This is a genomic window from Marinobacter sp. M1C, from assembly GCF_023314135.1.
GTDB lineage: Bacteria > Pseudomonadota > Gammaproteobacteria > Pseudomonadales > Oleiphilaceae > Marinobacter.
Window position 1 is genome coordinate 1,553,850 of sequence record NZ_CP092289.1, and the last position, 115,343, is coordinate 1,669,192.

Here is a 115,343-nt window from a genome sequence, read left to right on the forward strand (position 1 = left end):
TGGCCAAGCTTATAGAAGGCTTAGAGCTAGGTGCGCGCAATGCGGTGGCAGTGTCTATGGCTTGCGCGGTGGCCGGGATTATCGTCGGGGTGGTTGGCCTGACCGGTTTAGGCCTGAAATTCTCCGCCATGATGCTGGCCTTTTCTGGCGGCAACCTTGTTTTAGCCTTGGTGATGGTGTTGTTGGCCAGCTTGGTTCTTGGCATGGGGCTGCCTGTAACGGCCAGCTATATCGTATTGATTGTGCTTGTGGGGCCTGCATTGACGGCTGAGTTCGGTGTGCCACTGCTGGTCGCGCATTTGGTGGTCTTCTGGTACTCCCAAGACTCCAATGTAACGCCGCCAATCGCCTTGGCAGGATTTGCCGGGGCGGCAATTGCAGGCAGTAAACCGATGGAAACGAGCTTCCAGGCGTGGAAGTTTGCCAAGGGGCTTTACTTGATTCCGCTGTTTATGGTTTTTAATCCAGAAATCATCATGGGTGGCCCCGTACTGTTGGTGGCTTGGAACGCAATCATTGCCATTCTTGCATTGGGTGCCTTTGCGGCAGCCTTGGAAGGGTATCTGTTTACCAGGATGTCGTGGCTGCCTCGTCTGGCTATTACTGCGGGAATTTTTGGTGTGTTTTACCCCAGTCTGATGACCGAAATTGCCGGTGTGGTGGTGATGGTGTTTGTTATCTCTGCTAATTGGCTGGCGAGCAAGCGTGAAGCGACGGCGATAGCAGTCAGTGGTTAATCGCTGGTCGGTAATGAGTATGTAAGACAGATTTATTGCCTGAAAAACCCAGACCCGCAAGTTACCGGTCTGGGTTTTTTTGTTTACTGCCTGAATTTTCTTTTTGGCTGCGAGCGAAGCGTTCTCTGTACTGGCTGGGTGTCAGCCCGGTCTGTTTCTGAAACATTCGGCGAAACGCACTGATATCCTCATAGCCAACTTGCCAGGCTATCCGCTCGATGGTTGTTGCGGTGTTTTCCAGTTTTTCCCGTGCTTTATGAACCCGTTGCTGCTGCAGGTATTCCGCCGGTCGCAGCCGTGTGGCTTTTATAAAACGACGGATGAACGTTCGCTCTGTAAGCGTTGCCATCGCCGCCATTTGCGCAATATTTAATGGCTGGTCATAGGCTCGGTGAATATGATGTTGCACGTGAAGGATGGCCCGGTCGTTGTGGTCCAACACAGGTATGAAACTGCGGTAGTAGCTTTGCTGGCGCGCGCCGGTATCAACCAGTAAAAAACGGCCCAATGCCTGCACCACCGTTGGTGGCACATAGCGCCCGATCAGGTGCAGCCCAAGGTCCATCCAGGACATTACTCCGCCGGCGGTCACGACGTCTGGATCTGTTAAAAGCAATGCATCGGTGTCCAGCTCGATGGTTGGGTATGCACAGCGAAACGCGCTTTCTAACTGCCAGTGTGTGGTGGCGCGACGCCCCTCCAGCAGGCCTGCTTGCGCCAGAAAAAAAGCACCCGCGCAGGCCGAACTGATGACCACGCCTTGTTTATGCCAAGTAGCCAGTTGGGCGCTGATGACAGGTTGCGGATCAAGATAAGCCTGGCCGTCGAGTATTGGCGGAACAATGACCAGGGTAGGGCGCGCGGCCCCGGGATCCGTCGAAATAACGTGCTCCTGATCCAACTGCCAACGGGTGACGCTGAAGGTAACGTCAGGGGTGCTTTGAAATTCACCAAGAATGCGGTTGGCACTTTGAAACAGGTCTATCAGCCCGTAAACGGCTGAAAGTGCGGTACCGGGCACAACCAGGATTGCGACATTGACGGTTTGCAACATGTCAGTTTTTGCCTTTTTATTGTCAGTATTGCCACCCGCACAGGCTAACAGGGCACGTTAGTATAAGCAGTATCAATCTAACTGGAGAGACACATGACCAAGACCGCCCTGATTATCGTCGATATGCAAAATGACTACTTTCCTGATGGCAAGTGGACGCTGAACGGCGTTGAAGCGGCTGCTGAAAACGTTGCAAAGGTGCTCGCTGATTTCCGCGAACGCCAGCAACCGGTGATTCACGTTCGCCATGAATTTGCCTCCAGCGACGCTCCGTTCTTTGTGCCGGGCACTGAAGGCGCCAATATTCGCGCCAACCTGACACCGGCAGACGGTGAATTTCAGGTTCTAAAGCACGAAGTAAACAGCTTCAAAGGCACCGAACTGCAAGCTTTGCTGCAGCGCGAGCAGATTACCAATTTGGTGATTGCGGGTGCGATGAGCCACATTTGCATCGACGCCATTACCCGTGCGGCTGGCGACCTGGGCTACGCCAACGTTGTTTTACACGATGCCTGTGCCACGCGGGAAGCCGAGTTCAACGGCGTTAAGGTGCCGGCGGAGCATGTGCACGCAGCGTTTATGGCCGGCTTGGCATTTGCTTACGCTGAGGTCATTACCACAGATGCGTTTTTGACACGGGCGTAGTGTGAGCTGTACCCGTAGATCATCACAATGCTGTGAAAATCACTCATAGCATTCAGGCCTCCCCGGCTTGTTAAGGATTGCCAGCGTCGGTGGCCAGTATGTTGGCCTGGCGCTGGTTTTTTTTATTCTGCAGGCGCTTGTCTACGCACTGTTCGTCGTCGTTGAGTATCACCACGCATTCCAGGCATTGAATGCATTCGTCGTAATCAATTCTTCCGTCTTTGCGAATGGCGTTAATGCCGCAGGCGTTCTTGCAATGCTGGCAAGGGGTGCCACACAACTCCACCCGGTCCAGCCAGCTGAACAGCCTTAGCCGGCCGATGATCGCCAATCCGGCGCCCAGTGGGCACAGGTAGCGGCAATAAAACTTGTTGATAAACATCCCGATCACCAGCAATCCGACGGCGTAAAGCACAAACGACCAGTGACGTACAAAAAGCAGGGTGATGCTGGTTTTAAAGGGTTCCACTTCGACCAGCTTTTCCGCCAGCGTAAGAGAGTAAAAAGCCGTGCCCACCAAGCCGATCAGAATCGGGTACTTGATCAAAATCAGGCGACGATGCCATCGCTCTGGCACTTTGATCTGGCGCAGGCGAAGCTTTTCGCCCAGCCAGGCGGCCATCTCCTGAAGTGCACCAAACGGGCACAACCACCCACAGAACAGCCCTCGGCCCCAAATGAACAGGCTGATAAAGGTATACACCCATAGAATGAAAATAACGGGGTCGAGTAGAAACACATTGAGAGAAAAACCATCCCAGATCGCCAGAAAAAGCGTGTAAATATTAACCACCGACAACTGGCCCTGAGCGAAAAAGCCAATGTAAAACAGGGTAAAAAACAGAAACCCCCAGCGAAACCGGTGTACTAGTTTTGGGTGACGGCTTAATGTCTTTTGGCGAGCGAAAAAAACCGTCAACACCGTGAGCGCCGTTAACAAAATAGCGATTTGCCACCAGCGCTGCTTCCAAAGACCAATCCATATAGGCTCGCGTTCATCCATAAACGACGGACCAGGTTCTACCGTTTCAAACAAATCCACGTTGAAGCGAACAGGCACGTCCATAATGGTGCTATCTCGCACCAGATGGTTACGGGCAAGTTCGATGTGAAAATTCAACGTGACATCGGCACCGGGACTAAAGCCAGCGCTTCCGCCTATGCGGAAGAAATTGTGGGCTGCCAGATCGGGCATGCCGGCGGCCTGCAGCTCCAGGCCCTGGCCGGATAGGTTCAAGTCGCGCATTTCCACGGCCAGCCCATTCTGACTCAGGCTAAGCCGCTCTGGATTGCTGCCGGGTATAAAGCTTTCGGATACATGGGGGAAGGCTCCGCCGGACAGCACCAGCATTACCTGCGCGCCCGGGTCTATATAAGCCATTAACTTTCGATAGCCCTCGTCTCCCAGCAGGTTGCGGCCTACCATAGGGGCGTTGATATAGCCGAAGAACAGCTCGGTGAAGGGTTCGTCGTCAGTCCCTTCAAAATCCTGGGGATAGTCCGCAAGTGGGCGGCCGAGCTCTGATTCAATGGCATCACGGCTTAGCCGCCAATGGCCAATATAGCTGCGTTCAAGCAGCTGTTGCCAGCTAAGCCTTTCAAAGAAGTCTGGTTTTGCCCGTGTTTGTGCGGCCTGCACAAAACCCGCCAGTTTGTTACGGGCCACTTTTAAAGCCGATGAAAGTAAGGTGTCATTGATAATAAGAACGGAAACAGTGGCTTTGCTGACACCGTCAAAATACACCGTATTTCCGTCACTGGTTCGCCCCGGCCGGCCGGTATTGGATGTGTTTATAATGATCTGTTCCCGTAGTGACTGCCCTTTGTATTGATTAACAAAGTCGAACAGCGGTTCTTCTCCCAGGCCGTGCAAAAACACCGGTTCGTGATGATTCAATACTTTTACGCCGGTAAAGCGGCCACGGGTGTCCATGCCAACCAGCATGCTGATGGGTTGTCCGGCGAATCCCTGAAGCGGGCTTAAATCAGTCGACTTGTAGGCATAGCCCAGCAGTTCTTGCAGCTGGTAAACGGGATACACCGGAAAGTCTGCTAACTTATCTTCAATAACCGTTGCCGACGGAAACAGTTCCTGTATCAGCGCCTTTTTGTCTTCAGAGAGTTCGGCCTGAGCCACGGAAAAACTGGCAAAGAAGAAAATAAAAAGGAGCGTGATGCGCCCGATCATGGGTGACTCCTATTATTTTTTTGGTCGTACACCCTATATTATTGGATTTAGGTTTTGGCTCAATGCGACCTCAGAGCCAGCCGTCTGCTACTTTAAGGCTAGTTTTTTAAAAAAAGAGGTGCTGATTAGTCCAGCCGAGTGTCTTTTGGCTAATGCTGTTCCCAGCACCGCAGACCCCGTCCGGATGAGGCGCCGCGAAACGGGTTGAGAATCCGAAAGCAGTGGGTGTCAATGTCGGCTTGATAGATTGCGTGCTTTTCCATTAGCCAGCTTTTATTGTTATCCTTAGTTGGCGTTATTATAGACATTAACCCAGACGTTGGTTAAGCAGTTAACGGTGAAATGATGACCAGTCGCCCCGAACAAAAAATCAGTTTAACAGGCAATTTTGTAGCATTGCTTGGATTGATTTTTGTTGTCTGGACATTGGTATCCGTTGCCCTTCCAGAACAGGGCAAACCGGCCGCAACCAACATTACGCTGGGCGACTGGCAGGGAACGGCGGAATCAACCGAGGGAGCATCTTCTCCCGGGGATGCGATACCGCAGCCTCCCACTATCGGCTTTCCGTCTCTGGCACTCACTTCCCATGCCCTTTACCTGTTGGCTTTTGAAAGGCCTCCTGCACGACTTCTCAGTTACCCCGGCCAGTCACAGGCGCCGCCCTCACTGCTTTAGACATTTGCGAATGCAGGATTTTACTTGCCTATATTCGGGCAAGTTGTGTCTGGCAAAATGAGCTTTAGCAAAGAGGAAACACCATGAGCAATCAATTGCATTTTATGGCTGATCAACCGGTCAGTGACCGCTATCGGCTTGCGTCCCGGGCGCAAAATACACTTGCCCACGACGATCTCGCAACAGAATTGTTGAAAGACTTTAACCGGCAAGACCCGCTAACCGTGCGTTCATCAGAGGATATTCACGCGATCGGGAAAAAGCTGGAGCTTTCCAGAGAAACCATGTGCGTGGTTATTAACCGAAAGGATGATGTGATCGGAATGCTGCACATGAAGGATTTGATCGGGTCCTTACCCATGAGCCTCGCCAGCCAGCGTAGAAGTTCCATTGCTGACCTGGTGGCGCAGGATGTTATGCGACCGGTTTGGAGCCTGCCAACGATTGGTTTCAGTAAGCTGCAAAGCCAGACCGTTGATGACTTACTGTCCATTTTCAGAGAGCTGCGTTCGGACTACCTTCTGGTAACAGAAACGGTTGCCGGTGAAGAAGGTAACGTTGTTCGCGGGCTCTTGTCTGCTGACGAACTCAGCCGGCGCCTTGGTGTGCAGGTGAACGCCGAATCTCGCCCTGAGTCATTCTCTGACATCGTTCATGCTGTTCGGAAAACCATGGGGTAAAACGCCCCATGGCGGTGAAAGTCGCGACAGACTTATTTAACCGCTTGTTGCCCCTTCGGGGGCTTTTTTTGTTTTGGCGTTCGTGTGCAGTGGTCGAAATGCTCTTATCCCAAAGTTCAGATTTCTAAGCCCTCCCAAATAAGCATGAAACCGGCTCCCCCGGCGGATACCTCGGTTATCTACGTTCGCCGATTATGGAGTTCAGGCGAAAGATCTCGCTTGCGGCGCCGTTAAATCAGCGCCTCGTTCTGAATGTCCAAACATACCCCGGGGGAATTATGAACAATAATAAAATCAGACGGTCAGGCCTGGTCATTGCGATGGCGGCTGCAATGGGAGCCAGTGCGGCGGCGAATGCGGCGGTAGAGCTGTATAACGAAGACGGCACTTCTTTTTCTGTTGATGGTTATTTCAACGCCTTTTACGTAAATCGTGACGACAACGTAAACAATACCCGCGACTCCCGCGTGAAAATGGGTTTCTTGCCCAACACCATCGGTTTTAATTTCGGCAAAAAAATGGGTGATCTGACCCTGGGCGGTCGTTCCTCATTCTGGACGTCGATCAACGACAGCCTGGATTCAGGAATCGATACTGCTATTGATGTGCGCCAGTTTTACGCCACCGTTGACGGCGATTTTGGTCAGGTGCTAATGGGTAAAGATTTTGGTCTGTACGCCCGCTCTAACATTTTCCTTGATGAAATCCTGATGGGCTTCGGCTCCCCAGGTACTGCGGGAGGTGTGTCATTCGGCAATATTCGCGCCGGCTATCCGTACCCGACACCGTCAGCCCAGATAACCTATCGCGCGCCGGAAATGTCCGGTTTCAATATTGCTGTTGGTGTTCTGGATCCTGCAGACACGGTGACCGGCACTGCAGCTGATGAGAACGCCGCACCGCGGTTCGAATCTGAGGTGACTTACGCCACCACTTTGAGCAACGTAGCGCTTACTGGCTGGGTGAATGGCCGTTATCAATCTGCGGAAAATGGTAGCAGCACCGTTGACAGTATTGGCGTTGGCTACGGCCTTAAGGCAGCGCTTGCAGGGCTGACTCTGGGGGCGTCTGGCTTTACTTCAAAGGGCGACGATCCGGTGTTGATTGGCAATACTGCGGTGACCGAAGACGACGCCGATGGCTTTTTGGTGCAGGGCGCCTACGCCTTTGGTGCGAACCGGTTGGTGTTGTCTTACGGTGAGACGGATTCCGAAATCCGAAGCTTTGAAACCGAGAGTACTACCTTCGGTTTCTTCCACGATGTGAACAGCAATTTCAAGCTGGTGGCAGAATACAACATGTTTGAAGAGCGGAATCGCACGACCGGTGCCACCACCACCGACGCGGACACCATCGCCCTTGGCGCGGTTGTCACCTTCTAAAAACGCCTCACCAGAAGCGGTGGAGCCATGGCTCTGCCGCCTTGCTTGGGTTGCTGGCTAGAACTAAAGTGCTGGTTTTCTGATGGGTGCATCGACCTTGCCGTTCGACATTGATAAAGGAGTTTTCTAATCAATGACCTACGAACATTTTGGTGCTCCTATAAAAAGCACTGAAGTTGCATTGGCGAACCGGCCGCAGTCCGTAGAATTATTAGGACGTTCTTTTTCTGCGGAATTGTCCCCTATGCAGCCAGTAACGACTCTGCCCGCTGTTCGTGTTGCCAGTACCTGCCTTCGCGAGCCGGCTCTGGCGGCGAACAGTCTTGCCAGCCAGCTCAGCCACTCACACCTGGGATGCGTTCTGTTTTTCTGTTCTGCAGAATACGACCTAGAGAAGCTTGGGCCGGCTTTGCAGAAGGTGTTTCCGAATATTCTTCTGTCAGGTTGTACCTCGGCAGGTGAAATTACCACTCGTGGTTACGATCGGGGGTGTATCACAGCCATTGGTTTCGATAGCCGTTTCTTCTCGATCGACTGCGCGCTGATTCGCGAAATGGACCGGTTTTCGCTCCTTGATGCTCAAAACGTTATTGATGGCCTGCTAACGAACTGTCGTAACGCGCGTCTGGCACCCATCAAAGGCAATACGTTTGCTATCACCTTATTGGACGGGCTTTCAAGCCGTGAAGAGTTGGTGCTTGCCACGCTTAATGCAGCACTCGGCAGCATTCCGCAATTCGGTGGTTCGGCAGGCGATGACGAGCGCCTTTCCAACACTCATGTATTTCACGACGGCCGCTTTCATGCTGGCGCTGCCACGGTGATGTTGGTAAACACGCCTTTAGACTTCCGGGTATTTTCCAGTCATCACATGAAAGAAGGACAGGAAAAGCTGGTGGTCACCCGTGCCTGTTCAGACAGCAGAACGGTGTATGAACTAAACGCCGAGCCTGCCGCAGATGCCTACGCCCGAGCGGTTGGCGTTGCTACCAGCGAGCTAGACCGCACCGTATTCGCGCTGCGGCCGTTGGGCGTCAAAGTTGGCGGTCACTATTTTGTGCGCTCCATTCAATGCGTTAATCCTGATAAAAGCCTGACGTTTTATTGCGCAGTCGAGACCGGGATTGTGATGACGTCTATGGAGCCGCAGTCGCTGCTAGACAGCGTGCGCGAACAGCTTGAAATCTCTGAAAACATTGTTGGGCCGCCATTAATCACCATCGGCTGCGATTGTTTTCTACGCCGTCTTGAAGCCGAAGTAACCGGTAAGGCTGAAGCGGTGTCGGCGTTTTTACGGCAACACAAGGTGGTTGGTTTTAACAGCTACGGCGAGCAGTTTAACGGTATGCACATTAACCAGACATTTACGGGGGTGGTGATTGGCCAGCCTGATGCCGGTTCCTTGTAACGATCAGGCGCACCCGAACACGGCGCTGATTCGACGTATTGATCTGCTGGAAGCTGAAAATGAGCGCCTGCGCAAAATTCGCGATGCGCTGATTGTTAGGGTGGAATCTGGAACGGCCCAAAAACCTGAACCTTACGCTGCGTTTGAGCACTCGGTGGTGCTGGCGGAACAAGTGCGTGAACGCACAGAAGCGTTGAATGACGCGATGGACGAGCTCCGTAACAGCAATAAGGCGCTGAACCGCGCTCGCGAGGAAGCGGAAACAACCCGTCAACGTCTTAGCGACGCCATTGAGAGCATCGCGGATGGTTTTGTGTTGTTTGACCATCACCATCTGCTGGTTCAGAGCAACAGTCGCTTCCGCAGTTACTGGCGCCATGCCGGCGTTGCCATGCCCACTGCGGGCACCAGTATCGAAACTGTTCGGGAGCTGGCATTCGCGTCGGGTTTGATTGTGGAGGAACACCGCGAGCCTGATTCAGAGGGCGTTGTGTTTTTGCTGTCCAATGACCGATGGGTGCAAATGACCGAAAGACCCACCCGAGAGGGCGGTCGGGTAGTTCTGTATTCCGATATCACCGATGTGAAAAACAGCGAAATGGCGCGACGAATTAAAGCGCTTGAAGAGAGCGAACGCTGGATTCGCGTGGTGACCGACCATGTGCCGGCGTTGATTGCCTATGTGGGCGCTGACTTGACCATTCAGTTCTGTAACCAGGTTTACGAAGCTTGGTATGGACGCAACGGCGAGTCGCCTCTGGGCAAGCGCCTTGACCACGTGCATTCCGACGAGTTCTATCAGCGTCTGCTACCGCAGATGTTAGAGGTGCTGGCGGGTCATAATGTTAACTTCGAATTTGAAGAAACCGGTGAGGAAGGCCAAGTCCGGCATATGCTGCGTTCTTACGTGCCGAACTTTGACGAACAAGGCGATGTTGTCGGCTTTTTTGTGCTCATTCGCGATATTACCGAACGTCGTAAAACGGCACTTGCCCTAGAGCAGGCCTATGATGATCTTGAGTGCCGCATCAAGGAGCGCACGTCGGCTCTGACCGAGGCGAAGCAGGAAGCGGAACAGGCTAACCTGTCAAAAACCAAATTTTTGGCCGCTGTCAGCCATGATTTACTGCAACCCCTGAATGCCGCCAGGCTGTTCACCAGTGCCTTATTAGAGCAATCGTTTGGCCCGAGAGCCGAGGGCCTGGTGCGCTCGGTCAGCACCTCTTTGGATGACGTGGAAAGTCTGCTGGGTACTTTGGTGGATATTTCCAAGCTGGATGCCGGCGTGATCAAGCCAGACGTAACCGCGTTTGATCTGCGTGATTTGTTGAATAATATCGCCCGTGAATGCCAGCAAATGGCCATTGCTGTAGATCTTGTTCTGGACTTTGTGCCGTCTTCGGCCGTTGTGGAGTCCGACTCCCAGCTATTGGCCCGCATTCTGCGAAATTTTCTGACCAACGCTATTCGCTACACCAGCAGTGGCCGAATTTTGCTTGGCTGCAGGCGGCAAGCGGGGCACGTGCTGGTGCAAGTTTGGGACACTGGGCCAGGCATTCCGCACGATAAACTCGGCGAAATTTTCCAGGAATTCAAACGAATTCGCCCGGAGGGATCACGCCCCGACAAAGGGTTGGGCCTGGGCCTGGCCATTGTGGATAAAATTGCGCGGATGTTAGACCACGACATTACGGTGTCGTCGGTGGAAGGCAAAGGTTCGGTGTTCAGTGTGCGCGTACCTTTGGGGCAATTGCAGCCTAGGTGTACAACCACTGAAGTGCAGCACGTGGCAGCCCGACATGGCATGGAAGGCGCTAGGATTTGGGTCATCGATAACGATCGCGCTATCTGCGACGGCATGAAAACTCTGTTGGAAGGCTGGGATTGCCGGGTAACCTGCGCCATTTCACTGGCAGATCTGGAGCGCCAGCTTGATCCGGTGACCAGCCCGGTGGACCTGATACTGGCGGACTATCACCTTGATAACGACGAAACCGGAGTGGATGTTGTGGCGAGCGTTAATAGTCGACGACATGACCCGGCTCCGGTGGTGATGATTACTGCCAACTACACGAACGAACTGAAGCAGCAAATCCGTGACTTGGGTTACGTGCTGATGAACAAGCCGGTCAAGCCATTGAAACTCAGAAGCACGCTAAACCATCTGATTGGAGGGCCAGAGTGAATGGAGCGCTGAAATCATCACGCAACGGGGCGGTGCTTGGTCTGTAAACTCTGTGAAGCGGGTGGCTAGCGCTTCAAATATTGACTGAAGTCCACATCGCTGGCGGATAAAATAGCCTGCACCCGGTTGTGTACGCTGAGTTTGCGCAATATTGCAGAAACGTGAGCCTTAACGGTGGTTTCGGCAATGTTGAGGTTGTAGGCAATCTGTTTGTTGGATTCGCCCTTGGACATTCGTTCCAGTACCAGTAACTGGCGCCGGGTCAGAGAGTTGAGCAGCTCTGGGGAAACCGGATTGTCATCATTACGTCGGCGCCGGCCCGAGCTTTCTTTGCCGGTGCGGATGATGTCAGAGGGCAGATACACGTTGCCGTTGAGTATTTGTTGAATGGCTTCTGTCATCTTAACCCGGGGCGAAGATTTGGTGATAAAGCCCACGGCGCCGTAGGTGATGGCTTGCAGCACCACCTGTTTTTCTTCCTCGGCTGACACAATCACCACCGGAATGGTGGGCGCTTCGTTGCGCAGTGTAATCAACCCGTTCAGACCGTGCATGCCGGGCATATTCAGATCCAGCAGAATCAGGTCGAGATCGTCGTTTTCTTTGGCGATTATCAGCGCACTGTCCAGGTCGTCGGTTTCGAGGATCTCGCTGCCTTCGAAACCTGACGCGATAACACTGCTGATTGCTTCCCGGAATAGTGGGTGGTCATCGGCAATCAGGATTTTGTAGGCTGGCTCCATGAACGTTTCTACCTGTTTTTTTTCGTCAGTGAGAACTGCTGCAGGTTCATCATAGCGGGTTTCAGGCGAATGTGTGGCATGCGGCTTGGCAAGCATAGCGATTCCTGGGCGGCGAGTTTCCTGCGGCCAATGTGGCCTGCGGACCTCTGGTTGTTATTGTAATAAGCCTATTACACGTTATGTCGTTGTTGAGTTGAATGCGACCATCGCACCAAAAAACAGACACCAAAGTACAATATTTGCGAGTCGCTCTGGTTCGTATTGTGTGGAGATGAATAAACCACAACGAAATTTGCGTTTTTCGGTACTTACTGGCATCGCTATGCTGGTCACGATTCAGTGTTTTGGATCGATTGCCCAGGCGGAATCCATAAAATCAGATCCAGAACTGCCTGAACTGTCGGTGAGTGTGTTGCAGTTTGGTACGGCGCACTGGGAGCTGGACCACATCGTACATCAGCAGCTGGACCGCAAGCATGGCTACCGCCTGGTTTTGAAGGTGGTAGCTAACCTTTCGGCATCGCACCTTGCCGTTGTCAGTGGTTCAGCGAACGCTGCTGTGGCCGATCTGCTTTGGGCACAGTCACGGTATCAGGCCGGTAGCCCCTATCTGTACTTACCCTTTTCATCCCAGATTGGCGACATTGTAGTGTCGGAAAGTTCTGGCGTTCGCAACCTGGCCGACCTTCAAGGCCTGCGTATTGGCGTAGCGGGAGGCCCAGACAGCAAGGGCTGGGTGCTTCTGCAGAAGGTGGCTTCCCAACAGGGTATCGACCTTGCAGGTTCGACCGAGGTCCAGTTTGCCGCACCCCCGTTGCTGAGCCAAGGGCTCAAAAGGGGGCAAATGGATGCCATAGTCACCTACTGGCATTTTGCTGCTCGATTGAAGGGAGAGCACGGGGAAGAGGGAGGCTGGCGTTCGGCTTTTGGTATGACCGATTTGCTGGTTGCCATGAACCTGGACCCCAGTTTGCCCGTTCTGGGGTATGTGTTTCCGGAAAAATGGGCAAACCAACACAAAGAGCTGCTTGACCGTTTTGCCGGTTCGGTTGCTGAAGCAAAAGCAGAGCTTGCAGCCCGGCCGTTAGCCTGGGAGCGGTTACGGCCACTTCTTCAGAATCCGGAGGCTGGCGTATTCAGTGCTCTGCGAGACGGTTTCATTGCCGGAAACCCGGAACCTCTGACGGACGATCGCATTGCTGACTTAAGAGAGTTGTTGGTTCTAACGGGTGCCGATGCGGGATCGTTTATGCCCGCGCGCCTGTTTTATCGGCCGCAGCCATGACCAACGGTGGAGGCGCTTCGAAACCGGGGCGGCCGCCGATATGGACCTACTGGATTGTATTGCCATCGGTGCTTGTGCTGTGGGCGCTGGTATCGGGGCTGATCCAGTCGCCGCTGTTACCGTCGCCATCGGATGTGCTGGACAGCCTGATGCGGGAAGCCAATTCCGGTGATCTTTGGTACCACCTGTCCGCCACCTTGCGCAGGGTGGTGTTGGCGTTTTTTCTAGCGATGTCGCTGGGTATTCTGATCGGCCTGGCAATGGGCCGTTCAATCTTCATTAATGCTCTTTTCGATCCGCTACTGGTTTTGCTGCTGAACCTGCCTGCATTGGTTACCATCATTCTGATGTACGTCTGGTTTGGTCTCGTTGAGTCGGCAGCGATCATGGCCGTGGTCATCAATAAAGTTCCCAACGTTGCCGTAACAGTGCGCGAAGGCGCCCGCAGCCTGGACTTCCGGCTGGAGGATATGGCAACGGTTTATCGTTTCAGCCGTTGGCAGCGGTTCCGCGACGTTTGGGTGCCGCAATTGTTTCCCTACCTGATGGCTGCCACCAGGGGTGGCCTGGCCTTAATCTGGAAAATCGTGTTAGTGGTAGAGTTGTTGGGCCGTTCCAGCGGGGTGGGTTTTCAGCTCCAGATGGCTTTCCAGATTTTCGACGTGGCCGCTATTCTCGCCTATAGCCTGGCATTTATTGCTGTGGTCCAACTGATAGAGCTGGCCATTCTGCAACCGCTGGAGCGCCGGTGCAGCCGCTGGCGCCAGCCTGAGCAAGCCCATGCTTGAGCTGTGCATTGCTGGTCGCGATTTTGCTCAGCCGGTGTTGGGCGAAATCGCCACTGTGGTGAAGTCTGGCGATCGTATTTGCCTACTTGGCCCCTCCGGCATCGGCAAAACCACCTTGCTGAACGCCATTGCCGGGCTGGATTCGAGTGTGCCGGGAAGCGCCATTATTGGCCGCCGGGAAGTTCGAATTGGGTACTTGTTCCAGGAGCATCGTCTGTTGCCCTGGCGCAGCCTGAGGGCCAACTTGGAGCTTGTGGGGGTCTCGGCGCCAGAGGCTGACGACTACCTTGCCCGGGTAGGTTTGGCCGGTTACGGCCACTACTTGCCTGATCAGTTGTCACTGGGTATGGCCCGTCGCGCCGCATTGGCTCGGTGCCTGGCGGTCAAGCCCGAATTGCTGCTGCTAGACGAACCTTTTGCGTCTCTTGACCCGGTTATGGCGGGTGATCTTAAACAGCTGGTTGCGGGAATTCTGGATGTCAATCCCGCCATGGCGATGATTTGCGTGACCCACGATGGTGGGGATGCCGCAACGCTGGCCAATCGACTGTGGTATCTCGATGGCGCGCCGGCGCGGCTGCAGTGGGATGGTGCGATTGAACAGCCCGGTCAGATCCAGCGTCTGTTAGGAAAACTAAGAGAGTCTGAACGAGCGGGCTAGACAAAAGCCTGGGTATTAAGCGTTGAATACAGCCCAACATTCAGGCTGGTTTAGTGCCCAGTATTTTTGTTCTCTGTGGCCGGAAGCCCGCCGTGGCCAAAATGACCAGCACCACGGTAACCCCTGTACTCACACCCCAGGCTAACGGACTCCACTGCAAGTAAAGCGAGAAACGAATGGCTTCCACCGCATGGGTAAACGGGTTGAACTGGCATACCCAATATAGCCAGGGGCTGGCTTCGTTCATGCGCCACAGCGGATACAATGCCGAAGACATAAAAAACATCGGGAAAATGACAAAGTTCATTACCCCGGCAAAGTTCTCCAGTTGCTTGATCCAGGTAGCAATCAGCAGTCCCAGCGCGCCTAGCATTAAACTCGCCAGAATCAGTGCCGGCAGCACGGCAAGGTAACCCCACGTTGGCGGTTCCACATCTACCAACAAGGCGACAAATAAGAAGATATACACCTGAATCACCGACACCACGCCCATGGCCAGCAGTTTTGTAACCAGCAGGAAGGGCCGCGGCAGAGGGCTCATCAATAGCACCCGCATGCTGCCCAGTTCGCGGTCGTACACCATCGACAGCGCGCCCTGCATGCTGTTGAACAGAATGATCATGCCGCACAGCCCCGGTGCAATGTAGGTTTCGTAGGTGATGTAGGTTTGATAGGGCGGAATAATGGAGATACCAAGGACGGCTCGAAAACCGGCGGCAAATACCACCAGCCAAAGTAGTGGGCGAACTAACGCGCTGGCAAATCGGGTGCGTTGTTGCCAGAAGCGCAGCCATTCACGGGTTTGAATGCCGGCAAAGCAATGCCAGTAGGCTGCGGGTTTCATGAGCCAACTCCGGTGAGCAATTCAAAGGTTTCAGCCAAGGTAGTGGTGCCTGCCCGGCTGCACAATTCTTGCCCGGGGCCATCGGCCAACAGCTTGCCTTGGTGCAAAATCATGACCCGGTCTTGTGCTGCAACCTCCTCAATCAAATGAGTGGCCCAGAGCACCGTCAGATTATCGTCTGCGCACAGTTGTCGCACGTGGTCGTTCAACGCCTTGCGGCTAGCGATGTCCAGCCCCGCGGTAGGCTCGTCTAAAAGCAGCAGTGTTGGTTGATGTAGTAAAGCGCGGGCAATTTCTACCCGTCGCCTATGGCCGCCATTCAGTGTCCTTACGGGGTCTTTGGCCCGGTCCAGCAAGCCGAAGCGTTCCAGTTCCTGGTCGCCTCGCAGCCGCGCCTGTTTGCGCGAAAGCCCGTGCAGCGCACTGTGGTACATCAAGTTCTGGCGCACCGTTAAATCAAGATCCAGCGCATTTTGTTGAAACACCACGCCAATCTGGCGCATGGCCTCGGCGGGGTGTTTTTTCAGTGATTGCTCGGCGAACAGAATGTCACCTTGCTGCAGCGCCAACAGCCTGGTCAGCAGGCCGAAAAGGGTCGACTTGCCAGCCCCGTTGGGACCCAGCAGCGCGTGGAAACGCCCACTGTCGAGGGCAAAGCTGATGTCGGTCAGTACCGGTTTTCTGCCGTAGCAAAAACCGATATTCCGTGCTGCCAGTGTCATGATTTTGGGTCGATAACCACACCCCAAGGGTAGCGGCCTACTTTGATGGATTTGATAACTTTCATATCGTCCAGGTCAATAACCGACACATCGCCAGACACACCGTTGGTGGTATAAAGCTGGGTTTCGTCTTTGTTCAGATCCAGCTGCCACACCCGGCTGCCCACCAGCAGGTAGTCAAGAACTTCATAGGTTTTGGCATTCACCACGGCGACATGATTAGCGGGTCCAAGTGCGACAAAAGCATATCTGCCGTCAGACGTCAGCTCAATGCCCACTGGCTGCACACGGTCCTGATTCACGCCGGGCACCTTGAAAGACATTTCGTGAATCTGCTCAAGCTTGTCCACGTCAATAATGTGCACGGTGCCGCCGATTTCAGCCGAGGCCCAGGCGATCTTGCTGTCCTGGCTGAATTCCACGTGGCGCGGCCGTTGACCAATCACTATGTTCTTGTCAATTTCAAACGTCTCGGTATTGATCCAGTGCAGCATGCTGGTGGTTTCTGACGTGTTCACCGCCCATTTTCCGTCCGGGCTCACGGCCATGCCTTCGGGTTCAATGCCAACATCAATCTGGGCAAGCACGATTTTAGTGGTCACATCCACCACGGTCACGATGTCGTCGTCTTCGTTGGCGATGTACAAATGCTTGTTATTAGGGTGCAGCGCGAACTGCTCCGGATCTTCACCCGAGGGCAGGGTGTCGATTATCTTGCGGGTGGCCAAGTCCAGCACCTGAACGGTATCGTCGTCGCTGGCGCAGATGTACAGTTTGGTGAAGTCCTTGGACAACAAAATGCCCCGTGGCCTTGCGCCAACATCAATTGTTTCAATAACCTCCATGGTTTCTGTGTCAATAACAGACAGAGTGTTGTCCTTTTCATTGGACACGTAAGCCAGGCTGGCCATCGCAGGTGCAGACAGCCCGAGCAGGGCGGCCAAAGCCGTTTTTTTGAGCAGCGATTTCATGGGTTAACTCCTTATTGTTCTGAATGGCGCGCGCTCAGGCGGTCAACCGTTGATACGACACGTGCTTTCCGGCTCATCAAAGCCGAGGGTATCCATTTCGGTTAGGGGGTGAATAAAACCTTCAAACGGTGCAGTTGCCACCAGTCCCCGCGGGTGCACCAGTGGAATTGGTTGGCGCAGCTGGCCATTCCACTGGCGATAGGTTAATTTTCGGCCTTTAAAAGCCGCCAGCTGAAAGCGGTCACTGAAAATAAGCTGGCGAACGCTGCTGGCATCGGCGCTGCCAGCCTGTGTTACAGCGGTGCCTACAGATCGCACAGCGGCCCAAGCGGCATAGTCTGCACTGTTCATATCGCGCCCCGCCAATTCTTGAAAGCGGCTTTGCAATTGCGCCGCCCCCCAGCTTTCAACCACCCGGTGCCAGGCTACGGGCGACATTCCTTGGGTACCCACCACCGGCCTTGGCAGCCAGGTGTTAAAGGGCACGTATTCACCAAAATCACCGCGCACATCGGCCACCACCACCGCATCGTAATCTTTAGCCTGGGTGAATAACGGTAACTCTTTGGAGGCTGTACGGCGTAAATCGGTGTCGAAAGTCCAGGGTTTATCTTCAACAATGTCGATGCCAAAGCGCTTGGCCGAGCGGCGAAAGGCGTTGGCCCAGGCCACATCGGCTTCGGTGGGGCCGGTGATCAGGAACACCTCGTTCCAGCGCCGCATTTGCAACCATTGGCCAAGGGCATCTGTCAGCATGGCGTAGCTGGGAATGGTGTGCAGCAGGTTGTTGTGGCACTCGCGGGTGCGCAGTGCATCATCTGCAGCGCCTGCGTTGAACACCAATGTATCGGCCGCGGCTTTGTCCATAATGGCGGCGAGTGTGCTGGCGGGCGCGTTGATCACAAACAACTGCACACCCTGTTGCTGCAGATTTTCAAACGCAGCAATAGCGGCCTGTTCCGAATCGGCCACCTGAGTGGCCAGTTCATAGCGGTGGCCCATGAATTTTCCGGTGGTGCTGTTGTCAGCCATGGCCAGTTCGGCGCCCCGCAGGCCTGCGTCTTCAGGCTCGGGAAGCACGTTTGACAGCACTGGGCCTGAGTCAGGCGTCCACTGCACGTAGCCGACTTTCACATTCACTGTGTCCGCCGCAAAGGAGAGCATTGCGGTCAAAGTGGTAAACAAAAACGTGACGATCAGGAATGCAAATCGAAACATGAGGCTCTCCGGATTTTTATTGTGTGGTTAGCTTAGTGAAGGTCAAAAGTCCCGGGAATATTCAGAAAGTAGGAAACTGCCAGTACTAAAGGACTATTCCGCTCCCAATCAGCCTGTTTAACATGGCGAGGAGGCTTACGTTGGGCCTCTCGCGCTTTGGCCTTAGCTCCGACTGTACTACTACCAAGGAACTAAGCCGAAACCTCCAAAGTGCCATTCGGATTTGCTGGCGAGTTTCTTACACTGTTTGGAGATACTGGCGTCTCACAAATCCAACCGCCAGAGCACAAAGAATCAATAGAGGTAACAACCATGGCAATCTCCTTCTCACTCAAAGCACTCGCAACGGCAGCCTTACTGAGCACCGCGGGTTTGGTGATAGCGCACGGCAATGTCACCCCACAACCGGTAGATACCGGCGACCTTCCAGTATTGGGCGCCGATCTTCTGCTTGAAAACCCGTTCCGTGAGGGTGGTTCCCACGGCGATGCGAACGCCCTGGCTGTGCAGATTGGTGAAAGCGCCTACGCCGGCAACTGTGCTGCTTGCCACGGAATTCGGGCAATGTCCGGGGGTTTAACTCCAGATTTGCGCGAACTCGAGGAATGGGACGACGAGTACTATATGGGCCGGGTACAGAATGGTACCGATCGGGGCATGCCGTCGTGGAAAAAAACGCTGGATCAGAATGCGATTTGGGCCATCAGAACCTACGTTGAATCCTTGCCAAAGCCTGAGTGAATGGTGCTGGCCAAAAACATTTTCGGTTCGTTACCGGGCTGGCATTATGCCGGCCTTTCGCTGTTGGAGAGAAAGCAATGAAAGCGCTGTTACGATGTTTGGTAATGATGCTGTTTTTTCAAACGGGTATGGCTCAGGAAGTGGATGACGGCGACATGCTGCTGAACCGGCCTGCTGAGCGTACTTACGACATCATTATTGAGTCCGGTTATCTGAAGGTGGGGGTATACCAGAATTTTCCACCCTATTCTTACCTAGCGAACGGCGAGCCCCAGGGCATTGATGTGGAGCTGGGCAAGCGCATTGCTGCCGCTATGGGCGTGGAGTTCAAAGTGCACTGGATTGTGCCGGATGAAAACCTGGGGGACGACCTGCGCAACAACGTCTGGAAAGGGCACTATCTGGCCAAGCGGCGCCTGGCGGATGTGATGATGCGGGTGCCTTACGACAAACAATACGCCTATATGCAGGATTCTACTGGCGAGTATATAAACGAGCAGGTAGTGCTGTTTGGTCCTTACCAGCAAGAAACCTGGCAAATTGCATACAACCCGCAAAAGATGGACTCCGTCGAAACCATTGCGATGTTTCAGTACCACCCGATTGGCGTGGAAATCGACACCTTGCCGGACTTTTATCTGACCTCTGGCCTGAACGGTCGTCTTCGCGGTCAGGTTCGCCATTACACCAATGTTCACGAGGCGTTCAGTGCCATGCGCGATGGCGAGGTCAGCGCCGTCATGGGCATGCGTGCTGAAATCGATCATGAGTTGTCGAAAGCTGAAAACAGCGGGTTCAGGCAGGCTGGTAATGCTTTTCCGGGTATTGGCAAGCAAGTTTGGGATGTGGGAATGGCCATCAAGAGCACACATCGACAACTGGGTTATGCCCTTGAAGAGATTGTGGGCAACATCGTTAAATCGGGGGAGTTGGAAGGGATGTTTGCTGACGTTAACCTGCGCTACAGCGTGCCCCAATATTATCGGGCGTTCCTGAGCGAAGAGGCGATTGCGCAGGCCGAAGGTAAACCCTGACGCCGGTTGCAGATGGTCTACCATCGCAATTTTTGTTTAAACCCACGCCTTCGACGTGGGTTTTTTGTAAGGGTAGTACGACCAAGTGATGAGAAAACCACGCCCGGGGAATCATTGTTGATTGCACCGGTAAAGAGAAGAATCTGTACAGAGGCGGGAAAACTTCCCGGTTCACCGAAAACCGACAACAAGAGACTCGGAGAGCGCAACCATGAGATCGAATAGATTCGGCATTCGCATTGCCGTCAGCGCCTTGGCTTTGGCCGTTTCCTACGGCGCCCAGGCGGTAACCGACGAAGACATTCTGAACGATGCCAACACCCCAGAAGACATTGTCAGCTATGGCATGGGCACTCAAGGGCAACGATTCAGCACCATTGAAGATTTGAACACTGAAAACATCCGCTATTTACAGCCCGCGTGGGCGTTTTCTTTTGGCAGTGAAAAGATGCGCGGCCAAGAATCTCAGCCGATGATAAAAGATGGTGTGATGTACGTGACTGCTTCCTATTCACGGGTTTACGCCATTGACGCGAGAACCGGCGAGGAAATATGGCAATACGACGCTCGCCTGCCAGATGGCATCATGCCCTGCTGCGACGTGGTCAACCGCGGTGTTGCCCTTTACGGTGATAAAGTCTACTTCGGCACTCTGGACGCCAAACTGGTTGCCTTGAACAAAGACACCGGCAAGCCGGTTTGGATCAAGACAGTCGCGAATTATCAGGCCGGCTATGCCATCACCGCTGCCCCGATTGTGGTGAAAGGAAAACTGATTACTGGCGTGGCTGGCGGTGAGTTTGGCGTAGTGGGTAAAGTGGAAGCTTACGATCCCGAAACAGGTGATCTGGTTTGGACCAGACCCACGGTAGAAGGCCATATGGGCTACGTGTATAAAGATGGTAAGGCCATTGAAAACGGTATTTCTGGCGGTGAAGCAGGTAAAACCTGGCCTGGAGACATGTGGAAGAACGGTGGCGCGGCCCCGTGGCTGGGCGGCACTTACGACCCAGACACCGATTCGTTATTTTTTGGTACTGGCAACCCGGCACCTTGGAACTCGCACTTGCGCCCGGGGGATAACCTGTTCTCCTCTTCGCGCCTGGCCATTGATCCAGACGACGGCAGTATCAAGTGGCACTTTCAGACCACGCCCCACGACGGCTGGGATTATGACGGCGTTAACGAGCTGATTTCGTTCAATTACGAAGAAAATGGTAAAACCGTGATGGCCGCGGCCACCGCCGACCGCAACGGCTTTTTCTATGTTTTGAACCGGGAAAACGGCGACTTCATTCGCGGCTTCCCGTTTGTGGACAAAATCACTTGGGCGACGGGGCTTGATCCAAAAACTGGCCGGCCGATTTATGCCGAAAAGGGGCGCCCGGGTGATCCGTCGTCAATGGACGGCACGAAAGGCGAAACGGTTCTGGCGCAGCCGGCCTTCTTGGGCGGTAAAAACTGGATGCCGATGGCGTTCAGCCAAGACACCGGCCTGTTCTACGTACCCTCAAACGAGTGGTCAATGGACATTTGGAACGAGCCCGTATCCTACAAAAAAGGCGGAGCGTATCTGGGCGCAGGTTTCACCATCAAACCAACAAATGACGATTATATTGGCGTACTGCGCGCCATGGATCCCAAAACCGGAGAGGAAGTGTGGCGTTATGAAAACCCGGCACCTTTGTGGGGCGGGGTAATGACCACCGCCGGCAATCTGGTGTTCACCGGTACGCCAGAGGGCTATTTAAAAGCGTTTGACGCCAAAACGGGCGAAGAACTTTACAAATTCAACACCGGCTCAGGCGTGGTCGGCACCCCGGTGACCTGGATGATGGATGGCGAGCAGTTCGTTTCTGTATCGTCAGGTTGGGGCGGAGCGGTTCCGCTTTGGGGCGGCGAAGTGGCCAAGGTGGTCAAAGACTTCAACCAAGGCGGTATGGTCTGGACCTTTAAACTGCCGAAGGATCGTGTTGCCAGCAACTGATTCCTGAGTGCGATGAAAGCAGGCGCCAGAAGGTTGGATTTTATGATCAGCCGGCTGGCGCCGATTAGTACTAAGGGATGAGTATTTCACCCCTATCGCATCATTCAACGATAAAGGTTTAGTATCTACATTGAGTGGGTAAATACGAAAGCCCACGTTGGTGAGCAACAAACACAAAAAGAGGTCGAAACCATGATCTACGCACAACCAGGAAAGGAAGGCTCGGTCGTTTCTTTCAAAGCGCGTTATGGAAACTACATTGGCGGCGAGTGGGTTGCCCCGGTAAAAGGGCAGTATTTTGACAACATCACGCCGATTACCGGTAATGTGATTTGTGAGATTCCCCGTTCCACCGCCGAAGATATCGAGTTGGCACTGGACGCTGCACACAAAGCGGCGCCGGCTTGGGGCCGAACGTCGGTACAGGAGCGTTCCCGCATTCTGTTGAAAATAGCGGACCGCATAGAAGAAAACCTGGAACTGCTGGCGGTTGCAGAAACTTGGGACAACGGCAAAGCCATTCGTGAAACTCTGAACGCTGACATTCCACTGGCGGCTGACCACTTCCGCTATTTTGCCGGTTGTATTCGCGCTCAGGAAGGCCATATGGGTGAAATCGACCATAACACCGTGGCCTATCATTTCCACGAGCCGCTGGGTGTCGTTGGGCAAATTATTCCTTGGAACTTCCCGATTCTGATGGCGGCCTGGAAGCTTGGCCCATGCCTTGCGGCCGGCAACTGCACCGTCCTGAAGCCGGCCGAGCAAACGCCCGCGAGCATACTGGTACTGATGGAGCTGATTGGTGACCTGCTGCCGCCGGGCGTGCTTAACGTGGTCAACGGTTACGGTATTGAAGCCGGCCAGGCACTGGCGACCAGCAAGCGCATTGCTAAAATCGCCTTTACCGGCTCTACACCGGTAGGCACGCACGTTTTGAAATGCGCCGCTGAAAACCTTATTCCGTCCACGGTGGAACTGGGTGGCAAATCGCCAAACATTTATTTCGCAGATGTGATGAAAGCCGAGCCTGAATTCATCGACAAGTGCATTGAAGGCCTGGTTTTGGCGTTCTTCAACCAGGGTGAAGTGTGTACCTGTCCGTCCCGCGCCTTGGTGCAGGAAGACATGTACGACGAGTTCATGGAACAAGTGGTTGCACGCACCAAGGCAATCAAGCGGGGTAACCCGCTGGATACCGACGTTCAGGTGGGCGCCCAGGCCAGCAAAGAACAATTCGACAAGATTCTGTCATATCTTGAGATTGGCAAGCAAGAAGGCGCTGAAGTGCTCACCGGCGGCGGCCGCGAGCATCTGGAAGGCGAGTTTGCTAACGGCTTCTACATCCAGCCCACGTTGTTTAAGGGCGACAACAAGATGCGGGTGTTCCAGGAAGAGATCTTCGGCCCGGTTGTGGGGGTAACGACCTTCAAAACCGAGGAAGAAGCGCTGGCCATCGCCAACGATACCGAGTTTGGCTTGGGCGCAGGTGTCTGGTCCCGTGATACCAACGTGGCTTACCGCATGGGTCGCAACATTCAGGCCGGTCGGGTCTGGCTGAACTGCTTCCACGCGTATCCCGCCCACGCCGCCTTCGGTGGTTATAAGAAATCCGGTATTGGTCGTGAAACCCATAAGTTGGCGCTTGATCACTACCAGCAAACCAAGTGCATGCTGACCAGCTACGACATCAACCCACTGGGCTTTTTCTAGGCCCGGGCTGGCACATTGGTCGTGTGTTATTTTTACCCCGGCGCCAGCCGGGTGTTCTTTCTTTTAAGTCCTTTTGAGGGGCAGTCATGTGTCGCTCTTCTTTGGCCCCCCGTGGGCCTTTTTTGTTTTGCCGCGCTAAAACGTGCGTGCTCAGCGAACGGCCTCAGTTGCAACACAAGGTGCACTAAAAACAGTGCGAAAGTACCATATTGGTCATTTGCTGCTACCTTTACGATGGGTTTTGGGGAAGCGGTGAAAGCGCCGGTATTCCCTTGATGCGCAAACAATCATGATAAAAGAGGTAAGCATTATGTGGACAAAACCAGCTTATGAAGATCTGCGTATTGGTTTCGAAGTCACTATGTACTTCGCCAACCGCTGAAGTCTGAAGTAGCCAGCGCCCCGGCGTTGGCTGTTTTTCTTCCGGAGCTTCTGCTTATGTTTATTCAGGTTCTTGGCTCAGCGGCAGGCGGCGGTTTCCCCCAGTGGAACTGCAATTGTGCCAATTGCGATGGCCTGCGCAAGGGCACCGTTAACGCTCACGCACGCACCCAGTCATCCATCGCGGTCAGTGAAGACGGCGAACGCTGGATACTCTTTAATGCCTCCCCCGATATTCGTGCCCAGCTGGCGTCGTTTCCTGCTATGCAGCCGGCGCGGGCGCTGCGCGACACCGGTATTGCAGCCGTGTTGTTGATCGACAGTCAGGTGGATCACACAACCGGCCTGCTTACACTTCGCGAAGGCCTACCGTTAGATATCTGGTGTACCGCACAGGTGCACGAAGACCTTAGCTCGGGTTTTCCGCTGTTCCCGATGCTGGAACACTGGAACGGAGGATTACAATGGCAAGAAATTGCCCTGGGAGACGGCGTCGCCGAAGCGTTTGTTATTCCTTGCGCGCCGAATCTGAAACTGACCGCTATTCCGTTGCTGAGCAACGCGCCACCCTATTCGCCCCGCCGCGACCAGCCACACCCCGGTGACAATATTGGCGTGTTTATCGAAGACACGCGCACGGGTTCAACTGTGCTCTACGCACCGGGGCTGGGTAAACCTGACGAGCACATACTGCAGTGGATGCGCCAGGCAGATGTTCTGATGGTAGACGGCACCGTGTGGCACGATGACGAAATGATTCGCCAGAAAGTCGGCACAAAAACCGGTCAGGACATGGGTCATCTGGCCCAGAGTGGTCCTGGTGGCATGATTGAGGTGTTAGATACTATGTCGTCCAGCCGCAAAATCTTAATACATATCAACAACACCAACCCGATTCTGAACGAGGACTCCGCGGAGCGAACGCAATTGGCGCAACACGGAATCGAAGTAGCCTGGGACGGAATGCACATTGATCTGTCGGGGACGCCATGAACGCCATTGTGAACACCACCCTAAATCGTGCGGATTTTGAACAGGCATTACGCAATAAAGGTCGGTTTTATCATATACACCACCCGTATCACCAGGCTATGTACAGCGGCGAGTGTAGCCCCGAACAAATTCGCGGTTGGGTGGCCAACCGCTATTATTACCAAGTGATGATTCCGCGCAAAGACGCGGCCATTATGGCCAACTGCCCTGACGCCAGCGTTCGCAAACAATGGTTGCAGCGCATTCTCGACCACGATGGTCACGACGGCGATGTTGGCGGCATTGAAGCCTGGCTGTGCCTGGCGGAAGCCGTGGGGCTGACTCGGGAAGAAGTGATTGACCAACGCCATGTTCTGCCCGGCGTGCGTTTTGCGGTAGACGCTTACCTGAATTTTGCTCGTCGCGCGACCTGGCGAGAAGCGGCGTGCTCCTCACTGACCGAGCTGTTTGCGCCGGAAATTCACCAGTCTCGTCTGGACAGCTGGCCCCAGCATTATCCTTGGATTGACGAGGCGGGTTATAGCTACTTCCGCAAGCGCCTGTCAGAAGCCCGCCGCGATGTTGAACATGGTCTGGCCATTACGCTGGAATATTTCACCAGCGCCGCCGAGCAAGCTCGCGCCTTGGAGATTCTGCAGTTCAAACTGGACATTCTGTGGAGCCTGCTAGACGCTCTAACCATGGCTTACAGCCACAAAACGCCGCCGTTCCATACGGTTACCAACCAGCAAGTTTGGCACAGGGGGCTGTGATGGCAGACTCGGCAGCAGTTGGCGAAACAGCTGGAAACATACCGCGTTTCCGCCGTGGCTTCCGGTTTCAGTGGGAGCCGGTACAGAACGGCTATGTGTTGCTCTACCCCGAGGGCATGGTGAAGCTTAACGAAAGCGCCGGCGCTATTCTGCGCGAGGTGGACGGCCAGCGCTGCGTGCAGGACATTGTTAGTGCGCTGGAACAGGCCTTTCCCGAGGCAGGGCCGCTGGCGGGCGATGTTAACGAGTTTCTGCAACACGCCTGCGAACAACATTGGATTGAACTTTTATGAATATGCCTTCATCCACGCTGACCGGCCAGAAAGCGGGCACCATCGGACCACCCTTATGGCTGCTGGCAGAGCTAACCTACCGCTGCCCGTTGCAGTGCCCGTACTGTTCAAACCCGTTGGATTTTGCCCAGACCGAGCGTGAGCTCAGCACGGAAGACTGGGTGAAAGTGCTACGCCAGGGACGGGAAATGGGCGCGGCCCAGCTGGGATTTTCCGGCGGTGAGCCGCTGGTGCGTCAAGATCTTCAAGAGCTGATTGCGGAAGCGCGGCACCTGGGTTATTACAGCAATCTGATCACGTCTGGCCTGGGCCTGACTGAAGCCAAAGTAAAGTCTTTCGCCAGCGCAGGGCTGGATCATATTCAGGTCAGTTTTCAGGCCTCAGACCCAGAGCTGAACAACGCGTTGGCCGGTTCTCGCAAGGCGTTTGAGCAAAAACTGGCAATGGCGCGGGCGGTGAAAGAAGCCGGCTATCCCATGGTTCTGAATTTTGTGATTCACCGCCACAACATTCACCAGATGAACGACATTATGGCGCTGTGTGAGCGCCTGGGGGCGGATTTCGTAGAGCTGGCGACCTGCCAGTATTACGGTTGGGCGTTCAAAAATCGCGAAGGCCTCATGCCGTCACTCGCACAGCTGGAGAAAGCCGAGCGTGAAGTGAATCAGTATCGTGCGCGCCTGCTGGACGCCGGCTCGGCCATGAAGCTGATTTTTGTTACCCCCGACTATTACGAGGAGCGCCCGAAAGCCTGTATGAACGGTTGGGGCAGTCTGTTTTTGACAGTGGCACCGGATGGTGCGGCGCTGCCTTGCCACAGCGCGCGTTTGTTGCCCATCGATTTTCCCAATGTGCGCGACAATGATTTGAAACACATCTGGTACGACAGCCCGGGCTTCAACCATTACCGCGGTGATAGCTGGATGCCGGAGCCGTGCCAATCCTGTGATGAGAAAGGAAAGGATTTTGGCGGCTGCCGCTGCCAGGCTTTTTTACTGACCGGTAACGCCGACAATGCTGATCCGGTGTGCAGCAAATCGATCCACCACGACCGTGTTCTGGCTGCACGCCAGGCCGCCGACCATGCCACCGCGGGCATTGAGGAACTGACTTATCGTAACGCCGGCAACTCCCGTATGTTCTTCCGCAGTTAGCCAGCCTTCCTCCAAAGGCATACTGACCGCCACTGAAGCCTGCGCTGGTTACATCCAGCGCAGAGGTTTGGTGGCGTCAAACGCTGGGGTATTTTGGCTGCAAAACGAACCCGAAACCGGCGCCAGCCGGATATGGCACTTGGATGACCAAGGGGCACCGTTTGCGTTGGATACGAATCTACGCAATCTTCGCAGTCGGGTGAATGGCTACGGGGGCGGTGCCCTGGCTGCCGCACCGGATGGTGTGTTTGCCGTTAGCGACGATCAACGCATTCATTTTATCCCCGTGGGTGTCGAGCAAAGCCAAGTGCTGACGACCGATACCGCCGCCTATGGCGGATTGCGGGCTGATCCATTGCGGCAACGGGTGCTGGCAGTACGCGAAACCGGGCAGGGCGTGGCGGATGGTTTTCAGCAACTGGTCGCGGTGGCTCGAGATGGCGCGCTGACGGTGCTGCACCAGGGCGAAGATTTTTACAGTGCGCCCGCGTTGTCGGCAGACGGCCGGCACATTGCCTGGGTGAGCTGGCAACTGCCCGATATGCCCTGGCTGCAAACCCGTGTGTGGACGGCGAACATAACGGGTGATGGCACACTGGAGAATCCTCGGGCGCATACCGCTCCCCAACCAGCGTCTATTCAGCAGCCGGTGTTTGCGGGGCAGGACCTTTGGGTGCTGTCTGACCATGAGGGCTGGTGGCAACCCTGGCAACTCGACACCCAGAACCCCGCGAGTATCTGGACAAAAGCCGCGGTGCCCGAATGCGACCACGCCAATGCGCCTTGGCAACTGGGTGAAGTGCACCACTGCCCACTACTGGGGGGAGGTTGGGCTCGCGCCCATTATGACCTCGGCCGCGGCGAGCTGTGGCTGTCGGGCTCTGGCCATCCGAACCCTGCACGGATTGCGCCGGCGTTCAGCGATTTTCGCAGTCTGTGCACCTGTGGCGATTTTCTTTATGCCATTGCACGTTCCCCGGGCTGCCTGGATGCGGTGCTAAAAATAGATTCGCAAAGTGCTGAGGCGAGTGTCGTCGCCGGTGGCGAGCCAGCGCTGCCCGGGCATAGCCTAGCGCAGCCCGTCTCGTTTCGAGTTCCGGCCCTTGCCGAGGAAACGACCGCACCCCAAGGCTTTTTGTATTCGCCTCTGACACCCGGCACAGAGCCACCGGCTCTGATTCTGGTCGCCCACGGTGGGCCAACCTCCGCGGCCTATCCGGTATTCAACCCCCTGATTCAGTTCTGGTGCCAGCGCGGCTTTGCTGTTGCGGAGGTGAACTATCGTGGCAGCAGCGGGTACGGCAGGGCGTTCCGGCTTGCACTGGCAGAGCGCTGGGGCGAGATTGATGTGGAAGACATGGCGCGGGCTGCAGATGCCCTGGTTGCCACAGGCCACGCCGATGTCAATCAGGTGTTTATTCAGGGCCGCAGTTCTGGCGGTTATACCGCGTTGATGGCACTGAGCTTGGATCAGCGCTACAGCGCCGGCGCCAGCCAGTTCGGCGTGACCGATCCTATGCAGCTGCGGCGCATGACCCATCGCTTTGAATCCGGTTATCTGGATTGGTTGTTGGGATGCCCCGAGCGCCATCCGCAACGCTGGCAGGACCGCACCCCCCGGTTACGCGCGGCGGCAATGGCTGCGCCGGTGATCTTTTTTCAGGGCGGTCAGGATAAAGTGGTCGTTCCCGAACAGACCCGCATGATGGTCGCGGCCATGGAGCAAGCCGGGCAGAAACCAGAGCTTCACTGGTTCCAGAACGAAGGCCACGGGTTTTTACAACAGGCGAATCAAGCGGCCATGCTAGAGGCACTTTGCAGCTTTTATCAACGGTATGGTCGAAACACCCATGAATGCATAGAAAGCTTGAGTTAAACTCTCGGCTATTACATATAAAAATAAACTTAACGTCGAGTGCTTGTTCATGAGTCACGACATATCCGCTTTAAGAAAATTTGTCTCGCCAGAGATCGTATTCGGAGCCGGATCAAGGAAGTCTGTCGCTAATTTTGCCAGTAATTTTGGCGCAAAACATGTGTTTCTGGTGTCTGACCCAGGCGTCGCGGCCGCCGGCTGGGTGGGCGAAATCGTCACCTTGCTGACCGATGCCAGCATACGTACCACGGTTTACACTGGTGTTTCGGCGAATCCCCGTGTCGATGAGGTTATGGCCGGTGCCGAGCTCTACAAATCCTCCGAGTGCGATGTGATTGTGGCCATTGGCGGCGGCAGCCCCATGGACTGCGCCAAGGGCATCGGTATTGTGGTCAGCGATGGCCGCAATATTTTGGATTTTGAAGGGGTGGACACCATCGTAAACCCGCCACCGCCGATGATACTGATTCCAACCACGGCCGGGACCTCGGCTGATGTGTCACAGTTCGCCATCATTTCGGACCCTGTCCGTCGCTTCAAATTTTCCATCATCAGCAAAGCCATTGTGCCGGATGTTTCGCTGATCGATCCCGAAGTGACCGAAACCATGAGCAGTTATCTGACGGCCTGCACCGGCGTTGACGCCCTGGTGCATGCCATAGAGGCTTATGTGTCTACGGGCAGCGGGCCCTTGACCGATTCCCATGCGCTGGAAGCGATCCGCCTGATTAACCGCAATTTGGAACCCTTGGTGGCTAATATCGCCGATGCGTATTTGCGCGAGCAGATCATGTTGGCGTCCATGCAGGCCGGTCTGGCGTTTTCCAACGCAATCCTGGGTGCGGTTCACGCGATGTCCCACAGCCTGGGAGGTTTTCTGGATTTGCCCCATGGATTATGCAACGCGGTGCTGCTAGAACACGTGGTGGCTTACAATTTCCACTCAGCGGAAGAGCGCTTTCGCCGTGTTGCAGAAGCCATGAATATTGACACACGCGGCATGAGCCAGGCAGAAATTCAGAAACGCTTGATGAGTCGTATTATTCAGCTCAAGCGCACTGTGGGGCTAGAGGCCAAGTTGTCAGAGTTGGGGGTTAGGGTATCTGATATTCCGTCTCTCTCTGGCTTTGCATTACAGGACCCATGTATTTTGACCAATCCTCGCAAGTCGTCACTCAGAGATGTTCAGGTTGTGTATGAAGAAGCCCTTTGATGATGACCGTGGCTATGAGGTGGGTGATTTGTTGGGGCTGGGTCGCCAGTCTGTGCGCAAGAACTATTACCTCGCGCTGCAAGAGCGCCTGGAGGAGTTAGAGCGGGAGCGTAATCGCTATAAATGGCTGTTTGAAAAGGCTCTCCACGGTATTTTTCAGGGTGATTTACGGGGTGGTTTTCTGGCTTGCAACCCGGCCATGGCCAAAATCTGCGGTTACCTCAGTGCTGAAGACCTGCAATCCCGGGTTATCCGCTTGCGTGAACAGCTTTTTTGCAGCGCCAATGAGTTTGATGCATTGCGCCAGGAGCTATTAGATAGCGGCAGCCTGAGTGCTCGCGAAACCCGCCTGCGTCGCGCCGATGCGACGCCGGTTAATGTCGCTATCACCCTGCTTAGGCGGCCAGATCTGGGGCCAGAGGTGGTTGAGGCGTTTGTGGCAGATATAACCGAGCGGGTGCAGGCGCGGCAGAAGCTGGTGCAGGTTAATGCTGACCTGGAGCGCCGGGTAGAAGAGCGCACCCAGGCGCTGCAGAACGCCAACGTTGGGCTACATTTTCAGATTGCCGAACGGGAAAAAGTCGAGCGCGAACTGGTTATCACCGCCCAAGCCGCGCGCGATGCGAACCGCAGCAAAGACAAATATCTGGCAGCGGCCAGCCACGATTTACTGCAACCCTTAAACGCCGCGCGCCTGACCATATCGGCGCTGCAAGAAAGCGCGCTGCCGGCGGAAGAGGCGAGGATGGTGCACCAGGTGCATCGCGCGCTTGAAGGTGCCGAGGACTTGCTAGCGGATTTGCTGGATATTTCAAAGCTGGACCAGCAGGCCATGGTGCCGGATCTGCTACTGACCGATGTTGCTGCGCTGGCAAAAAGCCTGGGTGAAGAATTCGAAGCGGTGGCGACCAACGCCGGCGTGCGGTTTCACGTTCGTACTATCCCAGCGCTGATAAAAACCGATCAGCGTATGCTCACACGCATTCTTCGTAATTTACTGAGCAATGCCTTTCGCTACACCCTCAGCGGCCGTGTTCTACTGGCACTGAGAGCCCGCCGCGACAGCCTGCGTATTGAAGTGTGGGATACCGGTGTGGGTATTGACGCAACTAAGCTGAAGGATATTTTTACCGAATTTCATCAGTTGTTGCCGCAAGGAACCGGCGGGCGCCAGGGTGCCGGGCTGGGGCTGGCCATCGTTGAACGTATGGTGTCGGTGCTGGGCTACCGGGTAGAGGTGGTTTCCCGGCCGGGCAGAGGTTCGCGGTTTTCGCTGGTGCTGCCGGTGGACATGCAATCAGCCCGTCGAGCTGCGTTGCCGGCCACTGAAATTGTGCCCAGCTTTGTTCACGGATTCGCTGGCATTTGGGTAATGGTGATTGATAACGAGCCGGCCATACTCGCGAGTATGAAGCTGTTGCTGGAGCGCTGGGGCTGTCTGGTAATCGCCAGCCCTGACGAGCATCAGGCTTTGGAGTACCTGCGGCAGACAAACAACGTACCCGCGGCGGTGCTCGCCGATTACCACCTGGATGATGAAAAAACAGGCTGGCAGGCCATTTCAGCGATACGGAAGCTACTGGGCGCGCCGGTGCCAGCGGCCCTTATTACCGCAGATCGGGGCGATGAACTGCGCTCGCTGATGCGGGCTCAGGGGTTGCCGATTTTAAATAAGCCGGTAAAACCCAACCGTTTGCGGGCATTGCTGACGAGTTTGTTGTCTGCGAAATAATGTAATGCCCGTGCTGACCTGTGCCACGGGCTTCATGCGACGAACGAGCCACTGCTATTCAGGCAGGGTTTCCCCGGAGCCTCCCATTTCAGCGGGCATGTCCTTCATTTTGGGCAGGCCATCTTTAATCTGTAACACTGATTCCTGATAATGCACATGCAGCGCCGGCTCAAACATCAGACCCGGCAGGTTGGCAACGTATACATCCACCAGGCCCCAGGCAGGGTGGTCGGTAAATATGTGGCCGCCGCACTGCTTGCACCATTTGCGGTGACTTTGCTCGGTCAGGTGAAATTCAGCGACCTGATCAGCGCCCGAGAGCACTTCAAGCGTGTTCGCGGGCCACAGCGAAAACGCATTTACCGGCCCCGCAGACCAGCGCCGGCAGGAATCGCAATGGCAATAGCCCATCGCTTCGGGTGCACCGCTGACTTGAAACTGGACTGCGCCACAAAAACACGTGCCTTGATGCTGATTCATAGTTTTAACCTCGTATTATTGTTCTGCTGCTACAGTCTCAAAACAGCGGCGGCTCTGTACATAAGACCAAATTGGTAATTGAAAGCGACTTTGGTCGCACACCACCTTCGCCGGGTTTTTCGTTTGCAGATTTGACCCATCCGTTATTTCACTTCAGAATACTGTATAAATAAACAGTAATCGGTGAGAATTATGAAGACCGCCACCGCGACATCTTTTGTCACGATCAGACGCCAGTTCGATTTTCGCAGTATTGAAGTCGGTCGTTGGGTTACGCCAGAAGAGCGTGATTTTGCAGCAGTGCGCTTCTATCAGGCGCTGTGCGATTTGATGACAATCCTCAAGAGTCCAGAGCTGCTGATTTCGTTACGGAGCACGCTTAGCCTCCAGTACGGCATTGGTGGGCGCCCTGGTGTGGCTGCACACTATATTCCGGCGACACGGCAACTGGCGCTAGCCAAAAATGCCGGTGCGGGTAGTCTGGCCCATGAGTGGTTTCATGCTTTCGATCACTACATGGGTAACAAGGCCTTCCACAACCCGGTCAAGCATGGCTTTGCGTCCGGAGCATGGCTTGATAGTAAAAAACAGAAACAACACCCATTAAACGCCCAGTTGGAACACTGCTTTCGCACCATTTTACTGAACGAGAGCGGCACTGAACCCAGTGATCAGTTTCAGTGCTCGCAGCAAGCAGACAAGAAACTAAAGGTGCTGTATTACGCTCGGCCGGAGGAGCTCTGTGCACGGGCCTTTGAAGCCTTTGTTGAAGACAGCTTGCCCAGCAATAGTTTCCTGGTACGTGGCACCGTTTATTCGGATGAGGCAAAGACGGGTCTGTACCCAAGGGGCCAGCACAGACAGACGATCAACGAAGCGTTTGAAAACTACTTCCAGGATTTGGGCAGAGCGTTACATCGGGAGCAGGCCCAAGCTGGATGAAAGCGGTAATCGCTCTAGTTGAGTCTGCATCCACCTCCTTAAGAAAGGCGTTTTGAGTTATCGATAACACGTTTGTGAAGGGGTTCAAGGATGCGCAAACTGGTTGTCCACCAAGGCGTGTGGCCGCCGGATAGCATATCCAACAACGCCATTTGCACCTCTAGCCCTGTGTCCCAGAGCGCAGCGAGTTTTTCAGTGACCATGAGGCGATTTTCCAAAATCATTTTTGGATTTGAGGGAGCGTGCGTCGCCAGCATGCCAGCACGCAAATTGATGGTTGATAGCGCGGCAGGTCCAGCATTCAGGAGCATGCAGCCCAATTTCCGAACATCGGATCTAGCGTCAGGTGTCATCGGAATTATTGCGGAGAGGCGATTAATCTCGGACATTTTGCATTCCAGGAGTGGATTTTTGAGAATGCGGCTTACGATAGTTCGCACCCGTTTATTGTTATATATACGACATCGGGCGCGTAGCCGATTATTCAGATCGCCATCGTAACACCATTATAAATCTGCGAAATGATCTGCAATTCACAAGTTGGCGTAAATCTTAATTCACTCAATGCGAGAATAACGACCATGAACATGACACTTGGCGAACTGAAATCCCGCAAGCACGAACCCATCCGCCTAGCAGAGATTGTGTCCATGGAGGGCCGGTATTACATGGTCCGCTTTTACATTGGTAACACAGGCTATATTTTGGTGAATGATCAGGATAAAGCGATAATGTTTTCGGGCGCTTGCTCAGCACGTGAGGCAATGCGTGGTTTTATTGTGGCGGATTTCGACTTGATTCCGCCAACCGGAACTGACGAAATGATCGGTATGCCGGACTCCAGCTCCGAGCCTATGCGGGTTCAGTTTTAGCGAATTGCCAGTTTGTCTTTGTTGCATTTTTTGAGGACTGCCTAACATCATACACTCGCCACTTTTTTTATAATGTAATTAAATGATGGCATAGTGGTGCTCAAAGTGAGAAGGCTCTCCAGCAGTGTGTTTTACTGGGGCTTGTTGATTGGTGGGATGCTGTTTTTATTGGCGGGCTGTGGCAGTGATGGAGATGAATCGGGTACTGCTGGTGCTGCCAAACCCAGTGCCGTAGTGCCCACGGCAAGTATTACAGCAGGTCGCACGGCGCGTAGGTCAGTAAATTCGACCGCCAATCAGGCGACTTTAAGTTGGAGGGCGGCTGTAACACGAGTAAATGGCGATACTTTAAGCGGCCAAGACTTGGCCAGCTATGAAATTCGTTACGGCACCAGTGCCGAAAACCTCAATCGCTCAGCGGTTTTTGACGGCGCTGCCGGTCTAATTGACATGTCTTACACGATTGAAAACCTGTCTGCTGGTACTTGGCACTTCACCATTCAAGCCAGAGATGATAGGGGGCTGCTAAGCTCACCTTCAGCCGTTGTTAGCAAGAATATCCCCGGTTAATAGGTCGCGCTTCCTGCCCGAATGTCCATTCAACAGTTAATCGATATACAGCTCCCTTGCCGGACCCCAGCGGCTGGCCAGCGCCCCGTCAGAGAGTGCCTTTAGGCGCACAAAATACCGCTTTCCGGGAATCAGGCGCAAGCCTGCCGTCGTTCCCGGTATATCTGCTTCCTTAATGATCGGATAAAAATCAGGCTCTGCAGACAGCTGCATACGATACTTGCTGGCTGTTTCCACCGATTCCCAGAATATTCGCACCTGCTGATCCAGATAGTTCACAGAGATAATGCTCACCGGCGGCAAGCTGCCGTCGACAACCAAGCTGTTGGCGTTGCTGATGGCGGTGGAGTCGCCGCCGGCCTCTGTTTTAACCCGCCAGTAATATTGGCCGGGAGACAGTGGTCGGGACAGCTGTGCCTCGCTTTGTTGTGCCCAGTCGCTGGTTGCGATCAGGTCTTCGAACTGCGGCCTGGCTGAGATCTGGATTTGTGCAATTTCGCTGTCGCCGTTCAGGCTCCAGCTAAATTCGGGCTGATTGGTGGTGGTTGTGCCGTTGGCAGGTTCTAACAATTCGGCGGCTCGGGCTTGAAGGTCAATACTAAATGGCACAACCGCAGGCAAACCTTTGATACCTTGGTAGTCTAAAGCCGCAAGCTGAATTTCATAACGGCCATTGTTCAGCCGGCTTATGTCAAAACGGTCATCGGCCAGTGTGCGACTGTCTACCCATCGCCCGCTGTCGATGTCAAAAATATCCAGCTTGTAAGTCTTTGCAAGGCTTTGCCATTGCAATTCTGCGGGCAACTTACGCAGAACAGACGGTAGGCCGGTAACGATGGGAGGCGAGGCAAGCTTGTGCAGGCGAACATTGCCGCCGGGCTGGGCGGCAATGTGAGCACCGTAACCCGCGGGCACTTCTACGGAGCGCCCCTGCTGGCTAAATTCAACTTGGCCATTCATAACCTGCAAGCCTGTGCCCCCGGCGTTTGCCTGAATCGCAAACTGAGTGCCATTCACCGCGGCCGTTGCCGAAGGGGTCTCGATTTCGAAACGGCTGCCCCCGCTGACCACGTACTTTACGCGGGTGATAACCTCGCCACGATTCAGCCGTAAACGGGTATCAATCATGCCCGGTTTGCCAAACTGGGTCATGCGGTTAAAAGCCAGTCTGGAATTGGGTGACAGGCGGATTTCAGAACCTTCGGCCAGGATGACAGTGGCCCTACCGGAACCGGACAGTAACTCGTCACCAGCGCGAATCAGTGTGTTTACGGTCAGTGGCCGGCGCTGGCCGTTGCTGGTTAGCAGTTGCACCAAACCAGATACAGAGGTTGCGCGGGCCGGCTGGGGCTGGCGCTTAAGCCAGTCCATAGGGATGCGCACCTGCTCGCCTGTCACCGGCAGCAAGGCATTGTTCAGGCTGTTGTGTTTTAGCAGTTGCTGGGCGTTGTAGGGTGGGGCCAGTAACTGCGTGGCCAGCTGCTGAACGCTGTCACCTTTTTGCAGGGTGTAAACCCATTCAGCGAGTGCCGTACCCGAGCTGTTTGCGGACACACCCGAGCCCATCGCAAGTGGCAAGTGGGCTTGTACGGATGTGTTGGAAAGTAGCGCAACTAAGAACAGTGGTAAAATACGCACTATTAGAATACTGCTACGCAGCATTTTATCAGTCATTGGCCGCTATCACTTGCGCTTGCACTACACCTGTTTTAAAAGCATCGCAACTCTCACCGCGTCCGCAAATAATGCCCTGTACATGCTGGGATTGCTCATCCTCAAGCAGCGCAATGCGCATCTGGCTCTCCTGCAATCAGTAAATGACTATTCAGCGTGCGGCCGCCCGGTTAAGTTCGTTCTAACACCAATGCGCATCAACACATTGTCGCAAAATCTGGCATCGGATTCTATTTCATTTTGTAGCTGTTTTTACCGGCAGGTCGGGTTTTCCGTTTATATCGTTCACTGTTTGACGGCAGGCGGGGAAAGAACTGCAGCCCCAGAACCAACCTTTTTTACTTTTACGCCTGACCAGGGGCGAAAAACAGAATGGGCAGGGGACCGGTTTTTGGCTGCTACCATCTTCCGGGCTGTGGTCTTCCAGCGGGCGGGTGCCTTTGCAACCCGGGTAGCGGCTGCAAGCGTAAAAGGCACCGAATTTGCCCTTGCGCTCAACCATGCCGGCGCGGCACTTGGGGCAATGCGGGGCATCTGGGTTGGTTACTACCTGAGGAGCTGCAGGAACCGAGGGCGCCGGGTGCCCGATAAATCCCTGAATTTCTTGTTTCAGGGAATCCAGAAACTGTCGCGGCTGCGCTTCGCCGCGCTGAATGGCTTCCAGTGTGGCTTCCCAAACGGCGGTACGGTCGGGTTTGCTGACAGAGTCTGGCAGCGCGTTTATCAAGCTTTTACCCTTATCGCTGGCGCGGATGTGGCGGCCATCGCGGAAAAAGTAGTCGCGTTTGAACAGGGTTTCCAGAATAGCGGCGCGGGTAGCTTCGGTGCCCAGTCCATCCGTCTCGCGCAGCGTTTTTCGCAGTTCCGGGTCGTCAACGAAGCGCGCGATGTTGGTCATTGCTGCCAGCAGCGTCGCGTCAGTAAAGTGTTTGGGGGGTTGGGTTTGTTGCTGCAACACCTGTGTGCCGTCGCACAGCACCGGATCGCCGGTGCCCAGCCGAGGCAGTGCGGGTTTTTCGGGCTTGGCTTTGGCGTCGCGCAATTTCAGTTCAAGCGCTTTCCAGCCGGGCTGTAAAACAGCGGTTTCTGAGGTGCGGAACAGGTGGTCGCCTAACTTTACTCCCAATTTGCCCTCGCGATGGATGGCATCTGCCGCAAATTGCATCAAGTAGTAGCGGCTGATCAAATTGTAGATCTGGGCTTCTTTTCCAGATAGCGCACCACCCGCTCTACTCCGGCAAGTGGGAATAATGGCGTGGTGGGCGTCTACTTTTTTGTCATTCCAGGCAGCGGTTTTTCGTTGCAAATCGGCTGTGTTGCAGACTTCGGCAAGGTCGATATCGACCTTGCCGACAGCGTCTATAACCTGCTGGCGTTGATTGTAATGTTCCAGCGGTAGATAACGGCTGTCAGACCGTGGGTAAGTAATGAGTTGGTGGCGTTCGTACAGGCTCTGCGCAGTATCAAGCACTTCTTTGGCGGCCATGCGGAACAACCGGCCGGCTTCGATTTGCAACGCCGAAAGCGACAGAGGCAGTGGCGGCGGCTCTGAGCGGTCGCGAAAGCGGGATTCGCAGATTTTGCCTGGCCTCCCTTCAACCGCGGCGGCGACCTGTTCCGCCGCGCTGCGGTCCAGCAAGCGGTTTTCGCTGTCCAGCAGTTGCTGGTAATCTTCACCTGGCACCCAGCGCGCGCTAAAGATGCGTGTGTCAGAGTCTTCTTCCATGCCGTGAAAACGGGCTTCCAGCGGGAAAAAGTCCTGAGGTTGAAACTGCTCAATGTGCTGGTCGCGCTTAACCACCAGGCCCAGTACCGGGGTTTGCACCCGGCCAACGGAGTAAACGCCCTGCCGGCCTTTTGTTTGATAGAGCAGCGTGTAAAAGCGGGTCAGGTTCAAGCCGTAAAGCCAGTCTGCGCGCTGGCGCGCCAGGGCCGAAGCCGACAACCGAAGGAAATCACGGTTATCGCGGGTCTGTTTGAGTGCCTTTGCTACCGCAGCCGGGGTTAAATCGTTAATCAGCAGGCGCCTTACGGGTGCATCCGTGCCCACATAGTGAATTACCTCGTCTACCAGCAGCTGGCCTTCTCGGTCCGGGTCGCCGGCGTGTGTAATTTCGCTGGCTTTGCGAATCAGCGATTGCAGTACTTTAAGCTGAGCGGCAACGCCGGTTTTCGGAGTGAGCTGCCACTTTTCCGGGAACATCGGCAGCTGGTCGGCACGCCAGTTTTTCCAGGCCGGGTTATAGCCGGCGGGTTCGGCGGGCTCCAGCAAATGGCCGATACACCAGCTGACTGTAACCGCACTGCTGCCACTGCCGCAGCGAATCCAGCCCTGGCCTTTTTGTTGGGGCTGGGGCAGAGCAGCGGCGATGGCACGGCCAAGGCTGGGTTTTTCGGCGATATAAAGGTGCATGGTGTTCCCGTTTGGCTTAAAACTGACGTGGAGTGCGAATTTAAGATCGAATTTAAGAGTGAGTTTAAGGGTGGCTGGCGAGCAAATTAAAGAGCGCCCCGGCAAAAACCTGGGTGTCAGGCGTTGGGTCCGCTACCCTTGCTCGTCGCGAATGTGGCGGTTCATCGCAACGCTGTCAAGGTTGTCGGGTTTAGCAATTGATATATAGTAGACTGTTGATATGCAAACAACGAAGAGCGAGTGAGTGATGGACGTGCAGAAAACAATCGAGGCCAAGTTGCACCAGGCTTTTGATGCCCAGGTGATGATAATCGAGAACGAAAGCCACAAGCACAACGTGCCGCCCAATTCGGAAACCCATTTCAAGGTGACCTTGGTATCACCGGCATTTGTGGGGCAATCAAAGGTGAAACGCCATCAGGCGATATATCAAGTACTGGCTGCAGAGCTGGCCGCTGGTGTGCATGCGCTGGCCATGCACCCCTTTACGCCTGAGGAATGGGCCGCGCAAAATCAATCCACACCCGATTCCCCAAACTGCCTGGACGGCTCGAAAAACGACCCCGGGGCAAGCTTTAACAAGAGGGCTGATTCATGAGTCAGTTTTTTCAGGTTCATCCGGATAATCCGCAAAAGCGCCTTATTAATCAGGCGGTGGATATTCTTCGCAAAGGCGGCGTTATTGCGTACCCGACCGACTCGGGCTATGCGTTAGGCTGCCATTTGGGTGACAAATCTGCTTCTGACCGCATAAAGCGCATTCGCAAGTTGGACGACAAGCACAACTTCACCCTCGTCTGCAGGGACTTGTCAGACATTGGCACTTACGCCAAGGTTGACAATACCACCTACCGCCTTCTTAAAACCTACACACCCGGTGCTTACACCTTCATTCTGGACGCCACTAGCGAAGTGCCACGGCGTTTGTTGCACCCCAAGCGCCGCACTATTGGCGTACGTGTTCCTGACAACGCGGTTGTGCATGCACTTTTGGGAGAGTTGGGCGAACCCATCATGAGCAGCACGTTGATACTGCCCGGCGAAACCGAGCCAATGACCGATCCGGAAGACATTCGCGATGCGCTCGAGCACGAGCTGGACTTGATTATTGACGGTGGTTTCTGCGGCATGGAAGCAACGACGGTGGTTAACTTCACCAGCGGCAGCCCGGAAGTAACACGGATAGGCAAGGGCGACCCGTCGCCATTTGAGTAAGCTCGTTCCAGATCAGGCCCTAGCGTTGAAGCTCAACGCGTAATCCCGGGCCGTGTTGGCCGGGGCCGTTGACACGGCTCCGGCGTTGCGGCGCAGTGAGTCGTAGCGGTGCACCAGGTCTTGTAGGCCGTTGAACTGCTGGTTCTCGCTGACCAGTGTGCTCAGTAGCGAGTTGTTCACGCCGTAGGCCTTCTCTAACTTCAGAGCGTTGTCCATAAAGTGCAGCGTAGGTTCGTTCATACTCATTCGCCGGAACGCATCCTGAAACGCGGTGTTTACGTTCAAGTCCCCGGCAATGCGTGCAAACGCCGGGTTCTGGCCTTTGCCTTCAACCGCGATGTTTCCCTGCTCGTCATTTTTGATGTGAATCGCCGTTGCCGGGGGCACGTTGTACTCGGCAAGTTTGTGCCGCAGTGTTTCTCTGATAAAGGCAAGATCCTGCCCGACGCTTTTTTTGTAATCGGTAATCGCGAGCTTGCTTACCTTACGTGCCGAGTCGTCTTCTTTGCTTCCGGAAGGTGTGAACCGGTCTGCCCCGGGCGGCGCAGGCAGTTTCGCTTTGCCCTGAGCACGGCTGCCAGTGCCGACAGGCGCAATAGGTGGGCGTTTTTCCAGCGCAGTGTGTAATTCGCTGCCGGCACGAAGCAGGGTAGACAGTAGTGACATGGCAGTGCCCTCCAGCGGCAGTGTCGAGTTTGGCGTACGAGGTTTTTAGCCACTGCAATCACGTAAGCAAGTAGCGGGCCAGCTCGCGTTTGACGTAATCGCACGTTAAATTGACTTGGGTCCAATGAATTCCAGGGAGTTTTGCGGTAAAGTTCGCTGTCTTTTGGCCGTCACCCTAAATAAGCAGCGCCGGTTGAAGTTCCTGATTCGTGCCCCCCCCCCCCGTCTTTGCGGCTTGAATTCCCGTTGTCGTCAAAGCCATCTACAAGCCAGGTTGACTATGAAAAAACACTATTCCATTCGCTTTATGCTTCTTTTAGCACTTGCGACGGCGTTTTCACTTGTGCTCGCGTTCACCGTGTTTTTTAGCGCACAGTCCCAGCGTGAACACGTGGAGGAATTCAGCCACAAATATGTAGACGGCTTGGCGAAATCTTACTTTGATGCGCTCAACACCATGATGGTGACGGGCACCATGCACAATCGTGAAATTCTGCGTGAGAAGACGATGGCGCCGGAAGACGTGCTGAACGTGCGAGTGGTGCGCAGCGATCACCTGAACCGGATTTTTGGCAGCGGTAACATCGCAGAACAAACGCGCGGCCCGCTTGACGAGAAAGCGCTGGCGGGTGAGCGCATAGAGCATTATTCAAGCAATGAAAGCGGCCGGGTTTACACCCTGATTGAGCCGGTGATTGCGATGGCAGATTATCAGGGTGTGAATTGCCTGGGGTGTCACCAGGCTCAGGAAGGGGACGTGCTGGGTGCCATCCGTATCGAATATTCCGTGGCTGAAACCGATGCACGGTTGCAGACGCAGTTGCTGACCAGTGCGGGCACTCAGGCGGTTCTCTTATTGGGGGTATTTGCAATTACCGCATGGGTGTTGGGGCACTTGGTGTTTTCGCGCTTGCGCCGTTTGCGTGACCGCATGGATGAAATATCCCGCAACTCGGATCTGACCCTTGAACTGGATGTGGTGCGTAACGATGAAATTGGCTTGGTGTCCAACGCGTTCAACCGCATGATCAGTAAAATACGAGACAGCATGAACCAGGTTATGGTGAGTGCCGAGCATGTCGAGCAAGCTGCGCGTGATATTGCCAGCAAGGCCGGCGCTAGCGAACGGGAAGTGGTGAGCCAGCGCGACAACACCGATCAAGTGGCCAGTGCGACTACGGAAATGGCGGCGTCTGCGCTGCAGGTGCGGGAAAACGCCATCACCACCACGCGAAAATCGGCAGCTACGGCCGAAGCGGCCGGGCTGGGCGAGGAGCTAGCGCAAAGTGCGGTCGGCGGCATTGAGACGTTAAATGCCGAGGTGCAAAACGGTGCCCAGCGTATCGAAGCTTTGAACCAGCGCACCGCGAAAATGACAGCGATGCTGGAGACCATTTCCAATATTGCCGATCAAACGAATCTGCTGGCGCTAAACGCCGCCATCGAGGCAGCTCGAGCTGGCGAAGCCGGCCGCGGATTCTCCGTGGTTGCCGATGAAGTGCGGGCTCTGGCGTCGCGCACTCAAGTGTCTACGGCTGACATTCGCGACACGATTAACGGCCTGAAAGAAGAGGTAATGGGTTGTTTATCGACCATGCGCGGTGCTTCAGACCTGGCCAGCCAGCAGGTAGATGCCATTTTGAAGGTACAGGCCGAATTGAAAACCATCGCCCAAGCCACTCGTGAAATTACCAGCCTGAATCAAGAAATGGAAAGCGCGGCTAACGAACAAAGCAACGTGTCTGATGCTATCAACCAGAACGTGATTGAAATCAGCCGGTCTGCCGAGCAAACCACATTAGAAGCCCAGCAAACTGCGCAGATAGCGGCTGAATTGCTGGTAATGGCGGAAAATCTACGCCAGACAATTGGTCAGTTCAAACTGGCACCGGGGCAGGACAGCCCCGGTTAGAGATGGCTTAACCGATCAGCAAGCGGTTGAGGATATAGCCGCCAACGGTCAGAAAGGCAAACAGGCAACCGGCCAATATGAGAGGGCGTAGCCCGGCACGGCGTATCGCAGACATCTGTGTGCTCAAGCCCAGTGCAGTCATCGCCATGGATAGCAGGAACAGGTCAACATGGCGAATAGCGTTGGTGGCCGTGGCGGGCATGGCAATCACAGAGTTAACCGCAGCCGCCGCCAGGAACAGAACCGCAAACCAGGGAATGACTAGCTTCTGCCGTTGTTTTTTGCCAGCGCCAGCGTTTGTTTTACGATTTGGCAGGCGTACGTTGGCCAGAATAAGCAGGAACGGCGCCAGCATCATTACCCGTACCATTTTTTCTATGATGGCGCTGTTAGCCGCTTCAGTGCTGATTGCCTGGCCTGCAGCAACTACCTGCGCAACCTCATGAACGGTAGAGCCCACGTAAATGCCAAACTGGTGTTCGGTCATGCCCAGTAGCGGATACATCAATGGGTAAAGAAACATGCTGATGGTGCCGAAAATCACCACCGTTGCGACGGCGACGGATACCTGATCACTTCTGCCTTTCACCACGGGCTCGGTCGCCAAAACCGCAGCCGCACCACAAATAGAAGCGCCGGCGCCGATTAAAATGGCTGTTTCTTTCTCCATCTTCATCCAGCGCCGGCCGATGAGCTGCGCCAGCGCAAAGGTAGAGGCAATCATGATGGCATCTAGTAACACACCGTTAGCGCCAACCGCGCTGATCTGCTGAAAGGTGATGCCAAAGCCGTAAAGAATAATACCCAGCCTTAGCAATGAGCCCTTTGCCAAGAATATGCCATCGGCCAGAATAGCGGGTTGATTGCGCAGAACCGTATTGCCCGCCACAATGCCAAGAACAATTGCCAGCGTTAACGGGCCCATGCTCATACTCTGAAACCAGGATTGTTGGGCCAGAACAAACGCGGCGCCGGCCAGTGCGGCCACTAGCGCAAGGCCCGGCACAATCTGCTTTTTGGGGGTTTCTGTTGCGATATTTGTGGGGTCTGCTAATGCTGTGTGTTGCTCTGCAGTATTCACCTGCGTTCTCCGAATAGCGTTGAGATGGTGCTACCTTACGCCCGCGTTATGACGTGATCGAATATGCTTTTATTAAATACTTATAAGCTGAGGTTATAGTGTTGAATCTGCATCTAATGAGGATTTTTTATACAGTGGTGCAGGAAGGCAGTTTTTCCGGCGCGGCGACTGTTTTGCACATCAGCCAGCCTGCGGTATCTCAGGGCGTGCGTGAGCTGGAAAGTCAGCTGGGGCTGACGCTGGTCGATCGTGTTCAGTCGCGCAAAAGCCAGCATGGTCAAAAACTTCAGCTGACCGCCGGTGGTAGTGCGGTATTTGATCATGCTCGCGGTATTTTTGCGTTGGAAAAAGCCGCCGTGGATGACATAGAAGCCCGCGTAGGCGCACACATTGGCAACCTGACGTTGGGCGCTAGTACCACCGTGGCCGGTTATTGGCTGCCGGCGGCGATTGCCGGATTTACGCGCCGATATCCAGGCATTAAAGTGAACGTGCGCGTCGCAAACACCCAGGTAATCAGTGAATGGTTGTTGGATTGCCAGTTGGATCTGGCGATCGTTGAAGGCGATGTGGAAGACCCCCGGATTGAAAGCCGCCATTGGCGCAACGAAGGCTTGTTGCTGGTGGCAGGAACGGAGTGGACGCAGGGCAACGGCGTCTTGGAGCGACTGAACAGTGGCTGCTGGATCCAAAGGGAAGTGGGGTCTGGAACGCGCTCGGTGTGCGATCGCTTACTTGCTAGCTTGGGCGTTGTACCGAAAACCACCTTGCAGATAGCGTCAAACGAGGGTATTGCTCGGTGCGTTACCAACGGTATGGGTTTTGCGCTCTTGCCCAGGATAGTGATCAGCGAATTACTGGAGCTAGAACGGTTACAGGAAGTGGCGTTACCCGGTGCAGAACATTTGAGCCGGTCACTGTGTGAATTAAAATTCCGTGGCCGGCCTTTGTCGCCATCGGCCCAGGCGTTTGCTGACATCTTGCACAACAAAGCCTAGGCGATAACCGGGCGCCGATTATCACGGCGCGGGCCGGCTTATTTCCGGCGCTGGACCGAAATGATTTTTAGGTGCAGGTTTTTGCGACCGCGCACAGGCCATTCGATGGATTCGCCCACGCTCAAACCCAGCAGCGCCGAGCCAGCGGGGGCCAGAATAGATATTTTACCTTCGCCGTCACCCATCTCGTGGGGGTAGACTAAGGTTAACTGATGTTCTTTTTTGCTGTCTTCGTCTTGAAAACGCACCGCCGTGTTCATGGTAACCACTGTGTCGGGCATATTTACCAACGGCACCAGGGTTGAACGGCTGAGCTCTTCATCCAGCGCGGCAACGGTTTCTGAGTCGCCCTGTTTTTTAATCATGCTAGACAGGCGGTTAAAATCTTCTTCAGCAACCAAAATCGCTGGCAATTCGGACATCGTAATCTCCAGAAAATAAAAAGTGTAAAGCAATGTAGATATAAAACGCCGCCCCCGGCGCTAAAAAAGCGGATTCAGCGAACAGTAAGAAACGCAAAAGCGTACTTTCACATCGGCCTGGCGGACGATGTGAAAGTACGAATAGTTAAACTTTAGAAAGAACTTGCTCCCAATAGGGCCTTTTGTGCGGGAAAACAGTGAAATATTGGCCTAAAAAGGCTTTCAGTCAATCTATAACCTTTTGCCGACTTCCACAAGCCTTGCACGGTTGAATTTGTGACTGGTTTTTGTGGAAAATATCGGTATTTTATCGATCGACTCCAAAATACGGCGAAATAATCCAGGTGTCTACATTGTGATCGAACTCATTATTCTAGCGCTGGCGCTCAGCATGGACGCCTTCGCCGTTGCTGGGGGGGCGTTGTGCTCATTTTGATTGGCTTTAAAGTGCTTCTGTTTTAGTGGTTGTGTGCCACACCAGCAGCTGATTGTTGGCGGGCATGGTGTGGTCTTGCGCTAGAACCATACCGTGGCTTTGTGCCAGTTCGATCAAGTTCTCAATATTGCGAATGCCCATGTGCGCCGCGTGGCTTCGAAGGTGCTGGTCAAAACTCTGATTGCTGGCGCTGGTAAAGTCGCCATTGTATTTGAACGGGCCGTAAAGACAGAACTGCCCGCGTTCTTCGTTCCCCAATAAGGCTGAATCCGCCAGGCCTTTGCCCACGCCCGCAAACATCGCTTCCACTTCGTGCCAGGCCATGATGTGGGCGGTGTTAGCTGAAAATACACCATTAAACGCCTTCACTGGCCAAGGCTCCTGGCTCACATTCAAGGCAACGGGGTTTCCAATATTGGGCAGCTTGGCATCGTTCAGCCAGGGCTGGCAAAGTTGGTAATGATTGGAGCACTGATTGGGATGATCACTGGTTTGCCAATAAATATGGGGCAGGTGAGTGGCGAAGTGCACCGCGTGTTGCCCTGTCCCAGAGCCAATTTCCAAGACGGTGGCGGGCGTTGTGAAAACCTGTCGCAGTACGCCGAGTATCGGCCCCTTGTTGTTTTCGCAGGCTTGCGAAAAAGGCTTCTCCGGATGCATGGCGTGTCCTTGTGAACGTTGGAAATAAAGCGATCTGACCAATGTGTAAAGATACATCGCAGGGTGAAGGGCGTAAAAGCACTATGCGCACTCTACAACAATGCCACTTATCTTTTTCACAGCAATGGCGCTTAACTGAAGGAACTTGATTTTATGACCTCATCCAAGCTTTCGCTGATGCAAGAGCGCGCTCGCGCGGCACTTCAGAATTCATTTGTGGCTGACTCCTTGGCTATGCCTGTGCACTGGTATTACCGGGTGGGCGATATTTTCGCCGCGTTTCCAAACGGCGTTAGCGCTTATGAGGCGCCGCCAGAATGGCATCCGTCGTCTATTATGTCGCTGCACTCTACCGCTCAGGGTGGTCGCAAAGCCTCGGCCATGGCGGCGCCAGATGTGGTTGGCGACGTTATACTGAAAGGCCGTCGCCAACACTGGGACCGCGCGAACGTGCATTACCATGTGGGCATGGCCGCGGGTGACAATACCCTGAACGCCCACTGCGCCAGACTGCTAATGCGCACCTTGGCAGAGGCTGAGCAGAGTCGTGGCCATGCAGAGGGTGTGGAAATTGGCTCAGAGAATGACGGAAAAACGCAAGGCAGTGCGTACAGCGTGGACGATTTTGCCGCTCGCTACATCGACTTCATGACAGCCGACGTGCCACAACACCCGGACACTTACGCTGAGTCCTACCATCGCGGCTTTTTTCACAACTACGCTCAGGGATTGCCACCGCGCAAATGCGGAGCAGTAACCCACGACACCGCATCGGTCGGCGGCTTGGTCACCATCGCGCCACTGGCGCTGCAAAGCCTGTTAAACGGCTTGCCATTAGAACAAGTGCAAGCGCAGTGTCGAGAGCACTTGTTTCTAACCCACCCCAGCGACGAGTTGACACTGGTCTGTGATGCTTACGTAGGCCTGATAGCGAAGTTGTTGCTGCGGCCTGATGGGGAACAGCCTGCCAATGAGCAATTACTGCAATCTGTTCCGGCACGTACGCGCAAAGCGTTATTGGCCGCGATTGAAAAGCAGGCCCCAGATTCCGATGTGGTGGGCCGTATGCTATCCCCCGCGTGCTATATTTCCGATTCCTGGCCCGCGCTGCTGTACTTTTTATGCCGCTACCGCGATCAACCACAACAGGCATTGCTGGCCAACACCCACGTGGGTGGCGACAATGTTCACCGCGGGGCCGTGCTGGGGGTTCTTTTGGGTTTGTTGCGCGGCCAAAGCGAGCAAGTGTGGTTTTCGCACCTGGTAGATGCACAAGCAATTGATCAGGAAATTCTGCAGCTAGTGAATTGATCTGGTCGCGGTTACCAAACCACAATTTTCAAGGCCTTGCATGCAAAAGCGACTGATTCACCGACGCCTGACATTTTTTCTCCAGATTATTCTGGTCGCCGAAATACTGGCCGCCACCTGGCAGCAACAGTGGCTGGCGATGGTGCTTACCATTGGCATTTTGCTTATTACTCTGGCGCCTCTGGTTATTGGTCGCTTTTTTCGTGTTTTCATACCACCTGAATTTGTGCTTCTTGCCATCCTGTTTGTGTTCGCGTCGCTGTTTTTGGGGGAGGTACGCGGTTACTACACCCGTTATTGGTGGTGGGATATTGCCTTGCACACCAGCTCCGGCTTCTTGCTGGGCATTGTCGGGTTTTTGCTGGTTCATGTAATGAACGAAGTTGAAGATATTAATCGACATATGCGCCCCGGTTTTGTCGCCTTTTTTGCTTTTTTGTTCGCCGTAGCCATCGGCGCCCTGTGGGAAATCTTTGAATTTGCCATGGACACCTTATTGGGTTTGAATATGCAAAAACCCATGCTGGGCGACCCCTCAGGCCTGACCGACACCATGTGGGACCTGATCGTAGATACTCTGGGTGCGCTGGTTATCTCGATTTTGGGCTATCGGTATGTCAGAACCGGCAAGAACGAATCGTTTCTGGAGCGCTGGATACAGGATTTTGTAAAAGGGAACCCGAGCATGTTCAATCGGGACGAGTAGCATCCGTGTTCGAATACACCTACACAGCAAAGCCGAAAGGGCGCAGTTGAACCGGGAAAACAGGGTAATCATGCAGCATCTTGATCTTGACGTTATTGATCATGCTTTTAACTGGAGTAAATCCGGGAGCACTGTTTGGCTGTGCACCGTATTGGCGACCTATGGCTCTTCTCCGCGTGCTCCGGGAGCCATGCTGGTGGCCCGTCAAGATGGCCGGCATGTGGGGTCGCTTTCTGGCGGTTGTGTGGAAGAAGACTTTTTAGGGCAGCTGCAGGCTGGAAGATTTTCTTCGGTCAACGAGATCATTCGTTACGGTGACAATAACGCAGAAAAAGAGCGTTTAAAGCTTCCTTGCGGTGGCGTACTTGAGGTTCTGGTTGAGCGTTTTCCGCCTTCCGAAGAACACCAGCACCAGTTGTATCAACTGCAGCAATCGTTGCTCGGGCAGCAGCGCTGTATACGAACAGTCAACCTGGACACGTCAGAAGTCAGCCTTCTGCCGGACACGGGCGAAGGCCCCCGAGTAGAAAAATCGGGGGCCATTGTGCGAGTCAGAATTGGCCCGGTTCGCCGACTGGTGATTGCGGGTATTTCGCCGGTGTCAGTAGCTTGTGCGGATTTTGCCAAGACATTGGGTTTTGAAGTGGTTGTTTGTGACCCCAGGGAAGACATGTTGTCCACGTTTGATGTTCCAGGCGTGAACGTTCAGCCGGTGTTAGCGTCTTTATACCTTGCACGGCAAGGCTGTCATGCTGAAACAGCGATCGTGGCTCTATCCCATGATCCGCGCATTGACGATTTAGCGATGATTGATGCGGTAAAAACGCCTGCTTTCTATATTGGGGCTATGGGCTCTGAGAAAACTTCTGCAACCCGGGCTGAGCGATTGCGCCGCTCGGGAGGGCTTAGCGAACAGGAGGTATCCCGCATTCACATGCCGATAGGGCTGAATATTGGCAGTAAAACACCCGCCGAGATCGCGCTAGCCGTGATGGCCGACATTGTCCGAATTTATTATGGCCGAGATAAATAATATGGAATGGCCTACAGGGTTGGTCAATGGCGACGTCATTGCCATTGTGCTGGCCGCAGGCCGTTCACAACGTTTTGGTTCTGATAAACGCCTGACGCTTTTCGCGGACGGCGAGACTTTGTTGAGCCAAACCCTGTCTGCCGTACTCCCTAATTTTTCGCATACGTATGTGGTACTGAAAGCAGGAGATGACCCGAAGACGTTGTTATCGCAGGCGTACTTACAACAAGTGCAGATCCTGAGAGCGCCGCATGCCAATTGTGGTTTGGGTAGTAGCCTTGCCGATGCCTTGCAGATGCTTCAAAACGCGGATGGTCTTGCGGCAGCGATTTTTCTCGGCGATATGCCTTGGTTATCACCCGCAACATGTCAGAAATTAATCGCTTTCGCGACAGCGGAAAACATTGTCCGCCCACGTTATAAAGGCCAGGCAGGGCACCCGGTTATCTTTGGCCGAAATTTCTGGTCCGAGTTGCAACAGGTTAAAGGAGAGGAAGGGGCGCGCGAGTTGTTTAAACATCGTATCCAACACTGCATCTGGGTGGACGTTGATGATCCTGGAGTGACATTGGATATTGATTACCCTCGTGATCTTTCACCTAAAGAAATCGCGCCAACCTGACGGCGCTCCGGGAGCCCCCGCCCACCATGGTCGTCCACAGACTCATGCTGGCTGTCGGCTTTCCGGTACGCCTTTGGGCTGCGTCATCTCTGTGTGCCACTTCATCCAGGCGGCAGGTTTCAAACAGGTCCAGTACCGCCCGTTCGGCCTCGCGATGAACGCACGGGCTGAGTGATTGAATCTGGGCCTGATAATGCAGATCAACAAATGTTTCGACGGCTTCGATGGTGGCAAAGACGGCGTTTTTGCCCGCTAGAGAAGGCAGAAACCCAGTTAGAAATCCTGCCAATCGCCATAGTGGCAACATCAGACTGCGGCGGTAACAAACAATGAGGTCATCGAACATACCGAGGTGCTGCTGCTCGGTCTGCAAGTGTTCCCTCGCGAACTCCAGCAACGCTCCGGTCGGCCGTGCGGCCAGAATGCCACGATATATCCACACCGCACCGGTTTCGCCTGCGTGACTGCACCTCAGCTCTTGCTGGAACTGCCGGCTAATGCCGGTTCGCTCGAGATTGTCCTTGTGCTTCTGATCAATCCGTAATGAGGGCATGTGTCTGTAGTCTTGTTGAGGTCTAGAAGATTACGGACCAAACTTGCCGAGCGATGACTTAACTTTGATTAACGCGCTTATACCTGGGCGATGGGCGGCGATATTTCTATTTTGGTTGATGTCCGAGATCATTGAACCACTTCATAACTACACTGGGCTGGTGTTCGTTACACAATTATCCCAGCTGTTTACTCCAGCGATTTTCAATGGTGTCCAGCTCGGCTGGGCCGTAATGGGCGTGATCATGGGCTCCATAATAAGCCCATAGTTGATCGCCAAAATCGTAGTGCCACCACTCGCTGGGTAGGTTGGTGAAGCCCTGCTGATGCATGGAGTGGTAAAGCAAGCGGCGATGATCCCGCGCTTTTTGTTGCTGCGGCGTCAGTGTTTTCAGTTGCTCGAAATAGTCGCTGTGGGAGGCAGGCAGTGCCTCGTCAAACAAAGTGCCCATATCTAAAGGCAAACCATCGGCATCGCATAGCGTGACATCGACGGCGCCGCCGGTGAGGTGAGGGCTGGGAGCTAAAGGGTCGCGGCTTGGCACTGACACAAATTCTCTTGTTTGTTCAAGCAGAACTGCTTCGCTGAGGCTAGGTTGTTGGTGTTGGATTGCTTCATGCAGGGTATCGAATAAATACTGCTGTACCTGCCATGGGCGCCAACCGTCCAGAACGATGATACCTATACCGTCGGGTAAGCTGCGCGCTGCTGCTAGCAGAGCCCGATAGACACCTTCACGCACAAAACACTCCTGTACTGCACCAGGAATGCCCATCCGAGCGTAGGCGGGAAACACCTTGACGGGTGCAGGGGCGAGACTCATCGGTACCAGGCGCTCACCGTTATCTTTAATGGGCGCGCAGCGCAACTGTTCCCAGCACGGGGCTGAATAACTGGGTATAGATGGCAAGGCATTCAATAGTGTATTTAAAGGCATTGTCTTATCCAAACAGGGTAGGGAGCCACAGCGTTAGCGGTGGGAAAAGGATTAGTAGAATAAGTACCGCAATAGCCGTTAGCACAAAGGGCCAAATGGTTCTGAACAGTGAGACAATCTCAAGCCGACTAACGGCCGCGGCCACGAAAACGCAGGCGCCCAACGGCGGTGTTATTAAGGCAATCGTAATATTCAGAGTGATGATGACACCCAGATGGACGGGATCGATTCCTGCCATCATTGCCACGGGCGCAAAGACTGGCGTTAGTAACATCAACGCCGACACTTCCTCCATAAACATCCCCGTGAAGAAGGTGATAACGCTGAGCATTAATAAAATGACGACGCCATTGTCCACATAGGGAGAAAGCAGTGACACGAATTGCGCTGGAACCTGAGCATACGAGAGTAGCCAGCTAATCGTAGCGGAAGCCGCCATAATCAGAAAAATCGCAGAGGTTAGGCGTGCCGTATCAACGATAGCTTTCCAGCATTCCTTCAAACGTAACCCACCGAGAAAAATACCGCACAAAGCGACATATAGTGCTGTCAACGCTCCAGATTCTGTAGGGGTGACAAAACCAAACACAATGCCAGCAACGATAATGAAGGGAGCGATAAGCGCGGGTAGGGCCGCTAAAAACGCTACTCCAAGCTGGCCGAGCGATGGCAACTTGCCACTTTTTGGCAATCGATGGCGCCAGGCATACCAAGCGTTCATTCCCATGAATGCAACACCTAGCAAGAGACCAGGTATAACGCCCGCCAGAAAAAGATCCCCCACCGAGGTGTTCGTTAGTGAGGCGTAGAGAATCATAAATATACTGGGCGGAATGATCGGACCTATCAACGAGCTGCCCGCGGTCAATCCAGCCGAAAACGCCCTTGAGTATCCTTCCTTCTCCATAGCGGGTACTAAAAGCGAACCGAGTGCCGACGTGTCGGCCACCGCTGAGCCATTAATGCCCGCAAAGAAAACACTTGAAACGACGTTGACGTGTCCCATGCCTCCCCGTAAGTGCCCAACCATCAGGCGTGCCAGCCCCATCAAACGTTCCGTTAACCCACTGACGTTCATCAGATTACCGGCGAAGATGAATAGCGGAATAGCCATCAGGGAAAACACATTAATACCGCTAAAAAACTGCTGAGGCATCATCCGTGGAATCATCGAGGGATCGACAAACAAAAAACCGACTATCGCCGTCGTAATCAATGCGATGAATAAAGGAAGGCCCAGCAAAACGTGGATAAGAAAAACAACCAGCATGCTGAGAATCATATCTGGTCCTCTATGGATTTGAGGGGCGCAGGTCCGTAGAGAAGCATATGCCACGCCAGTAATAAAAAGCCAAAGGGCAACGAAAGCAGTGGCACAGTGCGGCTAATGCCAAGCCCGGACGTGGTAAACATGCTGACCGATAGCGCATAGCGGTAGCTTACCCATGCTGCACCCACGGCTATTAGCAGAGTAAGCAGCCATTGATACAGATTCAGCAAGCGAGCGAATGGAGCTGGAAGCAGTTTTTCCAGGAGACCGACGCGCATGTGGCCTCCTTCCGACCAGACCGCACCAGCCGCGATCATGACGGTGGCTATGATCAAGAAGCGAGAGAGCTCATCTGTCCATATGGGGGCGCCACCCGCTATGTAGCGTGCAAAAACGCCAAACAAAATGGCCGCAACATTGAGGGATAATAAGACCCCTGCCAGGGTTAGGGTGGACGGACAGCTTTTAGCCAGTAGGCGGGATCGAAGCTTATTGAGCATTGCAGCATTCCATGAAGCACAAAAAAATAGAGGGCTGGCGAGGCACCAGCCCTCTGCCGTGGCAAAGGTATTAACCGTTGTTAGTCGACCAGACCGTTCATGCCCGCATCTTTCAGCGCCATATCAATCCAGCGTTGCTCAATGTCACGCTCTTTTAGCCATTTAAGATAGGCGGGCTGGCCAATGTTGCGAAAAGCAGTCAGGTCTTCTTCAGAAGGGCGAATAACTTCCATGCCTTGCTCTTCCAGAAAAGCAATCCGCTTTTCAACCTGGTCCTCATTATGCTTTCGGGCATTATGGTTAGCCTCGGCGACGGCTTCCATAAAGGCGTTGCGAACCTCGTCGTCCCAATTCGCAATCATCTCGCTATTGCCCACTAGGAATTGATCGGAGTACTGAATGTTCGCAAGAGTCAGGTATTTTTGCACTTCATGAAGGCTGGCCAGGGCAATGTACATTGGCGGGTTCATTTGGCCGTCAGCTACACCCGTCCGCAGGGCCATATAAGTTTCGGTCCAGGGGATGGGTGTGCCGGATGCCCCAAATGCCTCATAGAGCGCAACCTGGCTCGGGTCCATGGCGCGGAAACGCAGGCCTTGAAAGTCTTCAGGGCGGCTGATGGGTTTTTTATTGTTGGTAAACGCCAAAAAGCCGCCTTCTTCCACGACGGCCAACATATCGATACCGGCACGCTCCTGCAGAACATCGCCGACTCCCTGCCAATACTTGCCGTCATCGAAAAAGCTACGTGCCGCAGCAAAATCGTCGAACAGGAATGGAATGGCGCTGACGAAGATTTCGTCGACGAGAGGTGAAACTCCAGCAAAGGAGGCTACGTTGAGCGACGGTGTGCTCATAGTCTGCTCCATGCGCTCCTGCTCTTCTCCCAGCATACTGTTGGGATACAGCGCCAGCTCAAGCTGGTTGTTGGTTTTTTCTTCAACCAACTCTTTTAGATTAGTGGCGAAAACGTGAACGGCGTTCTTTTCTAGGTCAGGGGCTCCGTTGTAGCTCAGATTAATTTTGGTTGCTGCAAGGGCATTTCCAGCCATTAAGGCGGAGCCAATTAGGCAAGCTGAAATGAGTCGCTTGGGTGAAAATTTTGGTGTCATCATAGTAAGTTTCCTGTTTTATTGTCATTAGTTGCGAGGTACTACGTGCGAGCACACAGATTTATCAGGGATGCCTGTCAGAAGATTAGGTGTTGAAGTGTTGACTATGCAATACCTAAAGTGTGGACTTTATTGCAACAGTCGAGGTGCGTCGGCCGAGAAAAAACGCATTCCTTTTTGTAAATGATCGATACAGGCGGCTGACGCTATCGTTAACTCTTGGCCCTTTAGGCTCACAATCTGCGCTCGGGTATCGTTCATAACAGAATATTGCATAGGTAGCGTGAAAATTTCTCCACGGTTTATTTCATCGATTACTGTGAGCTCCGGCATAAACGTAACTCCGATTCCTGAACGGACGAAATTTTTTAAAACGGATACAGAGTTTGTATGTAGGCGAGCTTCAAGGTGAACGCGCTCTTGGTGAGCCGCCATATTGACCATTTGTCGCATACCGAAAGGATTATCCATTAACGCAAGGGGCCAATTTTTTAGATCATTCAGCGTCACAGGGCGATTCAGTTCCGTTAGCGGGTGACTAGGAGGCACGATGACATCGAGTGGCTGGCGCGTTTCCACATGACAGAAAAACTGTGGATCTACCGGTGGTGCATAAAGTAGCGCTATATCGACTTCACGATCTTTGAGCAGCGACATCGCATCATTAACACCTGCCATGCGGATTTCTACATTAATACCTGCAAAAGCCGACATGAAAGTGCCCAAAGGTGCGGCAATTAAGTCAGCGATAAATCCTTCCCCCACGGCAATGCGAACTTCCCCTTTTACCAAGTTTTGAAGTGCCATGAGTTGGGAAAGTACGGCTTCTTCTGAAGCCCGCTGGGTATGGAAATGATGAACAAGTAGTTGACCTGCTGCGGTCGCCCGCATTCCACGCCCGTGCCGCTCACACAGTCGGGTATCCAACTCTTCTTCAAGTGCTTTTAATTGACGGCTAACGGCGGAAGCATCGACATTCAAGAAGGCCGCAGCGCGCCTTATGGATCCGCGGCGAATGACTTCGTTTAGGTAGGTTAACGCACGCTGGCTAAGCATAAAAAGTGCCTGTTTTGGGTTTCAGATACGCGTTACTGTCAGAAATTGTTGAAGCACTTTAGAGGAACCAGCACCGTGCAGGCGCCACATCAGGCCTTTAACAATTACATCTGTACCTAAAAATAGCGAGTAATCGCTTCTGACACATAACGTTGTAGCAAACGGCTCAGGAAGAAGGTGATCGGTGCTATGGCGCTTATATTGGAGGGGCTCCCGCTGGTATCTCGGAATATTTCAGCATTCGGAGAGCCATGGACCGTGGGTGGTAAGATCTCTAACCAGGCCGTAAACCAGGTTCCAAGCCCCTCGATTCGCTGTTGCTCAGGCAAGAGCAGAATCTGCGACCTAAAGCTCAGGAGGGGTTGAAAGTTTTTTCATGTTTTTGATATCAGTACAAGACAGTCAGAAATAAGGGAATTCGAACCGACTACCTGAAGATGGTGCCCTCGGCAGGACTCGAACCTGCTACCTTCCCCTTAGGAGGGGGATTTTTGCCCTTAGTGATCAGTTACTTGTATTCGTAAGCAACTGAAAATAAACGATTGTTGTTTTTTTTGTTCGTCGTTGTTCGTTAAATCCCGCGCTTTCTGGTAACATATTGGTCACATATTTTTGATCTGTTACCGGAGTGTTACCCATGGCAAAGCGCGATCCTGCACCCAAGCTAACATCCATCACCGAGCCCGCCGCCGCAACGTTTGCGCGCGATGCAGTCGAGCGTGAAACTAAGTTCTGCACCATGCAGCCTGGGCTACACCTGATTAAATTGAAGCGTGGTTGTTCGTGGCGTTACCGCTATGAGGATGCAACCGGCACCCGCCGCACCGTCACCATTGGCAAGTTGTCGCAATTGTTACCAGAACATGCAGCCAAAAAAGTTATTGCATGGCTGGACGGTGAAGCCGACCCGCTGACTGAAAAGAAACAGCGCCGTGAGCAGGCTCTTAGCGAGGCAGAGCAGGCAGAACGCAGAACGCTACGCTACTACCTTGAAAACGATTACCGCAGTTACATGAAGTCGTGGAAGCCTCAGAACGCCAAGGCTAACGAGCAGCGGATCAACTTGTATTTTGCCGACTTGCTCGACAAGGATATGGCCACCATCACACGCCGGTACATCCTGAACACCTGGCAGCCCAACGAAAGTAAGGGCAGGGCACACGACACAATGAAGCGGGCCTTCGGATCACTTAAAACCCTATTGGCTCATGCAGTGCAAGATGAGGTACTTGGTTCGAGTCCCTTAGTGGGCATCAAACTAAAGCCACCTGCACATACCGAACAGGAAAAGCAGGAGAAAACCAAAGACGAGGACAAAAAGAACCGCCGACCTTTAACTGACCAAGAAATCAGCGGTCTTTTGGCTGGCCTTGATGCGTACGCCGAAGAGATCCGCAAGGGCAGGCGCAACAGTCGCAAGCATGGCAAGCCGCTTTTGACGGATCTTGATGCCTTCACTTATCCGCACTGGTTTATTCCGTTTACTCACCTGGCACTGCATACCGGATTGCGCACTGGCGATCTGCGCAGCCTGACGTGGGAGGAGCTAAACATTCAATTTAGCCGACTAATCAAAACCACCGAAAAAAGCAAAGTGGCGCAACGCCATGGCAAAAAACCGGCTGAAGTTGATCTGTTTTTGAACGACCGGATCAAAGCGATTATGGCTGACTGGTGGAAGGATCAGGGACGCCCTGCGGAAGGTCTGGTTTTCCCTTCACCACGTGGCGGTAAAATGCTGGATAGCATGGCCACTCGATCGCCATGGAAGCGAGTTAAAAAGCTGGGCGGTATAGACGAGGATCTGGTTTTCTACGCTTTTCGGCACCATTACATCAGCACAAGGCTAGCGGCTGGCGAGGCTCTGTTTACGGTTGCGCGTGAGGCTGGCCACAAGTCAGTGGCGATGATTGAGGAACACTACGGCCATGTGTGCGAGCAGCATCATAACAAGGCTGTAGACGTTGTGAGTGACGCCATTAAGCGAGCGACGGCCAAGAGGGCAGCGGTATGAGCGGAGTCTCAGACGAGTGGAAAAAAGAATTGGGTACGTTGTTTACAGATTCACTTTTCGGTGGTGATCCATTCAATGAAAAAAGCCCCAAACTGCAATACCTCAACGCCATTAGCGAGTGGATAAACTCAGGCGATAAGACCGCGCTGGTGAACTTGATGCAAAGCAGTATTGCACCGCCTTCTGAGGCACTAAAGGCAATTGCGCATATCCTCAATGATGGGGCGCGCGGAGTGACGACACGGCACCAAAGTTATACAGTCCTTATGGACAGGCTCAAGCGCCGAATTTGCTCAATATTGGCAAAAGAGGATTTATTGGCAAAAATAAAAGCCGGTACGTTTCAGAAGAAACAGGGAGAAAGTATAAATGAGCTAGTAGCGGATCGCGTCAATTCTGAGTTGCAGGGGAGGGGAGTTATCGCCACAAAGAAAACTGTGGAGGAGGACACCAAGGGGATGAGATCCCCCGCTGATTAGCTTTCTAATACGGGGGAAAACCTCTCGGAAGTAAGAGACATTATCGGTATCACCAATCATGAACAACATAGGTGATACCAATGCAACCGCAATCTGAACAAGCATTTCTTCGCCCCGCTGACGCTTGCCGCTATCTGGGCATGGGCAGAACCAAGCTAAACAACCTAGCCGAAACTGATGCCAGTTTCCCCCGCAAGATTCGAATCAGCCCGCGCTGTGTCGGCTGGACTGTGAAACAGCTAGATACATGGCTCGAAGCTAAAGAGCGTGAGGTGGCAGCATGAGCCACACCCCTGACACGATCAGTAATCACGCTGGCGACCTGTATCGCTTAGCCTTATATTGGGCAGCCCTGTCGGCGAACGTCCACCCCCAGGTAGTTCGGGATGCCGTGAAGGACGGCAGTCTGCCTGTCGTCACAATCGACGACTGTGAATACGTCACGCTGGCGGATCTGGTTAAGGTAGGGAGGGGCGCGCAATGAAAAATGCTCCGACCGTTTCCAGCCAGAGCACAAAAAATAATCAATTTATCGAAGCTCAGTATAACACCGAAAGCACCAAGGAGTTGCCCCTATCCGCAGCCGCACAACGCGCTCGGATTCTGGATTACCTGCAAACCCATCGTGTGCTGACAACGTTGCAAGCCCGACACTTGCTGAATGTTATGCACCCTGCCGCCCGCGTCATGGAATTGCGAAAGCATGGGTACAACATCATTTCCAACTGGCGCAAAGATGCTGACTCAGAAGGCCGGTTTCATCGTGTCGCTGAGTATTTGCTGATGCCAAGAGGTGACGTATGACCGCAATGCATCACACCATCTGGCTGAATAAGTCCGGTACGAAAAAAGCCGACAAGTGTCAGAGCTGGGCAGAGTTCTGCCAATGGCTGCAAGACTTGCCAGCGGCCATAGTAAAAGATGACTGCAAGCTGATTAAGCTGGCACGGTTTGGTGATTTACGCACCGACAAACATTGTTTGCGTCACAATGCCAACGTGTTGGAAGTCACCGGCATTGAAGGCGACTACGACAACGAAGAAATGACACCGGAACAGGCCATTGTGCTACTGGAAAGCCACAACCTGAAAGCAGTCATCGCCCCAACCTTTAGCGGCACACCTGACGCCCCTCGCTGGCGCGTTCTGACGCCCCTCAGCGCGCCGGTTAGTCCTGACGAGCGGTTACGGTACATCGAAGTTTTGAACGGCATGTTAGGCGGTGTGCTGGCCCATGAGAGCAAGACCCTTTCGCAATCCTATTACATCGGAGTGCCGGAAGGTGCGCCCTATAATTTGCTGCACACGTTTGACGATCCAGAGGAAGGCCACACGCTGGATGAACTGGATTCGATGGAAGGGATCAACCAGCACCGGCACACGCTCACAACCAAAGCGCAAAAGGAGGACGGCGGCAGCGGATCATTTTCTGATGGGTTTGACGACACCGACATAAACGACTGGATGGCTGCTATTTGCTCAGGCGATGAGGTGCATCCCAGCGTGGTAAAGGTTGCCGGTCGTCTGGTTGCAAAGGGCTGGGAGGATAACGATATACGTTTGTTTTTTGCACCCTATGCTGGCCGCGTTGAAACAGAGCGCGGAAGGGAGCGCGCCGACCTGCTCAGAGGCAAGGAACTGGATGAAGCTATTGCCAGCGCAAGGGCAAAAGGCTGGGCACCGCGTGAGTATGCGGAAATACTTTCTGATGCCCAAAATCTGACCAAAGCGTCAGACCCCGATGAAGTGAATAAGCTGGTTACTGAAACCATCCCGCTTACACCCATTCACAAGCGCAAGGTGCGGCAGGCTATTAAGACAGCCACGGGCACACCATTCGGCGTAATGGCTGAAGCGGAGCGTTTCAGCCTTGGTGACGAAGGCGGCACCGATGATTTACAGCTTGCCCGTTCATTAGTTGATGAGATAGGTCGTGACGACATTATGGCGGCTGACACGTTCGTCTGGCAGTGGCGGAATACTGGCGTCTGGCAGAAGCAGGAAGATCGAACGGTGAAGCAGTGGGTACAGCACCATCTGGCTGAAAATGCCGAGGACGTTACAAAGAGCATGGTGGATAGCGTGGCCGATCTATTCAGAACCGAAATATTCCGTCCCCATCATGCCTTCAATGTTGGGCCGTCTGAGTGCGTCAATACGTTGAACGGCGAACTGGTTTTGATGGATGGCCTGTGGCAACTGATGCCACACAATCGGGAATACTACCGAACAACCCAGATTCCAGTTGAGTATGACCCGAAGGCACAAGCGCCCCGATTCATTCAGTTTATGAGTGAAGTTTTTGTTGGTGATCCCGATGCCGGCGACAAGGCTCAGTCGTTGCTGGAAATGATGGGCTACACGTTGATGGCTCATTGTAGGCATGAGAAATTTATTATCATGGTCGGCACTGGGGCTAACGGTAAATCTGTTTTGCTGTCTGTTCTGGAGGCACTGGCAGGCGTTGATAACGTTGGCGGTGTGCAACCCTCACAGTTTGACCGATCGTTTCAGAGGGCGCACTTACACGGCAAGCTGGCCAACATCGTAACCGAGATAAAGCAGGGGGAAATGATTGATGATGCTAGCTTGAAAGGCATTGTCTCCGGCGAACCCACAACCGTTGAACACAAGTTCAAAGATCCGTTTGTGATGCGTCCCTTTTCAACCTGCTGGTTTGGTACGAATCATATGCCACACACGCGGGACTTTTCAGACGCGTTGTTTCGCCGTGCGCTCGTTGTGGAGTTCAACAACAAGTTCAAGCCGGAGATGGGTAATTGCGACCCGCAACTGAAAGACAAGTTGATGACGGAATTACCAGGGATCTTGAGCCTTGCCCTTGATGCATATTCAGATGCGTTGTCGTTTGGCTTTACGATGCCGGAAAGCTGCCAACTTGCACGTGAGCGTTGGAGGATGGAAGCGGATCAGGTAGCGCAGTTCGTTGATGATGATTGCGAGCACGTCAATGGCGGGAGAGTTGAGCCGCTGGTGTTGTTCAACGCCTATATGGACTGGGCAGAGGAAAACGGTATTCATAAGCGTTTGGCGCAAAGGTCGTTTGGTGATCGCCTAATCCTGCTGGGGTTTGAACGTAAGAAATCAGACGGCACGCGTTATATCACCGGCATAAAGTGCAAAAGAGCTGTGTATTTTAAAAGTTACTCATAGAAACAGGGGAAACAGGGACGGCAGGGACGCCTCTCCCGACATTCCGCAATGGAAAAAAAAGATATTATTGTATTTCAGTATGACCCTGATAATTACTTTTTTGGATATTGGGGAATGTAGGAATACGTGACCCTTCCGTCCCTGTTCACCCTGAAAGCATGAGAACCACACCATGAGCAGCAACCCCCGCACATTCCGCCAGCCAGTCCGCTTAATCGTAAGCGTAGAAGCCAACACCGTGGCCACCATCGACAAGTTGATGCACTCAGGCGGCAAACATGGCCACCGCAACCGCTCAGAGTTCGTTAGACGGGCTATTGAGCGTGAGCTGCAACAATGTATGGCTGATGATTTTCAGAACAGTACGCGCGCCTAGGGAGCGCCCCGCATGAAAGGTAACCCTAAGGCACTGTCATGGGACAGTATGCGCGCCTAGCAAGCGCCCTGTACCCTGCTGGCGGACACCCTAATTATGCGGGCACCCCGCTGGCGGCTGTGATGATTTTCGTACACGTTAGGCGCGCGCGTGGTGGTGATTTCCAGACCTTATAAAAAAAGGCACCCAAGCAGCCAAACAATCTGATGATTTCGCAGCACCGTAAAAGAGCCGGCCACGTTGTCGGTTTTTTTGTGTTTGATGCAATTTCCCGACTATAAAAACAGTTTTGGTTTGCTGGCCATAAATGCGCAGCGGACCAGTAAAGGATTTGCGCGTTGGTGTGAGTGAAAAAGAGACGTCAGACGACTACTTGGTGACACTGGGTGGAATGAGCTAAACTCCTTTTAATGTGCGGATTTTAGGCCTCGGGAGAAAAGAGGGCTGCAGATTCATGTGGAACGCCCTTTGCTGTAATCTCGCGGAACGCGGGCCAATCACTATTATATTTTCGTGCGTGCAGCTCAAGTGCTGCCCATAGTAAGGAGAATTTATGCCCTCAACTGAAGGAAAATCTTGTTCGATCTGCAACAAATGGTATCGCATGAGTGAGTACGACTATGGCAACAAGACTGGTCGTTCATACTGTCAGCAGTGCAACAAAGAAGAAAAAGCCGCATATTCTAGAGGTGGCAAAGAGGCTGCCACTGAGTATCGGGACAGTATTCGTAAAAATAATGGCCTTCTTTAGTTGCCACGCAGTAAACAAGGGAGGCGTCCATATTTGGACCTAACAGCTTCGTCGTCGCTGTTTCCGGAATTATATTCCGCCCGATTTTTCACCACCATCTCCATTGAAGGAAAGTTAGATGAAAGCTGTAATATTATTGTGCGCGGCAGCTATTTTCTTAACAGCCTGTGTGTCAAAGCCAACTAAAGAAATGCTCGAAGTTCGAGCTGTAAATAATACGGATAAATGTCAATTTATAAAAATGCAATATTTAGAGACTGCTCCATATAATACTTCAACCTATATTCAAAAATCCGTAGTAAGAAACAATGGCGACTCTTACAAAATGATCTCATCAACGCCGATATCAATTCTTTCTCAGAATGATGCAGTTGGCAGTAATTTTGAAATTTATAAATGTCGAAATAATGAAGGTGCGTAAGTTCGCTCCGGCCCTTTGGGCCTCCGCCGGACGTGTTTACGCACGCAGCTTAACTTCACGTTATGGGCTCAGTAGGGACTGAGGTATACAGGTAATCACTGAAGGAAACGCGAATATGAAATTTGTCTTTGGAGCTTTAACTGCAATAGCAATCTGCCTATCTTTTGCCGCACATGCGGGCGAGGGGTATGAGATAAAAGGTCGTTCAGGAGTGATGGTCTTCGTCGCCGTTGATAGCTCAGAAGCTGAAAACGAGGATGTATACCGGTTTGCTGTTGTCGATGCATGTGCTGGAAAGCCAATATGCCAAGTACATTATTGGGTCGGTAACGCGCCAAGTAGCTTTCCGCTGAGTGATGCCCAGGTAAATTCAAAGGTTGCGCACTGGCAACAGAATCTGAACACAGGTCTGCGGCGCTGGTTGGTTAATTGCGGTACCTCCAACCTGTTTTCAAACGGGCGTGAATGCATGTAGCCGTGCCTCGCTGCCCATAACGAATGCAGGCACGGCGATGCCCTTTCCATTGAGCCTTTGGCTCCATTCCAAGGGCGCGCATGCAGCAAGCGTTAAATGGCTGAAATCCTAGCAAGGAGTAGCTGGAGTTTATGAAAGGCAAAGTCACCCAATGGAAAGACGATAAGGGTTTTGGGTTCATCCAGCCCGATGATGGCTCTGAACAAGTTTTTTTCCATATATCCAGTGTCAAATCTGGCCTTCGTCGGCCTCGCACTGGCGACAGTGTGCTTTATGAGTCAATGCGTGATTCTCAAAAAAGGCTAAAAGCAAAAGGTGTCGTTATTGAGGGGGCTGTCGCTGAGGGTTCACACTCTACAAAAAATAAACTCCCTATCCGCACCGATCCGCCGCAGAAAAACTTCGTTGACTACATCTCTATTCTGGCTGTGGTCGCCTCGCTTGCTGTTGTTGGCTATGAATTTTATCGCACCAACTCAATAGAGAGCTCTTGGTTCTTTGGCGTTCCGGTCGTCATTGCGTTTTTCATTTTAAATCGTCAAAAAAAGCCAAAGGGTAAGTCTTTTTATTGTTCGCGTTGCCGGAAGGTAGCGGAGCATGACTCGCGCACAATTCAAGCCTGGAACAACGGGTTTATGAAGCTTTATTGTCGGCCTTGCCATCTGCAGTGGTTAAGCGACAACCCAAGGCAGAAGCATGTTCATACGCGAAACAGCGGCGGCGGTTGCCTTGGTGTTTTGGCCATCCTTTTGGTACTACCTGCTTTGGGTAGTTTAGGTTTATATCAATGGTTGACCTAAGCAGCCATTTAACAAGTCACGGAAGGTGGACGGCTTTCAGCCGCCGCTTCGTTCAGCGTTAAGCAGGTTGCCATGGAAGAAGAATTGAAGAAACTTCGAAGGCCCTATCCGCAGTTCAAAATAGAACTTCGGGTCTGTTCGGCGATTATACTTTTGCTGGTCTTCGGAGCAGTTGCCAGCATATCGTTTCAAAACTGGCAGCATTTCGAACGGTCCGGTTCATTAGTGGTGATTCTAGGTGTTTTCGTCGCTTGGCGAGACTTATCGGGAAAGATCGACGGGCAGAGAAGCCGCTTAATACAGGAATTTACTGCTCGATTAGAGAGACTTGAAGAACCTACTGGCGGGCTTATCCGTCAAGCAATGAACGCAGGTGAAGCCGATCAGGTCAAAAAAACGCAATCTGAGATAGATGGATCTCTCAAATTACTGAAAAAGCGCGTTCTGGCGCTAGAAGCATGTACGCTGGCACTTGGTACCCTTGTTTGGGGGTATGGGGCTTTAATTGGTCAGTTAATCTTTAAATTTGCTTAACAAGTGCAGGCAAGGGACGCTCCTGACGTTGTGCCCCTGCTGCAAGCGTTAAAACGAGGAGAACCGAATGAACTTGAATTCGTCGCCCACCAAATCGCAACTTGAGGCACTCATTGCAGCCTGTGACGACAGTGCTGGGCATCACGTTGTCTAGGTGGGTAACAACGGTAACGTTAATATTGATGCTGTTCCCCAGGGCTAACACCTATCGGTTTTGAGCAGTCTAAGCCGAGAAAGTTACACACATGTACAGGTGGGCATTAGCCATGATTCAGATCGCGATACTTGTTGTACTGGTGATAATCGCCTTGGTTCTTGCGCCTTGGCTGATTGGCGTTGCGGTGGCACTTGCTGTGGCCTATGGCGTCTACGTTGTGGTTATTGGTGCTATAGGCATAGTCGCTTTGTTGGTAGTGGTTTTTTGGGAAACAATGACTCGGCCAAAAACGGATGATGCACCAACGATAACTACCGGCGCTCGAATCAATTGCAAGCATTGCCAGGCTGAAATGCCGGATAACCTGCTGTTCTGCGATAATTGCCACAACAAACTCTGACGAGCAACCTAAACTAAACACACCCGCTACTTAAAGGGTTTGCTATGCCGGAAGGTTTCGGAGGTTGTGTCGTGTCTTTTGAATCCCGCTTATCTTCGAAAGTAAACAGCCGCCCTGACACCAGACAGGCCAAAAACTAAGACTCAGAAAAAAGCAACCGCTAGGCACTGCATGTGAGCAGTTTAAGAAATGGCAGTTCCGGTAACATATTGGTCACATATTTTTAAGGTGACATATTAAGGTCAGTTTTCTTGCAGCCGTTTTGTCTGTAAGTTATTGCATTATAACGAATAAAATGGTGCCCTCGGCAGGACTCGAACCTGCTACCTTCCCCTTAGGAGGGGGACGCTCTATCCAGATGAGCTACGAAGGCATAATGCCAAGAAGGGCGGTATGATAACGGGCTGAGGCGCGTGGCTCAAGGCCTTGCGCGGGTTGTTTATTCTTGGAAGCGGCGCGATTAATACTTTAATGACGGATTTGAAAGCGGATGTAAGGCTGAGTGTGATTGTGCCGGTATGGAATGAGGCTACTGCGATTGGGGCTTTGTTGCAGTCGCTGCAGTTGCTTCAGGCCCAAGGCCACGAGGTGATTGTGGCGGATGGCGGCAGCACCGATGGTACGCAAGACTTGGCCCGGCTTGTGTGTGACCAGTTGGTGAGTGCGGAGTTGGGTCGGTCGGCACAGATGAATGCCGGTGCTGCGGTTGCCCAGGGTGACGTGTTGTTATTTTTGCATGCGGATACGATGTTGCCTGCGGATGCCGTGCAGCAATTGCAAGCATTTTTGCCAACGCCGAACGTGTGGGGGCGATTCGATGTACGTTTAAGTGGCTCGCGGCCGCTGTTTCGTGTGATTTCCTGGTTTATGAATAAGCGTTCGCGGTTGACCGGTATTTGTACCGGCGATCAGGCGATGTTTGTACGCCGCGATACCTTTGAAACCCTGGGCGGTTTTGCACTCCAGCCGTTAATGGAAGATATTGAGTTGTCGCGGCGTTTACGCGATGTGTCGCGTCCTTTCTGCGTGCCAAGCCCGGTAACGACAGACAGTCGGCGCTGGCAACAACAAGGCGCCTGGGCAACGATTGTGCTGATGTGGCGGCTGCGCTGGCGATATTGGCGCGGTGAGTCTGCCGAGTCTTTGGCCCAAGCCTACCGATTGGATGTGCGTAATGCCCAATAATGAAAACAACTCTGACCAGCCACTGGTCATGCAGTTCGCCAAATGGCCTGAAGCTGGCAAGGTAAAAACCCGTTTAATACCCGCACTGGGCGAGCAGGGGGCTCTGGCGGCGCACTGTGAGTTAACCTTGGCGGTGCTGGATAATTTGCTGGCGACGGCTTTTCCGCTGCAGCTCTGGTGGGACTGTGATCGTGCGCCCCCGCCAGAAGCCGCTGAAGTGATGAAAAGGTTGCAAGGGCAATGTGTACAGCAGCGTTTTCAGAGCGATGGCAACCTTGGTGATCGCATGGCCGCGGCTTTGTGTGGTGCTCTGCATAGTCATAAATACGCCATAATTGTCGGCAGTGATTGCCCGTCAGTGGATGCAGCTCATGTTCGTCTGGCCGCTGAAAAGCTGATTCACGTTGATGTGGTGTTGGGGCCGTCGGAAGACGGGGGCTATGTGTTGATTGGCGCGCGTAAGGTAGTGCCTGGCATGTTGGATGGCATTCGCTGGGGTAGCGAGCATGTTTTGCGGCAAACCTGTGAAAAACTGGAAAGTGCGGGGTTGAGCGTTGGCTTGTTACCCATGCGCTGGGATGTGGATGAAGCTGAAGACTGGCAGCGATTTCAGCGTGAGTTTGTTGGCTGAAATCGCTGCCTCTGTTGTTTCAAGAGCCGTTATCCCTCGGTGACTGGCGGCTGGGCTCTGAGTTTTTGCATTTGTTCGTCTGCGTTGCCGCGATTTGCTGGCGCGGTCTGGCTTGCTTCTGGGGCTTTGTTTGCACTTACGTCTGCAATCTGGCCTTCCGAAGTGACCAGTAACGCCCGCTCACGTTGTTCCAATGCGGTGCGGAAAGTGCTTTGCAATTGCGCCAGGCTGACATTTTCAATCGCTTTGACCAGTTGCTCGCGGGAGTCAAAGTTGCTGTTACCGCGGTCAATTTCCTGCCAGAAGCGCCCGGAGATATCGCCCAGCTGGCGGTCTTGTTCCAGTATGCCGCTGATAACAGCCTGCTTTTCCTGCTCCAACTCTTTGCTTCCAATACTTGCCAGGGCACTGGCGAAGCTTTCCATAAACTCGTCCACAGCGGCATCAATAGCCTGCGGGTTGGTGTCTGGAGATTGCACGACTAACGCGAGCGCCGGGGTTTCCAGCATTTCGAATGATGTTGCGTAAACGATGTAGCCCAGTTGGCGCTGGGTGCGAATGTTCTCGTAGAACGGGCTGCGGATAATCTGAGTTAGTAGCCGATACTGCGCGCGCTCTGCCAGGCTGCTATTCGGACCTTGCAGGTACAAGGTGTAGCCGGCATCCGGGTGGCTTATGTCCAGATTCACGCGTGTTTCGCCTGCGGGAATCTGGCGTATGCGGCTGCGTTCTACGCTCGTGTACTGGCTGTCGGCCATGATCAGAGCCCGTGCCTGTTGGGCCATGTTCAGCGCAGACGCGGCGCTGAGGTTGCCGTGAACCAGCATGACAGGGTCCAGGCCGGTCATTAGCTGTTGCTGGAAGGCTTGAAGGTCATTCAGGGTGACTTCTTGAGCAGCTTTTAGCTTGTCTTTGGTCTGCCAGGCGCCCTGCAGAAGTGCGGTTTGAATATAGTCGGCAATCTGTTCACTGGGAGGATTACGGGATTCATTCACCAAGCTGTCCACCAGGTTCTGGCGCGCGATGTCAAAGCGTTGCTGGGTCAGTTCCGGGTTGGCTACCTGTTGTAAAATCTGGCCCAGCAGCGTGTTGGCTTGGTCGCTGTAGCCACCCACTCTCAGTGTTAACCCACGCAGATGGGGGTAAATGCTGTAATCCAGCCCGGCCAGGTGCGCGGAATAGGCCCAGGCGTTCAAGTTGGTATTCAGGGCGTCGGTTAGCAGTCGCAGCAGTACAGCGTTGCGGGCGGACTCCAGCGGCATAGGCGTGCGCAGGCTGAGGTATACGTTGGCTTTGGGAGTGCCGAAGTGGGTATCGCGGGCGTACCACAGTTCAATGTTGCCATTATTACTCGCAATACCATCAGCGCTCAGCAACTGCTCGGGCTGGGTCATGGTGTTGCCACTGAGCATGGCAAGGTTTTCCGGTATGAAGGGGTTGGCTTGCGGCAGCGCAAGCTGGCTGGCAAGAGCGACGTTGGCAGGTTGGTTCAATTGTTGAGCACTTAGGGGTTCCTGTTGCCACTGGGTGTTATACCACTGCGTAGCGCGAGCCTTGCCCAGATCGGGCTCGGGTTGTAGCACAAACAGCAGAAGGTTGTCGGTGGTGAGTTGCTCAAGAATCTCGCGGTACTGGTCGGGGGCGTAGCTTTCCATCAACCAGGGCGCGCGCAGGATGTCGGCTGCTGGATAGAGTTGCAGTTGCCCGGCCAGGCGCATTACCTGGTGTACGGGATCGCTTTTTTCGTTAAAACGGAAATCGATGTCGGCCAGTTTGCGCATTTCTTCAAAACGTTGCTCGCTGATGCCATCTTTGCGCACTTTATCGATGTAGGCGAACACCAGAGGAAGGATGGTGTTTTGTTGCTCCAGACCTTGTTTGGTGAGGGCCATGGAGATTTCCAGTGTGGCGCCATCGCCGGTGTCCATTCCCAGGCCCGCCGACAGGCTTTCGGTCAGGCCCGCACGTTTCAACACGTCAAACAGGCTACCAGGGCCTTCATGGCCTAACAGGTTGGTCACGTAGCGCTCTGGCTTGGTACGGTATTGATCCTGTTGTGAAGCAATAGGGAATACCAGGGACATATTGCGGATGTCTTTCAGCGACGCTACGGTCACTTTTGTGGGTAGTTGCTTACGATCAACCAAAGGCGCGCTGTGGCGCTTCTGTGTCAGGTTGCGGTCTTCGATAGCCTCAAAGCGGCCACGCACCAGTTGTTCCAGGCGATCCAGCGATTGCGGTCCGTAAACGGCAAGGTTCATCAGGTTGGCCGAGTAGTGCTGACGCCAGAATGTGACCAGGTCTTCACGTAACGGCCGTTGTTCGCTATTTTCCAGGGTGGTCAGGTTGCCCACGGCAAACTGGTGAAAGGCGTGCTCGGCAGGCGTAACCGCTTTGCGAACTGAAAAAAAGCGGCGGCCGTCTTCTTTGAGTTTGGAGCTGTATTCGGAATGCACGGCGTTGCGTTCGCGATCTACCAGTTCGGCTGTGAACAGGGGTGCGGAGAACTGCTGGGCGAAACGGTCCAGAGCCGGCTCGAGAAATTCGGATTGTACGTCAAAGAAGTAGTTGGTGTCCTGAAACGCGGTGAAGGCGTTGTGGCTGCCTCCGTGGCTGGCGATGAACTGCTGGTACTCGCCGGGTTCCGGGTATTTTTCGGTGCCCAGAAACAGCATGTGTTCCAGGAAGTGAGACAGGCCCTCGCGATCGGCGGGGTCGTCGCCGCTGCCAACGGCTACATTCAAAGACGCGGCGGCCTTGTCTGCACTTTTGTCCGACACCAGTAACACTCGCAGGCCGTTATCTAATTGTAAATAACGATACAGGTTGGCGTCATTGGGGCTTTTCGTCGGTTCCTGCGCGGCAAGGCTCAATGAACTGGCGACTAACAGACATAAGAACGTCAGGACTGCAGGCCAGAATGGGTTTCGGCGTAATGGGCGCGTCAGGGCAGGCGTCATTTCAGTGAATCCTTGTTTTGCCGTGGGTCTGTGGTTGCTGATTTAAGGTTTTGCGCGCCAGGTCGGCGGCTTTGTCTGCGCTGAGTTCGCCAGAGGCAATGCGTTCCAGTACTGTTGCCATAACCGCAACAGTCTGGCGCTGGCTTTTGAATTCGGTTTGAAACGCGGTGTCTATGGCTTCGTAAACGGCCTGAATTTTCTGCTCCCGATCACCCGCTTTGGCGGCGGTGTCGTTGATGGCTTTCAGGCAGGCGCGCGCGATGGCAATGTAGCGCTCGGCGTTGGGGTTTTTCTGGGACATGAAGTCATTCCAAACAACAGATACGATGGATAACAGACGCGGGTGTGCGTCGAAAGTTCCTGATTATCGCATTGATGGTCATGGGTTGCTAAAATCTCAATGCTTTGGGCCTTTATACGCAAATACTGCTATAACTTATTTTTACAATGACGTAACAATTAGGGCGGATACTGCATGAATTATTTTGTAACAGGTGGCACCGGCTTTATCGGTCGATTTTTGATCGCCAGGTTGCTGGCGCGTGGTGCTATCGTTCATGTACTGGTGCGTGAGCAGTCGGTGCAAAAGCTGGCGGATTTGCGGGAGAAGCTGGGCGCTGATGAAAAGCAGATTAAGGCGGTGGTCGGTGATTTGACGGCCCCGGGCCTTGGCCTTGATAAAAAAACATTGAAGCAGCTGAGTGGAAAGATTGATCACTTTTTTCACCTGGCGGCCATTTACGATATGTCTGCCAGTGAAGAATCACAGCAAGCCGCCAACATTGATGGCACTCATGCTGCCGTGGCAGCAGCCGAGGCGCTTGGGGCCGGAATTTTTCATCACGTGTCGTCCATCGCGGTAGCAGGTCTGTTTAAAGGCACCTTCCGTGAAGACATGTTTGCCGAGGCCGGTAAGCTGGACCACCCTTATTTCAGCACTAAACACGAGTCTGAGCGGGTGGTGCGCGACGAGTGCAAATTGCCGTTCCGCATTTACCGCCCGGGAATGGTGATTGGTGACTCCGCTACCGGTGAGATGGACAAGGTCGACGGACCTTATTACTTCTTCAAGATGATTCAGAAGATTCGTGGCGCGCTGCCCCAGTGGGTGCCCACCATTGGTCTTGAAGGGGGCCGCCTGAATATTGTGCCGGTGAATTTTGTGGCTGATGCGTTAGACCATATCGCTCACCTGCCAGGCGAAGACGGCAAGTGTTTCCATCTGGTGGATTCTGACCCGTACAAGGTAGGTGAAATACTCAATATATTCTGTGAGGCGGGCCACGCACCCAAGATGGGTATGCGTATTGATTCGCGCATGTTTGGATTTGTGCCACCGTTTATTCGCCAGAGCCTGAAAAATCTGCCGCCGGTAAAGCGTATGAGCCGCGCTCTGCTGGATGATTTGGGTATCCCTGCGTCGGTGCTTTCTTTTATCAACTATCCCACCCGTTTTGATGCCCGCGAAACCGAGCATGTGTTGCAGGGCACCGGTATAGAAGTGCCCCGCCTGGCAGACTATGCACCGGTGATCTGGGATTACTGGGAACGCAATCTGGACCCCGACCTGTTCAAAGACCGCACTCTGCGCGGCACTGTGGAAGGTAAAGTGTGCGTGGTAACCGGCGCCACCTCTGGTATTGGCCTGGCGACTGCGGAAAAGTTGGCGGACGCGGGTGCGATTCTGGTAATTGGAGCGCGTACCCAAGAGACGTTGGACCAAGTGAGCGCGCAATTAAACGGGCGAGGCGCCGACGTACATGCGTATCAGTGTGACTTTGCGGATATGGACGCTTGTGACCGTTTTATTCAGACCGTTAGCGAAAACCATGGTGCGGTGGATGTGCTGATAAACAATGCCGGCCGTTCCATACGCCGCTCATTGGACAAGTCCTTTGACCGTTTCCACGACTTTGAACGCACCATGCAGCTGAACTATTTTGGTTCGTTGCGTTTGATCATGGGCTTTGCACCGGCCATGTTAGAACGTCGCCGTGGCCACATCATCAATATTTCTTCTATTGGTGTGTTGACGAATGCGCCGCGCTTTTCGGCCTATGTGGCTTCTAAAGCGGCATTGGATTCGTTTAGCCGTTGTGCCGCGGCGGAATGGTCAGACCGGCACGTTTGTTTTACCACCATCAACATGCCATTGGTGAAAACACCGATGATAGCGCCCACCAAAATCTACGATTCGGTGCCCACACTGAGCCCGGAAGAGGCCGCGGATATGGTGGTGAATGCAATTGTTTGCCGGCCCAAACGTATTGCGACGCGGCTTGGTGTGTTCGCCCAGGTATTGAACGCGCTGGCACCCAAGGCGAGTGAGATTCTAATGAATACCGGCTATAAAATGTTCCCGGACTCCATGCCAAAAAAAGGCAAAGAGGTAAGTATTGAAAAGGGGGCATCCACTGACCAGGTGGCATTTGCAGCCATTATGCGGGGCATTCACTGGTAACAGACATTATTACGGGTAACAAAAAAGCGGCGGTGCATTAGCATCGCCGCTTTTTTGTTACCGCAACTTTTCAATTCTGCAATAACACTATTCGAAAGGCGGGGGTGGAAAGCCCCCAAGTTCCTGCCAGCGATTAACGATACTGCAGAAAAGGTCGGCGGTTTTTTCCGCGTCGTAAGCCGCGGAGTGCGCTTCTTTACTGTCAAACGGGATGCGAGCCAGTTTACAGGCCTGGGCCAACACTGTGTGGCCATAAGCCAGGCCTGCTAGGGTGGCGGTATCAAACGTCGAAAACGGATGAAACGGGTTGCGCTTGATGTCTGCGCGCATGCTAGCGGCGAATACAAAGTTGTGATCAAACGTGGCGTTATGCCCCACAAGAACCGCACGTTTGCAGTCAAAGGCCTTCATCGCCTTGCGTATCGGACTGAATATTTCACTCAGGCCTTCGCGTTCCGGTACTGCCTCACGCTCTGGGTCCCACGGATCTATGCCGGTAAAGTCCAGCGACGACTGCTCGAAGTTGGCGCCTTCAAAGGGGTCTATCTGCTGCAGGTAAGTTTCGCCACGGTGCAGAAAGCCGTTTTCGTCCATGGTGACCATAACCGCTGCTATTTCTAGCAGCGCGTCTTTGGCGGGGTTGAATCCGGCCGTTTCAACATCTACGACAACAGGAAGAAACCCGCGAAAGCGACGGGACATGGGGTGCGTTTGGCTGTTTTCTTCGGTCACTCAAACTCCAACGATGGCGCTATGTGAAAAGGTAATGTAATGAAGGATTACGCTAGGCGCCAGTAAATGGTTTCACCGGCGTTCAATGGCACGATGCTGCCACCGGCTAGCGGCAGCTCGTCAGGCATGGTCCAGGGCTCGCGTACCAGCGTTATGGTGTCTGTGTTACGCGGTAGGCCATAAAAATCGGCACCGTTAAAACTGGCGAAAGCTTCAAATTTATCCAGCACGCCCAACTCTTCAAATACTTGTGCGTACAGGCTGATAGCGCCAAATGCCGAGTAGCAGCCGGCGCAACCGCACGCCGTCTCTTTACGGTCTTTGGCGTGGGGTGCGGAATCAGTGCCCAGGAAAAATCGTTTGTCGCCGCTGGCCACTGCTTCACGCAGCGCCTGTTGATGGCGATTGCGCTTAAGAATGGGCAGGCAGTACAAGTGAGGCCTTACACCGCCAACCAGCATATGGTTACGATTGTACATCAGATGTTGGGGGGTAATGGTGGCCGCCAGGTTATCGCCTTGGTGCTGACGCACGAAGTCGGCGGAATCTGCGGTGGTGATGTGCTCTAAAACCACTTTTAAGGTGGGAAATGCCGCGAGTGTCGGCGCCAGAGCCCGCTCCAGAAATACTTTTTCACGATCAAAAATGTCGATGTCGGCATCGGTCACTTCGCCGTGTACCAGCAGCAGCATGCCGCAATCGGCCATGGCCTGCAGTGCCGGAAAGATGTTGGCCACATCGGTAACACCGGAATCCGAGTTGGTGGTGGCCCCGGCCGGGTACAATTTGGCAGCGACTACGCCCTGCGCCTTGGCTTGTCGTACGCACTCTGGCGTAGTGGTTTCGGTCAGGTACAAGGTCATCAGTGGTTCAAAATGGCTGTTGCCAGCCGCGTTGCGAATACGCTCGCGGTAGGCCAATGCCTGGTCGGCAGTGGTCACCGGCGGTACCAGATTGGGCATGATAAGGGCGCGACCGAATACCGCAGCAGTCGCGGGTACCACGTCATTCAATATGGCGCCGTCACGTACGTGCAGGTGCCAGTCGTCGGGGCGGGTAATCGTTAGTTGCTGGGTCATGATTGCGAGCCACTCATTAAAAAACCGATGCGTTTTAAAAACGTGAAAGATGCAAAAGGTGAAAAAAGATGCACTGCGCGAAAGATACGCGGCGGCGCCGAAAAATTCGCAGAAGTATAACAGAAGGTTGTGCGGTTTGTTTTACTGAACGGGTCGCGATGGCAACAGCCGCATCATAAAAATGGACGGTGACCTAAAGATGCAAAGCGACTGGCCGATACCTAAGGAAACCGAGTGTTGAACGGTCACCCAGTGTGGCCATGAAGTCCCCAAAGGTAGTGATCGATGACGTTGCGAATGCAATTGTTGACCCGTTGTTTGCCGGCAGCCTTAATGGCTTGCCCTTTACTGAGCGCGTCTGCGCTGGCAACCAGTTTTGGCGCGGGCATCGAAAATAGCCAGTGGTATTTGTCAGAGTCGGTCTTTGAGTGTGCGCTGGTGCACCAGGTGCCCGGCTATGGTCGCGCAACCTTCCGCCACCGCGCGGGTGAAAGCCTGCTTTTTTCGCTGGAAGCCGACACGCCGCTGATGCGCCCCGGCAGAGGGATGTTGGTGGTCGAAGCGCCAAGCTGGCGCCCGGGCGTTGCGCCGAGACCACTGGGCCTGGTTACGGTTCCGGAAGGCCGCAGTGCGGTCGTATTAAGCGCTGTCCAGAGTATGCAGGTTGCCTATGGCTTGCTGGACGGTCTCTCGCCGACGCTTACCCGGCAGTCCTGGTTCAACACTCAACCGGTGCGGGTGCACGTGTCGAACATCAACTTCGCTTCGCCATTTCAAGGATATCGCGCCTGCGCGGGTAATCTGTTGCCGGCCAATTTTGATCAGTTGCAGGGTTCTCGGATTCTGTTCTCTTCGGCCAGCGTGGCATTGAACGATGCAGACAGGCGCAGCCTCGATAAGGTTGTGGCCTATGTGCTGGCCGATTCGACGGTAACTACGGTATTGGTGGACGGTCATACCGACAGAACGGGAAGCCGGATTGATAACCGGGAGCTGGCAAAGGATCGCGCCGAGGCAGTGGCGGGCTATCTGAAAAGCCAGGGTGTCCCAGAAAGCAAAATTGTTGTGCGCGCCCACGGTGACCAATTTGCTGCGTCAGGCAACCCGGCGCAAGACCGGCGCGTTGTTATTCGAATGGAGCGCGAGGGCGATAGCACAGAATGGCAGCAGGCCAGTGCTACACCTAAGCCTGGTGCTGGTTAATAGAGTGCCGCTTAATGGCGCCGGTTAACAACGGCGCACAAGGCCGGCGCGGATTCACTTTACCGCGTGCAGTACTTCAAGATGGGTGGCCACGCTTTCCGCAAGAGCCTTCAGGTGATACCCACCTTCCAGTGTTGAGATAATCCGGTCATTGGCGTGGTCTTTGGCAACGCTCGCCAGCATCTCGGTTAACCAGCGAAAGTCCTCTGTTTCCAGATTGAACTCGCCCATCGGGTCCAGCTTGTGCGCATCAAATCCTGCGGAAATCAGCACCAGTTGTGGCTTGAAGTTCTGTAGGCGTTTCAGCCAGCCAGCTTCCACGGCGTGACGATAATCCAGTGCTGAGCAATCGGCCGGCAGCGGAATATTAATGATGTTCTCAGCCTGGCGGTGCACATGAGTGTGCGGGTAAAACGGGTGCTGGAAACTTGAACACATAAGAATGCGTTCATCGCCACCGACAATGTCGACGGTGCCGTTGCCCTGGTGAACGTCAAAATCAATAATGGCAACCCGCTCAAGGCGGTGAAAGCTCAGTGCGCGCATGGCCGCCAGGGCCACGTTGTTGTAAAAACAGAAACCCATGGATTTGCTGCGTTCGGCGTGGTGGCCAGGCGGGCGGGCGCACACGAAGGCATTGGTAACCTGGCTGCTCATTACCATATCAACCGCCTGAATGTTGGCGCCGGCCGCCAGGCGCGCAGCGCGCAGGGTATCGGGTGTCATTGCGGTGTCTGGGTCAGTGAACACGCGGCCACGGGTTGGCTGCATCATGTCGAGCTGCTTTAGATAGCTTTCCGGATGAACAATCAGCAGTTGATCGCGGGTAATTTCATCCGGGCGAACGTAGTCAAGATCTTGCGCGAACGCGGTGTCTGCCAGGTAACTCTGAATAGCGGCAATGCGCTCAGGGCGTTCTGGATGCTCTGGGCCCATGTTGTGCTTGCTGCAGTCGTCATGGGAAAAAAAGGCGGTTGTCATAATACGTTGGCTGCCCCGCTGGTATATTGTCTTTTTTTTATGATATCAGGAAAAAATCGGTTGCGGTCTTTCTTTGGTCTAACCTTAATCTTCGTCAAAACTACGCTAATTGACGTTTTACACCCATTTATTAGCGCCTAAGATACACTGATTAATACGACGCTGACCCATAAGGAACCTGCGCTTGAGCACTCGATACCTGGAAAGTCTGTTTAATCCCGAGTCTATTGTGGTGGTGGGTGCTTCTGAGCGGGCTGACAACCTCGGCGGTATGGTTTTGCGCAACCTGTTGGGCGGCGATTATCCTGGCAAACTGCTGGTTCTGAACCCGAGCGATTACGAGAACGTGCACGGCGTGGCCTGCGCAAAAAGTGTTGCCGACATGCCATTTGTCCCGGAATTGGCGATTATTTGTACGCCGCCGAAAACCGTGCCGAAAATGATTCGGCGCTTGGGCAAGGCGGGTGCGCGTACGGCCATTGTGATGACCGGTGGTATGTCGCGCAGCCACAGCAAAACCGGCCGGCCATTGATGTATTCGGTACGCGACGCCGCTCGTGAAAGCGGAATTCGAGTGCTTGGACCCAACACCATCGGGCTGATGGTGCCGGCACGCAAGTTGAACGCCACCTTCGCCCACATGGGGGCCATTCCGGGTCGAGTGGCGTTTGTTGGCCAGTCGGGCACCATTGCCAGCGCGGTGCTGGATTGGGCCTTTGCCCGCGGTGTCGGCTTCTCCTATTTTTTGACTCTGGGCGATGGCATGGACATCGACCACGACGACCTTATCGATTACCTGGCCCAAGACACCCGCACTCGCGCCATTTTACTGCACCTTGAAAACGTGCCTAACCCGCGCCGGTTTATGTCATCGGTGCGGGTAGCGTCGCGCACAAAGCCGGTTATTGCCTTGAAGTCTGGCCGGGTGCCGGAATCGGAGTGGTTCGTTCACGAACTGCCGGCCGGCATCAAACACAGCGACCCTATCTACGATGCCATGCTCAAACGCGCCGGTGTGCTGCGGGTAGACGGCCTGGGGCAGATGTTTGATGCTCTGGAAACACTGACGCGCATGAAGCCCCTGCGCCGCGAATCGCTGGTTATGATAGCCAACGGTGTTGGGCCGGGCGTGCTGGCGGTAGACCGTTTGGCGTATCTGGGTGGGGAGCTCGCCACGTTATCGGAATCGGCCATTGAGGCGTTGGCAGAGCTGTTGCCAACGTATTGGACGCGCCGTAATCCTATCGACCTGGGATACAACGCGTCGCCGGAAGTTTACGCCAAAGTATTGAAAATCTTGTCGAAAGAACCGGAGCTTGCGAACGTGTTAGTGATGTACGCGCCAAGCCTGACCGGCGACAGCCGCGAGATTGCCAACTCGGTGATCCAGGGCATGAAGGGCACACGGCTGAACGTGTTTACCTGCTGGCTGGGCCAGAGCACGGTGATGGATTCCCGCGAGGAGTTCTATCGCGCCGGCGTGCCGTCGTTCTTTAACCCGGAAAAAGCGGTGATGGCGTTCATGCAGCATGTGCGTCATCAGCGGGTGCAGCGCCTGCTGACAGAAACCCCGGAATCGTTTACCGATCATTTGTCAGACCACAGCACAACCCGCCGGGTGATCGTGAACGCGTTGCGTGCCGGGCGTAACCATTTGACCAATGAAGAAGCGCGCAGCGTGCTGAGCGATTATAACGTTCGCGCTATAGACACGATATTTTGTGACGATGTGGATGAGGTACTGGGGGCTTTTTCGGTAGAGCGTCGGCCCATGGATATTACCCTGGTGCATGAGCAGGCCTGCCATCCGTTTCAGTCCCACAGCCCGAATCAGAAGCGCTACAACTGCACCATGCCCAAACTTAACAGTGAGGCAGCCATTATTGATGGCTGTCAGAGCTTGTTGGAGGAATACGGCAAGCATTTCCCAGAAAGCGGTTTTTTGGGTTTTGCGGTGCAGTTCTCCTATCAGCATGTGGGCGGGATTGAGTTCAGCGTGGGCATCACCCGTGATGCGCTGTTCGGCCCCTTGGTCGTGTGCGGCGCTGCGGGCGCCCAGATCAACGTCATGACCGACCGACAGATTGCATTTCCGCCGTTGAATATGGTGCTGGCGCGCGAGCTTTTACGGCGCACCTATATGTACAAGCTCCTGAAGGAGCACAGTCTGAAACCGGAGCACGATATTCGCGCTGTGTCGGAAACGCTGGTGACGCTGTCGCAAATTGTGATCGACATTCCGGAGATTCAAGGGCTGGAAATTTCGCCGTTGTTGTTTAACGACGAAGGCGCGGTGGCCGTTAATGTGGCAATCAACCTGTCTGACGAGCCGGGTAAACCGATCATTCAGCCTTATCCGCGGGAGCTTGAGGAGTGGATAGTGCTGCCAAGGTCTGGCCGCCGAGTGATTATTCGGCCGGTACTTGCAGAAGACGAGCCTGCCCACCGGGCGTTTCACGAACTGCAGTCACCGGAGTCTATTCGCTATCGGTTCTTCCAGTATCGCAAGCACTTCTCCCGCGAAGACGTGGCGCAGATGGTGCAGATCGACTACGACCGCGAGATGGTGTTCATTGCCAATGCGGCCCGCGAAGACGGCGAAGGCGAAGAAACCCTGGGCACCGTGCGCACCTGGACCGACGCAGATAACTTGCGTTGCGAGTTTGCGGTGATGGTACACGACAAAATGAAGGGCGAAGGTTTGGGCAAGACGCTGATGGGGAAAATGATCGACTACTGCCGGGCCCGTGGTACCTCGGAAATGGTGGGGGATGTACTGCCAGACAATCGGCCCATGCTGAACCTGGCCGAGCATCTGGGCTTCCACATCAAGTTCAATCAGGATGAGGAGGTGATGGACCTGAGCTTGGTATTGAACGAACCGGAAAAAGACTGGCAGAGGGAAAGATTAAACAAGGGCGGCCACTGATCTTCAAATCATGCCGCCCGCTATGGGGTTACTGGCTGACCGGGGCAGGGCGGTCTTCGCCATCTATTAAAGCCGAGCGGTCTTCGCCGCCCAGAGCTTCGAGTAGCCCCGGAATAAGCTTTGCGAGTTCCAGTGTCATCAAGCTAAAACTGGCGTCGAATTTCGCAAGGGCGTCGTCAGCGTCAACGTTTTCCAGTTGTTCCTGAAGAGTTTCACCGAACTTGAGGCGACGGATGCCCAGCTCTTCGTCGAGCACAAACGACACGTTGTCGTCCCAGGTAATGGCCAGCTTGGTGACTTGCATGCCGGCTTGAAGATGGTTTTGAATTTCATCCGCCTGCAAGTTCATACCTTTGCAGCGCACAACGCCGCCGTCTTCCGCTGGGTCTTTTAGTTCGCATTCATCGCCCAGCTCAACTTGTGCCGGTAAATCAATGGATTCGTCCAGCCAGCCAGTAAAGGTGAAGATGGGCGCCTGTTCCACGGCGGGTGGCCGTACCGGCAATGAGCCGATGCTTTTGCGCAGCGCCGATGCGATTTCTTCGGCCTGTTTGGCCGAACCTGCATCTACCACCATCACGCCATCTTTCGGCGCCAGATAGGCAAAACTGCGACGGTTTTTGGAAAACGCCTGAGGCAGCATTTCCAGCATGATTTGCTCTTTTAGCTCGTCTTTTTCCTTGCGGCGTACTTTTCGGCCCTGATCGATCTCAATGGCTTCGGCGCGCTCTTCCATCAGTTCCTTAATCACCGAACCGGGCAAAATTTTGTCTTCCCGGCGCAATGCAATCAGATGATAGCCATTGGCGCTGTGCACCAGTGTCTCGCCGTGTTTGCCCAGTGGCGCTACCCAACCTTGGCGTGTGGTTTCTTGAGGTCCGCAGGGCTTGAACGTGTCTGCCTGGAGCTTTTCTTCCAGTTCATCCGTGGTGATATCGAAGGGTTTGGTAAAACGAAAAACACGGGCATTGCGAAACCACATACTGGAAGCATCCTTGAGTCAAAAACAGATCGTGCACGGGTAGAAAATAAGAAGTAGACGCTGAACTGTAAAACGTTCAACTGTAATAGATAGCGCTGTTAGATCTGGATGACTTCAACCAGCACGGTTTTGATGACAAAACCCAGTACGCCCGCACCCATGATAGTAAACATCATAAAGGTGCCGAATTTCCCCGCTTTGGATTTTTTGGCCAGATCCCAGACAATAAACCCCATCCAGATCACAAGACCAGTCAGCAGAACGGCCATGGAAATTTGTGAGAATACTGCTTCGTTCATAAACAGACTCCTTAGAAGTTTAAAATCAGCAATAGAAAATTGTGCTCCGGCTGGAAATACGCCAAGCAAGGAATATTCGGGCTTTAGCTACCAAGGCGTAACGTCAGGCCTTGGTTTGCTCCTCGCGCAGGAAGATCCAGTTGTTGGCATCAGACTGCTCGGGGCTGAAGTAGTAGCCGTCAAGGTCGAATTTTTTCAGGTCTTCGGCCTTGGTAATACCATTCTGTATGGCGTAGCGGCACATCAGTCCGCGGGCCTTTTTGGCATAAAAGCTGATGATTTTATATTGGCCGTTTTTCTGATCTTTAAAATTAGGGGTGATCAGCCGTCCTTCAAGGTCTTTCTTGTGCACCGCTTTGAAATATTCGTTAGACGCCAGATTCACCAGTACGCCGTCGTCGTCATCTAGCAGGCGATTGACCTCTTGAGTGATGGTGTCGCCCCAAAACGCATACAAGTCTTTACCGTGCTGGTTTTCAAATTTTGTGCCCATTTCCAGGCGGTAAGGCTGCATCAGGTCGAGCGGTTTGAGCACCCCGTAAAGGCCGGACAGCATGCGCAGGTGCTTCTGCGCGAACTGAAATTCGCTGTTACTAAAGCTTTCGGCATCCAGCCCGGTGTAAACATCGCCCTTGAACGCAAGAATTGCCTGGCGTGCATTGCTGGGCGTGAACGGTGTGCTCCAGTCGCTGAAGCGTTCGGCGTTCAGCTGCCCCAGCTTGTCGCTAATGCTCATTAGGTTGCTGACCTGGTGCGGCTCCAGCTCTTTGAGCTGGTCAATCAGCTCCCGTGCTGGTTCTAGAAAGTCCGGCTGGGTATGGTGTTCGGTTGCCAGCGGGCTATTGTAATCCAGAGTTTTCGCAGGGGAAATGACCATCAGCATGTCAGGCAAACCTCATTGTAAAAAGCTAAGAAGCTGGTCTTGGGTAAATGGCCAGCTTAGTTCATTGCCGGTGTCAGTGCGGCGTAAAACCGGTATGCGAGTGCCGTAGCGGGCAACCAATTGCTCTGATTGGGCAATGTCCACCACGTTCACGGGTATTGGCTGTGGCGTGGGGGTGTTGGCCAGTAGCGCCTCTGCAAGCTCACACAAGTGGCACTGGGCGGTGGTGTAGAACAACAGCTCCATTATTTTGGCTGGGCGTCTAGTTGCTGGCCGTTAATCCCTGCGCTGTCGCGGCCCATCAGGTACAGGTAGATGGGCATCAATTCTTCCGGTGCCGGGTTTTGCTGGGGGTTTTCCGCCGGGTACGCGTGGGCTCGCATGTTGGTGCGGGTAGCACCCGGGTTCAGGGTGTTAACGCGAATGTTATTCCGCTCGTCATCAAGCTCATCGGCCAGTAACTGGCTCAACCCTTCTACCGCAAATTTCGATACTGCATAGGCACCCCAGTAAGCCCGCGCGGAACGCCCTACGCTAGACGAGGTAAAGATCAACGATGCATCACCGGATTTGCGCAGCAACGGTATCATCGCACGGCTTAGCAGGAACGGCGCCGTGCTGTTAACCTGCATCACCTTGGCCCACTTTTCCGGGTCAGACAGTTCCACCGGACTACGATCGCCCAAAATAGCGGCGTTGTGCAGCAGGCCATCAAGTTTGCCGAAATTGTCTTCCAGTGTCATCGCCAGTTCTTCGTAGTCTTTCATGGCGGCGCCATCAAAGTTCATGGGAACGATGGCGGGCTTTGGATAACCGGCGTTTTCAATTTCGTCGTACACAGATTCCAGTTTAGACACGGTGCGGCCGACAAGTATCACCGTTGCGCCGTGGGCGGCGTAGGCAATAGCCGCTGTGCGGCCAATACCACTGCCTGCGCCGGTGACCATAATAATGCGATCTTTCAGTAGGTCGGCGGGGGCCTGGTAATTCTGCATGACCTGTCTCCATTTAGGGTAAAAATGCACGACAAAACCCGACAGGTTGCTGGCCCGCCGGTATTGGTAAGTGGTGGGAACTATTGTAACAGCTTTGCGAGTTCGCTGACGCTATCGACGGTATAGTGAGAACCCCATAGATCCGCCTCTTCAGGCTTTTCGATATAACCGTAACGCACGGCGATGGTGGTCATGCCGGCGTTGTTACCGGCGTCTATGTCGCGCTGGTGATCGCCTACGTAAATGGCTGTTTGCGGCTCTACATTCACTTCTGTGCAGGCCAGAAACATGGGTTCCGGGTGAGGTTTGCGCTGACTGACGTGGTCTGGGCAAATCAAGGTGCCACAGCGCTCCGCCAGGCCCAGGGCCGCCAACACGGGCGCAGCAAAACGCACCGGTTTGTTGGTCACTATGCCCCACGGAATAGCACGCTGCTCTAAATTGCGCAGCAAGCTGTCCATACCTTCGAACAGGCAGGTGTCTATGGTCATGCCCTGCTCGTAAAGGTCTAGAAATTCGGTGTGTTTCTGTTGGTAGCCGTCATCGTCCGGCTCCAGCCCAAATCCCACACGGACCATGCCGCGGGCGCCGTTCGACACCATGCAGCGAATATGCGGTACCGGCAACTCGTTAAGGCCGTAGGTAATGCGCATGCGGTTCAAAACACGGACAAAGTCCGGCGCGGTGTCAATCAAGGTGCCGTCAAGATCAAACAGGACCGCTGAGGGAGTCAGTTCAGGCTTCACGGCTATCCTTTGCATGCATCATATAATTGACATCGACATTGCGCCCAAGCTTGTACACCTTGGTCAGCAGATTGTAGGTCATTCCAGTCAGTTCACGAATATCCAGGCCGGCAGTGCGCAGGTGGTCTGACATTTCTGACGGGCGAATGAATTTTTTCCATTCGTGGGTGCCTTTGGGCAGTAGGCTCAACACGTATTCAGCCCCAACAATGGCAAACAGAAACGATTTCGGGTTGCGGTTGATGGTGGACACAAACAGATGGCCGCCGGGCTTTAGCAGGCTGGCGCAAGCGCGAATGACCGAGCACGGGTCTGGCACGTGCTCAAGCATTTCGAGACAGGTAACAACGTCGTATTGGCCTGCGTGCTTTGAGTCGCGGGCCAGTTCTTCCACGGTAATTTTCTGATAGTCGACTTGAACACCGCTTTCCAGCCCGTGCAGGCGTGCCACGCTCAGCGGCGCTTCGCCCATATCGATACCGGTCACGTGGGCGCCACGGCGGGCCATGCCTTCTGATAGCAAGCCGCCGCCGCAGCCGATGTCGATGACTTTTTTACCAGGCAGAGGCACGCGTTCATCGATGTAGTTCAGGCGCAGCGGGTTAATGTCGTGCAGGGGTTTGAATTCGCTGCTGGGGTCCCACCAGCGGCTGGCCAGAGCTTCAAATTTGGCGATTTCGCTACGATCCACATTACGCTTCACGTTGGAATCTGACGAGTGATTTGAAGAGTGATCTGACGAGTAATCTGAAGGGTTATCTGAATTACGACCTGAATTACGACCTGAATTAGGAGTAGTCATGTTTGCCTGCCTGGTGATGCGATTTGGATACAGTTATATAAAGCTCGTCGCGTGGCCTTTTTAGTCGGCCTGATAACGGCCAATGCGTTCGGCCCAGTCTGCCACACGCAGCATAAGGTCGGGCACATCAATGCGTGTTAGTTCGCCATTTTGTACCTGAGGCACTCCGTTGATCCAGCTGTGGCTGACAGCGCGACCGTGCAGGCTATAAACCAGGTGCGAAGCAGGGTTGTATACTGGCTGTAAAAACGGGTCGCTGAGATCAACGGCGATGATATCAGCGCACTTGCCGGCTTCCAGCGAGCCTAGGTCAAGTTCCCGGCCCAGGGCTTTTGCGCCCTGCAAAGTGGCCATGCGCAGTGCCTGATGGGCAGAAAGTGCGGCAGGGTCACCAGCCAGATGTTTGGCCATCATTGCTGCGGTACGAAGCTCTCCGAACAGGTCAAGGTCGTTATTGCTGGCGGCGCCGTCGGTGCCTATGGCGACATTAACACCGGCCTTGCTCAGGCGCTGCACGGGGCATTGGCCGCTGGCCAGTTTCATATTGGATTCCGGGCAGTGAACAACGTGGGCGCCGCTGTGCAACAGGTGCTCAAGGTCGCTGTCATCAACTTGGGTCATGTGTACGCATTGGGTGTTTGGCCCCAGAACGCCCAGCTGCGCCATTCGGCTGACAGGGCGCTGGCCTGAGTGCTGCTCGGCGTTTTGCACTTCCAGTGCGGTTTCGTGCAGATGGATCTGCAATCTCACGCCGGTCTTTTTCTGCAGCGCGACGGCGCTGGCCAGAGTGTCATCGTTAGCGGTGTAGGGCGCATGGGGGCCTATGGCGGGCATAATGAATTCATCGCCCTGCCAGGCGTTGATCAACTGCTCGCCCTTGCGCAGGTATTCTTCCGGGCCACTGCCCCAGCAGGTGGGAAAATCTAACAGCGGAAAGCAGATTTGCGCCCGCATGCCGGCATCAGCGGCACATTGGGCGGCAATTTCCGGGAAAAAATACATATCGGAAAATGTGGTGGTGCCGGTGCGGAGCATCTCCGCCATGGCCAACTGAGTGCCATCGGCAATAAACTGTTCGCACACGAATTCGCCTTCTAATGGCCAGATGTGGTCGTTCAGCCAAGTCATTAGCGGTATATCGTCAGCTACGCCGCGGAAAAGCGACATGGCGGCATGGCCGTGCAAATTGATCAGTCCTGGCATCAGCACATGATGTGGTAAATTCAGAGTTTCGCGAGTGCGATAATGAGTGTCGGCCTCGGCTTGGGGCAATACGGCAACAATATGACCGCCTTGCACAATTACCGCGTGGTTATGCCAAACCAGATCCGCAGGTTCGATGGGAATCACCCAGCGGGCGTTGATACGGGTATCCGCCGCTATAATAGTCTCTGCCGTCATGGATCAGCCTTTTGGGCGGGGCGCAGGTAACGGGGCGCGCCGGCAATAGGTATCAGCGCCGCGGCGGCAGCGATGTTGAATCCCACATCAGCCGCCACGGCGCATACGTTCGGTTAGAACCCGGTTAGAGCTCGGTTGACGCCTGTGTAGTTTGTGCTTTAGCCGTCAGGGGCGAGCCCATAGCCGGCAGCGCGGCCGTTCGACGGTCCAGTTCAAGCATGTCCGCCATAATTTGGCCGCCTTCGCGGATAACGAAATCCGTTTCTTCATCATTGGAGTTCAGGTCGGCCGCCTGCAGGTCCTGCCAGTCGTCCAGTTCTTCCATGGTGTCGAATGGTGTTTCATTCAGCAGTTCACGGCGGGCGTTGGCGATGGTCAGCCGGGTGCGTTCGATTTGTTTATACTGCTGCTGGCGTTCGTCCATATTCAGGCTGACGGAGTTCTGCTGGCGTTGCTGTTTCAGAAAGTCGATTTCCTGTTGTAGCAAGCTGAATTCGGGGCTGGCTTCAAAGCGCTTATCGTGGCGCAGGCGCAGCTCGTCAATTATATTGCTGAAGTCAAAATACTGGGTGTGGTCAACAGGATCAATTTGGTCCCAGGGCAGGGCGTGGTCCAGCGCATCTTCCCCAATAAGGCTATTATCGATGCGCGACGGAATTTCGATGTCGGGCATAACGCCTTTGTGCTGCGTTGAGCCGCCGGAAACCCGGTAGAATTTAGACTGAGTGATTTTCAACTGGCCGTGATTCAGTGGCCGAACGGCTTGTACTGTGCCTTTGCCGAAGGTTTGTGAGCCCACTACCAGGCCGCGGCCATAATCCTGAATAGCGCCCGCAAAAATTTCAGACGCGGATGCGCTCATTCGGTTTACCAGCACCACCAACGGCCCTTTGAAGGCAACCTCTGGGTCTTCATCGTTCAGAATCTGCACGTCGTTATTGGCGTTGCGAATTTGCACGGTTGGGCCGCTGTCTATAAATAATCCCACCAGGTCGTTGGCTTCGTGCAGGGCACCACCGCCGTTGTTGCGCAGATCAATGACCAATCCTTCAACACCTTCAGCCTCAAGTTCTTCAAGCAGCCTGCGAACATCGCGGGTGGTGCTTTTATAGTTGCGATCGCCAGCCTGCATGGCCTGGAAGTCGGCGTAGAAGGTGGGAATGGTAATGGCGCCGATCTTATAGGTTTCACCGTTGCGATCGAACTCTATCACTTTTTTGCTGGCACTTTGTTCTTCCAGCTTGACCTGATCGCGCTTAATAGCGATGGCTTTCGTGATGGTCTCATCGGCCGCGCTAGACGGAATGACTTCCAGTGTAACTATGGAGTTGCGCGGCCCGCGGATCAGATCGACCACTTCATCCAGGCGCCAGCCGATCACGTTGACCGGCGTTTCGCCCTCTTGGGTGACCGATACAATCCGGTCTGCGGGTTGTAGTTGTCCTTGCTCGAACGCCGGGCCGCCGGGAACCAGTCGCACCACTTTGGTGTATTCGTTGTCGCCTTGCAGCACGGCACCGATGCCTTCCAGCGAAAGGCTCATATTAATATTGAAGTTTTCAGAGGTGCGTGGTGAAAAATACGATGTGTGTGGGTCCCACATACCGGCAAAGGCGTTCATGTAGGCCTGAAACGCATCTTCGCTACGAGCTTGGTAAGCGCGTTTGAGCTGGCCTTGGTAACGCTGCCGCAACGTGTCTGTTATGGCGTCGTCGTCGCTGCCGTTAAGGCGTTGGGCGAGCACAGCGTTTTTGATACGTTTGGTCCACAGTTCGTCTAGCCTGGCGCTATCGGCTATCCAGTCGCTGTCAGAGCGATCTAGCAAAATGCTGTCGTTACTGCTGAAGTCCAGAGTGCCAACACCTTGGTCTAGTAAGTTCAAAGCAAAGTGCAACCGCTCAATGATCCGTTTCTGCACCAGATTGTAAATATCGAATCCTGGCTGCAACTTACCGGTGCGCAGGGCCGAACCCAAGTGATCTCGAATACCGGCGAAACCGTCCAGGTCGTCTTGGGTCAGGTAGACCTTCTGGCCGTCCAGATATTTCAGATACGTGTCGAAGATGTCGCCAGACAAATCATCACTAACCCGCAAGTCGCGAAAATGAGTGAACTGCAGTTGCCTTGCAATCAGTATGTTGGCTCGTGCCTGATCGATGGTGGGCGCAACCGGCTGATAGCTTTGGAATGACTCGCTGCTGGCGACGGCCCCAAAAGACACGGAAAGCGAAATCGCGAGCGCCAACGCTCTTACGGGCTTGCTGCGGGCTACGCGCTGTGAACACAGTCTTTCCACGATGGACATAGAACCTACCTGACCGAGTTAAATGCTGGTGGTCGTGGCTAAAGTGTTCAACCAGCGACCCGTTTAATGATTGTAGGCAAGCGCTACACGCCTGGCTATAGATGCACCGTTACGCCAGGTGACAATCTATTCATCACTATTACGGCGCAAAGGTGTATGCGGATGATTATGTCTGCTTGCGCAGGAACCTTAAACCAAGCTTTCAAGCGCATTCACCATGCGTTGTTCGAGCTCTTTGGAGGCCGCGGCGGAGGCCGGAGCCAGGCACCATAACGCCACCAGTTTTTCGGCATCGGTGATTGGACTGGCCGATTGTTCGGCAGCGCCAATGCTCTGTGCCAGGCGCTGCACCTGAATCTCCATGCGCTTACGCTGGTCTGCCGCGGGTGACGGCTGGTCGGCAAGTATTTCGGTACGAATAGCCAGTTCCTGAAAATCGATGGGCTGATCGAGCTGATTAAACTTTGTCCATTCCAAGGGGACGTCGGTTCTATCGATAGGGGCCTGGCCGCGGGCCTGAATGCATCCGGTCCATTGTTGCAGACGAGCGACGAGTTCCTGCCGCTGTTTGGCCGTGTGCAAGCGCTGGCGCACATCGTTGTAGCGGTCGCGGGTGCTGGTAGACAGCGCCTGTGGGTTGTAGGTGGCCAGTTCGGCCCAGATGGCGTTGAGTTCATCGCTGTTTGTGCATGCACTCAGTACCTGGTCGCCGCGTTCCAGAATGCTGGTCACTTGCTCATCGGCCGCCACAACGGCTTGCTTTTGGCGACTATTTTCTTGTTCACGACGGGCAAAAATGGCGTCGCAAGCTTGGCGAAATGCCTGCCAGAGTTTGCGGTCTTCGCGATGACGGGTAATCCCGATAGCCTGCCAATGGCCTTGTAGCTCTTTGGCCTGCACCATGGCGTCGGCCAGGGGTTCGGCGCTCATTAGCTCTTCGGCGCTGGCAACAATGGCCTGCTTCAGAGCTTCATTGCGCTGGCGCTCGTCGTTCAGTTTGGCATCCAGCTGTTTCAGTAATTCGTCGAGCTGTTTTTGTAACGGACGATTGTCGCGGAACTCTACCGGCCATGCGGCCTTCCATTCCTGGCGTGCAGTTTGATGAATACGTTCGGCCGCTTTCCAGTCAATACTAAGCCAGTCGGCCTGAGTCACAAATTCCTGCAGTTGCTGGCAGATCAGTCGGCGTGTGGCCAGGTTGGCGTGCTTTAGATCGGATTTTGCGGCGAAGTACGCTTTGCATGGTTCGTAGGCGGCATCGGATGCCTGCCTGAAGCGGGCCCACAGCAACCGGTCAGAGGAACCGCCCAAGCTTTTCCATTCTTCTTGCAGCTCTTTGATGTGAGCCGCCTTGGCTTCTGGATCAATAGGTTGCTCTGCCAGATGTTCCATTTGTTCGCACAGTGCGATCTGCTTGGGTGTGGTGGCAAAGCCCTGCCAGTCGCTGAGTTCATTACACTGGCCTTGTAGCAATTGCATGCGCGCAACAAATGGCTTCTGGTGTCGGGAATCGAGTTTTTTGGTAATTTGCTGGGCGTTTTTCAGCAGCTGCTTGGCGGGCTTCAGCTGTTTGTTCTCCAGGGCGCAATCAAGCTCCGTGAGGAGCCTGTCCAGGTCTGCTGACAGGCTGTTCTGCCGTGCCAGGTCTGGCTGTTCGACCGGTTCTGCTTTCTTGTGCTGTTTAGCCAGTGTCTGTAGCACAATGACGGGCTCGGGCCGCGGAAACATCGTTGGCCAGTCCAGTATGGCGAGCAGGGCTTTGGCCTGCTCTGCTGTCTCGATGCCAAGTTCTGCATCATCTTTGGTTTCGCCGCCTGGGGCTGCGCTGGTCGCCAGCTTGACAATTTGTTCTTGCACCGGAATAAGTCGTTCGTGTGCTTCTACATAGGCGCGCAGAGCGGCGCTGGCGGTGTTGTAACGGCTTTGTTCCGGCGCGCTTACGTCGGTATTTTCACTGGCTTCAAGCCAGCGGTTGTGTTGGGTTTTCAGCAGCGCGTCCAGAGCTGTCAGGGTGGGCGGCTCGCGGGTGTCGTCGGTTTCTAATTGGGTCAGCGTTTCGCCCAGTAGCATCAAGGTTTGCGTGCGCTGGTCGAGTTTTTCATGCTGTTGCTGTTCTTTCAGCTGCTTTTGCTGCACTTGGCGAATGCGCTCACGGCATTGGTGGGTGGCGCTCAGAAATTCGGTGATTTGCTCGTTACTGGCGCCAGTCTCTACACTTTTCCACTGCTTGAGCAGCGTGTCCAGGCGTGGCTCGTACAGGGTGGTGTCTTCACTGCGGGCTTGGTCCTGCGCTTGTTGAATCAGCTGCTGTCGTTTTTCTTCCAGTTCATTCTGTGCGGCTTGAACGTCGCGCAGCTGTTGAAGTGTTTGGCGGACTATCTGGAAAACCCCCTTGTCCCGGCCTTTGGCCTGGCGGATAACGTCATGCAGCAACGCTTCGTCGCGCAGGCCAATGGCGGCACGACTGCGAACTTCAGCGGTTAACCCGCCAATGGCCAGTTCCGCCAGTTTTGTTTGCGCTGGCATACCTTGTACGGCCTCCAGCTGTTTCGCAATTCGGGCGCCGCGATCTTCTTTTGCGGATTTGGCAGCTTCCGCCTGCTGTGGTTGTTTGCTGACCGCCCGTGCGGGTGTTCTCAACTGTGTTGTGCGGAATTTGAACAATCTGCGAAGAAATGCGGCCATGGGTGTTTTCCTTAAAGTATCTTTCTGGTTGATACCAGTCTGCGGTGTCGGGCAAAGTGTGCCGCTACCGTTCTTCAGCACCCGTTTTAGGTTGGCGCTGGACGCTTGGATTTCTTGGTACGAAGCTACCGGCGTATAGAACGCGAGCGCTAGTCTAGCGTTTTGTGAAGCGATGCGGAAAGAGATGTGATGGCAAAATCTGAAAATGATCAGGATGACGATTATAAAGCCCGTTCTGTGGCGCTGCGCTTACTGGCCCGGCGTGAACACAGCCGGCTTGAACTTACTCATAAATTGTTGCAGCGCCAATTGCCAAAAGCGGTCATTGAAACGGTGCTGGATGACTACCAAGAGCAGGATTGGCTGAGCGATGAACGCTTTGCCGAAGCCTACGCGCGGCAGCGTATTGAGGCGGGTTACGGTGTGCTGCGCATAATGGGTGAATTGAGCCAGCGTGGCGTGTCTGAAAATGCTGAGACTCTGCAGGCAATGAGCTCGCAGGATTGGTGTGACCAGGCCGCACGACTGCGCCGTAAGCGCTTCGGGTTATTAGATTTGCGAGGGCAGTTGGAAGAACGCTTGCGCCAGATGCGTTTTCTTCATCGCCGCGGATTTACCCAGGAACAGATTAATGCTGCGCTGGATGCGGTAGACCCGGCATAGAGGCTAAAGGCACTGGGCTCCAAAAGATCACAGCGTAGGTGGTACGTCTGTCAATTGCTCAGGTAAGGCGGCCTGAATTTCGGGTGCGGCCATAAGCACCTCGCCGTCGTTGCCAGGCTGTGTTAGCGGGTCATCGGCCAGCAGTGTATCGGGTGTTGCGGCGGGTTCAGTCATGCGCACCAGCACATCGTAGTAGCGGCGGATATTCTGTACATATATCACTGGCTCGTGGCCGCGGGCATAACCAAACTTCGTTTGGCTGTACCATTCTTTTTGCGTCAGCAGTGGCAGAAACTCTTTTACATCCAGCCAGCGGTCCGGATTCCTTCCTGCCTGTTCGGTTAGTATGCGTGCGTCTTCCAGGTGGCCAAATCCAACGTTGTAAGAAGCCAGAGCAAACCAGGTGCGGTCGGGCTCCTCAATACGGTCGGGAATCTGGTCATGCACAATATTTAAATACTTGGCGCCGCCGCGAATACTCTGCTCGGCGCTGAGGCGATTTTTGACGCCCACGTATTTTGCCGTTGAGCGGGTAAGCATCATCAGTCCGCGGACACCGGTGGGCGAGGTTGCCCGAGGTCGCCAGTGGGATTCTTGGTAACCAATGGCCGCCAGAAGCCTCCAGTCCATGGCAAATTGCTCTGCATAAGAGCGAAACAGACTTTCATATTTCGGCAGGCGTTTTTCGGTGTGGCGCACAAATGTTAACGCGCCAACGTAGTTCAGCCGGTCCAGATGACCGTAAAAACGCTCGGTGATCTGCTCCATGGTGCCGTCTTCGGCAAGCATTCCAAAGAATTGCTCTACAGCATCAATCAATGACCGATCCTGCATTGCAGGAAACAGCCAGGCCAGTTCGCGCGGCGGCCCCAGCGGTATTGCTTCTTTTACATCAGGAAAAAACACGTGGTTCAGCGCCAGCTCGTTGGATGACACCACCGCGTAAGGCAACTCACCGCTCTCGACCCGTGCCAGCAAACCGGCGGCATCCAGGCCCGGGTGAACCTGCCAGGACAGTTGAGGGACATCGATTCGCGCCTCTTCCAGTTGCGGCTCGTGATTGCTGTCGGCCACTATATGCAATGGTTTGTCTGCTAAATCGGCAAGAGCTTCGGGCTTGGAAGAGTCGCGGTGATACACCACCACTGACTCTACTTCTATACCGGTTGCCAGTGCCCGCATCTGACCCTGGAACTGTTTTTGCCCTGACAGTCCCGCTAACCCTATGTGGGCAAAGTCTTGGGCCAGCACAGATAGAATTTCTGTGTTGTCTTCGGCAACGCGAATCCGGAGCTCTACGCCCAGGTGTTCTGCGAACAGCTGCACCAGTTCGTAGTCATAGCCGGTGGGGCCGTCGCGACCTTTGTAATAAATTGAGGGGGCAACTCGGGTAATGACATGCAGCACACCTTCGGCTTTGATCTGCTGCAGGGTTGTTGGCCGTGAGCAGGCACTCAAAGCCAAAGTAAACGCCAGCAGTGCTACCATGGCTGAGCACCTGCGGACCCGCTCGGGCAACGATAACGCTCGCCGGGAAGCGAGCTGCAACTGGGTGTTTGCCGGCAAAAGCCTTATCTCCGTCGGGTTTTAGGCGGGTGTATGGTCAATTTCTGATTGGTTGTCTTGGTGCAGACAAGTTCTTACAATCATCTATGTTGTGCGTGGTCCGGTCAATAAAAGCGCGATCAGCGGCATCCTTGATGGCGTTGTTTAGTAAGGTGCTGGATCGCTGTATCCCGAAGGCGCTTTCGAGTATGATGCTGCCTTCAAAATGTCTCCTCAAACCCCCGCTACGCGCGATACAGGTTGCTACCATGCTTGAACTTCGCGGCGCACCAGCGCTTTCACCTTTTCGTTTCAACAAACTGCACGCCTGCCTGAAAGACAGCGTCCCCGAAATTGACCATGTGTACGCCGAGTTCATGCATTTTGCCGATTTGGATGGCGACTTGTCTGACGCGGAACAGTCGATTCTTGATCGCCTGTTGAGTTACGGCCCGAGTGTGCCCGTAGAGCAGCCCGAAGGTGTTTTGTTTCTGGTGGTTCCCCGCCCCGGCACGCTTTCGCCCTGGTCATCCAAGGCGACTGACATTGTGCGCAACTGTGGCTTGCGTCACATTCTGCGTATTGAGCGGGGTATTGCTTATTACGTGCGTTCGGCGAAAAAGCTAAGCCTGGAGCAGCGGGGAAAAATTGCGGCGCTTTTGCACGACCGCATGACAGAAAAAGTATTTCACGAGATGGGCGGCGCCGAGTTGCTGTTTAGCCACGACGAACCCCGCGAGTTGGGTTGTGTGGGTATTCTTGCCGGCGGCCGCAAAGCCTTGGTGGACGCTAATCGTCGCCTGGGTATGGCGCTGGCGGGCGACGAGATTGATTATCTGGTGGCCGCGTTCTCTGATCTGAAGCGAGACCCCACAGACGTTGAACTGATGATGTTCGCCCAGGCCAACTCCGAGCACTGTCGCCACAAGATCTTTAATGCGTCTTGGGACATTGACGGCGAAAATCAGCAAAAATCCCTGTTCGGGATGATTCGTAACACCTACGAAATGAACAGCGAAGGCGTGTTGTCGGCTTACAAAGACAATGCCTCTGTTATTGCCGGGAGTCGCGGTGGCCGTTTCTTCCCGGATTCGAACACCGGTGTCTACGGTTACAACCAGGAAGACATCCACATCCTGATGAAGGTGGAAACCCACAACCACCCAACGGCGATTGCGCCATTTTCCGGAGCGGCCACGGGCGCCGGTGGAGAGATTCGTGACGAAGGCGCAACCGGTCGAGGCTCCAAGCCAAAAGCCGGCTTAAGCGGGTTCACCGTTTCTAACCTGAATTTGCCGGGCGACATCCAGCCTTGGGAAATCGGTTATGGCAAGCCAGACCGTATTGCCTCCGCGCTGGACATCATGATTGAAGGTCCAATCGGCGGCGCGGCTTTTAATAACGAATTTGGCAGGCCAAACCTCACGGGCTATTTCCGTACTTTTGAAGTTAAGGTTGCAGGCCCTGCAGGCGAAGAAGTGCGCGGCTACCACAAGCCGATCATGATTGCCGGCGGCCTGGGTAACATTCGAGCCGAGCACGTAGAGAAGGGCCACATTCCGGTAGGCGCCAAGCTCATTGTTCTGGGCGGCCCGTCTATGCTGATTGGCCTGGGCGGCGGAGCGGCATCCTCTATGGATTCCGGTTCCAGTAATGAGAATCTGGATTTTGCCTCGGTACAGCGTGGCAATCCGGAAATGGAGCGCCGTTGTCAGGAGGTGATTGATCGCTGCTGGCAAATGGGTGACACCAATCCGATTTGCTTTATTCACGACGTTGGCGCCGGTGGATTGTCAAACGCCATGCCGGAGCTGGTGAAAGACGGTGGTCGCGGCGGGAAGTTTGAGTTGCGTGAAATTCCCAGCGACGAGCCGGGTATGTCGCCGCTGGAAATCTGGTGTAACGAGTCCCAGGAACGATACGTTATGGCCGTGGCGCCGGAAAACCTGGAGTTGTTTGATGCGCTCTGTCGTCGTGAACGTTGCCCGTATGCGGTGATTGGCGAAGCCGCTGAAGAGCACTACCTGGAGTTGGCCGATTCGTACTTCAATGACAAGCCGGTCGATCTGCCGATGGATGTGCTGTTTGGCAAGGCTCCGCGTATGCATCGCAGCATCACACGCTCGTCATTTACCAAACGTTTATTCGACTCCACCCGGGTGGACCTGCACGAAGCGATTCGTCGCGTGTTGCGTTTACCGTCGGTGGGTTCCAAGAGTTTTTTGATCACGATTGGCGACCGCACCATTACCGGGCTTGTAGCACGGGATCAGATGGTGGGGCCGTGGCAGATTCCGGTTGCAGACGTAGCGGTAACCGCCAGTTCCTTTGACGTGCGCAGCGGCGAAGCTATGGCCATGGGCGAGCGCACGCCGGTTGCCGCGGTTAACGCGCCGGCGTCTGGCCGTATGGCGGTGGGTGAAACTCTAACCAATCTGGCTGCGGCGCCTATCGCCAAGCTGTCAGATGTGCGCTTGTCAGCAAACTGGATGGCCGCGGCTGGCCACCCGGGTGAAGACGAGAATCTTTATGAAACCGTGCGTGCGGTGGGTATGGAACTTTGCCCGGAGTTGGGTATTACCATTCCCGTGGGTAAAGATTCGATGTCCATGAAAACGGTGTGGGAAGAAAGCAGTGGTGAGCAGAAAAGCGTTACGGCGCCTCTGTCACTGGTGGTTAGCGGCTTTGCGCCGGTTACCGATGTGGGGCTTACGTTAACGCCGGAGCTTCAGCTGGACGTCGGCGCCACCGACCTTATTCTGATCGATCTTGCGGCGGGCCAGAACCGCTTGGGTGGCTCTGCGTTGGCCCAGGTCTATGGCCAGGTTGGCGCAGTAGCGCCGGATCTGGACGACCCGGAGGACATGAAAGCGTTTTTCGCGGTGATTCAGGGCCTGAACGCTGACCGAAAATTGCTCGCGTACCACGATCGCTCGGATGGCGGCCTTTTTGTTACTCTGGTTGAAATGTGTTTTGCCAGTCGTGCCGGTATCGACATAAAGCTGGACGGATTGGCGGAAGATGCCTCTCAGTTTGTCCGCGAACTGTTCAACGAAGAACTGGGTGCGGTGATTCAGGTGCGCCGCGACGATACCGAATTCGTGCTGCAGCAATTTTCTGCAGCTGGATTAGGTAATCATACGATCGTTATTGGTGAGCCGACTTCGGAGGCTCGTGTACAGATGAGCTTTAACGGCGAATTTGTAGTGGATGAGCCGGTGCTCGATTTGCAGCGCCTTTGGAGCGAAACCAGCTTCCGTGTTCAATCGTTGCGCGACAACGAAGACTGCGCGCGGGAGGAATTTGACAATCTTCTGGATGCCAAAGACCCGGGTTTGCAGGTAGTAACCACGTTTGATATCAATGAAGATATCAGTACGCCTTTTATCAACATTGGTGCGCGACCCAAAGTAGCCGTGTTGCGAGAGCAGGGCGTAAACGGCCACGTTGAAATGGCGGCGGCGTTTGATCGAGCCGGTTTTGAAGCTGTTGACGTACACATGAGCGATTTGTTGTCTGGTCGAATGTCATTGGAAGGCTTCAACAGCCTGGTGGCTTGTGGCGGCTTTTCGTTTGGTGACGTTTTGGGCGCCGGCGGAGGCTGGGCCAAATCCATACTGTTTAACGATCGTGTGCGTGATCAGTTTGCGGCTTTCTTCAATCGTCAGGACACCCTGGCTCTGGGAGTGTGTAACGGCTGCCAGATGCTGTCTAGTTTGCATGAGCTGATTCCTGGCAGTGAAGGCTGGCCACGCTTTGTTCGCAATCAGTCAGAGCAGTTCGAGGCGCGTTTGGCTATGGTGGAGGTGTTGCCTTCGCCGTCGGCCTTCTTCGAAGGAATGGCGGGTTCGCGTATGCCGATTGCCGTAGCGCACGGCGAGGGCCGGATCGAGTTGAGCAGCAACAGCCCGTTGGCGTCGCTGGCAGAGAGCGAACAAATCGCTTTGCGCTACGTGGACAATTACGGCGCCGCTACTACACGTTATCCGTTTAATCCTAACGGTTCTGAGGCTGGCGTGAACGGTTTCACAACCCGTGATGGTCGGGTAACGATCATGATGCCGCACCCTGAACGCGTATTCCGCGCGGTACAGCATTCCTGGCAACCAAAAGGTTGGGACGAAGACGCGCCGTGGTTACGGATGTTCCGTAATGCGCGGCGCTGGTTTGGCTAAGTCATTGGTGTAAAAGCCGGGCTTTTGTCGCCTCTGTTAAAGGAGTTGGCGGATGCTCGGTTTTTTTGCCTGCAATTTGCGTTGTTTGGGGATATCAAGAGAAAAAACTGCATAATTTCCAAAAAAAACTCTTGACTGGTAAATTTTATGCACATTTTCTAGCAATCACTGTATGTTCTGTAAACAACCCCATGATTTACCATGATAATTTCAGTAGACAAATTTAAGTAATTGATAAATAACGATTATTTTTAGGCGGCGATTTTGTCACCAATCTGTCTTAAAGGCAGTAATGGCGGGGTTTTTGGGGCGCTACTTAAAAACTTTCCCCAGAGTTATCCACAGATTCTGTGGGTAACTTTTTTGAATTTTTAGGTGTGTAGAATTTGACCGTCTATGAGGGATACTATGTATAAGATTTGCTACTTTGTGCCAGAAAGTCATCTTGACGAAACCAAACATGCACTGTTCGGCGCCGGTGCGGGGCGCATTGGCCATTACGATCAATGTGCCTGGCAAATATTAGGGCGAGGACAGTTTCGACCATTGGACGGAAGCCAGCCGTTTATCGGTCAAGCGGGTATTTTGGAAACTGTTGCAGAGTACAGGGTGGAATTGGTGTGCGCTGAGCACTGCGTGAGAAATGCCATTGCCGCATTGAAGGCGGCGCACCCCTACGAGGAGCCCGCCTACGAAGTGCTTGCTCTGGTGCAGTTTTAATCAGGCTTTTTCGGATTTCGCCATGGGGTGACGGATACTGTCAACGTGAACCTCGAACGTCTGCTTTTTCATATCGTTTATAAAAAACTCAAGGGTTTTGCGCACAGTCGGAAACGACAGTTCGTCCCAGGGGATATCCGACGGTTCAAACAGTTGTGTTTCCAGTGATTCCTCGCCTGCGCCATACATACCATCAATCAGCGTAGCGCGGTAAAATATGTGTACCTGATCGATGTGTGGGACGTCGATCACGGCGTAAAGGCCCTCGATGTGAACTTCCGCCAGAGCCTCTTCACGGGTTTCGCGAGCTGCCGCTTCCACGGTTGTTTCCTGGTTTTCCATAAAGCCTGCAGGCAGAGTCCAATAACCGTAACGAGGCTCGATGGCGCGGCGACACAGAAGAATACGGTTGTCCCATACCGGCACTGTGCCTGCGATAATACGAGGGTTCTGGTAATGAATAATGTCGCAGTGGGTGCATACATAGCGGTGACGATTGTCGCCGTCAGGGATCCGCTGTTCTACCTGTTCACCACAGTCACTGCAGTAATTCATAGCTTTCCCCGTATACTGATAATAGATGTCTTGAAGGCCATTAGTTTAACCATCTGAGCCACCTTAGCGCCATGGCGCCTTTGATTGAAGCATTCCAGGAGATACTTTGAAGCACTTGTTACATTCCCGGTTAGCAGGCTACCGGCCTAACGAGCTGGCGCTGGACTATCCTGAAGCGGGTATTTTGGTGCCTATTACCGACAACAGCGGTAATCCGGAGATGTTGTTCACCTTGCGATCTGCCCACCTCAAAACCCATCGTGGCCAAGTAGCGTACCCTGGTGGCAGGCGCGACCCCGAAGACGAAAACCTGATGGTCACGGCTCTTCGGGAGACCCATGAGGAAATCGGCTTGCCGCCAGACCAGGTGCAGATTGTGTCATCGCTAAGCCAGGTCACATCCCACGCCCGTATTCTTGTAACACCATACGTAGGCGTGGTACCCGAAGACCATCCACTACGCCCCAATCCTGCAGAAATCGAAAGTGTGTTCCGTGTCCCCATAGCCTGGTTGCTGGAAGACCGGCGTGAGCGTACCGATGCCTTACCTTTTATGGGCGGTATCATTCACGTGCCCTGCTACCGCTGGGAGAAATACCAGATATGGGGTTTGTCAGCCGTAGTACTGGTCGAGTTTATGAACGCTGTGTACGATGCCGGTATTGATCTGGAACGACCGCCCTCGCGTTAATATTGTGGTGTTAATGGGCTCGAGAGCCCAACAGAGACGGCATACTTCAAGAGGAAATTATGTTTTACAAATTGAACGACAGAGTTCCGGCGTTAGAAGGAAGTGGCCATTTTGTTGCCGATAATGCCTCGGTGATCGGCAGTGTTCGCTTGTTAGACAAAGCCAGCGTGTGGTTTAACGTGGTGATTCGCGGTGATAACGAACTGATTACGATTGGTGAGCAGAGTAACGTGCAGGATGGTGCCGTATTGCATACCGACCCGGGATTACCGTTAAACATCGGCCGTGGTGTGACTGTGGGGCACAAAGCCATGCTTCACGGCTGTGATGTGGGCGATTACTCGTTGATCGGCATCAACGCAGTTGTGCTGAACGGAGCCAAAATTGGCAAGCACTGCTTGATAGGAGCGAACACGCTGGTACCGGAACATATGGTGATACCCGACGGCTCGATGGTTATAGGCTCGCCGGCACGGGTAAAACGCCAATTAAGCCCGGAGCAGCAAAAGATGCTGGAAATGGCCGCGCTCAGTTACGTCAAGAATGCTGCGCAATATCTGGGCAACCTGCAACCCTGTGAGCCCGAGCGATGAGCGTTGCTAATAAAGTCAGGTCGCCTTGTGTCAGCATCTGCGCGCTCAATGAAGATGACGTGTGTATTGGCTGCCATCGTTCCAGTGATGAAATTATGCGTTGGATGCAAATGAACAGCGACCAGCGGCGCGAGGTATTGCGCCTGGTTGCCGCGCGCGAGAAAAAAGCTTTAATCTGAACCCGGCTGCCGGCCGTTCAATATCATCCGATGGAATTGTTATGGTACAAAAAATAGCACAGGTTACCTTGGGAACACCGTTAACAGACACCGCGTTCAAAGTTCTGTTTTGCGGTGCCGGTGAGTTGGGCAAAGAAGTTGTAATAGAGCTGCAGCGTTTCGGTGTCGAAGTTATCGCCGTTGATCGTTATGCCAACGCACCCGCGATGCAGGTTGCCCACCGCAGTCACGTTATTGATATGTTAGACGCTCAGGCATTACGGCGGATTGTCGAACTTGAAAAGCCGAACCTGATTGTGCCGGAGATTGAAGCCATCGCTACCGCAGAGTTGGTCAAGCTCGAAAACGAAGGTTTCACGGTGATTCCGTCGGCAAGGGCTGTGCATCTAACCATGAACCGGGAAGGCATACGTCGATTGGCAGCTGAAGAACTGGAGTTGCCGACGTCTCCTTTTCGGTTTGCAGGTACTAAAGAAGAGTACTTGGCAGCGGTGGAGGAGGTGGGGTTGCCATTAGTGGTAAAGCCGGTAATGAGTTCGTCTGGTAAAGGGCAGTCAACGATAACCCGCGCCGAGCACATCGAGGCTGCGTGGGATTATGCCCAAAGCGGCGGTCGTGCTGGTAAAGGAAGGGTGATTGTTGAAGGTTTTGTGGACTTCGAGTACGAGATCACTTTGCTCACGGTGAAGCACCGTGATGGAATATCGTTTTGCGATCCTATTGGCCACCGTCAAGAGGATGGTGATTATCGTGAATCCTGGCAGCCTCAACCGATGTCCGATCTCGCGTTTGAGAGAGCGGCTCGCGTTGCCCGTACCGTGGTTGAAAGCCTGGGTGGTTTGGGGGTGTACGGCGTAGAGCTCTTTGTTAAGGGCGACGACGTTTGGTTTTCGGAAGTGTCGCCTCGACCTCACGACACGGGTTTGGTAACGCTGATTAGTCAGGACCTTTCTGAGTTTGCGTTGCATGCCCGGGCAATTCTTGGTTTGCCGGTTCCTGCGATACGTCAATACGGCCCCGCAGCATCTGCGGTGGTGCTGCCGGAAGGTGACTCGAAGCGTATCCGATATAGTGGTATGCAGCTGGCACTGGCCGAGCCGGATACACAGTTACGTCTGTTTGGTAAGCCGGAGTTGAGTGGCCGGCGTCGCATGGGCGTTGCACTGGCGCTGGCGGGTTCTATTGACGCCGCGCGGGAAAAAGCGAGAAACGCCGCAAGCGCTATTAAAGTGTCTCTGAGCTAGCTATAGTAGTGAGAGAGTTTTAGGTAGCCATTCATGGATACCTGACAGGTGGCTCAAGGCCAGTTTGATGTTTTTTAATAAAGTTCAGATTGGCTGTTGACCTGTTCCGAGAAGTCTGTAGAATGCGCATCTCGCTTGAGGGACAGCCCGGAATAGAGGGGCAGGAATTGAGCGGAAACTGTTGGGTAAGACGTTGAAAAGTTTAGGAAATGTGATTTAAACTTTGAACGCGAAAACGGTTGACACGGTTCGGATACGCTGTAGAATGCGCCTCTCGAATCAAGCAGTACCAGCCGGTTAGGTTGGGGGGTTTGGAAGGAAATGCTTCTAACGCTTCTCGAAATAAACGGTTGACAGGGCAGCGAAACGATGTATAATTCGCCTCCTGATTGAGCCACGGCTCAAACGCTCTTTAAAAAATTAACCAAGTAATTCGTGTGGGCGCTGACTGGAGTATTTCGGTAAGAAATACCAAGTCAACGACTCGTCAAGAATTGAGTTTTTGTACTTGAGCAGATTGAAGATCTTCGGATCTTGTATGATTTAAACTGAAGAGTTTGATCATGGCTCAGATTGAACGCTGGCGGCAGGCTTAACACATGCAAGTCGAGCGGAAACGATGGTAGCTTGCTACCAGGCGTCGAGCGGCGGACGGGTGAGTAATGCTTAGGAATCTGCCTAGTAGTGGGGGATAGCCCGGGGAAACTCGGATTAATACCGCATACGCCCTACGGGGGAAAGCAGGGGATCCGCTCTTCGGAGAGGACCTTGCGCTATTAGATGAGCCTAAGTCGGATTAGCTTGTTGGTGGGGTAATGGCCTACCAAGGCAACGATCCGTAGCTGGTCTGAGAGGATGATCAGCCACATCGGGACTGAGACACGGCCCGAACTCCTACGGGAGGCAGCAGTGGGGAATATTGGACAATGGGCGCAAGCCTGATCCAGCCATGCCGCGTGTGTGAAGAAGGCTTTCGGGTTGTAAAGCACTTTCAGCGAGGAGGAAGGCCTTAAGATTAATACTCTTGAGGATTGACGTCACTCGCAGAAGAAGCACCGGCTAACTCCGTGCCAGCAGCCGCGGTAATACGGAGGGTGCAAGCGTTAATCGGAATTACTGGGCGTAAAGCGCGCGTAGGTGGTTATGTAAGCGAGATGTGAAAGCCCCGGGCTCAACCTGGGAACGGCACTTCGAACTGCATGGCTAGAGTGTGGTAGAGGGTAGTGGAATTTCCTGTGTAGCGGTGAAATGCGTAGATATAGGAAGGAACACCAGTGGCGAAGGCGGCTACCTGGACCAACACTGACACTGAGGTGCGAAAGCGTGGGGAGCAAACAGGATTAGATACCCTGGTAGTCCACGCCGTAAACGATGTCAACTAGCCGTTGGGGATCTTGAATCCTTAGTGGCGCAGCTAACGCACTAAGTTGACCGCCTGGGGAGTACGGCCGCAAGGTTAAAACTCAAATGAATTGACGGGGGCCCGCACAAGCGGTGGAGCATGTGGTTTAATTCGACGCAACGCGAAGAACCTTACCTGGCCTTGACATGCAGAGAACGTTCCAGAGATGGATCGGTGCCTTCGGGAACTCTGACACAGGTGCTGCATGGCCGTCGTCAGCTCGTGTCGTGAGATGTTGGGTTAAGTCCCGTAACGAGCGCAACCCCTATCCCTAGTTGCTAGCAGGTAATGCTGAGAACTCTAGGGAGACTGCCGGTGACAAACCGGAGGAAGGTGGGGATGACGTCAGGTCATCATGGCCCTTACGGCCAGGGCTACACACGTGCTACAATGGCGCGCACAGAGGGCTGCAAACCCGCGAGGGGGAGCCAATCTCACAAAACGCGTCGTAGTCCGGATCGGAGTCTGCAACTCGACTCCGTGAAGTCGGAATCGCTAGTAATCGTGAATCAGAATGTCACGGTGAATACGTTCCCGGGCCTTGTACACACCGCCCGTCACACCATGGGAGTGGATTGCACCAGAAGTAGTTAGTCTAACCTTCGGGAGGACGATTACCACGGTGTGGTTCATGACTGGGGTGAAGTCGTAACAAGGTAGCCCTAGGGGAACCTGGGGCTGGATCACCTCCTTAAACGATGCCGAACGCTTCGGTCAGAGTCCACACGAATTACTTGGTTGATTGATTAAAGAGAGCAAAGGGTCTTTCAGGCCCGACGGTTTTAACCCTCAGGGGTTTGGCGCCGGATTCGAATCGATTGGCAAGGCGCAAGCTGAGCGAAGGCGGAAGCGTACTGTAGTACGTGACCAACTGAACGAGGATTGCAACGCAGACCAGGCGCTTCGAAGACAAGCAAAACCGGGTCTGTAGCTCAGTTGGTTAGAGCGCACCCCTGATAAGGGTGAGGTCGGTGGTTCAACTCCACCCAGACCCACCAAAATTGTGTTACCCGTCGTTATCGCCGGACTCACGTGCCACTCGCACGCCACGCCCGACGATGCCTAGGTTAACCCAATTTTCCGAGTAAGCCTCAGCTGATGAGGTCCATCGGAATAGCACCAAAATGGGGCTATAGCTCAGCTGGGAGAGCGCCTGCCTTGCACGCAGGAGGTCAGCAGTTCGATCCTGCTTAGCTCCACCATTATACAGACATGACGAGTTACTTGGTTACCCTGAATGCCTGACTTCGGTCAGTGTACAGAAAAAAGTGTTTCAGTTTAGCGTCCGCTAAGTCTGAAGGCCTTCTTTCTGATCACTGGGTCAGATTTGCTCTTTAACAAATTGGATGAGATAGAACACGAATGCTTTCCTCTACGGTCTTTGAGGGAAGTGTTCAAGTGATAACGATTTTTTCAAGCGTTATCCGGTGTTGTCGTTGAAGTGGTTGTGTATGACTTCGAGTGACTATCTCTAGTGTTCCTGGAACACGCTGTCTAACTTCGGTTAGCTGGCCGTGATCTGTGGGCGTTAGAGTCAGTTGTCTTGGGGTTATATAGTCAAGCAACTAAGCGCATACGGTGGATGCCTAGGCAGTCAGAGGCGATGAAAGACGTGGAAGCCTGCGATAAGGTTCGGGGAGCTGGCAAACGAGCTGTGATCCGGACATTTCTGAATGGGGAAACCCACCCGATCTAGGTCGGGTATCTTACACTGAATACATAGGTGTAAGAGGCGAACCGGGAGAACTGAAACATCTAAGTACCCCGAGGAAAAGAAATCAACCGAGATTCCCTAAGTAGCGGCGAGCGAACGGGGACTAGCCCTTAAGCTAGACAACTGGTAGGAGAAGGCTCTGGAAAGTGCCGCCATAGTGGGTGATAGCCCTGTATCCGAAACCTGAGTCTAGTGAAATCGAGTAGGACGGGGCACGAGAAACCTTGTCTGAACATGGGGGGACCATCCTCCAAGGCTAAATACTCCTGACTGACCGATAGTGAACCAGTACCGTGAGGGAAAGGCGAAAAGAACCCCTGTGAGGGGAGTGAAATAGATCCTGAAACCGTATGCGTACAAGCAGTCGGAGCAGACTTGTTCTGTGACGGCGTACCTTTTGTATAATGGGTCAGCGACTTATGTTCAGTGGCGAGGTTAACCGTTTAGGGGAGCCGTAGGGAAACCGAGTCTGAATAGGGCGAATTAGTCGCTGGGCATAGACCCGAAACCGGGCGATCTATCCATGAGCAGGTTGAAGGTTGAGTAACATCAACTGGAGGACCGAACCCACTGTCGTTGAAAAGCCAGGGGATGACTTGTGGATCGGAGTGAAAGGCTAATCAAGCCCGGAGATAGCTGGTTCTCCCCGAAAGCTATTTAGGTAGCGCCTCGGACGAATACCACAGGGGGTAGAGCACTGTCTCGGCTAGGGGGTCATCCCGACTTACCAACCCGATGCAAACTCCGAATACCTGTGAGTACTATCCGGGAGACACACGGCGGGTGCTAACGTCCGTCGTGAAGAGGGAAACAACCCAGACCGCCAGCTAAGGTCCCAAAATTCCAGTTAAGTGGGAAACGATGTGGGAAGGCTCAGACAGCTAGGAGGTTGGCTTAGAAGCAGCCATCCTTTAAAGAAAGCGTAATAGCTCACTAGTCGAGTCGGCCTGCGCGGAAGATGTAACGGGGCTCAAACTGGATACCGAAGCTGCGGCTGCATACTGTGTATGCGGGGTAGGGGAGCGTTCTGTAAGCCTGCGAAGGTGAGTTGAGAAGCTTGCTGGAGGTATCAGAAGTGCGAATGCTGACATGAGTAACGACAATGCGAGTGAAAAACTCGCACGCCGGAAGACCAAGGGTTCCTGCGCAACGCTAATCGGCGCAGGGTGAGTCGGCCCCTAAGGTGAGACCGAAAGGTGTAATCGATGGGAGACGGGTTAATATTCCCGTACCTTGAATCACTGCGATGGAGAGACGGAGAAGGCTAGGTAAGCCGGGCGACGGTCGTCCCGGTTTAAGCGTGTAGGGAGGGGACTTAGGCAAATCCGGGTCCTCAATTCTGAGACGTGATGACGACTGCCCATGTGGCGGGAAGTTATTGATGCCATGCTTCCAGGAAAATCTTCTAAGCTTCAGGTGATTTGAGACCGTACCCCAAACCGACACAGGTGGTCAGGTAGAGAATACCAAGGCGCTTGAGAGAACTCGGGTAAAGGAACTAGGCAAAATGGTGCCGTAACTTCGGGAGAAGGCACGCTGGTGGTATGTGACACCCCTCGCGGGTTGAGCAGAAGCCAGTCGAAGATACCAGGCCCCTGCGACTGTTTATTAAAAACACAGCACTGTGCAAACACGAAAGTGGACGTATACGGTGTGACGCCTGCCCGGTGCCGGAAGGTTAATTGATGGGGTTATCCTTAGGGAGAAGCTCTTGATCGAAGCCCCGGTAAACGGCGGCCGTAACTATAACGGTCCTAAGGTAGCGAAATTCCTTGTCGGGTAAGTTCCGACCTGCACGAATGGCGTAACGATGGGGGCGCTGTCTCTACCCGAGACTCAGTGAAATTGAAATCGCCGTGAAGATGCGGTGTATCCGCGGCTAGACGGAAAGACCCCGTGAACCTTTACTATAGCTTCACAGTGAACTTTGAACATGTTTGTGTAGGATAGCTGGGAGGCATTGAAGCGTGAACGCCAGTTTGCGTGGAGCCAACCTTGAAATACCAGCCTGGCATGTTTGAGGTTCTAACTCTGTCCCCTTATCGGGGATGAGGACACTGTGTGGTGGGTAGTTTGACTGGGGCGGTCTCCTCCTAAAGCGTAACGGAGGAGCACAAAGGTGGGCTAAGTACGGTCGGACATCGTACGGTTAGTGTAATGGCACAAGCCCGCTTGACTGCGAGACAGACACGTCGAGCAGGTACGAAAGTAGGTCATAGTGATCCGGTGGTTCTGTATGGAAGGGCCATCGCTCAACGGATAAAAGGTACTCCGGGGATAACAGGCTGATACCGCCCAAGAGTTCACATCGACGGCGGTGTTTGGCACCTCGATGTCGGCTCATCACATCCTGGGGCTGAAGCCGGTCCCAAGGGTATGGCTGTTCGCCATTTAAAGTGGTACGCGAGCTGGGTTTAGAACGTCGTGAGACAGTTCGGTCCCTATCTGCCGTGGACGTTGGAGATTTGAGGAAAGCTGCTCCTAGTACGAGAGGACCGGAGTGGACGAACCTCTGGTGTTCGGGTTGTCACGCCAGTGGCATTGCCCGGTAGCTATGTTCGGATAGGATAACCGCTGAAAGCATCTAAGCGGGAAGCCCCTTCCAAGATGAGATCTCCCTGGGCCCTAGAGGCCCCTGAAGAGCCGTTCAAGACCAGGACGTTGATAGGTCGGGTGTGTAAGCGCTGCGAGGCGTTGAGCTAACCGATACTAATTGCTCGTGCGGCTTGACTATATAACACCCAAGACAATTGCGGATATCGCAACGAAAAAATCGTATCACGGCCCTAAAAAGCCAGCGTTCTATCTCATCCCCCAGTGATCAACCGTTTTGTCTGACGACTATAGCGGCTTGGTACCACCTGATCCCATCCCGAACTCAGAAGTGAAACAAGCCTGCGCCGATGGTAGTGTGGTTCGTCCATGTGAGAGTAGGTCATCGTCAGACTCTTATTGCTAAATGCCCCGACAGCTCACGCTGCCGGGGCTTTTTTTTGGCTGAATAAAACGAAACCAGCCCAAAACAGGGACGGATTTCAAAGCCGTCCCTCAGTGAAACCGGTCCCCACCTGGTGATTCGCCAATTCCAACGTCATGCATAGGCTTTGAATTCGTGCGGATTTAGTGTTTAATCCAGCGCTTAGTCATTGACACGGGCATCCCTGAATGAAAGCCAAGGTATTGATAACCCGTTTGAATGACGGCAAGATCCATTCCGGACAGTCACTCGCCATGGAGTTTGGCGTTAGCCGCACCGCAATATGGAAGATCGTACGGCGGGCGTTGAAGGAGGGTTTTGATATACGCACCGTGCGTGGCCGGGGCTATCAGTTAGCACACCCTGTGGATTTCCTGAACCAGGAAATTATCGCGAAAAACGTCGGGTTTGGCACAGTTTACCGAAAGCAGCGGGGCGTAGAGTGGTTGCCACTTACCGACTTATTTTAAAAGTTTATTCACCATAGCGCGCAGAGCAGCCGGTTTTACGGGTTTATAAAGCACATGATAGCCGCGGTCTGTCGCGTCATCTCTTACCTCTTGTGCCATATAGCCTGTAATCAGAATGCCGGGCAGGCGCTTTTTCAGAGCTACGCGCAGCGTGTCCATAGCGTCCAGACCGTTCTGGTCGTCGTCTAGCTGATAGTCGGCAAGCAGAATGTCGGGAACGTCCACACCCAGTTTTTTCATGGCGTCGTCCAGGCTTTCCGCGGCTGTTATCTGGCATTGCCAGTTGCTCAGCAGCGCCACCATACCCTGAAGAATAGCGGCATCGTTATCAATACACAGCAGATGACGGCCCTTCAGGCTGGATACCCGTCGAGCCGGGCCATAAGCCTGTACTGGCAGGGGGGTTAGCTCCTCGGCGGCCACTCTGGGCACCGTAATACTGAAAACGCTGCCACGACTCTGCCGCGACTGAACGGTCACCGGATGATTGAGCATACCGCTGATGCGGTCGACGATGGCAAGGCCAAGGCCCAAACCTTTCTTGTCGCGCCCATGCTGGAAACGGCGGAACTCTTCAAAAATCTGGGTTAGCTGATCCTCCGGAATGCCGGGCCCTGTGTCCCAGACTTCAATGCGCAGGAAACCATCCAGGCGACGGCAACCCAGCAGAATGCGACCTTCGGGCGTATAGCGTATGGCATTGGACAAAAAATTCTGGATCACCCGGCGCAGAAGCTTGGCATCTGAACGGATCCAGACGGAGCTGGGTACGACATCCAATATAAGGTCCTGGTCATTGGCGATGGCAGAAAAATCGTTTGCCAGCCGGCGGATGATATCGCTAACCGGAAACACGCTGATATCCGGCTCCAGAGCACCGGCATCCAATTTGGAGATATCCAGCAGCGTACTGATAATTTCTTCGGCCGCACCCAGGGAGCTGTCGATGTGTTCGACCAATTGCTGACACTCGGCACTTTGAGCTTTACCTTGCAGGGCAGAGGTGAATAAGCGTGCGGCATTTAAGGGCTGCAACAGATCGTGACTGGCTGACGCGAGAAAGCGTGTTTTACTGTGATTGGCCTGTTCGGCTACAGATGTGGCTTTAAGCATCTGCTCGTTGATCACCTGCAGTTCCTGGGTTCGCTCTTTAACCCGTTGTTCGAGGTAGATATTGGTTTCCTTTAGCGCCTGTTCGGTACGACGCATGGGCGTTATGTCCTGAAATGTCGTGACATAGCCGCCGCCGGGAATCGGCGCGCCTTCAATGCGGATAAACGTGCCATCGGGCCGCTGGCGCTCATAGGACATACGCTGGCCTTGGGTCATGCTGCCAATGCGTTGAGTAACGATTTCATCGATTTTACGGGCTGAAAGATTTGCGTTAGTCAGAGTATAGCGAATCAGGTCAGCCGCCGGTCGTCCCAGACGTACAAAACTCTTGGGGTAATTGAACAGTTCAATGTATAGGTGATTCCACACCACCAGTTCCTGCTGGTGATTTACTACTGACACACCAAGACTGAGGTTTTCAATAGCGGAGTGCAGCAGCTCTCGGCTAAACGTCATTGCCTGTGAGGCCTCATCCACAATGCTGACGACGTCTTCAATCTGCATATCGCGACCGGTCAGGGTCGATTCCAAAACCACGCGCGCGGTTGAACCACCGATAATCGATGCCAGCTGGCGCTCTATGTACTTCATTAAATGTGTTGTTGCAGGCCGCTGTGGGTAAAGGCGGATGGCATTGCGGCGCTCGTAATTGCGAAACACCGTTTCTGCGCGCTCGTCGCCCATGAAGCGATCAGCCAGAGCCTGCAGGTCGGAGGTCAAAATCTCACCCTGCCAGGTTTGCTGGTGGGGGGTTTCTCCGCGTCCGTGAGTGTCCTGAAAATAACTGGCGATCTGTATTTTCTCACGCACTCGTTGGCGGGTTACTAAGGACAGCATTATATAAATTGCAGTATTGGCTCCCAGGCTCCAGATTATACCGTGGCTGATTTGGTCCAGTTCAGCGCCAAACAGGGCGGTGGGACGGGTCCAACTCATGCCCCAGAGACCTTGCTGAACAAGCGTGTCGTTGATCCAGCCGGTAGATGCCAACGCAGGCAGAAGCAAAGTGTAGAGCCATAGTATAAAGCCTATAAAAAGACCCCATACCGCTCCGTTGTGGTTACCACCGCGCCAGACGATTCCGCCCACCAACGCTGGCCCCAGTTGCGCCGCAGCAGCAAACGACAGTAGCCCGAAGGCTGTCAAACTGGTGTCTTCCCCTGCCATCCGATAAAAACCGTATGCTGTCAGTAAAACAGCGGAGATAGCGATGCGGCGAATACTAAGGAGCAAGTAGCTCAGGTCCGCCTTGCGATTCATTCTGGGACGGAAGAATTTCAACAAAGCCGGCATGATGATTTCGTTGCTGACCATGGTGGCGACCGCCACCGAGCACACAATCACCATCGCCGCCGCTGCGGAGCCGCCCCCCAGAAACGCCAGTACTGCAAGCCAGGTATTGCCGGCCAGTATGGGCAACTGAAGCGTCATAATGTCAGGGTTGTAGTTGGCACTATCGGGTACAAGCAAGCTGGCAGCGGCAATCGGCAGTACAAAAGCGCTGGCGATGATCAGATAAATAGGCATAGCCCAGCGCGCGGTCTCGAAATCGCGGGGATCGCTGTTTTCAACCACCATAACGTGGAACTGCCGCGGCAGGCAGACAATGGCCACCCCGGCGACCAGGGTTTGGGTAATAAACGCGGTCAGATTCAGATTTTGGGTTGTCAGCACTCCGGTGAGATCGGCCGCGGCTACCCGCTGTGTAAGGTCGCCAAAGCCATTGAAAAAGCCAAACAGCACAAACAATCCAACCGCTGAAAACGCCACCAGTTTGATTACAGATTCAAACGCAATGGCTTGAATCATGCCGCGGTGATGCTCTGTTGATTCCAGGTGGCGGGTACCGAATAAAATGGTAAATAGGGCCAGAGCCAACGTAATGTACCAAGCTGAATCGCTCCAGGCGGCGCTGCTGAGTTCCTGTGCGCCGCCGTGGGGGCTGGACAACACCGCAAAGCCCATGGCGATGGCTTTTAACTGCAAGGCGATGTAAGGCACGCTGCCGATTAACGCAAAGGCGGCTATCATCGCTGCTAGCAACTGGGATTTTCCGTAGCGGGAAGCGATAAAGTCGGCTATGGAGGTGCTGCTGTTGCGCTTGCTGATGTGAATGATGCGGCGCAACAGCGGTGCGGCGAACACGAACACCAATATCGGCCCAAGATAGATGGGCAGAAACCCAAGTCCTTCCTGGGTGGCGCGACCCACGGCGCCATAGAAAGTCCAGGAGGAAAAATACACGGCCAGAGAGAGTGCGTAGATGTGGGTTCTGGCCAAACGTCGCTTATACAGCCCCGGGTGGCGGTCGCCTGCCCAGGCCACTACAAACAGCAGGGAAATGTAGGTGATGGAAATTAAAACCAGCAACCAGACACTAATCATATTAATGCATATCCGTCAGGTGATCAGGCTGCCAGGCCCGTTACCGGATTATCAGCGAGCACACACGGTGGAATAAAGTGGGTCATTCCTTTCCAGAACTTTCATGTTGTCGACCCTTGGCGTTCCATCAGAACCGATAGGAACAACCTCGCGAGTCCCGCAATTAATAATGTGAACTCGGTGTGCAACCGTGTCAGTGATTTTCTGTTCAAAGCGGTAAAGTGTGAACCGTACTATATTCGGATTGCTCGTATCCCGGGCGATGCTGTTTTTATCAACAGTGGAGAATGCGGTTACGTATGGGTAAACCAATGACCACGGGCGCCAGAATATACCTTCTCTTTCTGTGCTCACCACCGCTGCCTCATCAGGCAGGCGTGTCTGTTTATTGTCATACCAGATGTATTCTCCGTAGATAAGGTAGCCAAGCATACCGGCGCCGGCAAATACCGGAATAATCCATTTAGGCGCCATCTTGCGGGTGAGAAACCGGATTCCGAGAGCAATGCCGGCGGCGCCCAGTCCACAAAATACGGTGGCGACAAAAGTCCAGAACATAAATGTGTTTCCTTAAAAAAGAACGGGCCTCCTCTAAGAGGAGGCCCGTTCGGTAACAACCTGTCAGCTCAATGAGTGAAACAGGCCGGGTTGTTGCTTAGTGGTCCTGAGCTTTTCCGGCACCGCGTGGGTAACGAACGCTCTCAACCAGTTCCTGAATCTCAACGGGTGGCTCATCCGTCACATTGGATACCGTGAAGGCTACCGCAAAGTTGACGACGGCACCAATCGCACCGATAGACAAGGGCGAGATACCAAATACCCAGTTCGCCGGAATGTCAGCAAGGTTGGCGGTACCTGGTATGAAGAACCATCCTTTGTACACGAAGATGTACGTCAGGGTGAACGCCAGGCCGCACAGCATACCCGCGATGGCGCCAACATTGTTAACGCGCTTGGAGAAAATGCCCATCATCAGAGTCGGGAACAGAGATGCGGCTGCGATGCCAAACGCCAGGGCAACAACCTGTGCGGCGAATCCTGGCGGGTTGGCGCCAAGATATGTCGCGACAACAATCGCAACGGCCATCGATATACGGGCGGCTCTCAACTCGCCCTTCTCCGAAATACCCGGATTAATCGAGCCTTTGATCAGGTCGTGACTGATCGCTGAAGATATCGCCAGCAGCAAGCCTGCGGCTGTTGATAGCGCCGCTGCCAGACCGCCTGCGGCTATCAGCCCGATAACCCAACCCGGCAGGTTGGCAATTTCCGGGTTGGCGAGCACAAGGATGTCACGGTTTACGTCCAGTTCGTTGCCTTTCCAGCCGCGTGCGTCAGCTTGAGTCTGAAAAGACGGGGCATCGTTATAAAGCTGGATACGCCCGTCTTCGTTTTTGTCAACGAACTTGATCAGACCTGTAATTTCCCACTCTTTGACCCAGTTCGGGCGGTTGTCGTACTGAATTGGCTCAGCAGCGGTGCCATCGGGATAAATGGTGGTCATCAGGTTCAGGCGAGCCATAGACGCAACTGCCGGCGCTGTGAGGTACAGCAGCGCAATAAACACCAGGGCCCAGCCAGCAGACCAGCGAGCATCTGCAACCTTAGGAACCGTGAAGAAGCGGACGATAACGTGGGGCAGGCCAGCGGTACCAATCATCAGCGTCAGGGTAAACAGCGCCATGTTCAGGTGGCTGTCGAGATCTGCAGTGTATTCTGTGAAGCCTAAGTCAGTGACGACCTGGTTCAGCTTATCGAGAATCGGCATGCCCGAATCGATGTGAGTGGAGAACAGACCCAGCCCTGGAATCGGGTTGCCTGTCAGTTGCAGAGAAATAAATACAGCAGGGATCGTGTAGGCAATGATCAGCACAACGTACTGGGCCACCTGCGTATAGGTGATGCCTTTCATGCCGCCAAGTACTGAGTAGATGAAAATAATCACAGCAGCAATCATCAGGCCAGTTGTGGAGTCAACCTCCAGGAAGCGAGAGAAGGCTACACCAGCGCCGGCCATTTGGCCGATAACATAGGTGACAGACGCTACAATCAGACACACAACCGCAACCAGGCGGGCGTTGCGGCTGTAGAAGCGGTCGCCAATAAACTCTGGAACCGTGAACTTGCCAAACTTGCGCAGGTAAGGCGCCAGAAGCATGGCCAGCAGAACGTAACCACCCGTCCAACCCATCAGGTAGGCTGAGCTTGCATAGCCACTGGCAGCGATAATACCTGCCATGGATATAAAGGATGCAGCAGACATCCAGTCGGCGCCAATCGCCATGCCGTTGGTGATAGGGTGAATACCGCCGCCGGCAACATAGAAGTCTTTTGTACTTCCGGCCTTGGCCCATATGGCGATAAGGATGTAGATGGCGAATGAGCCACCTACAAAAAGGATGTTAATGGCAAATTGACTCATTGTTATTATTCCTCGTCCACGCCGAATTGTTTATCGAGCCTGTTCATGCGCCACGCGTAGTGGAAGATCAGTGCGATAAACGTGAGAATTGAGCCCTGTTGAGCGAACCAGAAACCCAGATCCGTGCCGCCGATGGAAATGCTGGACAGCATTGGCCGCAGGAAGATCGCGAAACCATAAGAAACCAAAGCCCAGATAATAAGGCTTCCGTAAATCAGGCGGAGGTTCGCCTTCCAGTACTGCTCAGCGTTTTCGCTATGACCTGACATAGAGTACTCCTGTTGTTATTGTGGAGTTTGCGGGATTACCTTATTGACTTTGGTGCAATGCGAGCCCGAGTGATATTGGCAAAAGGTCTAAAACTCTGGATTTTGACGGGTTTACGGTTGAAATTTGAGAACTGGCGCAGGCGCTTCAGCTCGATATCGGTCATGGCTTTGCATATGGTGCTGTTAAAACCGTTGTATGTTTCTCAGGCGGCGCTGGTAGCGCAATTTGTTGCTGAGCTCGGCCAGAGTGTGAATACCTTGTTGTGCGGCTTTGTTAAGAGCAATTAATGTAAGCTCAGCGGTGACCATAGCGTCAGCCGCGGCGTGATGGCGGGTACTGGCGTGTACGCCAAAGATATCAGCCCAGTTGTCTAAACCTTTGCCTCGGGTGTTAACGCTTGGAAAAAACGCAGGCATCAGCTCTGCAACATCAAGCCAGATGTGATTTTCACCATAGCCGAGTACAGCGCGCAGGGTTTTTTCCAGAAACTTCTGATCGAACGCCGAATGATAAGCCAGAATGGGATCTCCATCCATCCAGTCTAACAGGTGCAATAGAGCGTCTTCGGTCTCACGGCCGTCGGTCAGCGCTTCGGGGCCGATACCGTGAATCAGTACGGTTTTACGGATATCTAGCTCTGGCCGGCGTAATATCAGATCAAATTGATCGTTTAACGGTATAGCGTTGTTGTTGATAGCTACGGCGCCTATGGCGATCATTTGATCTTTGGCCGGGTTCAGCCCAGTGGTTTCCAGGTCAAGCACAATCAATCGTGAAGCCATCAAAGGCTGGTCACCAATCGTTTTGGGGTTCGGCAGGTTGGCGATGTCTATACCGCCACGCTTTTTGCGCTCCAGCCACTGCTTTAGAAAGTCGATCATAATCAGGCCCTGGGGCTAGAGCTGGTAAGCCAGTTCCAGCTTCTGTTGCAGGCGCTGGGCCTGGCGGAAAGATTCGCGGAGTATTCGGCGGTCCAGCGGGTTCAGGTCATCTGGATCAATGTAGTTGGTTAGCGGTTCTTTTTGTTCCAGCATTTCATGATGTGTCCGCATACGGATGGCCTGTATCAGGCTGTAGGCTTCTTTCCAGGCGTTGGCATCTTTTGCGTCGAACACGCCTTTGCGAGCCAGTTCATCCATCCGCTCCAGGGTATTCGCAGCCCCTACACCGTTAGCCAGGGCAAACACTCGCACGGCTTCAACGAAGGGTGCCAGGCCCTGACGCTTCAGATCCAGCGCGGGTTTTTTACCATCGCTGACATAGCGAAAGCTGCGGAACATGGTCAGTGGTGGCTTGCGGGTAAAAGCGTTGCCTGCCAGCATTTTCTGAAACAGCGCGTTGTTGCCGATGCGTTTCAGAACGGTCTGAAATAGCTCGTGCAACGGTTCGCTGGGACCAAACACTGCGCGCATGTCGAGGAATATAGACGAATACACCAGGTTCTGCGGTGTCGAAGCATCGATAAAACGCACGAACCAGTCGTCCCATTCGGCGCCGCTCAAACACAGTTTCGGGTTGCTGGCCATAATATTGCCCTTACACAGGGTGAACCCACATTCCGCTAACTCGTCGTTCACGATGCGCGCGAACGGCAGCAATTTCTCCCGCACTTGATCTTCCGTCATACCTTCCGGCGTGGTGAACAATATGCCGTTGTCCTGATCGGTCAACAGAGTCTGCTCCTGGCGACCCTCGCTGCCGAACGTCAGCCAGGTGAACGGTACGCCGGGATCGTTTTTGGCGATGTTCAATTCTAATACGCGGCGCACGGTGACATCGTTCAGGGTCGTAATGATTTTTACGATCTGGCCGGAATCGGCGCCGTGGGCCAACATGGAATCGACCAGGCGCGAAACATCCGCGCGCAGGCTGACCAGGGTGCGTAGG

The 115,343-nt window shown here is 53.9% G+C and carries 103 protein-coding genes, 3 tRNA genes and 3 rRNA genes (2 of these 109 cut by a window edge); 63 read left to right on the forward strand and 46 right to left on the reverse strand.

What is annotated here, in order from left to right:
• Positions 1–737, forward strand: the final stretch of a protein-coding gene (locus tag MIH19_RS07420; RefSeq protein WP_249008253.1) for a TRAP transporter permease. Its footprint begins 1,282 nt before the window's first position; only the last 737 of its 2,019 coding nucleotides appear in the window; the start codon falls outside the window, past its left edge; its stop codon occupies positions 735–737.
• Between the two features lie 61 nt (positions 738–798).
• On the opposite strand, the gene MIH19_RS07425 is transcribed toward MIH19_RS07420, so the two are convergent.
• Positions 799–1,791 (reverse strand): helix-turn-helix domain-containing protein, encoded by a 993-nt coding sequence (locus MIH19_RS07425; RefSeq protein ID WP_249008254.1) that lies wholly within the window; start codon positions 1,789–1,791, stop codon positions 799–801.
• 93 nt (positions 1,792–1,884) lie between these two features.
• Here MIH19_RS07425 and MIH19_RS07430 point away from each other — a divergent pair, with 93 nt between their 5' ends.
• Positions 1,885–2,436 carry a cysteine hydrolase family protein gene (locus MIH19_RS07430; protein WP_249008255.1) on the forward strand — a complete coding sequence of 184 codons (552 nt, stop codon included), beginning with the start codon at positions 1,885–1,887 and terminating at the stop codon, positions 2,434–2,436.
• Between the two features lie 70 nt (positions 2,437–2,506).
• On the opposite strand, the gene MIH19_RS07435 is transcribed toward MIH19_RS07430, so the two are convergent.
• A complete protein-coding gene (locus tag MIH19_RS07435; RefSeq protein WP_249008256.1) occupies positions 2,507–4,624 on the reverse strand; it encodes a NosR/NirI family protein in 2,118 nt (705 codons plus the stop codon).
• A 342-nt stretch (positions 4,625–4,966) separates the two neighbouring features.
• Here MIH19_RS07435 and MIH19_RS07440 point away from each other — a divergent pair, with 342 nt between their 5' ends.
• The 5 genes from MIH19_RS07440 to MIH19_RS07460 all read left to right on the forward strand — a co-directional run bounded on the left by MIH19_RS07440 (position 4,967) and on the right by MIH19_RS07460 (position 10,957).
• The gene (locus MIH19_RS07440) at positions 4,967–5,302 is read left to right on the forward strand and encodes a hypothetical protein (protein ID WP_249008257.1); all 336 of its coding nucleotides are present in this window, start codon (positions 4,967–4,969) and stop codon (positions 5,300–5,302) included.
• A gap of 83 nt (positions 5,303–5,385) precedes the next feature.
• Positions 5,386–5,982, forward strand: a complete 597-nt coding sequence (locus MIH19_RS07445) for a CBS domain-containing protein (protein WP_249008258.1) — start codon at positions 5,386–5,388, stop codon at positions 5,980–5,982.
• A 278-nt stretch (positions 5,983–6,260) separates the two neighbouring features.
• Positions 6,261–7,364, forward strand: coding sequence for a porin (locus MIH19_RS07450; RefSeq protein WP_249008259.1), 1,104 nt, complete (start codon positions 6,261–6,263; stop codon positions 7,362–7,364).
• Positions 7,365–7,608: 244 nt separating this feature from the next.
• Positions 7,609–8,772 carry a nitric oxide-sensing protein NosP gene (gene nosP, locus MIH19_RS07455; RefSeq protein ID WP_249008260.1) on the forward strand — a complete coding sequence of 388 codons (1,164 nt, stop codon included), beginning with the start codon at positions 7,609–7,611 and terminating at the stop codon, positions 8,770–8,772.
• On the forward strand, positions 8,756–10,957 hold the full coding sequence (locus MIH19_RS07460) for a NahK/ErcS family hybrid sensor histidine kinase/response regulator (RefSeq protein ID WP_249008962.1): 2,202 nt from the start codon (positions 8,756–8,758) through the stop codon (positions 10,955–10,957). The genes nosP and MIH19_RS07460 overlap by 17 nt, the downstream gene beginning before the upstream one ends.
• A 65-nt stretch (positions 10,958–11,022) precedes the next feature.
• Here MIH19_RS07460 and MIH19_RS07465 read toward each other — a convergent pair whose 3' ends face one another.
• Complete coding sequence (locus tag MIH19_RS07465; protein WP_249008963.1) at positions 11,023–11,700, reverse strand: response regulator transcription factor; 678 nt, start codon at positions 11,698–11,700, stop codon at positions 11,023–11,025.
• A 271-nt stretch (positions 11,701–11,971) separates the two neighbouring features.
• Here MIH19_RS07465 and MIH19_RS07470 point away from each other — a divergent pair, with 271 nt between their 5' ends.
• Genes MIH19_RS07470 through MIH19_RS07480 form a run of 3 tightly spaced genes read left to right on the forward strand, consistent with a single transcriptional unit; the run spans position 11,972 to position 14,434 of the window.
• Entirely contained in the window at positions 11,972–12,985 is a 1,014-nt protein-coding gene (locus MIH19_RS07470; protein WP_249008261.1) for an ABC transporter substrate-binding protein, read from the forward strand.
• A complete protein-coding gene (locus tag MIH19_RS07475; protein WP_249008262.1) occupies positions 12,982–13,773 on the forward strand; it encodes an ABC transporter permease in 792 nt (263 codons plus the stop codon). Before MIH19_RS07470 ends, MIH19_RS07475 begins: the two co-directional genes overlap by 4 nt.
• The gene (locus MIH19_RS07480) at positions 13,766–14,434 is read left to right on the forward strand and encodes an ATP-binding cassette domain-containing protein (RefSeq protein WP_249008263.1); all 669 of its coding nucleotides are present in this window, start codon (positions 13,766–13,768) and stop codon (positions 14,432–14,434) included. The genes MIH19_RS07475 and MIH19_RS07480 overlap by 8 nt, the downstream gene beginning before the upstream one ends.
• A gap of 40 nt (positions 14,435–14,474) precedes the next feature.
• Here MIH19_RS07480 and MIH19_RS07485 read toward each other — a convergent pair whose 3' ends face one another.
• Genes MIH19_RS07485 through MIH19_RS07500 form a run of 4 tightly spaced genes read right to left on the reverse strand, consistent with a single transcriptional unit; the run spans position 14,475 to position 18,189 of the window.
• Positions 14,475–15,278 carry an ABC transporter permease gene (locus tag MIH19_RS07485; RefSeq protein WP_249008264.1) on the reverse strand — a complete coding sequence of 268 codons (804 nt, stop codon included), beginning with the start codon at positions 15,276–15,278 and terminating at the stop codon, positions 14,475–14,477.
• Positions 15,275–16,000 (reverse strand): ATP-binding cassette domain-containing protein, encoded by a 726-nt coding sequence (locus tag MIH19_RS07490; protein WP_249008265.1) that lies wholly within the window; start codon positions 15,998–16,000, stop codon positions 15,275–15,277. The genes MIH19_RS07485 and MIH19_RS07490 overlap by 4 nt, the downstream gene beginning before the upstream one ends.
• On the reverse strand, positions 15,997–16,971 hold the full coding sequence (locus tag MIH19_RS07495) for a PQQ-dependent catabolism-associated beta-propeller protein (RefSeq protein WP_249008266.1): 975 nt from the start codon (positions 16,969–16,971) through the stop codon (positions 15,997–15,999). Before MIH19_RS07495 ends, MIH19_RS07490 begins: the two co-directional genes overlap by 4 nt.
• A gap of 42 nt (positions 16,972–17,013) precedes the next feature.
• Complete coding sequence (locus MIH19_RS07500; protein ID WP_249008267.1) at positions 17,014–18,189, reverse strand: ABC transporter substrate-binding protein; 1,176 nt, start codon at positions 18,187–18,189, stop codon at positions 17,014–17,016.
• 312 nt (positions 18,190–18,501) lie between these two features.
• On the opposite strand from MIH19_RS07500, the gene pedF reads away from it, so the two are divergent.
• The 12 genes from pedF (at position 18,502) to MIH19_RS07560 (ending at position 32,058) form a co-directional block, all read left to right on the forward strand.
• Positions 18,502–18,930: a cytochrome c-550 PedF gene (pedF, locus tag MIH19_RS07505; RefSeq protein WP_249008268.1), complete on the forward strand. Its 429-nt coding sequence runs from the start codon at positions 18,502–18,504 to the stop codon at positions 18,928–18,930.
• Positions 18,931–19,007: 77 nt separating this feature from the next.
• Complete coding sequence (locus MIH19_RS07510) at positions 19,008–19,964, forward strand: transporter substrate-binding domain-containing protein (RefSeq protein ID WP_249008269.1); 957 nt, start codon at positions 19,008–19,010, stop codon at positions 19,962–19,964.
• 211 nt (positions 19,965–20,175) lie between these two features.
• Positions 20,176–21,951: a PQQ-dependent methanol/ethanol family dehydrogenase gene (locus MIH19_RS07515; protein ID WP_249008270.1), complete on the forward strand. Its 1,776-nt coding sequence runs from the start codon at positions 20,176–20,178 to the stop codon at positions 21,949–21,951.
• A 192-nt stretch (positions 21,952–22,143) separates the two neighbouring features.
• Complete coding sequence (locus MIH19_RS07520; protein ID WP_249008271.1) at positions 22,144–23,664, forward strand: aldehyde dehydrogenase family protein; 1,521 nt, start codon at positions 22,144–22,146, stop codon at positions 23,662–23,664.
• Between the two features lie 310 nt (positions 23,665–23,974).
• A complete protein-coding gene (gene pqqA, locus MIH19_RS07525; RefSeq protein WP_007153157.1) occupies positions 23,975–24,046 on the forward strand; it encodes a pyrroloquinoline quinone precursor peptide PqqA in 72 nt (23 codons plus the stop codon).
• Positions 24,047–24,102: 56 nt separating this feature from the next.
• The gene (gene pqqB, locus MIH19_RS07530) at positions 24,103–25,038 is read left to right on the forward strand and encodes a pyrroloquinoline quinone biosynthesis protein PqqB (protein ID WP_249008272.1); all 936 of its coding nucleotides are present in this window, start codon (positions 24,103–24,105) and stop codon (positions 25,036–25,038) included.
• On the forward strand, positions 25,035–25,790 hold the full coding sequence (gene pqqC, locus MIH19_RS07535) for a pyrroloquinoline-quinone synthase PqqC (protein WP_249008273.1): 756 nt from the start codon (positions 25,035–25,037) through the stop codon (positions 25,788–25,790). The genes pqqB and pqqC overlap by 4 nt, the downstream gene beginning before the upstream one ends.
• The gene (gene pqqD, locus MIH19_RS07540) at positions 25,790–26,083 is read left to right on the forward strand and encodes a pyrroloquinoline quinone biosynthesis peptide chaperone PqqD (RefSeq protein ID WP_249008274.1); all 294 of its coding nucleotides are present in this window, start codon (positions 25,790–25,792) and stop codon (positions 26,081–26,083) included. The genes pqqC and pqqD overlap by 1 nt, the downstream gene beginning before the upstream one ends.
• A complete protein-coding gene (pqqE, locus tag MIH19_RS07545; protein ID WP_249008275.1) occupies positions 26,080–27,237 on the forward strand; it encodes a pyrroloquinoline quinone biosynthesis protein PqqE in 1,158 nt (385 codons plus the stop codon). Before pqqD ends, pqqE begins: the two co-directional genes overlap by 4 nt.
• Positions 27,238–27,307: 70 nt before the next feature.
• A complete protein-coding gene (locus MIH19_RS07550) occupies positions 27,308–29,113 on the forward strand; it encodes a prolyl oligopeptidase family serine peptidase (protein WP_249008276.1) in 1,806 nt (601 codons plus the stop codon).
• Positions 29,114–29,162: 49 nt separating this feature from the next.
• Positions 29,163–30,326 carry an alcohol dehydrogenase-like regulatory protein ErcA gene (gene ercA, locus MIH19_RS07555; protein ID WP_249008277.1) on the forward strand — a complete coding sequence of 388 codons (1,164 nt, stop codon included), beginning with the start codon at positions 29,163–29,165 and terminating at the stop codon, positions 30,324–30,326.
• The gene (locus MIH19_RS07560; RefSeq protein WP_249008278.1) at positions 30,310–32,058 is read left to right on the forward strand and encodes an ATP-binding protein; all 1,749 of its coding nucleotides are present in this window, start codon (positions 30,310–30,312) and stop codon (positions 32,056–32,058) included. The genes ercA and MIH19_RS07560 overlap by 17 nt, the downstream gene beginning before the upstream one ends.
• 54 nt (positions 32,059–32,112) lie before the next feature.
• Here the strand turns inward: MIH19_RS07560 and MIH19_RS07565 are convergent, their stop codons facing one another.
• Positions 32,113–32,538: a GFA family protein gene (locus MIH19_RS07565; protein ID WP_249008279.1), complete on the reverse strand. Its 426-nt coding sequence runs from the start codon at positions 32,536–32,538 to the stop codon at positions 32,113–32,115.
• 192 nt (positions 32,539–32,730) lie between these two features.
• Between MIH19_RS07565 and MIH19_RS07570 the strand changes: the two genes are divergently transcribed.
• Positions 32,731–33,480, forward strand: a complete 750-nt coding sequence (locus MIH19_RS07570) for a CLCA_X family protein (protein ID WP_249008280.1) — start codon at positions 32,731–32,733, stop codon at positions 33,478–33,480.
• Between the two features lie 38 nt (positions 33,481–33,518).
• Here the strand turns inward: MIH19_RS07570 and MIH19_RS07575 are convergent, their stop codons facing one another.
• Positions 33,519–33,869 carry a hypothetical protein gene (locus MIH19_RS07575; protein WP_249008281.1) on the reverse strand — a complete coding sequence of 117 codons (351 nt, stop codon included), beginning with the start codon at positions 33,867–33,869 and terminating at the stop codon, positions 33,519–33,521.
• Positions 33,870–34,061: 192 nt separating this feature from the next.
• On the opposite strand from MIH19_RS07575, the gene MIH19_RS07580 reads away from it, so the two are divergent.
• Both MIH19_RS07580 and MIH19_RS07585 read left to right on the forward strand, forming a co-directional pair.
• The gene (locus MIH19_RS07580) at positions 34,062–34,352 is read left to right on the forward strand and encodes a DUF6482 family protein (RefSeq protein WP_249008282.1); all 291 of its coding nucleotides are present in this window, start codon (positions 34,062–34,064) and stop codon (positions 34,350–34,352) included.
• Positions 34,353–34,457: 105 nt separating this feature from the next.
• Positions 34,458–34,922 carry a fibronectin type III domain-containing protein gene (locus tag MIH19_RS07585; protein ID WP_249008283.1) on the forward strand — a complete coding sequence of 155 codons (465 nt, stop codon included), beginning with the start codon at positions 34,458–34,460 and terminating at the stop codon, positions 34,920–34,922.
• A 36-nt stretch (positions 34,923–34,958) separates the two neighbouring features.
• Here MIH19_RS07585 and MIH19_RS07590 read toward each other — a convergent pair whose 3' ends face one another.
• The 3 genes from MIH19_RS07590 to MIH19_RS07595 all read right to left on the reverse strand — a co-directional run bounded on the left by MIH19_RS07590 (position 34,959) and on the right by MIH19_RS07595 (position 39,009).
• The gene (locus MIH19_RS07590; protein WP_249008284.1) at positions 34,959–36,596 is read right to left on the reverse strand and encodes a FecR domain-containing protein; all 1,638 of its coding nucleotides are present in this window, start codon (positions 36,594–36,596) and stop codon (positions 34,959–34,961) included.
• A complete protein-coding gene (locus MIH19_RS22425; RefSeq protein WP_283164105.1) occupies positions 36,589–36,717 on the reverse strand; it encodes a hypothetical protein in 129 nt (42 codons plus the stop codon). Before MIH19_RS22425 ends, MIH19_RS07590 begins: the two co-directional genes overlap by 8 nt.
• A gap of 114 nt (positions 36,718–36,831) precedes the next feature.
• Positions 36,832–39,009 (reverse strand): DNA topoisomerase III, encoded by a 2,178-nt coding sequence (locus MIH19_RS07595; RefSeq protein ID WP_249008285.1) that lies wholly within the window; start codon positions 39,007–39,009, stop codon positions 36,832–36,834.
• Positions 39,010–39,256: 247 nt separating this feature from the next.
• Here MIH19_RS07595 and MIH19_RS07600 point away from each other — a divergent pair, with 247 nt between their 5' ends.
• Together MIH19_RS07600 and MIH19_RS07605 are read left to right on the forward strand one after the other, a co-directional pair.
• Positions 39,257–39,607 carry a BolA/IbaG family iron-sulfur metabolism protein gene (locus MIH19_RS07600; RefSeq protein ID WP_249008286.1) on the forward strand — a complete coding sequence of 117 codons (351 nt, stop codon included), beginning with the start codon at positions 39,257–39,259 and terminating at the stop codon, positions 39,605–39,607.
• Positions 39,604–40,224: an L-threonylcarbamoyladenylate synthase gene (locus tag MIH19_RS07605; protein ID WP_249008287.1), complete on the forward strand. Its 621-nt coding sequence runs from the start codon at positions 39,604–39,606 to the stop codon at positions 40,222–40,224. The genes MIH19_RS07600 and MIH19_RS07605 overlap by 4 nt, the downstream gene beginning before the upstream one ends.
• A 12-nt stretch (positions 40,225–40,236) precedes the next feature.
• On the opposite strand, the gene MIH19_RS07610 is transcribed toward MIH19_RS07605, so the two are convergent.
• Positions 40,237–40,890, reverse strand: a complete 654-nt coding sequence (locus MIH19_RS07610) for a hypothetical protein (protein WP_249008288.1) — start codon at positions 40,888–40,890, stop codon at positions 40,237–40,239.
• Between the two features lie 280 nt (positions 40,891–41,170).
• Here MIH19_RS07610 and MIH19_RS07615 point away from each other — a divergent pair, with 280 nt between their 5' ends.
• Positions 41,171–42,802, forward strand: coding sequence for a methyl-accepting chemotaxis protein (locus MIH19_RS07615; RefSeq protein ID WP_249008289.1), 1,632 nt, complete (start codon positions 41,171–41,173; stop codon positions 42,800–42,802).
• 7 nt (positions 42,803–42,809) lie between these two features.
• On the opposite strand, the gene MIH19_RS07620 is transcribed toward MIH19_RS07615, so the two are convergent.
• A complete protein-coding gene (locus MIH19_RS07620) occupies positions 42,810–43,883 on the reverse strand; it encodes a YeiH family protein (protein WP_249008290.1) in 1,074 nt (357 codons plus the stop codon).
• Positions 43,884–43,999: 116 nt separating this feature from the next.
• On the opposite strand from MIH19_RS07620, the gene MIH19_RS07625 reads away from it, so the two are divergent.
• A complete protein-coding gene (locus MIH19_RS07625; RefSeq protein WP_249008291.1) occupies positions 44,000–44,881 on the forward strand; it encodes a LysR substrate-binding domain-containing protein in 882 nt (293 codons plus the stop codon).
• Positions 44,882–44,919: 38 nt separating this feature from the next.
• On the opposite strand, the gene rnk is transcribed toward MIH19_RS07625, so the two are convergent.
• Together rnk and MIH19_RS07635 are read right to left on the reverse strand one after the other, a co-directional pair.
• A complete protein-coding gene (gene rnk, locus MIH19_RS07630; protein WP_249008292.1) occupies positions 44,920–45,303 on the reverse strand; it encodes a nucleoside diphosphate kinase regulator in 384 nt (127 codons plus the stop codon).
• A 442-nt stretch (positions 45,304–45,745) separates the two neighbouring features.
• Positions 45,746–46,399, reverse strand: coding sequence for a DUF938 domain-containing protein (locus tag MIH19_RS07635; RefSeq protein WP_249008293.1), 654 nt, complete (start codon positions 46,397–46,399; stop codon positions 45,746–45,748).
• 153 nt (positions 46,400–46,552) lie between these two features.
• Between MIH19_RS07635 and MIH19_RS07640 the strand changes: the two genes are divergently transcribed.
• From MIH19_RS07640 to MIH19_RS07655, 4 genes are all read left to right on the forward strand, one after another.
• A complete protein-coding gene (locus MIH19_RS07640; RefSeq protein WP_249008294.1) occupies positions 46,553–47,710 on the forward strand; it encodes an ADP-ribosylglycohydrolase family protein in 1,158 nt (385 codons plus the stop codon).
• Positions 47,711–47,750: 40 nt separating this feature from the next.
• Entirely contained in the window at positions 47,751–48,416 is a 666-nt protein-coding gene (locus MIH19_RS07645; RefSeq protein ID WP_249008295.1) for a DUF2238 domain-containing protein, read from the forward strand.
• Between the two features lie 70 nt (positions 48,417–48,486).
• Positions 48,487–49,449: an XdhC family protein gene (locus MIH19_RS07650; protein WP_249008296.1), complete on the forward strand. Its 963-nt coding sequence runs from the start codon at positions 48,487–48,489 to the stop codon at positions 49,447–49,449.
• Position 49,450: 1 nt separating this feature from the next.
• Entirely contained in the window at positions 49,451–50,071 is a 621-nt protein-coding gene (locus MIH19_RS07655; protein WP_249008297.1) for a nucleotidyltransferase family protein, read from the forward strand.
• On the opposite strand, the gene MIH19_RS07660 is transcribed toward MIH19_RS07655, so the two are convergent.
• From MIH19_RS07660 to MIH19_RS07685, 6 genes are all read right to left on the reverse strand, one after another.
• On the reverse strand, positions 50,049–50,624 hold the full coding sequence (locus tag MIH19_RS07660; RefSeq protein WP_249008298.1) for a demethoxyubiquinone hydroxylase family protein: 576 nt from the start codon (positions 50,622–50,624) through the stop codon (positions 50,049–50,051). The two genes, MIH19_RS07655 and MIH19_RS07660, sit on opposite strands and share 23 nt — an antisense overlap.
• A 175-nt stretch (positions 50,625–50,799) precedes the next feature.
• Positions 50,800–51,561, reverse strand: a complete 762-nt coding sequence (locus MIH19_RS07665) for a M15 family metallopeptidase (protein WP_249008299.1) — start codon at positions 51,559–51,561, stop codon at positions 50,800–50,802.
• A 4-nt stretch (positions 51,562–51,565) separates the two neighbouring features.
• Positions 51,566–52,843, reverse strand: coding sequence for a TRAP transporter large permease (locus tag MIH19_RS07670; RefSeq protein ID WP_249008300.1), 1,278 nt, complete (start codon positions 52,841–52,843; stop codon positions 51,566–51,568).
• Positions 52,840–53,331 carry a TRAP transporter small permease gene (locus tag MIH19_RS07675; protein ID WP_249008301.1) on the reverse strand — a complete coding sequence of 164 codons (492 nt, stop codon included), beginning with the start codon at positions 53,329–53,331 and terminating at the stop codon, positions 52,840–52,842. The genes MIH19_RS07670 and MIH19_RS07675 overlap by 4 nt, the downstream gene beginning before the upstream one ends.
• An 80-nt stretch (positions 53,332–53,411) precedes the next feature.
• Entirely contained in the window at positions 53,412–54,443 is a 1,032-nt protein-coding gene (dctP, locus tag MIH19_RS07680; RefSeq protein ID WP_349292905.1) for a TRAP transporter substrate-binding protein DctP, read from the reverse strand.
• 129 nt (positions 54,444–54,572) lie between these two features.
• Positions 54,573–55,499 carry a LysR family transcriptional regulator gene (locus tag MIH19_RS07685; RefSeq protein ID WP_249008303.1) on the reverse strand — a complete coding sequence of 309 codons (927 nt, stop codon included), beginning with the start codon at positions 55,497–55,499 and terminating at the stop codon, positions 54,573–54,575.
• A gap of 637 nt (positions 55,500–56,136) precedes the next feature.
• Between MIH19_RS07685 and MIH19_RS07690 the strand changes: the two genes are divergently transcribed.
• The 12 genes from MIH19_RS07690 (at position 56,137) to MIH19_RS07745 (ending at position 65,079) form a co-directional block, all read left to right on the forward strand.
• Positions 56,137–57,513: a tyrosine-type recombinase/integrase gene (locus MIH19_RS07690; RefSeq protein ID WP_249008304.1), complete on the forward strand. Its 1,377-nt coding sequence runs from the start codon at positions 56,137–56,139 to the stop codon at positions 57,511–57,513.
• Positions 57,510–57,992 (forward strand): hypothetical protein, encoded by a 483-nt coding sequence (locus MIH19_RS07695; protein WP_249008305.1) that lies wholly within the window; start codon positions 57,510–57,512, stop codon positions 57,990–57,992. Before MIH19_RS07690 ends, MIH19_RS07695 begins: the two co-directional genes overlap by 4 nt.
• Before the next feature lie 80 nt (positions 57,993–58,072).
• Entirely contained in the window at positions 58,073–58,276 is a 204-nt protein-coding gene (locus MIH19_RS07700) for an AlpA family phage regulatory protein (RefSeq protein WP_249008306.1), read from the forward strand.
• Between the two features lie 196 nt (positions 58,277–58,472).
• A complete protein-coding gene (locus MIH19_RS07705) occupies positions 58,473–58,796 on the forward strand; it encodes a helix-turn-helix domain-containing protein (protein ID WP_249008307.1) in 324 nt (107 codons plus the stop codon).
• On the forward strand, positions 58,793–61,165 hold the full coding sequence (locus MIH19_RS07710; RefSeq protein WP_249008308.1) for a DNA primase family protein: 2,373 nt from the start codon (positions 58,793–58,795) through the stop codon (positions 61,163–61,165). The genes MIH19_RS07705 and MIH19_RS07710 overlap by 4 nt, the downstream gene beginning before the upstream one ends.
• A 172-nt stretch (positions 61,166–61,337) precedes the next feature.
• Entirely contained in the window at positions 61,338–61,541 is a 204-nt protein-coding gene (locus MIH19_RS07715) for a ribbon-helix-helix domain-containing protein (protein WP_249008309.1), read from the forward strand.
• A 553-nt stretch (positions 61,542–62,094) separates the two neighbouring features.
• Entirely contained in the window at positions 62,095–62,292 is a 198-nt protein-coding gene (locus tag MIH19_RS07720) for a hypothetical protein (RefSeq protein ID WP_249008310.1), read from the forward strand.
• 118 nt (positions 62,293–62,410) lie between these two features.
• Entirely contained in the window at positions 62,411–62,713 is a 303-nt protein-coding gene (locus tag MIH19_RS07725; RefSeq protein ID WP_249008311.1) for a hypothetical protein, read from the forward strand.
• A gap of 115 nt (positions 62,714–62,828) precedes the next feature.
• Positions 62,829–63,188 (forward strand): hypothetical protein, encoded by a 360-nt coding sequence (locus MIH19_RS07730; RefSeq protein ID WP_249008312.1) that lies wholly within the window; start codon positions 62,829–62,831, stop codon positions 63,186–63,188.
• A 131-nt stretch (positions 63,189–63,319) separates the two neighbouring features.
• Positions 63,320–63,988, forward strand: coding sequence for a cold shock domain-containing protein (locus tag MIH19_RS07735; RefSeq protein ID WP_249008313.1), 669 nt, complete (start codon positions 63,320–63,322; stop codon positions 63,986–63,988).
• Positions 63,989–64,060: 72 nt separating this feature from the next.
• Positions 64,061–64,522, forward strand: coding sequence for a hypothetical protein (locus MIH19_RS07740; protein WP_249008314.1), 462 nt, complete (start codon positions 64,061–64,063; stop codon positions 64,520–64,522).
• A gap of 266 nt (positions 64,523–64,788) precedes the next feature.
• Positions 64,789–65,079 carry a hypothetical protein gene (locus MIH19_RS07745; protein ID WP_249008315.1) on the forward strand — a complete coding sequence of 97 codons (291 nt, stop codon included), beginning with the start codon at positions 64,789–64,791 and terminating at the stop codon, positions 65,077–65,079.
• Positions 65,080–65,375: 296 nt separating this feature from the next.
• On the opposite strand, the gene MIH19_RS07750 is transcribed toward MIH19_RS07745, so the two are convergent.
• Positions 65,376–65,452: transfer RNA gene (locus tag MIH19_RS07750), tRNA-Arg, on the reverse strand.
• A 98-nt stretch (positions 65,453–65,550) separates the two neighbouring features.
• On the opposite strand from MIH19_RS07750, the gene MIH19_RS07755 reads away from it, so the two are divergent.
• A complete protein-coding gene (locus MIH19_RS07755) occupies positions 65,551–66,264 on the forward strand; it encodes a TIGR04283 family arsenosugar biosynthesis glycosyltransferase (RefSeq protein WP_249008316.1) in 714 nt (237 codons plus the stop codon).
• Positions 66,254–66,895, forward strand: coding sequence for a TIGR04282 family arsenosugar biosynthesis glycosyltransferase (locus tag MIH19_RS07760; RefSeq protein ID WP_249008317.1), 642 nt, complete (start codon positions 66,254–66,256; stop codon positions 66,893–66,895). Before MIH19_RS07755 ends, MIH19_RS07760 begins: the two co-directional genes overlap by 11 nt.
• A 29-nt stretch (positions 66,896–66,924) precedes the next feature.
• Here the strand turns inward: MIH19_RS07760 and MIH19_RS07765 are convergent, their stop codons facing one another.
• Together MIH19_RS07765 and MIH19_RS07770 are read right to left on the reverse strand one after the other, a co-directional pair.
• Positions 66,925–69,855, reverse strand: coding sequence for an insulinase family protein (locus tag MIH19_RS07765; RefSeq protein ID WP_249008318.1), 2,931 nt, complete (start codon positions 69,853–69,855; stop codon positions 66,925–66,927).
• A gap of 1 nt (position 69,856) precedes the next feature.
• Entirely contained in the window at positions 69,857–70,156 is a 300-nt protein-coding gene (locus MIH19_RS07770) for a hypothetical protein (RefSeq protein WP_249008319.1), read from the reverse strand.
• Between the two features lie 174 nt (positions 70,157–70,330).
• Between MIH19_RS07770 and MIH19_RS07775 the strand changes: the two genes are divergently transcribed.
• On the forward strand, positions 70,331–72,316 hold the full coding sequence (locus MIH19_RS07775) for an SDR family oxidoreductase (RefSeq protein ID WP_249008320.1): 1,986 nt from the start codon (positions 70,331–70,333) through the stop codon (positions 72,314–72,316).
• Between the two features lie 87 nt (positions 72,317–72,403).
• Here the strand turns inward: MIH19_RS07775 and rnt are convergent, their stop codons facing one another.
• Complete coding sequence (gene rnt / locus MIH19_RS07780) at positions 72,404–73,048, reverse strand: ribonuclease T (RefSeq protein WP_018403821.1); 645 nt, start codon at positions 73,046–73,048, stop codon at positions 72,404–72,406.
• A 47-nt stretch (positions 73,049–73,095) separates the two neighbouring features.
• Entirely contained in the window at positions 73,096–74,127 is a 1,032-nt protein-coding gene (pyrC, locus tag MIH19_RS07785; protein WP_249008321.1) for a dihydroorotase, read from the reverse strand.
• Between the two features lie 285 nt (positions 74,128–74,412).
• On the opposite strand from pyrC, the gene MIH19_RS07790 reads away from it, so the two are divergent.
• Complete coding sequence (locus MIH19_RS07790) at positions 74,413–75,330, forward strand: OmpA family protein (RefSeq protein WP_249008322.1); 918 nt, start codon at positions 74,413–74,415, stop codon at positions 75,328–75,330.
• A gap of 54 nt (positions 75,331–75,384) precedes the next feature.
• Here the strand turns inward: MIH19_RS07790 and MIH19_RS07795 are convergent, their stop codons facing one another.
• Entirely contained in the window at positions 75,385–76,311 is a 927-nt protein-coding gene (locus MIH19_RS07795; RefSeq protein ID WP_249008323.1) for a histone deacetylase family protein, read from the reverse strand.
• 184 nt (positions 76,312–76,495) lie between these two features.
• Between MIH19_RS07795 and MIH19_RS07800 the strand changes: the two genes are divergently transcribed.
• Complete coding sequence (locus MIH19_RS07800) at positions 76,496–79,240, forward strand: GNAT family N-acetyltransferase (protein ID WP_249008324.1); 2,745 nt, start codon at positions 76,496–76,498, stop codon at positions 79,238–79,240.
• A 28-nt stretch (positions 79,241–79,268) separates the two neighbouring features.
• Here MIH19_RS07800 and rdgC read toward each other — a convergent pair whose 3' ends face one another.
• The 10 genes from rdgC to MIH19_RS07850 form a co-directional block, all read right to left on the reverse strand.
• The gene (rdgC, locus tag MIH19_RS07805) at positions 79,269–80,222 is read right to left on the reverse strand and encodes a recombination-associated protein RdgC (RefSeq protein WP_249008325.1); all 954 of its coding nucleotides are present in this window, start codon (positions 80,220–80,222) and stop codon (positions 79,269–79,271) included.
• A 98-nt stretch (positions 80,223–80,320) separates the two neighbouring features.
• Positions 80,321–80,521, reverse strand: coding sequence for a DUF2788 domain-containing protein (locus MIH19_RS07810; protein ID WP_007349671.1), 201 nt, complete (start codon positions 80,519–80,521; stop codon positions 80,321–80,323).
• A gap of 103 nt (positions 80,522–80,624) precedes the next feature.
• Positions 80,625–81,404: a peroxide stress protein YaaA gene (gene yaaA, locus MIH19_RS07815; RefSeq protein WP_249008326.1), complete on the reverse strand. Its 780-nt coding sequence runs from the start codon at positions 81,402–81,404 to the stop codon at positions 80,625–80,627.
• Between the two features lie 12 nt (positions 81,405–81,416).
• Positions 81,417–81,650 (reverse strand): glutaredoxin family protein, encoded by a 234-nt coding sequence (locus tag MIH19_RS07820; protein ID WP_249008327.1) that lies wholly within the window; start codon positions 81,648–81,650, stop codon positions 81,417–81,419.
• Positions 81,650–82,399 (reverse strand): YciK family oxidoreductase, encoded by a 750-nt coding sequence (locus MIH19_RS07825; RefSeq protein ID WP_249008328.1) that lies wholly within the window; start codon positions 82,397–82,399, stop codon positions 81,650–81,652. Before MIH19_RS07825 ends, MIH19_RS07820 begins: the two co-directional genes overlap by 1 nt.
• An 80-nt stretch (positions 82,400–82,479) precedes the next feature.
• Positions 82,480–83,145: an HAD-IA family hydrolase gene (locus tag MIH19_RS07830; protein ID WP_249008329.1), complete on the reverse strand. Its 666-nt coding sequence runs from the start codon at positions 83,143–83,145 to the stop codon at positions 82,480–82,482.
• Positions 83,135–83,947 carry a bifunctional 2-polyprenyl-6-hydroxyphenol methylase/3-demethylubiquinol 3-O-methyltransferase UbiG gene (gene ubiG, locus MIH19_RS07835; RefSeq protein ID WP_249008330.1) on the reverse strand — a complete coding sequence of 271 codons (813 nt, stop codon included), beginning with the start codon at positions 83,945–83,947 and terminating at the stop codon, positions 83,135–83,137. Before ubiG ends, MIH19_RS07830 begins: the two co-directional genes overlap by 11 nt.
• A gap of 60 nt (positions 83,948–84,007) precedes the next feature.
• Positions 84,008–85,348 (reverse strand): TRZ/ATZ family hydrolase, encoded by a 1,341-nt coding sequence (locus MIH19_RS07840; RefSeq protein ID WP_249008331.1) that lies wholly within the window; start codon positions 85,346–85,348, stop codon positions 84,008–84,010.
• A gap of 124 nt (positions 85,349–85,472) precedes the next feature.
• Positions 85,473–87,653 (reverse strand): carboxy terminal-processing peptidase, encoded by a 2,181-nt coding sequence (locus MIH19_RS07845; protein WP_249008332.1) that lies wholly within the window; start codon positions 87,651–87,653, stop codon positions 85,473–85,475.
• A 189-nt stretch (positions 87,654–87,842) separates the two neighbouring features.
• Positions 87,843–90,338: a DUF349 domain-containing protein gene (locus MIH19_RS07850; RefSeq protein WP_249008333.1), complete on the reverse strand. Its 2,496-nt coding sequence runs from the start codon at positions 90,336–90,338 to the stop codon at positions 87,843–87,845.
• Positions 90,339–90,527: 189 nt separating this feature from the next.
• On the opposite strand from MIH19_RS07850, the gene MIH19_RS07855 reads away from it, so the two are divergent.
• Positions 90,528–91,001 (forward strand): regulatory protein RecX, encoded by a 474-nt coding sequence (locus MIH19_RS07855; protein WP_249008334.1) that lies wholly within the window; start codon positions 90,528–90,530, stop codon positions 90,999–91,001.
• Between the two features lie 27 nt (positions 91,002–91,028).
• Here MIH19_RS07855 and mltF read toward each other — a convergent pair whose 3' ends face one another.
• Positions 91,029–92,489 carry a membrane-bound lytic murein transglycosylase MltF gene (gene mltF / locus MIH19_RS07860; protein WP_249008335.1) on the reverse strand — a complete coding sequence of 487 codons (1,461 nt, stop codon included), beginning with the start codon at positions 92,487–92,489 and terminating at the stop codon, positions 91,029–91,031.
• A 326-nt stretch (positions 92,490–92,815) separates the two neighbouring features.
• Between mltF and purL the strand changes: the two genes are divergently transcribed.
• Both purL and MIH19_RS07870 read left to right on the forward strand, forming a co-directional pair.
• Positions 92,816–96,721, forward strand: a complete 3,906-nt coding sequence (gene purL / locus MIH19_RS07865; protein ID WP_249008336.1) for a phosphoribosylformylglycinamidine synthase — start codon at positions 92,816–92,818, stop codon at positions 96,719–96,721.
• Positions 96,722–97,129: 408 nt separating this feature from the next.
• Complete coding sequence (locus MIH19_RS07870; protein WP_249008337.1) at positions 97,130–97,441, forward strand: NGG1p interacting factor NIF3; 312 nt, start codon at positions 97,130–97,132, stop codon at positions 97,439–97,441.
• Here MIH19_RS07870 and MIH19_RS07875 read toward each other — a convergent pair whose 3' ends face one another.
• On the reverse strand, positions 97,442–97,996 hold the full coding sequence (locus tag MIH19_RS07875; RefSeq protein ID WP_249008338.1) for an NUDIX hydrolase: 555 nt from the start codon (positions 97,994–97,996) through the stop codon (positions 97,442–97,444).
• Positions 97,997–98,102: 106 nt separating this feature from the next.
• Between MIH19_RS07875 and MIH19_RS07880 the strand changes: the two genes are divergently transcribed.
• From MIH19_RS07880 to MIH19_RS07925, 10 genes are all read left to right on the forward strand, one after another.
• Positions 98,103–98,687 (forward strand): CoA pyrophosphatase, encoded by a 585-nt coding sequence (locus MIH19_RS07880; RefSeq protein ID WP_249008339.1) that lies wholly within the window; start codon positions 98,103–98,105, stop codon positions 98,685–98,687.
• A 59-nt stretch (positions 98,688–98,746) separates the two neighbouring features.
• Positions 98,747–99,280 carry a gamma carbonic anhydrase family protein gene (locus MIH19_RS07885; RefSeq protein WP_249008340.1) on the forward strand — a complete coding sequence of 178 codons (534 nt, stop codon included), beginning with the start codon at positions 98,747–98,749 and terminating at the stop codon, positions 99,278–99,280.
• Positions 99,277–99,459 (forward strand): DUF1289 domain-containing protein, encoded by a 183-nt coding sequence (locus MIH19_RS07890; protein ID WP_249008341.1) that lies wholly within the window; start codon positions 99,277–99,279, stop codon positions 99,457–99,459. Before MIH19_RS07885 ends, MIH19_RS07890 begins: the two co-directional genes overlap by 4 nt.
• Positions 99,460–99,500: 41 nt before the next feature.
• Positions 99,501–100,703: a formate-dependent phosphoribosylglycinamide formyltransferase gene (gene purT, locus MIH19_RS07895; protein WP_249008342.1), complete on the forward strand. Its 1,203-nt coding sequence runs from the start codon at positions 99,501–99,503 to the stop codon at positions 100,701–100,703.
• A 545-nt stretch (positions 100,704–101,248) separates the two neighbouring features.
• Positions 101,249–102,799, forward strand: a 16S ribosomal RNA gene (locus MIH19_RS07900).
• Between the two features lie 227 nt (positions 102,800–103,026).
• Positions 103,027–103,103 (forward strand) — tRNA-Ile (locus tag MIH19_RS07905).
• Positions 103,104–103,231: 128 nt separating this feature from the next.
• Positions 103,232–103,307 (forward strand) — tRNA-Ala (locus tag MIH19_RS07910).
• Positions 103,308–103,660: 353 nt separating this feature from the next.
• Positions 103,661–106,553 (forward strand): 23S ribosomal RNA (locus MIH19_RS07915).
• Between the two features lie 99 nt (positions 106,554–106,652).
• Positions 106,653–106,766: ribosomal RNA gene (rrf, locus tag MIH19_RS07920) — 5S ribosomal RNA — on the forward strand.
• Together the 16S, 23S and 5S rRNA genes with 2 tRNA genes alongside form the textbook arrangement of a ribosomal RNA operon.
• Before the next feature lie 218 nt (positions 106,767–106,984).
• Positions 106,985–107,266: an HTH domain-containing protein gene (locus MIH19_RS07925; RefSeq protein WP_249008343.1), complete on the forward strand. Its 282-nt coding sequence runs from the start codon at positions 106,985–106,987 to the stop codon at positions 107,264–107,266.
• Here MIH19_RS07925 and MIH19_RS07930 read toward each other — a convergent pair.
• The 6 genes from MIH19_RS07930 to MIH19_RS07955 all read right to left on the reverse strand — a co-directional run.
• The gene (locus MIH19_RS07930) at positions 107,258–110,764 is read right to left on the reverse strand and encodes a PAS domain-containing hybrid sensor histidine kinase/response regulator (RefSeq protein WP_249008344.1); all 3,507 of its coding nucleotides are present in this window, start codon (positions 110,762–110,764) and stop codon (positions 107,258–107,260) included. The two genes, MIH19_RS07925 and MIH19_RS07930, sit on opposite strands and share 9 nt — an antisense overlap.
• A 51-nt stretch (positions 110,765–110,815) precedes the next feature.
• Positions 110,816–111,322 (reverse strand): hypothetical protein, encoded by a 507-nt coding sequence (locus MIH19_RS07935; RefSeq protein ID WP_249008345.1) that lies wholly within the window; start codon positions 111,320–111,322, stop codon positions 110,816–110,818.
• 97 nt (positions 111,323–111,419) lie between these two features.
• Positions 111,420–113,186, reverse strand: a complete 1,767-nt coding sequence (locus MIH19_RS07940) for a sodium:solute symporter family protein (RefSeq protein ID WP_249008346.1) — start codon at positions 113,184–113,186, stop codon at positions 111,420–111,422.
• A 5-nt stretch (positions 113,187–113,191) separates the two neighbouring features.
• Positions 113,192–113,455, reverse strand: coding sequence for a DUF4212 domain-containing protein (locus tag MIH19_RS07945; RefSeq protein ID WP_249008347.1), 264 nt, complete (start codon positions 113,453–113,455; stop codon positions 113,192–113,194).
• 183 nt (positions 113,456–113,638) lie between these two features.
• Positions 113,639–114,337 carry a 3'-5' exonuclease gene (locus MIH19_RS07950; protein WP_249008348.1) on the reverse strand — a complete coding sequence of 233 codons (699 nt, stop codon included), beginning with the start codon at positions 114,335–114,337 and terminating at the stop codon, positions 113,639–113,641.
• Between the two features lie 15 nt (positions 114,338–114,352).
• Positions 114,353–115,343, reverse strand: the 3' portion of a protein-coding gene (locus MIH19_RS07955; RefSeq protein ID WP_249008349.1) for a putative nucleotidyltransferase substrate binding domain-containing protein. Its footprint extends 926 nt past the window's final position; only the last 991 of its 1,917 coding nucleotides appear in the window; the start codon falls outside the window, past its right edge; its stop codon occupies positions 114,353–114,355.

Coding starts and splice junctions, on each gene's coding strand:
- MIH19_RS07425 (WP_249008254.1), bottom strand. CDS start 1,791: ATGTTGCAAACCGTCAATGTCGCAATCCTGGTTGTGCCCGGTACCGCA.
- MIH19_RS07430 (WP_249008255.1), top strand. CDS start 1,885: ATGACCAAGACCGCCCTGATTATCGTCGATATGCAAAATGACTACTTT.
- MIH19_RS07435 (WP_249008256.1), bottom strand. CDS start 4,624: ATGATCGGGCGCATCACGCTCCTTTTTATTTTCTTCTTTGCCAGTTTT.
- MIH19_RS07440 (WP_249008257.1), top strand. CDS start 4,967: ATGATGACCAGTCGCCCCGAACAAAAAATCAGTTTAACAGGCAATTTT.
- MIH19_RS07445 (WP_249008258.1), top strand. CDS start 5,386: ATGAGCAATCAATTGCATTTTATGGCTGATCAACCGGTCAGTGACCGC.
- MIH19_RS07450 (WP_249008259.1), top strand. CDS start 6,261: ATGAACAATAATAAAATCAGACGGTCAGGCCTGGTCATTGCGATGGCG.
- nosP (WP_249008260.1), top strand. CDS start 7,609: ATGCAGCCAGTAACGACTCTGCCCGCTGTTCGTGTTGCCAGTACCTGC.
- MIH19_RS07460 (WP_249008962.1), top strand. CDS start 8,756: ATGCCGGTTCCTTGTAACGATCAGGCGCACCCGAACACGGCGCTGATT.
- MIH19_RS07465 (WP_249008963.1), bottom strand. CDS start 11,700: ATGGAGCCAGCCTACAAAATCCTGATTGCCGATGACCACCCACTATTC.
- MIH19_RS07470 (WP_249008261.1), top strand. CDS start 11,972: ATGAATAAACCACAACGAAATTTGCGTTTTTCGGTACTTACTGGCATC.
- MIH19_RS07475 (WP_249008262.1), top strand. CDS start 12,982: ATGACCAACGGTGGAGGCGCTTCGAAACCGGGGCGGCCGCCGATATGG.
- MIH19_RS07480 (WP_249008263.1), top strand. CDS start 13,766: ATGCTTGAGCTGTGCATTGCTGGTCGCGATTTTGCTCAGCCGGTGTTG.
- MIH19_RS07485 (WP_249008264.1), bottom strand. CDS start 15,278: ATGAAACCCGCAGCCTACTGGCATTGCTTTGCCGGCATTCAAACCCGT.
- MIH19_RS07490 (WP_249008265.1), bottom strand. CDS start 16,000: ATGACACTGGCAGCACGGAATATCGGTTTTTGCTACGGCAGAAAACCG.
- MIH19_RS07495 (WP_249008266.1), bottom strand. CDS start 16,971: ATGAAATCGCTGCTCAAAAAAACGGCTTTGGCCGCCCTGCTCGGGCTG.
- MIH19_RS07500 (WP_249008267.1), bottom strand. CDS start 18,189: ATGTTTCGATTTGCATTCCTGATCGTCACGTTTTTGTTTACCACTTTG.
- pedF (WP_249008268.1), top strand. CDS start 18,502: ATGGCAATCTCCTTCTCACTCAAAGCACTCGCAACGGCAGCCTTACTG.
- MIH19_RS07510 (WP_249008269.1), top strand. CDS start 19,008: ATGAAAGCGCTGTTACGATGTTTGGTAATGATGCTGTTTTTTCAAACG.
- MIH19_RS07515 (WP_249008270.1), top strand. CDS start 20,176: ATGAGATCGAATAGATTCGGCATTCGCATTGCCGTCAGCGCCTTGGCT.
- MIH19_RS07520 (WP_249008271.1), top strand. CDS start 22,144: ATGATCTACGCACAACCAGGAAAGGAAGGCTCGGTCGTTTCTTTCAAA.
- pqqB (WP_249008272.1), top strand. CDS start 24,103: ATGTTTATTCAGGTTCTTGGCTCAGCGGCAGGCGGCGGTTTCCCCCAG.
- pqqC (WP_249008273.1), top strand. CDS start 25,035: ATGAACGCCATTGTGAACACCACCCTAAATCGTGCGGATTTTGAACAG.
- pqqD (WP_249008274.1), top strand. CDS start 25,790: ATGGCAGACTCGGCAGCAGTTGGCGAAACAGCTGGAAACATACCGCGT.
- pqqE (WP_249008275.1), top strand. CDS start 26,080: ATGAATATGCCTTCATCCACGCTGACCGGCCAGAAAGCGGGCACCATC.
- ercA (WP_249008277.1), top strand. CDS start 29,163: ATGAGTCACGACATATCCGCTTTAAGAAAATTTGTCTCGCCAGAGATC.
- MIH19_RS07560 (WP_249008278.1), top strand. CDS start 30,310: ATGAAGAAGCCCTTTGATGATGACCGTGGCTATGAGGTGGGTGATTTG.
- MIH19_RS07565 (WP_249008279.1), bottom strand. CDS start 32,538: ATGAATCAGCATCAAGGCACGTGTTTTTGTGGCGCAGTCCAGTTTCAA.
- MIH19_RS07570 (WP_249008280.1), top strand. CDS start 32,731: ATGAAGACCGCCACCGCGACATCTTTTGTCACGATCAGACGCCAGTTC.
- MIH19_RS07575 (WP_249008281.1), bottom strand. CDS start 33,869: ATGTCCGAGATTAATCGCCTCTCCGCAATAATTCCGATGACACCTGAC.
- MIH19_RS07580 (WP_249008282.1), top strand. CDS start 34,062: ATGAACATGACACTTGGCGAACTGAAATCCCGCAAGCACGAACCCATC.
- MIH19_RS07590 (WP_249008284.1), bottom strand. CDS start 36,596: ATGACTGATAAAATGCTGCGTAGCAGTATTCTAATAGTGCGTATTTTA.
- MIH19_RS22425 (WP_283164105.1), bottom strand. CDS start 36,717: ATGCGCATTGCGCTGCTTGAGGATGAGCAATCCCAGCATGTACAGGGC.
- MIH19_RS07595 (WP_249008285.1), bottom strand. CDS start 39,009: ATGCACCTTTATATCGCCGAAAAACCCAGCCTTGGCCGTGCCATCGCC.
- MIH19_RS07600 (WP_249008286.1), top strand. CDS start 39,257: ATGGACGTGCAGAAAACAATCGAGGCCAAGTTGCACCAGGCTTTTGAT.
- MIH19_RS07605 (WP_249008287.1), top strand. CDS start 39,604: ATGAGTCAGTTTTTTCAGGTTCATCCGGATAATCCGCAAAAGCGCCTT.
- MIH19_RS07610 (WP_249008288.1), bottom strand. CDS start 40,890: ATGTCACTACTGTCTACCCTGCTTCGTGCCGGCAGCGAATTACACACT.
- MIH19_RS07615 (WP_249008289.1), top strand. CDS start 41,171: ATGAAAAAACACTATTCCATTCGCTTTATGCTTCTTTTAGCACTTGCG.
- MIH19_RS07625 (WP_249008291.1), top strand. CDS start 44,000: ATGAGGATTTTTTATACAGTGGTGCAGGAAGGCAGTTTTTCCGGCGCG.
- rnk (WP_249008292.1), bottom strand. CDS start 45,303: ATGTCCGAATTGCCAGCGATTTTGGTTGCTGAAGAAGATTTTAACCGC.
- MIH19_RS07635 (WP_249008293.1), bottom strand. CDS start 46,399: ATGCATCCGGAGAAGCCTTTTTCGCAAGCCTGCGAAAACAACAAGGGG.
- MIH19_RS07640 (WP_249008294.1), top strand. CDS start 46,553: ATGACCTCATCCAAGCTTTCGCTGATGCAAGAGCGCGCTCGCGCGGCA.
- MIH19_RS07645 (WP_249008295.1), top strand. CDS start 47,751: ATGCAAAAGCGACTGATTCACCGACGCCTGACATTTTTTCTCCAGATT.
- MIH19_RS07650 (WP_249008296.1), top strand. CDS start 48,487: ATGCAGCATCTTGATCTTGACGTTATTGATCATGCTTTTAACTGGAGT.
- MIH19_RS07655 (WP_249008297.1), top strand. CDS start 49,451: ATGGAATGGCCTACAGGGTTGGTCAATGGCGACGTCATTGCCATTGTG.
- MIH19_RS07660 (WP_249008298.1), bottom strand. CDS start 50,624: ATGCCCTCATTACGGATTGATCAGAAGCACAAGGACAATCTCGAGCGA.
- MIH19_RS07665 (WP_249008299.1), bottom strand. CDS start 51,561: ATGCCTTTAAATACACTATTGAATGCCTTGCCATCTATACCCAGTTAT.
- MIH19_RS07670 (WP_249008300.1), bottom strand. CDS start 52,843: ATGATTCTCAGCATGCTGGTTGTTTTTCTTATCCACGTTTTGCTGGGC.
- MIH19_RS07675 (WP_249008301.1), bottom strand. CDS start 53,331: ATGCTCAATAAGCTTCGATCCCGCCTACTGGCTAAAAGCTGTCCGTCC.
- dctP (WP_349292905.1), bottom strand. CDS start 54,443: ATGACACCAAAATTTTCACCCAAGCGACTCATTTCAGCTTGCCTAATT.
- MIH19_RS07685 (WP_249008303.1), bottom strand. CDS start 55,499: ATGCTTAGCCAGCGTGCGTTAACCTACCTAAACGAAGTCATTCGCCGC.
- MIH19_RS07690 (WP_249008304.1), top strand. CDS start 56,137: ATGGCAAAGCGCGATCCTGCACCCAAGCTAACATCCATCACCGAGCCC.
- MIH19_RS07695 (WP_249008305.1), top strand. CDS start 57,510: ATGAGCGGAGTCTCAGACGAGTGGAAAAAAGAATTGGGTACGTTGTTT.
- MIH19_RS07700 (WP_249008306.1), top strand. CDS start 58,073: ATGCAACCGCAATCTGAACAAGCATTTCTTCGCCCCGCTGACGCTTGC.
- MIH19_RS07705 (WP_249008307.1), top strand. CDS start 58,473: ATGAAAAATGCTCCGACCGTTTCCAGCCAGAGCACAAAAAATAATCAA.
- MIH19_RS07710 (WP_249008308.1), top strand. CDS start 58,793: ATGACCGCAATGCATCACACCATCTGGCTGAATAAGTCCGGTACGAAA.
- MIH19_RS07715 (WP_249008309.1), top strand. CDS start 61,338: ATGAGCAGCAACCCCCGCACATTCCGCCAGCCAGTCCGCTTAATCGTA.
- MIH19_RS07720 (WP_249008310.1), top strand. CDS start 62,095: ATGCCCTCAACTGAAGGAAAATCTTGTTCGATCTGCAACAAATGGTAT.
- MIH19_RS07725 (WP_249008311.1), top strand. CDS start 62,411: ATGAAAGCTGTAATATTATTGTGCGCGGCAGCTATTTTCTTAACAGCC.
- MIH19_RS07730 (WP_249008312.1), top strand. CDS start 62,829: ATGAAATTTGTCTTTGGAGCTTTAACTGCAATAGCAATCTGCCTATCT.
- MIH19_RS07735 (WP_249008313.1), top strand. CDS start 63,320: ATGAAAGGCAAAGTCACCCAATGGAAAGACGATAAGGGTTTTGGGTTC.
- MIH19_RS07740 (WP_249008314.1), top strand. CDS start 64,061: ATGGAAGAAGAATTGAAGAAACTTCGAAGGCCCTATCCGCAGTTCAAA.
- MIH19_RS07745 (WP_249008315.1), top strand. CDS start 64,789: ATGATTCAGATCGCGATACTTGTTGTACTGGTGATAATCGCCTTGGTT.
- MIH19_RS07755 (WP_249008316.1), top strand. CDS start 65,551: ATGACGGATTTGAAAGCGGATGTAAGGCTGAGTGTGATTGTGCCGGTA.
- MIH19_RS07760 (WP_249008317.1), top strand. CDS start 66,254: ATGCCCAATAATGAAAACAACTCTGACCAGCCACTGGTCATGCAGTTC.
- MIH19_RS07765 (WP_249008318.1), bottom strand. CDS start 69,855: ATGACGCCTGCCCTGACGCGCCCATTACGCCGAAACCCATTCTGGCCT.
- MIH19_RS07770 (WP_249008319.1), bottom strand. CDS start 70,156: ATGTCCCAGAAAAACCCCAACGCCGAGCGCTACATTGCCATCGCGCGC.
- MIH19_RS07775 (WP_249008320.1), top strand. CDS start 70,331: ATGAATTATTTTGTAACAGGTGGCACCGGCTTTATCGGTCGATTTTTG.
- pyrC (WP_249008321.1), bottom strand. CDS start 74,127: ATGACCCAGCAACTAACGATTACCCGCCCCGACGACTGGCACCTGCAC.
- MIH19_RS07790 (WP_249008322.1), top strand. CDS start 74,413: ATGACGTTGCGAATGCAATTGTTGACCCGTTGTTTGCCGGCAGCCTTA.
- MIH19_RS07795 (WP_249008323.1), bottom strand. CDS start 76,311: ATGACAACCGCCTTTTTTTCCCATGACGACTGCAGCAAGCACAACATG.
- rdgC (WP_249008325.1), bottom strand. CDS start 80,222: ATGTGGTTTCGCAATGCCCGTGTTTTTCGTTTTACCAAACCCTTCGAT.
- MIH19_RS07810 (WP_007349671.1), bottom strand. CDS start 80,521: ATGAACGAAGCAGTATTCTCACAAATTTCCATGGCCGTTCTGCTGACT.
- yaaA (WP_249008326.1), bottom strand. CDS start 81,404: ATGCTGATGGTCATTTCCCCTGCGAAAACTCTGGATTACAATAGCCCG.
- MIH19_RS07820 (WP_249008327.1), bottom strand. CDS start 81,650: ATGGAGCTGTTGTTCTACACCACCGCCCAGTGCCACTTGTGTGAGCTT.
- MIH19_RS07825 (WP_249008328.1), bottom strand. CDS start 82,399: ATGCAGAATTACCAGGCCCCCGCCGACCTACTGAAAGATCGCATTATT.
- ubiG (WP_249008330.1), bottom strand. CDS start 83,947: ATGACTACTCCTAATTCAGGTCGTAATTCAGGTCGTAATTCAGATAAC.
- MIH19_RS07840 (WP_249008331.1), bottom strand. CDS start 85,348: ATGACGGCAGAGACTATTATAGCGGCGGATACCCGTATCAACGCCCGC.
- MIH19_RS07845 (WP_249008332.1), bottom strand. CDS start 87,653: ATGTCCATCGTGGAAAGACTGTGTTCACAGCGCGTAGCCCGCAGCAAG.
- MIH19_RS07850 (WP_249008333.1), bottom strand. CDS start 90,338: ATGGCCGCATTTCTTCGCAGATTGTTCAAATTCCGCACAACACAGTTG.
- MIH19_RS07855 (WP_249008334.1), top strand. CDS start 90,528: ATGGCAAAATCTGAAAATGATCAGGATGACGATTATAAAGCCCGTTCT.
- mltF (WP_249008335.1), bottom strand. CDS start 92,489: ATGGTAGCACTGCTGGCGTTTACTTTGGCTTTGAGTGCCTGCTCACGG.
- purL (WP_249008336.1), top strand. CDS start 92,816: ATGCTTGAACTTCGCGGCGCACCAGCGCTTTCACCTTTTCGTTTCAAC.
- MIH19_RS07870 (WP_249008337.1), top strand. CDS start 97,130: ATGTATAAGATTTGCTACTTTGTGCCAGAAAGTCATCTTGACGAAACC.
- MIH19_RS07875 (WP_249008338.1), bottom strand. CDS start 97,996: ATGAATTACTGCAGTGACTGTGGTGAACAGGTAGAACAGCGGATCCCT.
- MIH19_RS07885 (WP_249008340.1), top strand. CDS start 98,747: ATGTTTTACAAATTGAACGACAGAGTTCCGGCGTTAGAAGGAAGTGGC.
- MIH19_RS07890 (WP_249008341.1), top strand. CDS start 99,277: ATGAGCGTTGCTAATAAAGTCAGGTCGCCTTGTGTCAGCATCTGCGCG.
- purT (WP_249008342.1), top strand. CDS start 99,501: ATGGTACAAAAAATAGCACAGGTTACCTTGGGAACACCGTTAACAGAC.
- MIH19_RS07925 (WP_249008343.1), top strand. CDS start 106,985: ATGAAAGCCAAGGTATTGATAACCCGTTTGAATGACGGCAAGATCCAT.
- MIH19_RS07930 (WP_249008344.1), bottom strand. CDS start 110,764: ATGATTAGTGTCTGGTTGCTGGTTTTAATTTCCATCACCTACATTTCC.
- MIH19_RS07935 (WP_249008345.1), bottom strand. CDS start 111,322: ATGTTCTGGACTTTTGTCGCCACCGTATTTTGTGGACTGGGCGCCGCC.
- MIH19_RS07940 (WP_249008346.1), bottom strand. CDS start 113,186: ATGAGTCAATTTGCCATTAACATCCTTTTTGTAGGTGGCTCATTCGCC.
- MIH19_RS07945 (WP_249008347.1), bottom strand. CDS start 113,455: ATGTCAGGTCATAGCGAAAACGCTGAGCAGTACTGGAAGGCGAACCTC.
- MIH19_RS07950 (WP_249008348.1), bottom strand. CDS start 114,337: ATGATCGACTTTCTAAAGCAGTGGCTGGAGCGCAAAAAGCGTGGCGGT.